This window comes from Paenibacillus sp. GCM10023252 (assembly GCF_042653305.1).
Taxonomy (GTDB): Bacteria; Bacillota; Bacilli; order Paenibacillales; family Paenibacillaceae; genus Pristimantibacillus.
In genome coordinates this window covers 1-115,343 of record NZ_JBHSHW010000043.1, presented here as the reverse complement: position 1 = coordinate 115,343, position 115,343 = coordinate 1, and the positions used below count along the sequence as shown (strand labels likewise).

Annotated in this window: 106 protein-coding genes and 4 tRNA genes (1 of these 110 running past the window's edge); 28 read left to right on the top strand and 82 right to left on the bottom strand. The window is 51.4% G+C overall.

What is annotated here, in order from left to right:
* The 9 genes from thiL to yyaC form a co-directional block, all read right to left on the bottom strand.
* Positions 1-316, bottom strand: partial view of a thiamine-phosphate kinase gene (thiL, locus tag ACFO9Q_RS22680; RefSeq protein ID WP_379185853.1) — the start only. It extends 818 nt beyond the left edge of the window; 316 of the gene's 1,134 nt are visible here — the first part of the coding sequence; the start codon lies at positions 314-316; its stop codon lies off the left edge, out of view.
* A gap of 146 nt (positions 317-462) precedes the next feature.
* Complete coding sequence (locus tag ACFO9Q_RS22675; protein WP_379185852.1) at positions 463-1,332, bottom strand: YitT family protein; 870 nt, start codon at positions 1,330-1,332, stop codon at positions 463-465.
* 222 nt (positions 1,333-1,554) lie between these two features.
* Positions 1,555-1,908, bottom strand: a complete 354-nt coding sequence (locus ACFO9Q_RS22670; RefSeq protein WP_379185851.1) for a hypothetical protein — start codon at positions 1,906-1,908, stop codon at positions 1,555-1,557.
* 96 nt (positions 1,909-2,004) lie between these two features.
* Positions 2,005-3,087 carry an HD-GYP domain-containing protein gene (locus ACFO9Q_RS22665; RefSeq protein WP_379185850.1) on the bottom strand — a complete coding sequence of 361 codons (1,083 nt, stop codon included), beginning with the start codon at positions 3,085-3,087 and terminating at the stop codon, positions 2,005-2,007.
* Positions 3,088-3,217: 130 nt separating this feature from the next.
* On the bottom strand, positions 3,218-4,900 hold the full coding sequence (locus ACFO9Q_RS22660) for a diguanylate cyclase (protein WP_379185877.1): 1,683 nt from the start codon (positions 4,898-4,900) through the stop codon (positions 3,218-3,220).
* A gap of 114 nt (positions 4,901-5,014) precedes the next feature.
* Positions 5,015-6,190: a class I SAM-dependent methyltransferase gene (locus tag ACFO9Q_RS22655; protein ID WP_379185849.1), complete on the bottom strand. Its 1,176-nt coding sequence runs from the start codon at positions 6,188-6,190 to the stop codon at positions 5,015-5,017.
* Between the two features lie 25 nt (positions 6,191-6,215).
* Complete coding sequence (locus ACFO9Q_RS22650) at positions 6,216-6,878, bottom strand: DUF6483 family protein (protein WP_379185848.1); 663 nt, start codon at positions 6,876-6,878, stop codon at positions 6,216-6,218.
* A 5-nt stretch (positions 6,879-6,883) separates the two neighbouring features.
* Positions 6,884-7,735, bottom strand: a complete 852-nt coding sequence (locus ACFO9Q_RS22645; RefSeq protein WP_379185847.1) for an alpha/beta fold hydrolase — start codon at positions 7,733-7,735, stop codon at positions 6,884-6,886.
* On the bottom strand, positions 7,722-8,282 hold the full coding sequence (yyaC, locus tag ACFO9Q_RS22640; RefSeq protein ID WP_379185846.1) for a spore protease YyaC: 561 nt from the start codon (positions 8,280-8,282) through the stop codon (positions 7,722-7,724). The genes ACFO9Q_RS22645 and yyaC overlap by 14 nt, the downstream gene beginning before the upstream one ends.
* A 147-nt stretch (positions 8,283-8,429) precedes the next feature.
* On the opposite strand from yyaC, the gene ACFO9Q_RS22635 reads away from it, so the two are divergent.
* Positions 8,430-8,657, top strand: a complete 228-nt coding sequence (locus ACFO9Q_RS22635; protein ID WP_379185845.1) for a DUF1128 domain-containing protein — start codon at positions 8,430-8,432, stop codon at positions 8,655-8,657.
* 103 nt (positions 8,658-8,760) lie between these two features.
* Here the strand turns inward: ACFO9Q_RS22635 and ACFO9Q_RS22630 are convergent, their stop codons facing one another.
* The 4 genes from ACFO9Q_RS22630 to ACFO9Q_RS22615 all read right to left on the bottom strand — a co-directional run bounded on the left by ACFO9Q_RS22630 (position 8,761) and on the right by ACFO9Q_RS22615 (position 13,272).
* On the bottom strand, positions 8,761-9,228 hold the full coding sequence (locus ACFO9Q_RS22630) for a hypothetical protein (protein ID WP_379185844.1): 468 nt from the start codon (positions 9,226-9,228) through the stop codon (positions 8,761-8,763).
* Positions 9,229-9,452: 224 nt separating this feature from the next.
* Positions 9,453-11,039, bottom strand: coding sequence for a UDP-glucose--hexose-1-phosphate uridylyltransferase (locus tag ACFO9Q_RS22625; protein ID WP_379185843.1), 1,587 nt, complete (start codon positions 11,037-11,039; stop codon positions 9,453-9,455).
* A 47-nt stretch (positions 11,040-11,086) separates the two neighbouring features.
* The gene (gene galE / locus ACFO9Q_RS22620) at positions 11,087-12,079 is read right to left on the bottom strand and encodes a UDP-glucose 4-epimerase GalE (protein ID WP_379185842.1); all 993 of its coding nucleotides are present in this window, start codon (positions 12,077-12,079) and stop codon (positions 11,087-11,089) included.
* Between the two features lie 20 nt (positions 12,080-12,099).
* Positions 12,100-13,272, bottom strand: coding sequence for a galactokinase (locus ACFO9Q_RS22615; RefSeq protein ID WP_379185841.1), 1,173 nt, complete (start codon positions 13,270-13,272; stop codon positions 12,100-12,102).
* Between the two features lie 203 nt (positions 13,273-13,475).
* Between ACFO9Q_RS22615 and ACFO9Q_RS22610 the strand changes: the two genes are divergently transcribed.
* Positions 13,476-14,411, top strand: a complete 936-nt coding sequence (locus tag ACFO9Q_RS22610) for an AraC family transcriptional regulator (protein ID WP_379185840.1) — start codon at positions 13,476-13,478, stop codon at positions 14,409-14,411.
* A gap of 114 nt (positions 14,412-14,525) precedes the next feature.
* Entirely contained in the window at positions 14,526-15,749 is a 1,224-nt protein-coding gene (locus ACFO9Q_RS22605; protein WP_379185839.1) for an NAD(P)/FAD-dependent oxidoreductase, read from the top strand.
* Positions 15,750-15,847: 98 nt separating this feature from the next.
* Here ACFO9Q_RS22605 and ACFO9Q_RS22600 read toward each other — a convergent pair whose 3' ends face one another.
* Positions 15,848-16,408: a hypothetical protein gene (locus ACFO9Q_RS22600; RefSeq protein ID WP_379185837.1), complete on the bottom strand. Its 561-nt coding sequence runs from the start codon at positions 16,406-16,408 to the stop codon at positions 15,848-15,850.
* Between the two features lie 172 nt (positions 16,409-16,580).
* Between ACFO9Q_RS22600 and ACFO9Q_RS22595 the strand changes: the two genes are divergently transcribed.
* Positions 16,581-17,783 (top strand): magnesium transporter CorA family protein, encoded by a 1,203-nt coding sequence (locus ACFO9Q_RS22595; protein ID WP_379185836.1) that lies wholly within the window; start codon positions 16,581-16,583, stop codon positions 17,781-17,783.
* A gap of 39 nt (positions 17,784-17,822) precedes the next feature.
* Here ACFO9Q_RS22595 and ACFO9Q_RS22590 read toward each other — a convergent pair whose 3' ends face one another.
* The gene (locus tag ACFO9Q_RS22590; RefSeq protein WP_379185835.1) at positions 17,823-18,800 is read right to left on the bottom strand and encodes a Gfo/Idh/MocA family protein; all 978 of its coding nucleotides are present in this window, start codon (positions 18,798-18,800) and stop codon (positions 17,823-17,825) included.
* Between the two features lie 194 nt (positions 18,801-18,994).
* On the opposite strand from ACFO9Q_RS22590, the gene ACFO9Q_RS22585 reads away from it, so the two are divergent.
* Positions 18,995-19,777: a lipase family protein gene (locus tag ACFO9Q_RS22585; protein ID WP_379185834.1), complete on the top strand. Its 783-nt coding sequence runs from the start codon at positions 18,995-18,997 to the stop codon at positions 19,775-19,777.
* A gap of 70 nt (positions 19,778-19,847) precedes the next feature.
* Here the strand turns inward: ACFO9Q_RS22585 and trhA are convergent, their stop codons facing one another.
* The 9 genes from trhA to ACFO9Q_RS22540 all read right to left on the bottom strand — a co-directional run bounded on the left by trhA (position 19,848) and on the right by ACFO9Q_RS22540 (position 26,520).
* Positions 19,848-20,486: a PAQR family membrane homeostasis protein TrhA gene (gene trhA / locus ACFO9Q_RS22580; RefSeq protein WP_379185833.1), complete on the bottom strand. Its 639-nt coding sequence runs from the start codon at positions 20,484-20,486 to the stop codon at positions 19,848-19,850.
* Positions 20,487-20,524: 38 nt separating this feature from the next.
* Positions 20,525-20,875 carry a hypothetical protein gene (locus ACFO9Q_RS22575; protein WP_379185832.1) on the bottom strand — a complete coding sequence of 117 codons (351 nt, stop codon included), beginning with the start codon at positions 20,873-20,875 and terminating at the stop codon, positions 20,525-20,527.
* Positions 20,875-21,606, bottom strand: a complete 732-nt coding sequence (locus ACFO9Q_RS22570) for a pirin family protein (RefSeq protein WP_379185831.1) — start codon at positions 21,604-21,606, stop codon at positions 20,875-20,877. Before ACFO9Q_RS22570 ends, ACFO9Q_RS22575 begins: the two co-directional genes overlap by 1 nt.
* 57 nt (positions 21,607-21,663) lie before the next feature.
* Positions 21,664-22,365, bottom strand: coding sequence for a hypothetical protein (locus tag ACFO9Q_RS22565; RefSeq protein ID WP_379185830.1), 702 nt, complete (start codon positions 22,363-22,365; stop codon positions 21,664-21,666).
* 69 nt (positions 22,366-22,434) lie between these two features.
* Positions 22,435-23,841: a glycoside hydrolase family 26 protein gene (locus ACFO9Q_RS22560; RefSeq protein WP_379185829.1), complete on the bottom strand. Its 1,407-nt coding sequence runs from the start codon at positions 23,839-23,841 to the stop codon at positions 22,435-22,437.
* Between the two features lie 211 nt (positions 23,842-24,052).
* Positions 24,053-24,268, bottom strand: a complete 216-nt coding sequence (locus tag ACFO9Q_RS22555) for a hypothetical protein (RefSeq protein WP_379185828.1) — start codon at positions 24,266-24,268, stop codon at positions 24,053-24,055.
* Positions 24,265-25,227 (bottom strand): TRM11 family SAM-dependent methyltransferase, encoded by a 963-nt coding sequence (locus ACFO9Q_RS22550; protein ID WP_379185827.1) that lies wholly within the window; start codon positions 25,225-25,227, stop codon positions 24,265-24,267. The genes ACFO9Q_RS22555 and ACFO9Q_RS22550 overlap by 4 nt, the downstream gene beginning before the upstream one ends.
* Entirely contained in the window at positions 25,224-25,562 is a 339-nt protein-coding gene (locus tag ACFO9Q_RS22545) for a LapA family protein (RefSeq protein WP_379185826.1), read from the bottom strand. The genes ACFO9Q_RS22550 and ACFO9Q_RS22545 overlap by 4 nt, the downstream gene beginning before the upstream one ends.
* A gap of 145 nt (positions 25,563-25,707) precedes the next feature.
* Complete coding sequence (locus ACFO9Q_RS22540) at positions 25,708-26,520, bottom strand: phytanoyl-CoA dioxygenase family protein (protein WP_379185825.1); 813 nt, start codon at positions 26,518-26,520, stop codon at positions 25,708-25,710.
* Between the two features lie 172 nt (positions 26,521-26,692).
* Here ACFO9Q_RS22540 and ACFO9Q_RS22535 point away from each other — a divergent pair, with 172 nt between their 5' ends.
* Entirely contained in the window at positions 26,693-27,514 is an 822-nt protein-coding gene (locus ACFO9Q_RS22535; RefSeq protein WP_379185824.1) for a helix-turn-helix domain-containing protein, read from the top strand.
* 32 nt (positions 27,515-27,546) lie between these two features.
* On the opposite strand, the gene ACFO9Q_RS22530 is transcribed toward ACFO9Q_RS22535, so the two are convergent.
* Genes ACFO9Q_RS22530 through efeO form a run of 3 tightly spaced genes read right to left on the bottom strand, consistent with a single transcriptional unit; the run spans position 27,547 to position 31,565 of the window.
* Positions 27,547-29,388: an FTR1 family iron permease gene (locus ACFO9Q_RS22530; protein WP_379185823.1), complete on the bottom strand. Its 1,842-nt coding sequence runs from the start codon at positions 29,386-29,388 to the stop codon at positions 27,547-27,549.
* A gap of 17 nt (positions 29,389-29,405) precedes the next feature.
* Positions 29,406-30,641, bottom strand: a complete 1,236-nt coding sequence (gene efeB, locus ACFO9Q_RS22525; RefSeq protein ID WP_379185876.1) for an iron uptake transporter deferrochelatase/peroxidase subunit — start codon at positions 30,639-30,641, stop codon at positions 29,406-29,408.
* A 60-nt stretch (positions 30,642-30,701) separates the two neighbouring features.
* The gene (gene efeO, locus ACFO9Q_RS22520) at positions 30,702-31,565 is read right to left on the bottom strand and encodes an iron uptake system protein EfeO (RefSeq protein WP_379185822.1); all 864 of its coding nucleotides are present in this window, start codon (positions 31,563-31,565) and stop codon (positions 30,702-30,704) included.
* 179 nt (positions 31,566-31,744) lie between these two features.
* Here efeO and ACFO9Q_RS22515 point away from each other — a divergent pair, with 179 nt between their 5' ends.
* Entirely contained in the window at positions 31,745-32,617 is an 873-nt protein-coding gene (locus ACFO9Q_RS22515; RefSeq protein WP_379185821.1) for an SDR family oxidoreductase, read from the top strand.
* A 239-nt stretch (positions 32,618-32,856) separates the two neighbouring features.
* Here ACFO9Q_RS22515 and ACFO9Q_RS22510 read toward each other — a convergent pair whose 3' ends face one another.
* Both ACFO9Q_RS22510 and ACFO9Q_RS22505 read right to left on the bottom strand, forming a co-directional pair.
* Entirely contained in the window at positions 32,857-33,267 is a 411-nt protein-coding gene (locus ACFO9Q_RS22510; RefSeq protein ID WP_379185820.1) for a YkvA family protein, read from the bottom strand.
* Positions 33,268-33,314: 47 nt separating this feature from the next.
* Positions 33,315-33,896: a hypothetical protein gene (locus ACFO9Q_RS22505; RefSeq protein ID WP_379185819.1), complete on the bottom strand. Its 582-nt coding sequence runs from the start codon at positions 33,894-33,896 to the stop codon at positions 33,315-33,317.
* Positions 33,897-34,112: 216 nt separating this feature from the next.
* Here ACFO9Q_RS22505 and ACFO9Q_RS22500 point away from each other — a divergent pair, with 216 nt between their 5' ends.
* Together ACFO9Q_RS22500 and ACFO9Q_RS22495 are read left to right on the top strand one after the other, a co-directional pair.
* A complete protein-coding gene (locus tag ACFO9Q_RS22500; protein ID WP_379185818.1) occupies positions 34,113-35,066 on the top strand; it encodes a hypothetical protein in 954 nt (317 codons plus the stop codon).
* Positions 35,067-35,197: 131 nt separating this feature from the next.
* Positions 35,198-35,437: an NHLP leader peptide family RiPP precursor gene (locus tag ACFO9Q_RS22495; protein ID WP_379185817.1), complete on the top strand. Its 240-nt coding sequence runs from the start codon at positions 35,198-35,200 to the stop codon at positions 35,435-35,437.
* Between the two features lie 36 nt (positions 35,438-35,473).
* On the opposite strand, the gene ACFO9Q_RS22490 is transcribed toward ACFO9Q_RS22495, so the two are convergent.
* From ACFO9Q_RS22490 to ACFO9Q_RS22455, 8 genes are all read right to left on the bottom strand, one after another.
* Positions 35,474-37,348, bottom strand: coding sequence for an ATP-binding protein (locus ACFO9Q_RS22490; protein ID WP_379185816.1), 1,875 nt, complete (start codon positions 37,346-37,348; stop codon positions 35,474-35,476).
* A gap of 163 nt (positions 37,349-37,511) precedes the next feature.
* Complete coding sequence (locus tag ACFO9Q_RS22485; protein ID WP_379185815.1) at positions 37,512-37,676, bottom strand: DUF1328 domain-containing protein; 165 nt, start codon at positions 37,674-37,676, stop codon at positions 37,512-37,514.
* Positions 37,677-37,838: 162 nt separating this feature from the next.
* Positions 37,839-38,705: a CheR family methyltransferase gene (locus ACFO9Q_RS22480; protein WP_379185814.1), complete on the bottom strand. Its 867-nt coding sequence runs from the start codon at positions 38,703-38,705 to the stop codon at positions 37,839-37,841.
* A gap of 8 nt (positions 38,706-38,713) precedes the next feature.
* Positions 38,714-41,488, bottom strand: a complete 2,775-nt coding sequence (locus ACFO9Q_RS22475) for a CHASE3 domain-containing protein (protein WP_379185813.1) — start codon at positions 41,486-41,488, stop codon at positions 38,714-38,716.
* A 96-nt stretch (positions 41,489-41,584) separates the two neighbouring features.
* A complete protein-coding gene (locus ACFO9Q_RS22470; RefSeq protein WP_379185812.1) occupies positions 41,585-42,337 on the bottom strand; it encodes a sigma-70 family RNA polymerase sigma factor in 753 nt (250 codons plus the stop codon).
* Complete coding sequence (gene rsbW, locus ACFO9Q_RS22465) at positions 42,334-42,780, bottom strand: anti-sigma B factor RsbW (RefSeq protein ID WP_379185811.1); 447 nt, start codon at positions 42,778-42,780, stop codon at positions 42,334-42,336. The genes ACFO9Q_RS22470 and rsbW (ACFO9Q_RS22465) overlap by 4 nt, the downstream gene beginning before the upstream one ends.
* A complete protein-coding gene (locus tag ACFO9Q_RS22460) occupies positions 42,771-43,133 on the bottom strand; it encodes an STAS domain-containing protein (protein WP_379185810.1) in 363 nt (120 codons plus the stop codon). The genes rsbW (ACFO9Q_RS22465) and ACFO9Q_RS22460 overlap by 10 nt, the downstream gene beginning before the upstream one ends.
* A 15-nt stretch (positions 43,134-43,148) precedes the next feature.
* Positions 43,149-43,667: a DUF948 domain-containing protein gene (locus ACFO9Q_RS22455; RefSeq protein ID WP_379185808.1), complete on the bottom strand. Its 519-nt coding sequence runs from the start codon at positions 43,665-43,667 to the stop codon at positions 43,149-43,151.
* Positions 43,668-43,871: 204 nt separating this feature from the next.
* Between ACFO9Q_RS22455 and ACFO9Q_RS22450 the strand changes: the two genes are divergently transcribed.
* Complete coding sequence (locus ACFO9Q_RS22450) at positions 43,872-44,330, top strand: Dps family protein (protein WP_379185807.1); 459 nt, start codon at positions 43,872-43,874, stop codon at positions 44,328-44,330.
* Between the two features lie 110 nt (positions 44,331-44,440).
* On the opposite strand, the gene rsbW (ACFO9Q_RS22445) is transcribed toward ACFO9Q_RS22450, so the two are convergent.
* From rsbW (ACFO9Q_RS22445) to ACFO9Q_RS22430, 4 genes are all read right to left on the bottom strand, one after another.
* Positions 44,441-44,884 carry an anti-sigma B factor RsbW gene (rsbW, locus tag ACFO9Q_RS22445; RefSeq protein ID WP_379185806.1) on the bottom strand — a complete coding sequence of 148 codons (444 nt, stop codon included), beginning with the start codon at positions 44,882-44,884 and terminating at the stop codon, positions 44,441-44,443.
* Between the two features lie 10 nt (positions 44,885-44,894).
* A complete protein-coding gene (locus tag ACFO9Q_RS22440) occupies positions 44,895-45,212 on the bottom strand; it encodes an STAS domain-containing protein (RefSeq protein WP_379185805.1) in 318 nt (105 codons plus the stop codon).
* Positions 45,213-45,328: 116 nt separating this feature from the next.
* Positions 45,329-45,865, bottom strand: coding sequence for a hypothetical protein (locus tag ACFO9Q_RS22435; protein ID WP_379185804.1), 537 nt, complete (start codon positions 45,863-45,865; stop codon positions 45,329-45,331).
* 129 nt (positions 45,866-45,994) lie between these two features.
* Positions 45,995-47,131: a SpoIIE family protein phosphatase gene (locus ACFO9Q_RS22430; RefSeq protein ID WP_379185803.1), complete on the bottom strand. Its 1,137-nt coding sequence runs from the start codon at positions 47,129-47,131 to the stop codon at positions 45,995-45,997.
* A gap of 169 nt (positions 47,132-47,300) precedes the next feature.
* Here ACFO9Q_RS22430 and ACFO9Q_RS22425 point away from each other — a divergent pair, with 169 nt between their 5' ends.
* Positions 47,301-47,762 (top strand): YtxH domain-containing protein, encoded by a 462-nt coding sequence (locus tag ACFO9Q_RS22425; RefSeq protein ID WP_379185802.1) that lies wholly within the window; start codon positions 47,301-47,303, stop codon positions 47,760-47,762.
* A gap of 30 nt (positions 47,763-47,792) precedes the next feature.
* Positions 47,793-47,963, top strand: a complete 171-nt coding sequence (locus ACFO9Q_RS22420; RefSeq protein ID WP_379185801.1) for a hypothetical protein — start codon at positions 47,793-47,795, stop codon at positions 47,961-47,963.
* Positions 47,964-48,056: 93 nt separating this feature from the next.
* Here the strand turns inward: ACFO9Q_RS22420 and ACFO9Q_RS22415 are convergent, their stop codons facing one another.
* The 11 genes from ACFO9Q_RS22415 to ACFO9Q_RS22365 all read right to left on the bottom strand — a co-directional run bounded on the left by ACFO9Q_RS22415 (position 48,057) and on the right by ACFO9Q_RS22365 (position 59,183).
* Complete coding sequence (locus ACFO9Q_RS22415; RefSeq protein WP_379185800.1) at positions 48,057-48,611, bottom strand: glycerol-3-phosphate responsive antiterminator; 555 nt, start codon at positions 48,609-48,611, stop codon at positions 48,057-48,059.
* 20 nt (positions 48,612-48,631) lie between these two features.
* Positions 48,632-50,287: a glycerol-3-phosphate dehydrogenase/oxidase gene (locus tag ACFO9Q_RS22410; RefSeq protein WP_379185799.1), complete on the bottom strand. Its 1,656-nt coding sequence runs from the start codon at positions 50,285-50,287 to the stop codon at positions 48,632-48,634.
* A gap of 202 nt (positions 50,288-50,489) precedes the next feature.
* Positions 50,490-51,986, bottom strand: a complete 1,497-nt coding sequence (glpK, locus tag ACFO9Q_RS22405) for a glycerol kinase GlpK (protein WP_379185798.1) — start codon at positions 51,984-51,986, stop codon at positions 50,490-50,492.
* Between the two features lie 180 nt (positions 51,987-52,166).
* Positions 52,167-53,315, bottom strand: coding sequence for a Gfo/Idh/MocA family protein (locus tag ACFO9Q_RS22400; protein ID WP_379185797.1), 1,149 nt, complete (start codon positions 53,313-53,315; stop codon positions 52,167-52,169).
* A gap of 185 nt (positions 53,316-53,500) precedes the next feature.
* Positions 53,501-54,235, bottom strand: coding sequence for a pilus assembly protein TadG-related protein (locus ACFO9Q_RS22395; RefSeq protein ID WP_379185796.1), 735 nt, complete (start codon positions 54,233-54,235; stop codon positions 53,501-53,503).
* Between the two features lie 7 nt (positions 54,236-54,242).
* The gene (locus ACFO9Q_RS22390) at positions 54,243-55,025 is read right to left on the bottom strand and encodes an S-layer homology domain-containing protein (protein WP_379185795.1); all 783 of its coding nucleotides are present in this window, start codon (positions 55,023-55,025) and stop codon (positions 54,243-54,245) included.
* 32 nt (positions 55,026-55,057) lie between these two features.
* Positions 55,058-55,351 carry a hypothetical protein gene (locus tag ACFO9Q_RS22385; protein ID WP_379185794.1) on the bottom strand — a complete coding sequence of 98 codons (294 nt, stop codon included), beginning with the start codon at positions 55,349-55,351 and terminating at the stop codon, positions 55,058-55,060.
* Between the two features lies 1 nt (position 55,352).
* The gene (locus ACFO9Q_RS22380; protein ID WP_379185793.1) at positions 55,353-55,649 is read right to left on the bottom strand and encodes a hypothetical protein; all 297 of its coding nucleotides are present in this window, start codon (positions 55,647-55,649) and stop codon (positions 55,353-55,355) included.
* 179 nt (positions 55,650-55,828) lie between these two features.
* The gene (locus ACFO9Q_RS22375; RefSeq protein WP_379185792.1) at positions 55,829-57,121 is read right to left on the bottom strand and encodes a glucuronate isomerase; all 1,293 of its coding nucleotides are present in this window, start codon (positions 57,119-57,121) and stop codon (positions 55,829-55,831) included.
* On the bottom strand, positions 57,118-57,891 hold the full coding sequence (locus ACFO9Q_RS22370) for an SDR family oxidoreductase (protein WP_379185791.1): 774 nt from the start codon (positions 57,889-57,891) through the stop codon (positions 57,118-57,120). Before ACFO9Q_RS22370 ends, ACFO9Q_RS22375 begins: the two co-directional genes overlap by 4 nt.
* A gap of 17 nt (positions 57,892-57,908) precedes the next feature.
* The gene (locus ACFO9Q_RS22365) at positions 57,909-59,183 is read right to left on the bottom strand and encodes a lactate racemase domain-containing protein (protein WP_379185790.1); all 1,275 of its coding nucleotides are present in this window, start codon (positions 59,181-59,183) and stop codon (positions 57,909-57,911) included.
* A gap of 167 nt (positions 59,184-59,350) precedes the next feature.
* Between ACFO9Q_RS22365 and ACFO9Q_RS22360 the strand changes: the two genes are divergently transcribed.
* Together ACFO9Q_RS22360 and larC are read left to right on the top strand one after the other, a co-directional pair.
* A complete protein-coding gene (locus ACFO9Q_RS22360; protein WP_379185789.1) occupies positions 59,351-60,247 on the top strand; it encodes a helix-turn-helix transcriptional regulator in 897 nt (298 codons plus the stop codon).
* Entirely contained in the window at positions 60,244-60,741 is a 498-nt protein-coding gene (gene larC / locus ACFO9Q_RS22355; RefSeq protein ID WP_379185788.1) for a nickel insertion protein, read from the top strand. Before ACFO9Q_RS22360 ends, larC begins: the two co-directional genes overlap by 4 nt.
* A gap of 433 nt (positions 60,742-61,174) precedes the next feature.
* Here the strand turns inward: larC and ACFO9Q_RS22350 are convergent, their stop codons facing one another.
* From ACFO9Q_RS22350 to ACFO9Q_RS22335, 4 genes are all read right to left on the bottom strand, one after another.
* Positions 61,175-62,323 (bottom strand): LarC family nickel insertion protein, encoded by a 1,149-nt coding sequence (locus tag ACFO9Q_RS22350; protein ID WP_379185787.1) that lies wholly within the window; start codon positions 62,321-62,323, stop codon positions 61,175-61,177.
* A 64-nt stretch (positions 62,324-62,387) separates the two neighbouring features.
* Positions 62,388-63,335: a nickel pincer cofactor biosynthesis protein LarB gene (gene larB, locus ACFO9Q_RS22345; RefSeq protein ID WP_379185786.1), complete on the bottom strand. Its 948-nt coding sequence runs from the start codon at positions 63,333-63,335 to the stop codon at positions 62,388-62,390.
* A 71-nt stretch (positions 63,336-63,406) separates the two neighbouring features.
* Positions 63,407-64,249 carry an ATP-dependent sacrificial sulfur transferase LarE gene (gene larE / locus ACFO9Q_RS22340; RefSeq protein ID WP_379185875.1) on the bottom strand — a complete coding sequence of 281 codons (843 nt, stop codon included), beginning with the start codon at positions 64,247-64,249 and terminating at the stop codon, positions 63,407-63,409.
* A gap of 190 nt (positions 64,250-64,439) precedes the next feature.
* Positions 64,440-65,882 (bottom strand): nicotinate phosphoribosyltransferase, encoded by a 1,443-nt coding sequence (locus ACFO9Q_RS22335; protein WP_379185785.1) that lies wholly within the window; start codon positions 65,880-65,882, stop codon positions 64,440-64,442.
* A gap of 163 nt (positions 65,883-66,045) precedes the next feature.
* Between ACFO9Q_RS22335 and ACFO9Q_RS22330 the strand changes: the two genes are divergently transcribed.
* Entirely contained in the window at positions 66,046-66,276 is a 231-nt protein-coding gene (locus tag ACFO9Q_RS22330; protein WP_379185784.1) for a hypothetical protein, read from the top strand.
* Here the strand turns inward: ACFO9Q_RS22330 and ACFO9Q_RS22325 are convergent.
* Positions 66,256-67,761, bottom strand: coding sequence for a PAS domain-containing sensor histidine kinase (locus ACFO9Q_RS22325; RefSeq protein WP_379185783.1), 1,506 nt, complete (start codon positions 67,759-67,761; stop codon positions 66,256-66,258). The genes ACFO9Q_RS22330 and ACFO9Q_RS22325 overlap by 21 nt on opposite strands.
* Before the next feature lie 198 nt (positions 67,762-67,959).
* On the opposite strand from ACFO9Q_RS22325, the gene ACFO9Q_RS22320 reads away from it, so the two are divergent.
* The 8 genes from ACFO9Q_RS22320 (at position 67,960) to ACFO9Q_RS22285 (ending at position 74,973) form a co-directional block, all read left to right on the top strand.
* A complete protein-coding gene (locus ACFO9Q_RS22320; RefSeq protein ID WP_379185782.1) occupies positions 67,960-68,727 on the top strand; it encodes an SDR family NAD(P)-dependent oxidoreductase in 768 nt (255 codons plus the stop codon).
* A 2-nt stretch (positions 68,728-68,729) separates the two neighbouring features.
* A complete protein-coding gene (locus tag ACFO9Q_RS22315) occupies positions 68,730-69,953 on the top strand; it encodes an NAD(P)/FAD-dependent oxidoreductase (protein WP_379185781.1) in 1,224 nt (407 codons plus the stop codon).
* Positions 69,954-70,095: 142 nt separating this feature from the next.
* The gene (locus tag ACFO9Q_RS22310) at positions 70,096-70,902 is read left to right on the top strand and encodes a prolipoprotein diacylglyceryl transferase (RefSeq protein ID WP_379185780.1); all 807 of its coding nucleotides are present in this window, start codon (positions 70,096-70,098) and stop codon (positions 70,900-70,902) included.
* Positions 70,889-72,298, top strand: a complete 1,410-nt coding sequence (locus ACFO9Q_RS22305; protein WP_379185779.1) for a radical SAM protein — start codon at positions 70,889-70,891, stop codon at positions 72,296-72,298. Before ACFO9Q_RS22310 ends, ACFO9Q_RS22305 begins: the two co-directional genes overlap by 14 nt.
* On the top strand, positions 72,295-72,567 hold the full coding sequence (locus ACFO9Q_RS22300; protein WP_379185778.1) for a hypothetical protein: 273 nt from the start codon (positions 72,295-72,297) through the stop codon (positions 72,565-72,567). Before ACFO9Q_RS22305 ends, ACFO9Q_RS22300 begins: the two co-directional genes overlap by 4 nt.
* 110 nt (positions 72,568-72,677) lie before the next feature.
* Positions 72,678-73,427: a threonine/serine exporter family protein gene (locus tag ACFO9Q_RS22295; RefSeq protein ID WP_379185777.1), complete on the top strand. Its 750-nt coding sequence runs from the start codon at positions 72,678-72,680 to the stop codon at positions 73,425-73,427.
* A gap of 12 nt (positions 73,428-73,439) precedes the next feature.
* Complete coding sequence (locus tag ACFO9Q_RS22290) at positions 73,440-73,889, top strand: threonine/serine exporter family protein (RefSeq protein WP_379185776.1); 450 nt, start codon at positions 73,440-73,442, stop codon at positions 73,887-73,889.
* Positions 73,890-74,022: 133 nt separating this feature from the next.
* A complete protein-coding gene (locus tag ACFO9Q_RS22285; RefSeq protein ID WP_379185775.1) occupies positions 74,023-74,973 on the top strand; it encodes an L-lactate dehydrogenase in 951 nt (316 codons plus the stop codon).
* Positions 74,974-74,976: 3 nt separating this feature from the next.
* Here the strand turns inward: ACFO9Q_RS22285 and ACFO9Q_RS22280 are convergent, their stop codons facing one another.
* The 5 genes from ACFO9Q_RS22280 to ACFO9Q_RS22260 form a co-directional block, all read right to left on the bottom strand.
* Positions 74,977-75,969, bottom strand: coding sequence for a Gfo/Idh/MocA family protein (locus ACFO9Q_RS22280; RefSeq protein WP_379185774.1), 993 nt, complete (start codon positions 75,967-75,969; stop codon positions 74,977-74,979).
* A gap of 72 nt (positions 75,970-76,041) precedes the next feature.
* A complete protein-coding gene (locus ACFO9Q_RS22275) occupies positions 76,042-77,142 on the bottom strand; it encodes a GerAB/ArcD/ProY family transporter (RefSeq protein ID WP_379185773.1) in 1,101 nt (366 codons plus the stop codon).
* A 13-nt stretch (positions 77,143-77,155) separates the two neighbouring features.
* Complete coding sequence (locus tag ACFO9Q_RS22270) at positions 77,156-77,386, bottom strand: hypothetical protein (protein WP_379185772.1); 231 nt, start codon at positions 77,384-77,386, stop codon at positions 77,156-77,158.
* An 11-nt stretch (positions 77,387-77,397) separates the two neighbouring features.
* Positions 77,398-78,579, bottom strand: a complete 1,182-nt coding sequence (locus ACFO9Q_RS22265) for a Ger(x)C family spore germination protein (protein WP_379185771.1) — start codon at positions 78,577-78,579, stop codon at positions 77,398-77,400.
* Complete coding sequence (locus ACFO9Q_RS22260) at positions 78,576-80,123, bottom strand: spore germination protein (protein ID WP_379185874.1); 1,548 nt, start codon at positions 80,121-80,123, stop codon at positions 78,576-78,578. Before ACFO9Q_RS22260 ends, ACFO9Q_RS22265 begins: the two co-directional genes overlap by 4 nt.
* A gap of 190 nt (positions 80,124-80,313) precedes the next feature.
* Between ACFO9Q_RS22260 and ACFO9Q_RS22255 the strand changes: the two genes are divergently transcribed.
* Positions 80,314-81,090 (top strand): alpha-E domain-containing protein, encoded by a 777-nt coding sequence (locus tag ACFO9Q_RS22255; RefSeq protein ID WP_379185770.1) that lies wholly within the window; start codon positions 80,314-80,316, stop codon positions 81,088-81,090.
* Between the two features lie 84 nt (positions 81,091-81,174).
* Here the strand turns inward: ACFO9Q_RS22255 and ACFO9Q_RS22250 are convergent, their stop codons facing one another.
* Together ACFO9Q_RS22250 and ACFO9Q_RS22245 are read right to left on the bottom strand one after the other, a co-directional pair.
* A complete protein-coding gene (locus tag ACFO9Q_RS22250; RefSeq protein WP_379185769.1) occupies positions 81,175-82,338 on the bottom strand; it encodes an SEC-C metal-binding domain-containing protein in 1,164 nt (387 codons plus the stop codon).
* Between the two features lie 155 nt (positions 82,339-82,493).
* Positions 82,494-83,276 carry a phytanoyl-CoA dioxygenase family protein gene (locus ACFO9Q_RS22245; protein ID WP_379185768.1) on the bottom strand — a complete coding sequence of 261 codons (783 nt, stop codon included), beginning with the start codon at positions 83,274-83,276 and terminating at the stop codon, positions 82,494-82,496.
* Between the two features lie 136 nt (positions 83,277-83,412).
* On the opposite strand from ACFO9Q_RS22245, the gene ACFO9Q_RS22240 reads away from it, so the two are divergent.
* On the top strand, positions 83,413-84,366 hold the full coding sequence (locus ACFO9Q_RS22240; protein WP_379185767.1) for a helix-turn-helix domain-containing protein: 954 nt from the start codon (positions 83,413-83,415) through the stop codon (positions 84,364-84,366).
* Here the strand turns inward: ACFO9Q_RS22240 and ACFO9Q_RS22235 are convergent.
* The 13 genes from ACFO9Q_RS22235 to ACFO9Q_RS22175 all read right to left on the bottom strand — a co-directional run bounded on the left by ACFO9Q_RS22235 (position 84,323) and on the right by ACFO9Q_RS22175 (position 106,170).
* Complete coding sequence (locus ACFO9Q_RS22235; RefSeq protein ID WP_379185766.1) at positions 84,323-88,345, bottom strand: hypothetical protein; 4,023 nt, start codon at positions 88,343-88,345, stop codon at positions 84,323-84,325. The genes ACFO9Q_RS22240 and ACFO9Q_RS22235 overlap by 44 nt on opposite strands.
* Positions 88,346-88,483: 138 nt before the next feature.
* Positions 88,484-89,371: a carbohydrate ABC transporter permease gene (locus tag ACFO9Q_RS22230; protein ID WP_379185765.1), complete on the bottom strand. Its 888-nt coding sequence runs from the start codon at positions 89,369-89,371 to the stop codon at positions 88,484-88,486.
* 11 nt (positions 89,372-89,382) lie between these two features.
* Complete coding sequence (locus tag ACFO9Q_RS22225) at positions 89,383-90,285, bottom strand: ABC transporter permease (protein WP_379185764.1); 903 nt, start codon at positions 90,283-90,285, stop codon at positions 89,383-89,385.
* A 100-nt stretch (positions 90,286-90,385) separates the two neighbouring features.
* Positions 90,386-92,065 carry a hypothetical protein gene (locus ACFO9Q_RS22220; protein ID WP_379185763.1) on the bottom strand — a complete coding sequence of 560 codons (1,680 nt, stop codon included), beginning with the start codon at positions 92,063-92,065 and terminating at the stop codon, positions 90,386-90,388.
* Positions 92,066-92,256: 191 nt separating this feature from the next.
* A complete protein-coding gene (locus ACFO9Q_RS22215) occupies positions 92,257-93,879 on the bottom strand; it encodes a response regulator (RefSeq protein WP_379185762.1) in 1,623 nt (540 codons plus the stop codon).
* Positions 93,872-95,617, bottom strand: a complete 1,746-nt coding sequence (locus ACFO9Q_RS22210) for a sensor histidine kinase (RefSeq protein WP_379185761.1) — start codon at positions 95,615-95,617, stop codon at positions 93,872-93,874. Before ACFO9Q_RS22210 ends, ACFO9Q_RS22215 begins: the two co-directional genes overlap by 8 nt.
* Positions 95,614-97,299, bottom strand: a complete 1,686-nt coding sequence (locus ACFO9Q_RS22205; RefSeq protein ID WP_379185760.1) for an extracellular solute-binding protein — start codon at positions 97,297-97,299, stop codon at positions 95,614-95,616. The genes ACFO9Q_RS22210 and ACFO9Q_RS22205 overlap by 4 nt, the downstream gene beginning before the upstream one ends.
* Before the next feature lie 98 nt (positions 97,300-97,397).
* Positions 97,398-99,614, bottom strand: a complete 2,217-nt coding sequence (locus ACFO9Q_RS22200; RefSeq protein WP_379185759.1) for a glycoside hydrolase family 36 protein — start codon at positions 99,612-99,614, stop codon at positions 97,398-97,400.
* Positions 99,611-100,825, bottom strand: coding sequence for an amidohydrolase family protein (locus tag ACFO9Q_RS22195; RefSeq protein ID WP_379185758.1), 1,215 nt, complete (start codon positions 100,823-100,825; stop codon positions 99,611-99,613). Before ACFO9Q_RS22195 ends, ACFO9Q_RS22200 begins: the two co-directional genes overlap by 4 nt.
* Before the next feature lie 21 nt (positions 100,826-100,846).
* Positions 100,847-103,192, bottom strand: coding sequence for an MGH1-like glycoside hydrolase domain-containing protein (locus ACFO9Q_RS22190; RefSeq protein ID WP_379185757.1), 2,346 nt, complete (start codon positions 103,190-103,192; stop codon positions 100,847-100,849).
* Positions 103,193-103,195: 3 nt separating this feature from the next.
* Positions 103,196-104,086 (bottom strand): creatininase family protein, encoded by an 891-nt coding sequence (locus tag ACFO9Q_RS22185; RefSeq protein ID WP_379185756.1) that lies wholly within the window; start codon positions 104,084-104,086, stop codon positions 103,196-103,198.
* A 203-nt stretch (positions 104,087-104,289) separates the two neighbouring features.
* Complete coding sequence (locus ACFO9Q_RS22180) at positions 104,290-105,210, bottom strand: hypothetical protein (RefSeq protein WP_379185755.1); 921 nt, start codon at positions 105,208-105,210, stop codon at positions 104,290-104,292.
* A 42-nt stretch (positions 105,211-105,252) separates the two neighbouring features.
* Positions 105,253-106,170 carry a phytanoyl-CoA dioxygenase family protein gene (locus ACFO9Q_RS22175; protein ID WP_379185754.1) on the bottom strand — a complete coding sequence of 306 codons (918 nt, stop codon included), beginning with the start codon at positions 106,168-106,170 and terminating at the stop codon, positions 105,253-105,255.
* Positions 106,171-106,311: 141 nt separating this feature from the next.
* Between ACFO9Q_RS22175 and ACFO9Q_RS22170 the strand changes: the two genes are divergently transcribed.
* Both ACFO9Q_RS22170 and ACFO9Q_RS22165 read left to right on the top strand, forming a co-directional pair.
* On the top strand, positions 106,312-107,217 hold the full coding sequence (locus tag ACFO9Q_RS22170) for a helix-turn-helix transcriptional regulator (protein WP_379185753.1): 906 nt from the start codon (positions 106,312-106,314) through the stop codon (positions 107,215-107,217).
* Positions 107,218-107,435: 218 nt separating this feature from the next.
* On the top strand, positions 107,436-108,989 hold the full coding sequence (locus tag ACFO9Q_RS22165; protein WP_379185752.1) for a Type 1 glutamine amidotransferase-like domain-containing protein: 1,554 nt from the start codon (positions 107,436-107,438) through the stop codon (positions 108,987-108,989).
* 59 nt (positions 108,990-109,048) lie between these two features.
* Here the strand turns inward: ACFO9Q_RS22165 and ACFO9Q_RS22160 are convergent, their stop codons facing one another.
* Positions 109,049-113,335 carry a choice-of-anchor I family protein gene (locus ACFO9Q_RS22160; protein WP_379185751.1) on the bottom strand — a complete coding sequence of 1,429 codons (4,287 nt, stop codon included), beginning with the start codon at positions 113,333-113,335 and terminating at the stop codon, positions 109,049-109,051.
* Between the two features lie 233 nt (positions 113,336-113,568).
* Here ACFO9Q_RS22160 and ACFO9Q_RS22155 point away from each other — a divergent pair, with 233 nt between their 5' ends.
* Positions 113,569-114,798, top strand: coding sequence for an aminopeptidase (locus tag ACFO9Q_RS22155; protein ID WP_379185750.1), 1,230 nt, complete (start codon positions 113,569-113,571; stop codon positions 114,796-114,798).
* A 116-nt stretch (positions 114,799-114,914) separates the two neighbouring features.
* Here the strand turns inward: ACFO9Q_RS22155 and ACFO9Q_RS22150 are convergent.
* From ACFO9Q_RS22150 to ACFO9Q_RS22135, 4 genes are all read right to left on the bottom strand, one after another.
* A tRNA-Gly gene (locus tag ACFO9Q_RS22150) sits at positions 114,915-114,989 on the bottom strand.
* A gap of 8 nt (positions 114,990-114,997) precedes the next feature.
* A tRNA-Leu gene (locus tag ACFO9Q_RS22145) sits at positions 114,998-115,084 on the bottom strand.
* A gap of 9 nt (positions 115,085-115,093) precedes the next feature.
* Positions 115,094-115,169, bottom strand: a tRNA-Thr gene (locus ACFO9Q_RS22140).
* Positions 115,170-115,175: 6 nt separating this feature from the next.
* Positions 115,176-115,250, bottom strand: a tRNA-Glu gene (locus tag ACFO9Q_RS22135).
* Positions 115,251-115,343: the final 93 nt, after the last annotated feature.

Genomic DNA, 115,343 nt, shown 5'->3' with positions numbered 1-115,343 from the left:
ATGCCTTGTAGCCGATGTCGCCATCCTCCATCGTCATGCTATTGAAGTGGACCGTCTCCACCATCGTGTCGACGGCCATCAGCCACTGCAGCGGGCCGCTAAGTCCGGCCAGCTCCAGCCGCGGCTCGATGACAGCAGCATCATCGCCAATCCCGACAATAACGCCTCGCTGATCGAGCCATTCCGAGCTATGCCGCCCTGCCGTCCAGTGGCGAATGCGAGCAAATTCATCCATCTTCGTTGCTCGCCTCCGGACCGTATAAGATATTGACCCTATTATAGTATTCCCAGCATAGGCAAGCAACCTCCGCATCATGTTAACGATGGGTCTCGTCCTATAGCGATATAACAAGCATGCACAGCTGGTGTCCCTATATTCACGCAGAGAAGGCTGCTTCTTGGGCAAGAAGCAGCCTGCTCGTAGCTTAATCATGCTTGCAGTCTTAAGGAGGCGTGGAACAGTTAGTGAATATCACGCTTCTTGAACCGTCCGCCCTTCACATCATGAATGTTGCCGACAGCCAGGAAGGCAGAAGGATCCAGCTCATGTACGATCGACTTCATCTTCGCTTCCTCCAGCCTCGTAATGACGCAGAAGATGACCTTCTTCGTCCCTCCCGTGAACCCGCCCTCACCATGAAGGTAGGTAACGCCCCGGCCAAGACGGCTCATGATCGCATCGCCTACTTCCTTGGCATCCTCGCTAATGATCCAGACCGACTTGGACTCATCGAAGCCTTCAATCGTGACATCGATCATCTTGAACGCGATGTAGTAAGCAATGAGAGAGTACATCGCCTCGTTCCACCCGAAGATGAACCCAGCGCTTGCCAGGATGAAGAAGTTGAAGAACATGACGATCTCTCCGACGGAGAATGGCGACTTCTTGTTAACCAGGATGGCAATAATCTCAGTTCCATCAAGGGAGCCCCCGAATCGGATGACCATCCCGACGCCAATACCCAGGATGACACCGCCGAAGATCGCGGCGAGGAACAATTCCTCGGTCAACGGAGCCACAGGATGCAGCAGGAAGGTGCCAATTGACATGACAGTAACTCCGTACAGTGTAGACATAGCGAAGGTCTTGCCAATCTGCTTGTAGCCTAAGATAAGGAATGGAAGATTCAATAAGAATAAGAAGGCGCCAAGCGGCAGTCCGGTTAGATGCGCCACGATGATTGAGATGCCAACGATTCCGCCGTCAATTAGATTGTTAGGAACAAGGAAGATCTCCAGACCGACGGCCATGAGCGTTGCGCCGATTGTAATGAACAATATGCGCTTAGCCAATTCAAGATTAGATAGTTTAACATGCTGATGCTTTGCCATAATCCTCTCTCCTCTCTCATCCAAAGTTGATTTATATTCATTTTAGCTCATTTTCGATGGAATTCCAAGGTTTTGACCAGATTATCTTATTTTATTGCCTATTATCTATAATTTATCTCTCGTTATCCTGCACTATCGCAAAATTAAAGGAGGACTTCCTCCTCGGTCCATAATGACCTCGGTGGAAAGTCCTCCAACGTAATATTGACTATAGTCAGTTCCTTAGCCGATAACCGCATACGTCTGAACGCCTGCAGGAATCGTTCTCACTCGGAACTGCACCCCATTCTCATTGTATAGTCGAATGGTATAAGATACTGTAGTTAACGTGCTGACACGGCTGAATCGAACGACGCCGAATCCATCGAAGCTCGCTGTCTGAACAATGGAATTGCCGCGGAACAATCGAGCGAAGAAGCCGCTCGTATCGAAGGGAACGCCATTGCTGCCCACCCAGAGGACCGTTAGTCGGCTGAAGGTAGGGCCTACTTGAAGAGCCGATGCCTTCCTAGTTGCCGAGATTACTTTACCTTTGCCTTTTATACCGTAATAAGGTGGCTTTAATCGTTTAGCCATCTATATCACACTCCTTCTTCTCCTATCGTATGCATGATAGAAGGAGAAGGACTGGTCTAGCTCCTAGTTGTTGAACTATTTTAGGGAACGGGACCGCTATAGCTCCTTGACGATCGAGATCGACAGCTCGTTCTTCAGATCAATCTCAATGAGTCCGCGAGGCTTGCTGCCGTCTGGCTCCTGGATGATTCGAATCGTAGGACGATGCAGAGCAAGCTCATTGTTAGCGGATACGACCCCAGTCTGGCCTGAGCTTAACAGCACGGTCGTTGCAACCGGATAGATGGAGATGTGCCGGCAGAACAGCTTAATCAATTCGAAGTCGAAGTAGGTTCCGCCAGCAGCGAATAAGAATTCAATCGCCTCTGTAGGCGTGTACCGCTTACGGTAGGGACGAGGTGAGGTTAAGGCATCATAGACATCAGCAAGCCCGACAATCTGAGCATACAGGTGAATCTCATCCTTCTTCAATCCTCGCGGATAGCCTGAGCCGTCATATCTCTCATGATGCTGCAGTGCACAATGAGCAGAGACGAGTGAGATATCATGGTATTTGCGCAGAATATCGAACCCTTCAGACGTATGGGACTGAATGAGCTTGCGGTCTGTATCAGTAAGCGCACCTCCATGATTCAGCAGTGACTTCGGAACCTTCGTCATGCCAATATCGAACAAGAGTGCACCAATACCTAGTTCCTCCAGCTGATTGCGATTGAATCCCTTGGCGATCCCGATAATGCCGGCTAGAGCCGCTACATTGACGGAGTGCTGGAACAAGTAGGCGTCTGTTACTTGAATGCTGGTCAGGTTCACTAGCATCGTCTCTCGGGTAGCTAAGTCCTGCATGATTTCTCCGAAAATCTTGCGGAAGTTGCGTCCCATATCAGGAGCGATTGCCCTGCCCTTGACTCCGACTTGGTCCCTGAACGTATTCATAGTCTTGTATATAGTCTCAGCCGCATGCTTACGAGTCTCATCACGCAACGTGTCCTGCGGCTCGATACCTTCTGTCAACTCGTCTTCGATGAACAACGTGTCAATTCCGAGATTGCGAAGCCTGGCGATGAATCGTTCGTTTAGTTCCACGCCTGCTCCGAGCAGCACGTTACCATTCTCTTGCAATACCGGCTTAGCCAGCTTATCGCCAGGCTTAATTAATGCGATTTGTACTTTTCTCATACCCAATACCCGCCTTCGTAACGAACCTAATTACCGGAACGTCACTATTCTATCAGATTCAAGCTAGCCTGACTATGAGCCTAATTAATCTGCTATATGCCACTTGCCGAAGTATACCAAAAAACGCAAGCTACGCGAGCTTGCGCTTGACGATACGATTCCTGCCTTGAAACTTGGCCTCATACAGGGCGGCGTCTGCCTCGGCCAGCAACTCTCTTAGATACGCCTTCGGATTATCAATTCTCCGGCGGTCCTGCTCCTCGATACAGAGAACCCCCATAGAGATGGTGACCGACACCTTCTGGTTGCCTATACCCGTAGAGACAACATTCTGCTCCACCGCTTCCTTCACATGCTCGGCTACTAGCTCGGCCTGGTCCTTGCTCGTATGGGGAAGATAGACCGTGAACTCCTCTCCGCCGTAGCGAGCTAGCAGATCGGTTAACCTGAGAGTGCCTCTGACTGCTTCAACCGTGCTGCACAGCACTTCGTCGCCAACGAGATGTCCATATGTATCATTGATGCCCTTGAACAGATCAATATCGAATAGGAAGATGGAGAATGGAACTCCATATTGCAAGTTAATGATAACTTCATGCTCCAGCTGCTGAAGTAGGAAGCGCCGATTATAGCATCCCGTCAACGAGTCCGTAATCGCCATATGCTCCAGCTTGCGGTTCGCTTCATGGAGCTCATCCTGCATCACGATCAGCTCTTGGTTCCGTTCCTGAAGCATCTCATTCTGAATGTTCGTCTCTTCCACCAGCATTCTGAATTCTGTCACATCCTGGAAGGTCAATACTCTGCCGAGCAGCGCCTTCTTGTTGCTCATAATAGGAGCATATTGCATGATGACGTGCCGGTACTTGTCCAGGTGGAAGGTCATCTCAAGCTCCATTCTCTCCAGCGGATGCCGTCTCATCGCTATTAAGAATTGCTCGAACTCAGACGCCGAAGCCGCATTCAGTTGACTAGTAATCATATTGGGATGGAGAGGATCGCCGACTCTTAACCGCAGCATGGGCCTTAGTACGCGATTAACCTCCAATATCGTATCATCCTCATCCAATACGATAATGCCGGTAGACATCGTATTCATAACATCCCGCTGAACGAGCTGAATGATGTCGAATACCTTGTGGCGGGCTATAGCATGAACCAGATACATCCCGGATAAGGAGAACCCTATCGACATAAGCGGGAAGTAGTAGGTGGAATATGGCTTGAACAAGATATTGAGAAGCATATCGGCTATTCCGAACAGAATCAGCATGATAATTCCGTTCATGCCCGTCTTCACAAGCCGCTTGTGGCGGGCTGAAGCATCCTTGCGCAGTGTATGCAGCATAATGGCAAAAGATATAGAAAAATATAAAATCAACTCAGCGAACATAATCCAGAACAATGGTCCGTTATTCAGTTGACTGAGCGGGTCTAAGCCTTCCGTTAAACGGATATCAATGAACATCCCTGCAGGATTGAATAAAATAATGCCCGCTGAGATCATGGCCGGAGTCATTAGCATAAATAATCGAAGCTTGCGCAGCACATAAGACTGGCCGGTCAGGAAGATCGTGAAGACCAGCCAGCAAGCGCCAAGCAATGACAACGCGACATAAGCCGTTGATAAAAAGAGCAACGCAAATCGAGCGTCATCTGCCGTCTGGGCTAGAAATTGAAAAAACGGCCAAAGTAAAAATATAAAATGAACGACACCATAGATTTTATGTAAAACGGTAATTGAGCTGAAGGCCAGCACGTAAAAAAATAAGCCGAGCAGAACAATCGAACAGCCGAAGTCCAGCCACATCATCCAATCCAATACGCTTCACCCATCCATTTATTAAGCCATCTTCTTCCATTGTATCAAATGTTAATCGGGGCGACAATTAGAGATTTAGTGCTTAAAGCTTAATTCACACGCGGCTCATATAGGCCATCGGTCGGATAACAATCGCTCCAATGCTGGATTAATCTGCAAATGATCCCTGAAGGCTGTATATTGCTTCCACTTCTCAAGGGAAAGCTTCTGTTCTCCCCGAAATGCGCGAATAAGCAAATTCTTCGGCGTATGTTCAGGGTCAATGAATTCCAGCATCTGAACCTTGTAGCCTAATGTCTCCAGCAGTGCTCCTCTTGCCGCATCAGTAGCCAGAGCAGAGAATCTCTCCTTAAGCAGCCCTTGTGACAGAATTGGTGAGAGCACGTCGTTCTTCACCTGCCCCATTACTTCATGCTGACAGCATGGAACAGATAAGATAACGGAAGCCCCCCAACCTACAGCCTTGGCGAGCGCGGCATCGGTTGCCGTATCGCATGCATGCAGCGTAACGACCATATCAGCATGAACAAGCTCGTCGAATTCAGCGATATCCCCCACTTGGAATTGCAGCCGGTCATAGCCTAATTGCGCAGCCAGCTTGCTGCAGAAGGAGATGACGTCTGCCTTCAGATCAAGTCCAATAATCCGCACCTCCCGCTGCTCCACGACATGCAGCAGATGGTAGAGCGCGAAGGTCAGATACGACTTGCCGCAGCCGAAGTCAACGATCGTCAGCTCGCGATCCTTCGGCAGGTGAGGAACAACATCGTTGACCATCTCAAGGAATCGATTAATCTGACGGTACTTATCCTGCTTCTGAGCGTGTACCTTGCCGTCTCGTGTCATAATCCCGAGCTCGACGAGGAAGGGGGCTGGCGAGCCTTCCGGAATGATTCGCTGCTTCTGCCGGTTATGCTGCGCTGGCTCACCAGCTCCCTTGGCATTATCGGCTGCTCGCCGAAGGATCGTTGCCTTGCCTCTCTTACTGAATAGAATCTGTACATCCTCTTGGGCAAGCTTCATGTGCACTTGCTTATACGCCTGCTGAACGAGCTCGATGCAGCGGCTTGCCGCGTCTTCGGCGGGCACATTCGTATGCAGTGCCTTGTTCGCGTGATGAGACTCGAACTGATAATACAGTCCGTCCTTCAGCTGGATCGGCCGAATGACCGTGCGCGGCGCATAGCCGGCATCCTTGCGGCGAAGCCCGCTCAAGGTTGCTTGCTGCAGCTTCCCATCATGAATCCATTGCTGTATATCTTGCTGCCATTGCTCCGTCATTGTCCATTGTTCCTCTCATTCGCTGTCATTCACTGTCAGTCGTCTGTGTAACCTTAAGATCAGCAAGTCCCTGAATCACTTCTGCCCGCGGCAAGCCGCCACCCACAAGTCGCTCATCGGGTTGGAGCAGCAGGCGGTGGTAGAATGCTTCCGCCTCAGATAGCATCAATCCGCCCTGCCTAATCCGTTCGTAGAGCGTATTCTCAGCCAGATCGAATCTCCCTTGGGACTCGTACCATTCCATGAGCAGCTCCTTGGTTGCTGCAGGCAGCTCATAAGGTGAGAGAACGTCTAGCAGTGCATACGCCTCCTTCACCGGATTCATGAGCGACGGGTGTGCGTCCCTAAGAGACAATCTCATCACCAGCTGCAGACACTTCACATGGAGGGCGAAGCTGGCTTCCTCCTTGCCGAGCTCCTCGTAGATCTCTGCCTCCTGCTTCATCAGCAGGGCGATGGCCCCCAGATTATCTTCCTCCATGACGCCGCTGGTCGTCATCATCGAGATCAGGTCCTCTTCGGACAAGGAGCGGATGAGCCTCCCGTTCAGCCGGAACTTCTTGTCCAGCAGCTCATCAATGACGAGCAGCGCTTCGACATGCTTAAGCTCTCGCCTGAGGCCCATCACCTGACCAAGAGCCTCAGTCATCTGACTAATCATTCTCATCAAGTAATCCCGTTGGAACATATGGCTCAGGCCCTGCCGGCTGCAAAATCAACAATGGCAGCTGCAAGCCGCTCTGACTCCTCCAGCATGCTCATATGTCCGGAGAGCTCGAGCGTAACCTTCTTAACAGCAGGCTTATCGACAATGAAGGTCCTCTCAGGCGGAATGACGCCATCCCTGGCTCCCGCCACTAATAGAATAGGGAGGGGAGATTGCTGAAGGACGCTCGTGCGATCAGGCCGACCCTTCATCCCGAGCGCTGTCGCCGAGGCGCCGCGGGCGCTCGTACCATATCCAATCTCCTTCGTCAGCTGGACTGCTTCTGCCATGGCAGTCACATGCTCGGGGGAGAACAGCTTCGGAACAAGTCCGTTCACGAACTCTTGAACCCCATTCGTCTGAATAGCTAGAGCGGCCTTATCCCGATTCGCCTTCGCCTCCTCCCCGTCAGGCAGGGAAGTAGAATGAATAAGTCCGATTGAGCCGAGCAGCTCCGGATAAGCTTCTGCTGCTGCAAGCGTCACGTACCCTCCCAAGGAATGTCCGAGCAGACATACCTTCGGCAGGTTAAGCCGCTCAATCAGCTGCTTAATATCCTGTGCGAAGAGATCCATCGTATACACTTCCTCCGAAGCTTCGAAGGAAGCACCATGTCCGCGAAGATCGACGGCAATGACTCTTGCATGCGCTTCAAGCAGTGGAACAATCTGCTCCCAGTAGGCCGAGCTTCCGCAATAGCCATGAAGAAGTACGATAACCTGTGAGGATATAGCTCCGATTCCATCAAGGGCTGGAGCTGAATCATAATAGGCAAGCTGTACACCCTGTTCAAGCTGAATGCTCTCATTAGCTATCGTAACTGCCTTAGCATTCGTCATCTATTATCACTCCTTCAAGTTGGTTAAGCTGACTGCTGTCTAATGGCTGCCATGCCTCGCTTACAGCATGAACAACCTTATTCGCCATCTGCAGGACGAGGTACAGCGAAGTCGTCTGCAGCTTCCAGTATGGCTTAGGGCCTGCTTCGTTCACGACCCCCGCTACCGAGTAATGGCCTACCGGCGGCAGCCTCCGGCCTATCGCTTGCCCTGGCTGGAGCGGCTTGTCCTTCATGATATACTGCCCTACCGACTTGCCCAGGCAAGCATCAACGGCAATAATGATGCGATCCTGATCAAGAGCTGCTATGGCCGGCTCCACCCCATGTGCATCGCAGGGCTGCTTCAATGTTCCCGTCACTCGCCAGCCGCGCTGCTGAAGCATCGTCCCTACGAGAGGGCCGAAGGAATCTCCGCTGGAGCGGTCGCTTCCAATGCAGATGAATTGAATCTGGTCCCGCTTGGGATGAAGCTTCGCGACGCTGCGGAAGAATGCATGCAGCGCCTGTTGATCTGTCGGCACATATTCCAAGTTAAGTAAGGTCATAAGGGGCACCAGCCTTGTTAATCATAATGAACAACATCTGTGTCATTCATTGTACCCGAATTCACCAGGCACCTTCAATTTGTAGCGGCATCCGCCCTATACATGGTACAATGACCCATAGACAAGATCGCCCTAGGAGGTTAAGGAATGAATCTGGATACAGCAACAGAAGAGAATATATCATTCATGATTGAAGCGATTAAGACCAAGCTAAGGATGGCAAGCGGTGCCGCTATGCAATCTTCCAACTTCAAGCTGGAGCAATACGAAGATATTCGTGATCTATACGAAGTGGTCGCTTCCAAGAACAACTTCAGCATCAGTGAAGTCGAAGCCCTCGTATCGGAATTAGGCAAGCTGAGACAACGTAACTAGCAATTAGATGTTCGCCATATTATCCCAATATGTAACAATAACTTGCATTAATCGACATAGTTATAAAAAAATCAGACCGAGGGGAATCCCTCGGTCTTCTTAATTAATTGTCTGGATGCTGCTCAGACGCGCTCTCTTGCTCATCTGCCGCTTCAATCGTAAGCTTAATCGCAATCTGCTTGTTCTCTCCTCTGAGGAACTGGGCAACTCGGTCTAGCTTCTCAGCGAGCTCTGGCCCGGAGAGTGTTGTGTTAAGCTGATAATTGAATTGATCTGAAGGAAGCTTCACTTCCGGTACGAGATAAGGAGCTTGAGGTCTCCAATTGTGATCATTGCCCCCGCTTGATTGATTCAATAGCTGGTCCGGGAAGAACTTGTCTGACTTATTGACAACGCGTTCATAGATGCGCAGCTTCTTAAGCAGCATATAGTATTGCGCAGAATGCTTGAAGCCCCAAGCATCTCTAATATCCTTAAGGTTATAATCCATCTTCCATCGCTTCAGATTCTCCACTTGCTCTTCTGAGTTAAGCTTGAGGAAGTCATCAAGCGGCATAATTTGCACTGACATCGTCACAATCCCTCCGTTCTAATATGAAGCCGTTCCGCCTAGCAAAAGTAACATAACTTAAAATACTTTTATATAAAAAATACCATAATATTTTTGTCTTTACAATTTAAAATTTACTCATAAATCTTTTTAAAAGCAATTTATTATGGCATAAAGCGTGGTACTTGAGGGTAAAAAAAAACGCGGGCTCACCTCGTTCAGATGTGAGCCCGCGTATGGTCCAGTTACAGGCTGTGTAATCCTATGCTGGTTAAGAATCGGCTGAACGACTGGAGACCTGCCTCGGTCCGCTTGTACACGCCCGCGTCCTCCAGCACTTGAGCAAACTTACGGCCTGTCTCTTGTTCTACAATAAGGGCTGCTTGTTCAGCAGTATGCCTGCTGCCGTAACGCTCCAGCAGGGAAGCAATCCATTCGGCATGCTTGTGCAGAGAATGAGCCGAATCGGCTCCAATACCCGCGATATCCTCATGCTCTTCCGTCAACAATCGAGCGATCTGCTCCAGCTCTGTCTTGAGCCGGCCAGGAAGAACAGCAAGACCCATCACTTCAATCAGTCCGATGTTCTCCTTCTTAATATGATGAAGCTGCTGATGAGGATGGAAGATTCCATCTGGATGCTCCTCGCTCGTACGATTGTTGCGTAGAACGAGATCCACTTCATACTCTCCATTGTCGCGAAGTCGAGCGATCGGCGTAATCGTATTGTGAGGAATGCGGCTGCCGTCCGTATGCTCGCTGAAGCTATGGATATCTGCCTCATGATCATCGTATTGACGCCATTCATCCAATATCTTGCAAGCCATCGCATGTACCGCTTCCTTGGACGATCCATTCACTCGCACGACGGACATTGGCCAGCGCACAATGCCTGCCTTCACCCCAGGCTGCAGCGGATCGGTGAACAAGGCTTCGATAGGCGCTGTCTCCATAGGGAAGATGTGACGTCCCGCTTGGAAGTGATCATGGCTTAGAATTGAACCGCCGACGATCGGGAGATCGGCATTGGAGCCGATGAAGTAATGCGGGAATTGCTCTACGAAGTCCAGCAGTCTCGCGAAGGACTGATGAGAGATGACCATCGGTTCATGCGCGCCCTTGAAGACGATGCTGTGCTCGTTATAGTACACATACGGCGAGTATTGGAAGTACCACTGCTCACCCTGTAGGGTGAGGGGCAGAATCCGAAGATTCTGGCGTGCTGGGTGGTCGGCTCGTCCGGCATAGCCTACGTTCTCTGCGCAGAGCAAGCACTTCGGATAGCGCGCAGGAGGCAGTGTCTTCAGCAGCGCAATCTCCTTAGGGTCCTTCTCCGGCTTCGACAGGTTAATCGTAATCTCCAGATTGCCATAGTCTGTAGCCTGCAGCCATCGCTTATTCTTCGCGATACGATCCATCCGAATGTAGTTGGAATCGATGTTCAGCTTATAGAATTGGTCGGTCGCCTTCGGCAGGCCTTCCAGCTCTGCCTTGCGGCGGAACATCGCCTCGGTCTCTGAAGGCCGCGGCATGAGCAGACCCATAATTCGGGCATCCAGCAAGTCTCGATAGGTCAATATATTGTCCGGAATCAGACCGATTGAGTACCCGTAGTCCAGCAAGATCTCGAGCAGAGGAACCGCACTGTCTAGCTCTTCGTCCGGCACCTTGCCTTCGAGAGGCTCGCTGAAGCCGAATAGCGCCAGCAGTTCATTGCGTGCATAATGCAGATCTAGATCCTTCAATAAGCCATTCTGTCTAGCGAACTGAACTAGACGCTCGATGGTTAACAGCGTCAGTTCAGCGCTTGGCGCTTCGTATTGCTCTGTCATGATGTATGGCAGCTCCTTCCGCGCTGTGCTGTGCACAGCCCTCTTACCTAACGTTGATCGTTGTAGCCTGCGGGATGGGATTCATGCCATCTCCACGCGCTTAGAATAATATCTTCCAGCTTGTTCCTCGTCGGGTTCCAGCCGAGCTCTGTACGGGCGCGCTGGGAGGAAGCTACGAGCGTTGCCGGATCGCCGACACGGCGCGGTTCCATGACTGCCTTGATCTCACGTCCGGTCACCTGACGGGCAATCTCGATTACTTCCTTAACGGAGAAGCCTTGTCCGTTACCTAAGTTGTAGACGGCACTCTCCTTGCCTTCGCGAAGTCGATCCACAGCGAGTACATGTGCATCAGCTAGATCGCTCACATGGATGTAATCGCGGATGCACGTGCCATCCGGCGTGCTGTAATCTTCACCGAACACAGAGATATGAGGCCGCTGACCAAGTGCCGCTTGCAAGACAATCGGGATGAGATGCGTCTCAGGGTGATGGTCCTCACCGATCTTACCGCTCTCATGAGCGCCTGCTGCGTTGAAGTAGCGCAGAGAGATGTACTTGATGCCATGAGCGGAATCGAACCAGCTCATCATCTTCTCCATCGCGAGCTTCGTCTCGCCGTAAGCGTTCGTAGGCTTCGTGCGATCATATTCATCAATCGGCACGTTCTCTGGCTCTCCATAAGTAGCAGCTGTGGATGAGAATACGATTCTGCGCACGCCGTATTCGTTCATTTTGTCAAGGAGGCATAGAGTTCCATACACATTGTTGTGATAATACTTACCTGGATTCTGCATACTCTCGCCGACCAGTGAATTCGCCGCGAAGTGAATGACCGCGTCAATCTGGTTCTCCTTGAACACCGTATCCATGAAGTCTGCATCTCTCAGATCTCCGACATACAGCTTGCCGCCCAGCAGCGCCTCGCGATGCCCTTGCTGCAGGTTATCAACAATCACAATCTCTTCCCCGCGCTCTTGCAGCGCAGCTACCGCATGTGAACCGATATATCCAGCTCCTCCTGTTACCAGTACCGCCATCCTTATCTCTCCTCTCCGAATTAGACCAGCTTCTCTACTCCGTTACCGATGCTGCAGACGTAGAAGTCCGGTGTGAGCCCTGTTGCTGCTGTATACTCCTGACCGACCTCACTAATGAACTGGTCGATGCTGTCTTCATGAACGAGCGATACCGTGCAGCCGCCGAACCCTGCCCCTGTCATCCGGGATCCCAATACGCCCTTAACCTTGCGGGCAGCTGTAACCATAGCATCAAGCTCTGCACCAGTTACTTCATATAGATCACGAAGGGAATCATGAGAAGCGTTCATGAGCTGACCGAATCTCTCCAGATTATCCCCCTTCAGAGCCTCCATCGATTGCAGGACACGGTCAATCTCCTCCACGACATGCTGGGCGCGGCGGCGAACGACTTCATCTTGAATCAGATGCTTAGCGCTGTTGAATTGCTCCAGATTAATCTGGCCAAGCAGGGTGATATCCGGGAACTGGACTTGAAGATCCTTGACCGCTTGCTCGCACTGGCTGCGACGTTCGTTGTAGGCGGAATCGACGAGACCGCGGCGCTTGTTCGTATTGCCGATAACCAGCTTGTAGCTGCCGGATTGGAAGGGCACGAGGTCATACTCGAGCGTGTCGCACATGAGCAGAATGGCGTGATCCTTCTTCCCGTTCGCTACGGCGAATTGATCCATGATGCCGCATTGTACCCCGTTGAATTCATTCTCGGACTTCTGTGCCAGCAAGGCGATCTTCACCTTGTCAATCGGCTGATTCTCCATCGTCAGTAGAGCATACGCGGTCACGACCTCGATCGAAGCGGAGGAGCTAAGGCCCGCACCGTTAGGGATCTCGCCATGATAGAGCAGATCATAGCCGCTCGTGTAGCTGAGTCCCGCCTGCTGCAGCTCATATACGATACCCTTCGGGTAATTCATCCAGTCATCCACTGCGTCGTATACGACTGTGTTAATATCGAACTGCTTCGTCAGCTCGAAGTTCGTCGTTGCCAGACCTAGCTTCTGATCCGCGCGCCTGCGGATGAGCAGCGTTGTGCCGAAGGTTAAGGCGGCCGGGAATACATATCCTCCATTGTAATCGGTATGCTCACCAATGAGGTTCACCCTGCCTGGGGCGTGGAATACGGATACGGCTTCTGAATCTTCGCCGTACAGCTCTAAGAAGTGCTTCGTCAGCTCTTGGAGATTGGCCATGTCTGATATCACTTTCCTTCGTATAAGATAGTGTCCTTAGTTATTCATAGCTTAAGTATAGTCTACCCCGGTTCAAAACAAAATGGCTGAAAATGATGTGCACATGGACATATGTGACTTATCACTCAAGAGGATACATGTTATCATGCTAACTATGCGCAAAATAATAATCCGACTCCATCCTCCAAAGCAGGTGTGAAGATATGGTTAAAAAAGATGGCGATACCATTCAACCCGAAACCTATACGATCGCTTCTAATCCGACTATTGTGCTCAATGAGTATATGAATGTGCTGTTCGCAGGAGAAAGCCAGACTCGGCCTGGTCACAGGCTAGGTCCTAAGGTATTCGACCTGTATCTCATGCACTTCGTATTATCGGGAAGAGGCATCTTCGAATGCGCGGACGAGCAGTACGAGCTTCGAGAGGGACATACGTTCATTATTGCGCCTGAGCAGCTCGTCAGCTATTCCTCTGATCGTGAGGATCCTTGGCGATACCGCTGGATTGCCTTCTCCGGCTCGCTTGCCGCAAGTCAGCTTGCTGCTGCAACGGGAGGCACAGCTGTAGGTGGACTAGGACGTGGACCAGGAGATGAACCAGGAGGTGGATCAGGACAAGCTGTACTGGACACCGGGCAGAATCGACGGGTCAGCGCTCTGTACCATCTGATCTATCGTACGTTCAGAGAAGGGGGAGCATCCGCTCACCTTAGAGCCTCCGGTTATCTCCAGCTCCTGTTCGGCGAGTATGCTGCTGCGCAAGGGAAGGGGTCGACCCTTGACCCGAGTGCGGGAGGCCGCAGCAATGAACAGCTCGTGAAGCAGATGGTTCATTACTTGTCGACTCAATATGCGGAACCCGTCTCGATGGAGAGGATGGCTGATTCCCTCGGCTACAACCGTGCTTACCTGTCCAGGGTGTTCAAGCAGAGGACAGAGCTGTCGCCCGTCACCTTCCTTCTTCGCTTCCGTCTAGATAAGGCTCGCCAGCTCCTTCGCCAGCGTCAAGAATTGACCATAGAACAGATTGCCGCTTCCGTGGGACTGCAGGATGCGCTCTACTTCTCCAAGCAGTTCCGCAAGCTCTATGGAGAGTCCCCCACCGCCTATCGAGAGTCTGTCCGCAAGATGGAATAGGCCGTATGAGGCCATACCTTAAGCATTGGAGCTGTCTGACGTTCCGCCTGTTTCCTTCATCCATCTAAGGGGTATTAATTGCTCAGCTGCACATACTAAGCTAGGGGGATTCCAATGATGAGAAGGTTACATACCGGCAGCCTATACTGGCCGACTACACTCGAGCATACTGCTTCCTATCCGCAGGTGAATGATCATCTTCGGACGAAGGTGGCCATCGTAGGAGGAGGGATGTCCGGTGTCGTGTGCGGATACACATTGACAGAGAGCGGCATTGCTGCACTCGTCATTGAACGAGGTGAGATCGCAGGAGGGAGTACATCAGCTAACACAGGGCTGCTGCAGTTCTGCAATGACATCACATTAACGCAGCTTACCAAGCAGATTGGTGAACAATCGGCTGTCAGCTTCTATCGAGGCTGCCTTCAGGCTGTACAGGACTTAGGAGCAGCCGCGGCGAAGCTGACCGGCGCCGCCTTCTACCCTAGGAGCAGTCTGTATTATGCAAGCACAGAGAGTGATGTTGCTATGCTGGTTGAGGAATATGAAGCGTTAAGAGAAGCTGGACTCTCGGTAGAGTTATGGACTGAGGAGCAGATCAAGGCGCACTTCCCATTCAGCAAGCCAGCTGCCATCGTCACACACGGCGATGCGGAGGTTAATCCGGCTAAGTTCGTTACCCAGCTTGCCGAATATGCGACCCGGTCTGGACTCGGCATTCATGAGCATACCGACATTATCGAGCACCTTCATGATCAGCATGAAGGGCTGCACAGGCTTCGTACTTCAAGCGGACATGTTATTGAAGCAGAGCACGTCATCTATGCGGTCGGCTATGAGCCCGAAGAGCTCAGGGGCAACTTAATCAAGGCGGAGATGAATCGTTCGTTCGCCGGGGTCACGGAAGTACAGGATTCCGAGCTCCTGAATTCCAGCTGGCATCAGAAGTGGATGCTGTGGGAGTCGGCGAGGCCTTACTTATACTTGCGGACAACGGAGGACGGCCGTATCGTCATTGGAGGACTGGATGAGGAGTACCCCGAGCCTGTCCAAGGCGACCGATCCCGTCACAAGAGAACGGACAAGCTCGAGCATCGGCTCCATGCGCTCTTCCCGGAGCTGAACAGCTCTCTGGCGTATGAATGGAGCGCTACATTCGGAGAGTCTGTGGATGGACTGCCCTTCATCGGGAAGGATCCCGAGCGGGATGGTGTATATTACTGCCTTGGCTATGGAGGTAACGGAACGGTGTACAGCATGCTGGGCTCGCAGATTATTAGAGATGCTATCCAAGGCAAGACTCATCCTCTTGCATCCATTGTCAGGCTGGACCGCTAACCGATAGAAAAAGCTCCAGCTCCCCCGTGAACGGGAGCTGGAGCTGGAGCTTCCTTATGCTGCGTAATCGTTATACGAATTCCGCTCGATTCCTTGCTCTAAGCGATCGTTGTCGCTCCGGTTCTCCGATAGACGGCTTCGGCCGTACTCAGCCTAGATAGATCAGGCCCTCCGTCCTGATCAACTAAGGAAGCGCTGCTATCCGTCTCTACAACAACAACATACCTTCCGTCGTGAATCGCCTCTCCGCAAGTTGATGCCTCTGAATTACTGAGCCCCAGAGTTCTAAGGGCCTGGGAGTAAGAGTCGACCTCCTCCATAGCACCTGCAAGATTGCCTGCTACGATGCCTGGAGCTACGTTATAGCCTGCTCCGCCGCCGCCGTACACCCCGGCACTGCCTCCGATATAAGGCGCACTAGTCGTTCCCGCAGCAAGCAGAATGTCCGGACCTCCACTGTGATCTCTCTCGTTCCGAGTCTTGATTAGCTCCAGCACTTCATCCGCATGGACATGGGTCTCGGTCTCAATTCTGCGGGAATGCTCATAATCCTTAGCGAACACACGAAGCTCGCTCTTGGCGAATCCTTCACGCTGCAATTCAGTTACTGTGTCAATCACTTGTTGTTCGGTTGAGAATATACCAATCTTCCGTGTCATAGTCATCCTCCTCCTTCTTATTACCATTGTTATACCCCAATGTCATCTAAGCAAATCACATTGCTTAGGGTGAATTGGAAGGAAATCAATCTCCCCTGCTAGTTGTGCGAGCGGGCTCTTCGGGGTATGATAAGTATAAATTTAGCAATTCGGTCAAGCAGGAGGCACAGCGATGGTTCATCGAATGCTCCGTTACCCCGCAGGCTGGGAATGGCACCTGCTGATGGACAGGCAGCAGAGTTCCCAAGCAGAACTACCGAGACGGGTACAAGCCACCGCTCGCGAATTCGAAGATCATGTACGGAAGCAAGTACAGCAAGTGGAAGATCAGCAAGCTGAGCGCAAGGAACAGCGACTCGCCATGAAGCGTCTGCTGCCTGAGTGCGCACTATGGATGGATGCTTGTGAAGGCAGAACCTCCAATCAGATTACCGTAGCCCAGCAGCAGGGAGGTCAATCTGTCCTGTATGGAACTCTGATGTATCAAGGCTCTGAGCAATTGACGGATATACAGCCGTTCCACTTCTGGCTGTCCCCTTCAAGACTCGTGACGATGCATGAAGATCTCCGTCTAACAATTCAATTGCAGAACGACGAGCACACGGACAAGCTTCAGAGATGCGGGTCGGCGCCTGAAGCGTTATTCATCATACTCGGAGCGATGCTGGATGTGTTCCATCAAGGCTTGGACGGCTTCGAGACGAGGCTTGGCGAGCTGGAGACCACGATGCGTGTGCGCAACCGGACAGGACTCATGGATGATATATTCGAGAGGCGGTACGACCTGCTCCATTGGAGTCATCTCTTCCTGCCTGTCAGAGAAGTGCACGGAGCTGCGAAGGAAGCCTTCCTCGAAGGCTTAACCGGCTCGGAGAGCTTCGAGCGAATCTCACATAAGCTAGAGCGGATTGAAGAGCTGCTCAAGCATTATGCACTGGAGATTGATACATTAATCTCGATGGATGATGCGATAGCCAACTTCAGAGGCAATGATATTATGAAGACATTGACGATATTCACTGCCCTATTCACCCCTGCCACGGTAGTCGGAGCCTTGTGGGGCATGAACTACAAGGTGCTGCCTTGGGCTCAGGAGCCATGGGGATTCCCCTTCATGTGTGGAATTGTCATCATCTTCACATCAGGGATCTACGCCTGGTTATGGAAGAAGGGCTGGACGGGAGACTTGCTCATTGGGCATAAGAAGCAGCGGAAGCGTCGACCCACAGTCTCTGGCTCTCCCTCTGCTCGATCGTCAAGTGATGAACAAGCCGGCACCAGCCCAGCTGCTGCTGCACAAGGGCTGTCTCGCAGCAGCCGGGGAAGCAGTAAGCAGACAGCTAGAAGGAATGACGGAATGAGAAAACTCCAGTAAGCTGGCTTAATGCAGCTTACTGGAGTTGGCTATGTAACCCTATGGTTGATTAATCTTGACGGGCAGTCCAGTCTGAGCCGACTGGTTGGCTGCCAGAGTTACGAGATGCGTCCGATAGGCATCCTCATAGCTGGAACGAATAAGAGAAGCATCGCCTGTGCGAACAGCATGAAGGAAGGCTTCATTCTCGGTCTCATATGGATTCGTTCGGTTGGCATACTCGGTCTTAACGCCTGGTTCCAGAGAGACTAGACCGCTGTGACTGAGCTCAAGCACTCCCCGATTCGTATATAGATGAAGTCCTGCACGGTCTCCGGCCGGAATCGCGCAAGTGTTGCTAATCGTTGCTACCGCACCGCTTGCCAGCTTCAGCGTTACCGTACCGACATCAGGAACGGTCACCCCTTCGTTCGAGCCCGCAACCACTCGTTCCCCGAATGCCGCATACACCTCAGTAATCTCACCTGCAACATAACGAAGCAGATCGACGATATGTGTAGTCTGCTCAACGAATTGTCCGCCTGACCCCTCCATCTTCCTCCACCAGCCGATCTTCGGCATTGAACCCATCCAATAGCCGAGAGCCATAGCCAGCGTTCGCTCCTGCAGCAATTCCATGGCCCGCTGCGTGCCGTCCATGTATCGGAAGTGATAGCCGACAGAAGTGATGAGTCCGTGCTCCTGAATCCGGCTTAACAGCTTCGCTGGCAATTCGCTAGTCATGCCGATCGGCTTCTCAACCAGGAACGGGATGGCTCGTTCAATTAACGCCTCTTCAATCTCCCCATGAGCGAACGGAGGGACGCAGATATAGACGGCGTCAAGCTCCTGCTCCTCCAGCATGCGATGAACGGATGAATACCCTCTGGCATCCCTATAAGGCAGCGCCGCAGCTGCCGCCTTGTCCTCACTGGTCCCGCAGAATGCACGGACTTCAACATCTCCTCTGGCAGCAAGCTTCTCCGCATGCATAAGGCCGAACCAGCCGGTGCCAACGATTCCAATTCGCAATTTCATATAATATTACTCCTCCCGAGTCTTGCCTAGGTATGTACCTTACACCATTATACCGCTAGCAAGAGACGGCTGGAAGAATGTCTTATCGCCTATATGAATGACTAGGCCAAGTTCCCAATTGCCCGCCCAGACATATAATGCAACAACAAAGAGGCACGATGCTCTGCCAGAACTGAACTTGGGAGGGGCAAGCGATGGGGAAGCAGCAGTTAGATATTCGTACGGCCTTATTTCTCGCTGCCGTATGCGGTCAGACTTACGTACAATTCCTGAATACAGAGGGACTATTCATTATGCCGCGCGGCTATTCGCTTGTCGGCACGTTCAAGGGGGCGGCCTATGATCAGCTCCAGGAGTGGTTCGGATTCCTCATGGAGTCGGAGCGGGCTGCGGTGCTTGCTTACCGGGGATCCGGCTCCGCCAGCGATTGGGTATCTGACTTCATGGCAGACCAGGTGTCCTATCCTCCGGTGAAGGATGCAGGCCTTACCCACAAGGGCTTCACGGACATCTATATGTCGACTCGGGATGCCGTCCTGTCGCTTGTCTCCAAGCTTCCGGACAATAAGCCGCTGTTCCTGACCGGTCACAGCATGGGAGGAGCACTCGCCACACTAGCTTCGCTGGATCTGGCCGTGAACTCGTCCCTCTCTTCGCCTATTGTATATACGTTCGGAGCCCCGCGGGTCGGCGATCCCAGATATGTACGCACTTACAATCGCAAGATTGATGCCCACTGGCGATTTCAGAATGAATTCGACATTGTCCCCCATCTGCCTACTCTCATCTATCAGCCTCCGAAGTCCACGAAGACCTATTATTATATGCATGTGAAGGGCGAGGTGAAGCGCTCCTTCCGGATGGGCTCTATCTCAGGCAACCACATTTTACCTAATTACTTCGCTGATCTTGCTCGTGAAGAGCCTGCTTTTGCAGCAGCCGCTTGTACAGAGACACCTGGCTGGTGTCCGGTGTGACGTGTGGAGTCTTCGTGATACGACATGAAAAAAGTGATTGAGCAAAAGAAGACTCAATCACTGGAGATTATCATAAAATATATAGCAGTATACAGAAGAAATGGAGAACCGAGCCTCCAAGTACAAAAAGATGCCATACCGCATGATGATAAGGGAAGCTGCGCCACATATAGAAGATCGTGCCCACCGTGTAGAGCACTCCGCCGCCAATGAGAAGCTGGAGTCCGCCGAGAGCGAGATGATCTGTAAGCGGCTTCCAGGCAAATACAATAATCCACCCCATTGCAATATAAGCAATTGTTGAGGTGAACAAATATCGGGAAGCAAAAAACGCCTTGAAGGCGACCCCAACAACCGTAATGCCCCATACGATGCCGAACAGCACCCATCCTAATGCTCCGCCGACGATGTGGAACAAGATGGGGGTATAAGTACCCGCGATAAATACATAAATGCAGGAATGGTCAAGCACCTCGAATACACGCTTCGCCTTCCCCTCGGGGAAGCTGTGGACGAGAGTAGAGGCGCAATATAACAGCAGCATCGTCGTGCCGTAGATGGTGAAGCTGACGACATGAAGAGCCGTACCCTGCAGAGCAGAATAGACAATGAGCAGAACTAATGCAGCGATGCTGAGCCCTGCACCTATGCCATGCGTAATCGCATTCGCTACTTCTTCGCGCTTCGAGTAGGTATGCGTATTAGCCATCTCTCTGCTCCCTTGTTCCCCTGCAGCTTAGCTCGAAGCTACACCCCTTCATTGGAGTATGCTACCTTCGAATCTACCTCTATGATCGTCGTGCCAGAGTGCTCTTCATAGGATAGCTTAGGCTCTTCCTTATCATACAGCCAGTACTTGCGAATCCCCGCACTCTGGGTACTGTCCGTCTCGAACAAGAAGATGTTGAGATAAGACAGCTGCTCTTGCAGGAGACGCACATCGGCATCCGTCAACCCCTCCACACGAATGGACCAGCCTCCTGAAGGGTTGGGATTGACCTGGAATGATAGTCCGCGTGCCTCTGTATCAATAAGTGTCCGGCCAATGACGAGCTTGATTAACAGCTTCGATGCAGGAGCTTCAATCCCGTTGTTCATCAGGCTCCGCCTCCCTCTCTAGGAAGGTCAATCAGAAGCATCAAGGCACCTGAGTTCATTCCACGAACCTCTAATGCCTTCTCCTCGCGCAAGCGTACCGTATCACCCCGAGCGAGCAGATGCTCGGTTCCGTCAATAGTTAGACTGGCTTCTCCATGAATAACGAACAAGTATTGAAGCCTGCCGCCTGCAGATTCGTACATAAGCCCTTGTCCTGCTCCAAGCTCGCTCATATATAACGTCGTATCTTGATGAATATGGGCAATGCCCTCACCTTGAGATTGACCGGATACGACAGGCAGCCAGTTCCCTCTGAGACGCTCTGTGTCGTAATAAGAAGTCTCATAGGAAGGCTCCAGCCGCTTCGTCTGAGGGGTGATCCAGATCTGCAGGATATGGGCAGGATCCTCAGTGGGATTCACCTCGGAGTGGATGATGCCTGTTCCCGCACTCATCCGCTGTACGCCGCCGAAGGTCGTCACAGCTGTCTGTCCGGTACTATCCTCATGCTTCAGCTGTCCGCTGAGCACAATCGTTATAATCTCCATCTCACGATGGGGATGCGCGCCGAAGCCTCTGCCTCCCGCGATGACATCTTCATTGAATACACACAGGGGACCGAAGAATCGGTTGTCCTGGTCATAATAGTCCCCGAAGGACATACTATGGTAGCTCTCCAGCCAATCCAGCTGCTTGTGGTAACGGGTCTCGTTCTTCCTTATCTCCAACATGAAGAGTCCTCCTCTGCCCTATAGGCTTCCGACTTGCTCTTCTGTAGTGTACTGCAATCACACGGAGCCTTTCAACCATCGGCGTACGCGGTCAATCGTCTTGTCCAGGTTGCAGATGGATTGTCCGTCAATATAAGGATTCAGATGTCGAAAATAATCAGCATGCCCCCCGATAACGGGTATGCCGCTTACATAGCCAGGCGCGTACTTATAACGATTCCAGTAGGGCATCTTCCCGTGCTCAGAGGACCAGCCTCCCCAGCTGCCAATTCGGGAGATAGGGTCCTTCACCTTCCCGCGGCTGTCCACGCAATGGAAGTAACAGACCCTATTCTGAAGCTCCGGAGCTATTCGCACTCGAGGGGAACCAACCTGCACAATTCGGAAGTTGTTGGTCATGCCTTCCTCATAGAGCATCCTGCCAGCTTGATAAGCGGCAACCCCGCCTCCGCTGTGACCAATCAGCAGCAGCGGTTGACCTCCATACGTTCGCTTAATCTGGTTAAGCGCATAGCGTCCGCCTATTCGCGAGGCGGTCTTCCAGCTTGTCAGATCCGTCCTGACATCAAGCAGCTGACGAATCAGACTTCGGGTATGATCCCCGTATGGGAATATGACATGGATGATTGGCTCCAGCCCGTCCGCGCGGAACATCCGGTCGAGCTTCCTTCCGCATTCATTGAACGCACTTAATGTCGTAGCCACACCCGCCAGCAAGTAGATGCTGACCTGAATGCCAGTCTGCTGAATAGCCGCCATAACGCCTTCCCTCCGATTCATCAATGAACAGAATAAGTGTACCTTCATTATGCGGGGGATAGCCTTCATTCATTCCTCAATCCAGATGTTATTTCCGTTCAGAACTACCTCATATCCGAGCAGTTGCAAGGTATCTTCCAGTGGCAGCGAAGTAAGGGAACGGTACAGCGGTACATAGTTCATGTAGTGGTACCCTGCCCATGCTCTTCTCTGCTTGCTGGTGGTCTTCACAGCGAGTCCTGCCTTCCCTGCGCCGCGAGTGAGGATCACATGTCTGCCTTGCTTCTCGACCTTCAGTCCCAATAATTGTTCATAGAAGGTGACATCCGCATACAACACCCCACGCTCCTTGAACACTCTTCCCCGATAGGTGAAGTGTTCCTTGTGCGTATGAAGCGGCAGTGTGCCGGCATAAGCCGGCTCGGCAGGAAGGCCGCTTAAGTAATGCTCATCCGCTATAGATTGCCGGTAAGCCTCCAGCACTTCCTGCTCACTCGTTACCGAATAGTCATTGATACGACGCTTCGGATTAGGCTCTCCGACGTTGTTCACATCGAAGTAGAACACCGCCTTCACACGCGGGTAGAGCTTGGGAAGCGACTGGTATAGCCTTGAGATTTTACCCCGAGCGAAGTCATTGTCCTTCTTCCCATCTGTCACGGTATAATGCGTCACGCCGAACTCGGACAATTGGATGGGCTTCGTGCGGCTGAACCGGTTGTACACGGTATTGATTAGGTCTAGCGGATCCTCGAAGTCGGCCCGATGGCTCTTGCTGTTGTTGTGGTACTTGACGTTGTAGACATTCACGCCGACCCAGTCGACATAGCGGTCTCCGGGATAGTAGCGCTCGATCGTACGCTCAGGCATCGCCAGTACGGTCCAGACCATGGCTACCTGTGGGGCCAGCTCCTCGAACACGTCATGCACCAGCTTCCAAGTCTCCTTGTACAGCTGGGGATTGCCGCTGTAGGATGTCCAGCTGCCGTTCATCTCGGAGGCGAAGCGCAGGAAGATCGGCACATCCGCCGCGTCTGCCGCCTTGGCGAAGCCCCGCAGATACTCATCCTCCTTAACCGCCAGCAGTCCGCCATTGGGCTCCCAGGCAATATGCGGGAACGCCCCCTCCGCCTTCACCTGCTCCACCCATTCAGCTGGGAAGGGCTGACCGTAGCCGACATACTTGAAGAAGCTGGCATGGGTTCTCCCCGTCCGCTCGTTGTATTCCGACATGCTGTGTCCAATCGCCGCATTCTGCAGAACGTAGGCACCCAGGTAGGCACCTTGCTCCGGTTCAAGCTTAGCCGGCGTATAGGAACTCAGCTCCGCATGAATGGTCCAATCGGATGTATCTACGACATGATAGGAGTTATATCCGATATAGCCCGCAATTCCAGCCTGGAGAGCGAGGATGAACACAGCTAGTGCAAGGAATACGAAGCGCTGCCTTATTCGTGTAATGATGGATCCCTTCAAGCGATGATTCCTCCTGTTGAGCACGCATAGGAGACACCAGGTCTCACTAGTATCCATCATTAACAGCCTGCTATTCGTTATACCCGCTTCTTCTACTTCTCCCTGCCCTTGGGTACAAAAAAAAAATCCAACCTGCGAGCACTTCGCTCGAGGTTGGATCGTTAGGCGGCTGAATCGTTAGGCAGTGCTGGATGATTGGACGATCGGAAGATTAGACGCCCATGCGCTTGCGCTGGTTGTTAACCTTCTTCGTATTCTGGCTCTTCATAGCCGGACCATTGCCTGCTGTATGCTTCTGTCCTGGCAATGCGTTGCCTCCTTGCGCCTGCTTCTTCTGTGCCAAGCGCTGCTTCGCTGCTTCTGCCAGAGATACCTTCTTGGGCTGCTGCTCAGCTTGATCTTCATGATTCGTAGGTTCGGTTGTCATGTGTTCTCACCTCTTATTAGAATATAGATATAACGAATGAAGGAGCCCTTCCGCAGCGCGCATTGATCCAAGATGAACCATCCTGCTGCTGAGAGTGCTTCGTCAATCCTCTCCGTTGCAACCACTACCGCTCTTGCGGCATAACGTGAAGCGCTGCTTAGAAGCTCTAGCTGCTCCTCTGAGGACAGTACGGAACAGAGATTATATGGGAGATCTACGATGACAGCATCGTAATGGCCCGAATGCAGCCGCATATCGCCAAGCTTGACTAGCTCGGTTGAATACCCGTAATGAGCAAGATTCACTCTCGCCCCGCGAACCGCTAACGGATTCCGATCGATTCCTTCCGCCTCGGCGCCCATCGTTAGAGCTTCTATTAATACTGTACCCATCCCGCAGCATGGATCCATCAGCTTCTTGCCGGTAATCGTACCGCCAAGCGCTAGGTTCACCAACGCCCTTGCTGCTCGCGCAGGCAGAGCAGTTGAGTAGTTCTGCGGCTTCCTGCTGCGGCTCAGCCATCCGGAATCTCCGAGCTCAAGCTCACCGAACAACCACTGCCCGTCCACTCTTGCCAAGCCGAAGAGCCGATCCGGCTCCTTCATCTGCGCCTTGCCGACAATAGCTCCGCCGGCCGCACGCTCCAGACTCCGCTGTTCATCATAGCTGATTGGTTCATCGGTGACTAGGCAACTGACCTTGAAGGTGTGCCCATTCAGTTCAATCTTCCTTAATTGCTGCTGTAGAGAGGATAGATCCTCACCTACATATTGTACCGTCATTTTCACGCGGATGAAAGGGCTTCTGCTCGCAATAATAGGGATGTCCGCCAGCACATAGCCGGCTCTAGGCTCTACGCCCAGCATCGTTCTGAGCTCGAGCCTGCACAGCTCCGCCTCATCCTCATGACAGCCGAAGGTATAGAGATAGGAGTGGTACGAGGGAGCAGCCTTGTTCATTCTGTCGCTTCGCTTGCTGCAGCGTTCGGCTCTGTCTTCACAGGCACATGGACTCCAGCGCCAGCACCGAGCCTGCTATCTGCTTCTGCCTTAAGCTTGGCTACCTGCTTCTCCAGCCCACGAATAGTCCGCTGCAGCCGATACTGCCGGATGACGCCGAAGAGCCCGACTGTCAAGCCGCCCAACAGGACCGAAGCCAGTATAATGAGAATGAGGGGACTCTGCGTCTTCGCGAACAGAAAGTTCACTTGCACGGAATCCACATTAATGACAGCGAATCCCGCTGTGATGAAGGCGAACAGCAGAGCGGCAATCAATACTCCTTGTGCTCTCATACTCATCTCCCCTTAACGTTAGTTGAGCTAGCTGAAGCAAATCATAATCTATGATTGAACTTCTGTCAAAGTAAGGAACGGATGAACGGATGAATAAAGCAAGAGCCAGACGCCTTAGGGCGTCCGGCTCTTGCAGGGTGTAGCATTAATGAGGGTAAGCTCGATCGAATTCCACACCGCATGGCCCGCCGTCTGGATTGTCCTCGATGTGCGTCACTTCGGACCCATCTCCGCGATACAAGGGCTTGTAGTAATGAGAGATCTTCGTTGCGGATGAATTCGCATAGTGGCAGATGAAGGCCCGCCGGAATTGATCCTTCGTCTTGTTGCGGTAGGAGCCGTGGATGAGATTGCCGTTGAAGAACAGGACATCTCCTTGATCCATTACCGCTGGAATGGCCTTCTCCTCCTTCGGAGGCTTCACATAATGTGTCGTGAATGACTCCTCGGAATCCGCGATGTCCGGACAGACGATGTTGTAATCATTGGTCTTCGGGACGACGAGCAGCCCACCGTTCTCCTCGGTTGCAGCATCCACTGCCGTCCATGCCGCTATGCAATTGCCCGGCTCCACCTGAAGATAGAAGTTATCCTGATGGAGCGCTTGCCCCCTAGAGCCTGGCGGCTTGTAGTAGAACATGCTCTGCGCGGCATATGCTTCTTCCCCATATAGATCTTCGAGGACGGCGAGTACAGGCTCGTGCAGCATATAACGCTTGGCCGTCTCGTTGAAGCGATGAGGATGCATGACTCTCGGGTACCGCCTGAGCGGGTCATTCGCATCCGCATCCATATTGGGCTCGAAGTGCCCTGGAACAGTGTGATGGCTAATCTCCTCGAATGTCGCTCCAATCTCCTCCAGCTGCTCCCCGCTGAATAGGCCCTTGACGATCAGATAACCCTCTCTATCGAAGTGCTCCTTCTGCTCTTGTGTTAGTGCCCTTAGTGATGTAGTCACTATGTCTGCCTCCTTGTGCAACCTTAGTTCTTGTACCTTTATCATAAGGAATGCTGCACTGCGTGAGAAGTAACAATGATGCTATCTTGTCACACAATCCTGCTGCTAGGTTGCAGAATGATTCAGCTGCCTATATGCTCTAATTAGCTCATAATGGCTGGAGGCTAGAGAGATGAATCGAATACGTTCCATTAATTCTCCTGATGAATATAGCGGAGATTCCTATGGCATTGTGCTGGCGGGACATTTTCACGAGGGGGAGCATTATGCCACTTCACGTCCGCAGGGAATGGGCGATTGGCTGATTACTTATACGCTAAGCGGGGAAGGGTGCTTCCGCACTCCTGGGAGCGAGCTGCGCTGCAAGGCGGGTGAGATAACGCTGCTGAAGGCGGGGACTCCTCATCAATACGGGACAGCTCCGGGAGGCAGCTGGCACTTCGTATGGGCTCACTTCGCTACGGGGCGGATGGACCTGAGCCTGCTGCCCGAGGAGGAGCTCTATAACCAGCATGTGAGCAATGAGACGGCGAGGAAGAGAATCTACCGGGCATTCAAGAGAATTCTATCGGATTCTACGGAGCGCGGGGATTATTGGCATGAGCTGTGCATCCACTCGCTGCACGAGGTGCTAATCCTGCTAGCGCAGAGCAGACAGCAGCGAATCGATGGCCGCGTGGAAGAGACGCTGCACCGGCTGTCTCAGAGCCTTCGTGAACCTGTTCGGATTGAAGCTCTTGCGGCAGCTGTAGGTCTGTCGCCCTCGAGATTGTCGCATCTGTTCAAGGAGAGTACCGGGCAATCTATGATTGACGCTCTGAATCAGATGCGGATCGGGCAGGCTGCTCTGCTCATGGAGCATACGGATCGAAGCGCTGCAGACATTGCCTATGATACGGGATTCTCGAATTATAATCACTTCATTAATCAATTCCACAAGCGGCTGGGCATGAGTCCGTCCGACTATCGGAAGCAGAAGCGGTCCAAGCCATGAGGGGCTGTTATACAAGAGAGACCGCAGCGATGTTATCGCTGCAGCCTCGCTTCTGTAGAGGTAGATGGAGTGAACAGGCTCTTCATCAACCTGTACAACACATAGGAGAGAACGGCTAGCTGAGGCAGCGTCGTCTCCCATGTCGGGTATGCACCTATCCAGGTCCACTGGGGCAAGCTCTCAGATGGATGTGCTGGTAGGATGCGTGCAACCTGCAGAGAGTGAATGCTCTCTCCAAGGAATCGAATGACCAGGTAATAGATTAGGGCAGAAGCCGTCAGGAAGAATGGCCGTATGGGCAGCTTGGCGCTGAACCGTATGATGAAGTAACCGAGTCCTATTAATAGAATGAAGGTTACTGAGAATCCTAGCACCAGCTGCCACATGTCGATCGAAGGTGCCATGCCCACGTAGAAGATCGTTGTCTCTGCCCCTTCGCGCATGATGGCAAGAGCTGCTACGGCGAATAGCGACCACAAGCTCCCCCTCGCTAAGGCCTTGCCCATCTGCTGGTCAATATAGCGATTCCATACCGCTAGATTCGACTTGCTGTGCAGCCAGTGACCTACGGTTAGCATGAGTCCCACCGAGACTAGTCCTGCTGCCCCTTCAATCATCTCTCTCGCGCTTCCGGCAGCGGCTTGTGCGATGAAGTAAGTTAAGACATAGGCCATCACTCCGCTAAGCAGCAGCCCCGTCCATACCCCGGACCAGATCCACCTGCGCTTCTCTCCATGACCTGTCCTCTTCAGGTAAGAGAGTAATGCCGCGAGCACTAATATAGCTTCGAGACCTTCGCGGAACAAGATGACGCCCGCATCCACAGCGTTGTACCGCTTCTCCTCCATGAGCGGGAGCAGTTGCTCACGCATAGAGGACGCTGTCTCCTCAGCCTTGGCTGCACGCGGCGGACTCTCGAGCAAGTAGCTCACTGCTTGCGTCATCTGGCTCTCAATATTCGTATACGCAGCTGCGGAGCGGATGGATACTTGCCCCTCTACGGCTGGCCACTTCGCAATGAACGCTTGAAGCTGCCCCTCTGCTTCGGAGATATGTCCTGCCTTCAGATCAGCAAGGGCCGTATCCAAGACAGCTACCAGATCCTTCACAGTCAAGCTGTCGCTTACCGGCTGAGACTTGATCTCTCCGGAAGCGTAACGGTCTATAATCTCCAGCAAGCCTTCAGTCTCACTGACAGCTTGCTCAGCTCTAGGGGGCTCAGCCTGCAGAGAGATCCGAATCATGCTCATATGGGTCTCCATGATGCCATACACGGTGAAGTTGTCCTTCCGCACCGATCTCTCTACCTTAGGCCAGCCGCTATTCATACGGTTGTACTCGGCCTTGGCCTTCACCCATTCACCAGCTTCAATATGACGGAGCAGGGCTTGGACAGTAGGAACCATACTCTTCGCAGCTTCCTTGCCTGTCAGCGAGCCGGCCTGTTCGACCTCTTGATCCTTCAAGTAATCATTGACCGCTCTAGCCAGCTGTGACAATGACTGCTTGGCAGCCTGAGTATCATCCTCAGGGGTCTTCAGCGCCTTCAATGCGGCTGCGATCGCGGAATCGACATTAGCTGTTAAGTCCGTATTCTCAGGCGATAGCTGCCCCCATAGAGCAGCCGCCTGTTGGATCTGCTTGAGCGCTTGTTGCCATTCGCTCTGGCCTGCTTCGACCAGTGCAGTGCCGACCAGCGGGAGCAGCTCTTGGAGCTGTTCGTTCTGATCCTTGTCAGCTGATGCTGCAGCAGATACGGCAACTGGATAGGTGAAGCAGCTGGCCCCTATGCCTAAGGCCAATACGATGAAGGCCATCCTGTTGAACACCGTGTGCAGCAGCCGTGATGGTAATCGTAGTTGTCTTAATCTCATCCTTGCACTTCCCCTTCCTAGAAGAGCGTCTGCCCGATATATCCGCCCTTGCTTACACCAGGGAAGCAGGCGAAGATCGCACTGCCGGTATGCACGATATATTCATTCAGCCGGTCGCTCTCACCCATTCTCCGTTGCATCGGAATGAACTGCTTGCTGAGATTGCGATTGTAGCAGACGAACAGCAGCCCTGCATCGAGCTGACCCGTCTTCGTATCCATCCCGCTGGAATAGGAATAGGAGCGGCGAAGAATCTTGATCGAGCCGTCTCCACGAGCAAGAGCAACATGGGAATCGATCGGTATGACCGGATTACCCTTATCATCCTTCTTGTTCAGGTCAACCTCGTCATGCTCGCGCTTACCCCCAAGCGGAGCTCCGCTGTCACGATGTCTGCCGAATGTGGCTTCTTGGTCGCCAAGCGTCGAACGATCCCATACTTCGACGCGCATGCGAATACGCCTAACGACCATATAGCTGCCATCTGTCATCCACTCGGCCCCGTCTGCATGCTGTGCCCACACGACATCCTTCATCAGGTCGGCATCGCTTGTATTCGGATTAGCCGTTCCGTCCTTGAAGCCGAGCAGATTGCGAGGGGTTGCCCCTGTCGGATCCGCACCGCCGGTACGCTGGAAGCCTTCCTGTGTCCAGCGAAGCACAGCCTTCCCGCGAGCGATACGGGCCAGATTGCGAATGGCGTGGAAGGCAATCTGCAGATCATTGGCACAGGCTTGAATGCCGATATCCCCTCCACTCCATTCCGGTCGCAGCTCATCACCGCCGAAGGCGGGAAGGTCCTGGAATGACTGAGGTCGCTTCGAGGCAAGGCCGAAGCGTGAGTCGAAGAAGGAAGCTCCTATGCCGAAGGTAATCGTCGTTCTGGAAGGAGTGAGCCCCGCCGCCTCTCCCGTATCAGAGGGAGGAACATTCAGCGTCGTATTCTTCTCCCCGAGCATCTCTCCTGCCGCCATTGCAGCAGCAGCTTCCGTCCAAGCTTGAAATAGCTCACGTACATCCGCTAGTGAGCTTGTAGTCAAGTCCATTGCCGCGAATACGATGAAGTCTTGCGGAGGTGTAGCAATACCGGCTTGATGCTGCCCGTAGTAAGGTACCAGGTCATCACGGCTAACTGCCCCTGCCTTGGAGGGAGCCTCCGCTTCAGCAGCAAGCAGGCCGCCAACGCCGCCGGCGCCGAGGAGCAGGCCGCCAACGCCGATTCCAGCCAGCCGCAGCATGTCTCTGCGGCTCATCGGCTTGCGAAGCAATCCATCGGATGGTTCAGTTGAGGTTCTTCTATCCGTCACAGCTGATTACACCCCCAGCGTTGTGCCCATCTGGGACAACGGCTCGGCTAGAGCGTCCAGCAGCTGGCTCAGCTTCCTAGTATCTTCTTCCTTCAAGTCGAGGTAAGACTTGTACCCGTCCCCTGTCTTATAAGCAGCCAGGGCGTTCTCCAAGTTCGTGAAGCTGCTTCCGATCTGCTTGTCCAGCTCAGCATCCTTCTTCGCAAGCTCTGGCTGAAGCAGAACATAGATCTTCTTAGCTCCCTCCACGTTAGCTACGAAGTCATAGAGATCGGTATGGGAATACCGTTCTTCCTCCCCCGTAACCTTGGATGAGGATACCTCGTTCAACAGCTCGACTGCACCTGTCACCATGAGGCTAGGCTCTACCTCCACCGTCTCCATCAGTGCGCGAAGCTGCTTCACGTCCTTGAGCAGCTGATCGGCATAGCCTTCTTGCCCGACTGTGGAATTGTTCACCCAGAGCGCTTGTTCGATGCGGTGGAAGCCACGCCAGTCCTTCTCTTCTACATCGTTCTCACGCGCATCAATATTCGGATCCAGATCACCCATCGCTTCGGCAATAGGTTCAATACGCTCGAAGTACATCCGAGTCGGGGCGTAGAGCTTCTTAGCCGTCTCAATATCTCCCGACTTAACGGCATTCGTGAACTTCTCCGTCTCAATAATAGCCGTATCTGCTTGCTCAGTAGCGAACGCACGATAATCAGCCACGATCTGTTCCCAGTTAATCTGGCTGGCGCCTGCATCACTACCATTATTAACAGAGGCGTTATTCACATTCGAATCGTTCTTCTCGTTACTAGTTGAAGCGCAGCCGGCGAACACAACGGAACTTGCAAGGAATAGTGCAGCAATCTGTCTCTTCATTAAATATGACAACCCCTATACGTATTGAGATTATGGCTCTATCTGTCCAAAATGAAGTATATTCGATAATGATAATCATTGTCAATAACTTCTTGTAGGGATATGATTCCTTGCGATTATTCCTTCCTACATAGGGGTAATATACCAGTGCTAACACCTAATAAGGAGGTATCCATTCCATGTCCAATACAGATACAAAGAAGAAGGAAGTGTTCCCCCCGCAGCACCAGAATCATCAGCCCGGAGTGGAGACGGAGATGACTCCCCCTCCAATCTATGAATCAGCAACCTACAAGGCTGCGGGCAAGCTGAGCGGTAAGACAGCCATCATTACTGGAGGTGACAGCGGTATCGGACGAGCTGTTGCCATCGCCTATGCGAAGGAGGGCTGTGACGTCGCGATCATCTACCTGAACGAGCATGGGGATGCGGAACTGACGAAGGAGAAGGTCGAAGCCGCCGGGCGCAGATGTCTGCTCATTGCTGGCGATATTGGCGACGAAGCATTCTGCAAGCAAGCGGTGGAGCAGACCGTTAGAGAGCTTGGGAAGCCCCATATCTTGGTCAATAATGCAGCTGAACAGCATGTGCAGAAGAAGTTCGAGGACATTACCGCGGAGCAGCTTGAAGCTACCTTCCGAACGAATGTATTCGCCATGTTCTACCTCACATTGGCCGTCATGCCTCATCTCGGACAGGGCTCTGCCATCATTAATACGGCGTCCATCACGGCTTACAGAGGCAACCCGACCCTAATTGACTACTCCTCGACGAAGGGGGCGATTGTCTCCTTCACCCGTGCCCTTGCCGGCAACCTTGCGGCCCAAGGCATTCGAGTCAATGGAGTAGCACCCGGGCCAATCTGGACACCGCTCATCCCTTCCACCTTCGATGCGGAGTCCACCTCCACCTTCGGGTCGGATACCCCGATGCAGCGAGCAGGACAGCCGTTCGAGCTTGCCCCGGCCTATGTCTATCTCGCCTGCGAAGACTCCAGCTACGTGACCGGACAATTCATCCACGTCAACGGCGGGGAAGTCGTGAATGGTTAATTCCGTGTACCTGCAAGCAGCCCTGCGGTCGAGTTGACCGCAGGGCTGCTTGCGCCTTACAAGTTCATACGTATACGTTGTTGCTCTAATTAGATTATGGAGTTACGATTGCTTCATATATTCTTATCTTGTTGTCGACAAATCTACTCGGTACATGTATGATCCGGCATCCATCAAAGCAAGCAGCCATCTAAGGGAGAGCGACGCTCTCCCTTAGATGGCTGCTAATCCTTCTTCCCTTATACGAAGGTCTGTTCCTGTTCACCGCTTGGTTGCTGCTCACGGCCGATTGCAGCGGAGAGACTCGGGCCTTCCATGCTGAACCATGAAGCAAGCTTGTCTGCCGCCTTATTCCGAATATCGTCGTTAATGTAGACAGCAATTGTACCGAGCGCTGCTGCAAGCGTACCTAGATCATCCGTGTAACCTGCCGCCGGGACGATATCCGGAATGGCATCAAGCGGAGAGATGAAGTACGCTAGAGCACCAATGATGACGGTCTTCGCCCAAGCTGGAACCTTGGGACTCTGCAAGGCGTAGAACAGCAGCAGTGCGTGATATACCACCTTACTGCCTGCTGTTCGGCCGAATCGCTTCACCTTGTTCCAGAAGGTTGCTTCAGAGTAGAGTTGACCAGATTCATAATTCATGCGACTGGCTCCCTTCTTGTAATTATCTATCTAGTATTACCCATTCCTTACGCTGTTCGAATCGCTGCTTGATGGGATGAATCTACGCATTCAGCACTAACCGACTGCATATAGGTTAGCATATCGCCTTGATAGACGAGCTTAAGTCGCGGATTCTGGATGAGATCGGCAGGCTTCACGAGCAGGGACGACTTATTCACGAGATGTACGCCACTGTTCTCGAATACAGAAGCGACGAACTGGGAACAGAAGTACGCATACTGCCGATCAATCTCGATATTAAGCAGCAGTCCGAACATTCCGATTAGGTTGTATTTATATTGGTGGTGATTCTGCTCCATATGAACAATCTGCCTTCGAATCTCGCTTAACGCGCTGCCGCTGACTGTGCACCGATAGACCGCACACGCCGCTTGCCCGAACAGCTCGCCGCGCATATTCTCCTTGACGAATCCCCCGAAGAAGGGGTTATTCGGTTTTTTCCTGCCGAAGCTGTACACTTCATTCAACTGGCTGTCGAAGGCAATGGAGGCATGATTAAGCGGATCCTTCGTGAACCACTTGATTGTTCTCGTTAGCAGCGTACCTGTGTCTGTTAACAGCACATACACTTCATGCTCGGTACTCATTGCCCATTCCTCCACATTCGTTAAGTATTCATTAAGCTATCATTAACTTTAATGCAGAGGAGTGGCTGAGCAGAACCATCGCAGGTAGTAAATGTCGCCACGACTTAAGTCTAGTGGGCAGGTGGGAGGAACGTTTTTTTACAATATATTCATCTTACGCTCGTGGTCAGCAAGTGACAACAAATATTTACAATTAAGTAGGGTAGGAGGATTATCATGGCTATGATTACAGAAGCGTGGGTGAATCCTTATTACGAGGAGTTGGAGCTCGTCTTCGCAGAAGCCTCTGACGCAGTCAGTCGATTCCCTGGTCAGCTCGCGAGTGCGGGCTTGGCTTACATGAATAAGTTCAATCCGCTGTTAGCGGACAGCACGAACAATTACATATGCTATCTGCTGCCGTATTGGATACGGGACACATCTGGCATACCGCTGGAGCAATGCCGCAAGCTGTCAATTGCGAATGTGTTCGGCATGCTTCATTACTTCCTATTAGATGATGTGATAGATGCTCCGTCTGTATCGCAGGGAGTTCGAACGCAGCTTGCGCTGGGAAGCTTGCTGTATGAGGAGCTGCTGGAGCGATATCGCGAGCTGTTCCCCTCAACCTCCCCCTTCTGGACTTATGCGAAGTCTTATACGACGGAGTGGGCGGAGGGAACCGTTAACGAGTCCTCACATAATTACTTCATAACCTCACCGATTAGCGTAGCTAAGAAGTCCGCTCCTCTTAAGATGTCATCCACAGGAGCCCTGCTGCTCGGAGGTCAAGAGTCTCTAGTTGCTGAGCTGAGCCAAGCTGTTGACTGTGTCCTGCTCGCTCTGCAGATGTGCGATGACTGGGCAGATTGGGAGGAGGATCTTCAGGACGGGAGCTACAATAGTCTCATTGCCATGGTTGGGGCTGAATATCCGGGGGTAGAAGTGGATGCACAATTAGTGAGGAATGCGATATATGTGAAGGGTATATTGGGCAGGTATGTCGCAGTCTTAAGGGAGGAAGCCCTCTTATTCCCCTCTTCTACTAGATTAATTGAGCTGTTCTCCTATTATCAGTATCTAGTACGCTATCTAAGTGACCATGCACGCTCTACTCAGAACAACCTTCAGCGCTTGAAGCACGGAGGCTTACATATGCTCTTATCCAACTTAGGAGAATCATCATGCTAATCAGCTGACGAATTAGTTCTATAGTACTATTATCTGAGGTGAAAATAGAAAAATTATGTAGAATTATACGAGTCACGCATGATAGACTAGTAAAGGAAGATCATTCGCTAGTTCGAAAGGATGATAGTTAAATGTCAGCACAAGCGTCATTGCGTGAACGTATTATTGAAAAGGCTTGGGAGGATGAGAAGTTCAAGACTCAGCTCCTTCAGAATCCTAAACTAGCCATTAATGAAGCATTTGGCATTGACATTCCCGAGGAAGTCTCCATTCAAGTTTTAGAAGAGAAGAAGAACAGCTATTACTTAATTATACCACCTAACCCTGCAGAACTCTCCTCGACACCAGATGTGGAAGGCCCTATGTGGTAAGAGGATTAATTCACACTAACGCCGTGCAGCTGCTAGCTACACGGCGTTAGATTTGACAAGTGGAAAGCGAATAACAGCTTCCGTTCCTTCCCCTTGTATACTGTGAAATTGAATGTTCCCTTGCATGACCTCTATAATCTTAAAAGTGACCATTAATCCGAGTCCAGTGCCTTTCGTCTTGTTGGAAAAGTAAGGCTCTCCTAGTCGCTTCAGCTCACTCTCATTCATTCCAATCCCATTATCTCGAATATGGATGACAGCATCATTGATATCCTCATACGCTCTGATCTCTACACATCCATCTTCCTCGAAGGCTTCAATACTGTTCTTAATCATGTTAATAAAAGCTTGTTTGAACTTAGAGGAGTTCCCGCTTATGAAGAGATTCGCTTGAATATTAAGCTTAATCTCTCCTCCCTCCATCTGACTTAGCGGCTTAATAATCCCTTCAATCTGACGCAGTTCTTCTGAAATGTTAATGACACTTACTTGTCCCTGCTGAGGCTTCGCAAACGTTAGAAAATCTGTGATAATGCCAGCCGCTCGATCCAGCTCATTAACTGCGAGCAGCATATAATTTCTCTCTTTGTCTGAATTGGATTTCTCCCCTAGCAATTGGAGAAATCCCCTAGTCACTTGCAGAGGATTACGAACCTCATGTGCAATTGAAGCAGCTAATTGACTGATAATCTCCATCTTCTCAGAACGCTGAATGTGTGCATTATAGGATTCTAATTGCTTGGAATAGTTAACTACCTTCTCATAATTAGCCTGCATATGCCGCCCGAAGATAACTAGCAGGGATAAGACAAAACATAGCACCCCCCACTTCCATAAATAGAGTTCATATTGATGATCCTGCACATAATACCAAATCAACTCGTAAACCGTTACCCCTGCAAAAATTGTAAACCCAATGGATGCAAATAATGAATCCCGGTTGCCCTTACTTACAGCTAGAATCAGCACAATCGGTAATAAGAGTCCTCCAATCATAAGGGAGACTCCAAATAACAGAGAAACATACTGATAATAAAGATTACTCGTCCAGGAGACATCCCAAAACAGATGTAAAAACATGGATACCATACAAATGCCAAATGCTAAGGTAAGACCTAGCCGCATACGACGAATAATACTCCATCCTATAATTTGTTCAAAGAACAAGTAGAGTGCAGGCAGTACTAAATTAGATACAAGGTCAAATGAAAAGTAAAACCATTGACCATATTGCGGGTATATGGCGTACAAATACGGAGAATAAGTCATAATCATTACACCAATTGAAAACATCACAATTACTAGTGAACTCCAACGGAGAAGATTAATCCGCTTCATCATCAGAAGGCACAAAAAAAGGAAGATTGCTATCATAAGCAAAGAGGCTCCGATAATAAAGCTCTGCAAATCTCTACTGGCAAACTGCTGAAGGAGATTGGAATACTGGTCCATCCTAATTGGCTTCTGCAACCCTAGACGCTCCGTATTCCCATGCAGTTCTATTAATATCTCCTGTTCACTCTCCTCTACAGGAAGCGGAAGCAATATACGATATTGATCGTATCGATAATCTCTATTGGCGTGATAGATTAGACGATCATTCAGGTAGATGCGCACCTCTTGGGCATAGAGCTTCTCAACAAGTAACCCGCGATCTCCATTCTGAGGAGGGATGATGCTTCTTATCCATGCATCAGTAACCCCATCTGGGGGAGTCACTGTGCTTCCGTTAATTGAATCGACGTTGAACCATTCATGATCTGCTGCAGGCCGCTCCCCCCAAGCCATCTGCCACTCCGTAATAAGCTTCGAGGTATCTTGTTGGGCTTGCACGTCAGAACCTGGAGACAGGGATAACACGAGCATAAGAATAAGACAAGCTATGGCTATCACCTTAGGAATGTTCAGCATGTAAGGAGCACCTCAATATTCGTAATAAAAAAAACAAGACTTTAGACCTACCCGATATTCGACAATCTTCGTCATCATTACTCCCAATTCTAACCTATTCTCTTAAATAAAAAAAGAACCAAAGCAATAAGCTTCAGTTCTTCTCTAATTCTATGTGGTGAAGCTAGGTACTTCTTCGTCTGCCGGTAAGGAGAGAGATAACGAATAGAATTAGGAATACGAAGAATAATACCTTGGCTACCCCAACCGCTGCTCCTACGATGCCGCCGAATCCGAATATGGCTGCTACGATGGCAACTACTAGAAATACGACTGCCCAATATAACATGACCATCACCCTTCCCTTTTATCTTATTTTTTTTTGCAACAACTTCTTATGTCTTCTATTAACCCTAACAAGGGGCGGTGAATCAGCTTGGTGATATGTGCCACAACGACCTAAAAAAACAAAAAAGCTGCCCCTGGGCGGGACAGCTCAACTAATAATGATTCATCGCATCTTGCGGTAGATCGGCTCACCATGCACAATCTCTTCATAGCTGATGGAATCGTTCAATAGCACGATTGACTCCTTGCTCCCTAGACCAAGTATACCTCCCAAGGCCAGACTGTTATAGAACAGCTGGTGCACTTGGTGCTGCAGCGTCGTGTCGAAGTAGATCAGAACATTGCGGCATAGAATGACGTGGAACTCGTTGAAGGATCCATCGGTGACAAGATTATGCTGTGCGAACATAATGTTCTCCTTCAGAGAAGGATGGAAGAAGGCATATTGATGATCGGCGCTGTAATACTCTGAGAATTCCTTCGCGCCACCCGCTTCGAGGTAATTCTTCGTGAACAGCTGCATCTGCTTAAGAGGGAAGGCCCCTCTCCTTGCAGACTCGATAGCCGACTCATTCATGTCTGTGGCATAGAGCTTCGTCTTGTGTGAGAGTCCTGCCTCCTGCATAAGAATCGACATGGAGTAGACCTCTTCCCCTGTCGCACAGCCTGCATGCCAGATCCTTATCTCAGGGTAATTCGCTAGACGGGGAATGACCTGATCTCTGAACGCTCGGAAGAAGCTCGGATCACGGAACATCTCCGTCACCTTAATGGAGAAGTCGCTTAACACCTTATCCAGCATCTCATCATTATGGAGTACGCGGTCAAGCAGCGCAGTCATCGTCGGAAGCTTCTCCAGCCGCATTCGATTCGTTATCCTTCTTCTAATCGAGGAGCGGACATAGTGTCGGAAGTCGAATCCATGAAGGAGATATAATCCTTCGAGGAATAGCGTGAGCTCCACTTCATCCCGCTCATTCACTCCTGCCTCTTCATGCTCCCAATCATAGTACTGTTGACCTTCGGACATTCCTTCACCTACTTGATAAGCCAGACACGCATCAATGAGAAGAGCTGTTCCATGTGGAGTGGCTTACTGATATAATCTGAAGCGCCTGCTTCCAGACACTTCTCACGATCGTTCTTCATCGCCTTGGCCGTTAGAGCAATGATGGGCAGCTCTCTCAGATGTTCATTAGCTCTCATCGCTCTCATCGCTTCATAACCATCCATAATAGGCATCATAATATCCATAAGGACAAGATCGAAGGAGCTATCCCTCTCGAGAATATCTAGGCATTCCTTGCCGTGGTTCGCTGTCTCTACCTTCATTCCCTTGCTCTCCAGGACGGAGACCAGGGCGAATACATTCCTCGCATCATCATCAACGAGTAGGATTCGCTTCCCCTTGAACATGAGCTCCTTAGACAAGTTCTCCGCAGCAATTGCATCGTTAGGAGACGTAATTCTACTATTGTTGTCTAGAACCTCGGACTCCGACCTATCAGCGACAGTCATTCCGGCTGCAGCAACAGCTTGAACCGCAATCTCTTCTTCTAAGATCGCCTTGTCTTCCTCCGTCAAGTTAGGCAGATACAAGGTGAACGTGCTGCCGACTCCAACTTCGCTTGCGAGGAGCAGCTTGCCTCCTAACAGTCTAGTGAATTGTCTGCAGATCGACAATCCAAGCCCCGTACCTCCAAATTGACGATTCGTAGTACCGTCAACTTGCTGGAACGCCTCGAAGATAATATCCTGCTTATCTCTAGGAATACCTATCCCGGTATCCTTCACAGAGATCGCTGCTACCGTCCCCCGGTAATCCTGACCGAACAGCTCACTTACCCGCTCTGGAGCAGCAGAGCGAATATCCATCGTTACGCTGCCCTTCTCCGTGAACTTGAAGGCATTCGACAGCAGATTCTTCAGTATGTGCTGCAGCCTGTGACCGTCTGTCGTCATGACATTAGGGACACTATCGTCAATGCTCGTGTGGAAGGCAATATTCCTCCTCTCTGCAATAGGCTTGAATAATGGCTGCATGAGATGTGGCAGCTCCGTCATATTCACTTCGTCAATGACAATCTCCAGCTTGCCTGCCTCAATCTTGGACAGATCAAGTATGTCATCAATTAAGGTTAGCAAGTCTTGACCTGCAGCGTTAATGACTCTCGAATAATGTTCCTCTTCATCCGTTAGGGTACCATTCTCATTCTCATACAAGAGCTGAGATAGAATTAGAATACTGTTGAGAGGAGTACGAAGCTCATGCGACATATTGGCAAGGAAGTCCGTCTTGTACTGCGAGCTCTCCCTGAGCTTCTCTGCGAACAATTCAAGCTCATTCTTCGCTCTCTCCAGCTCGTCTGCTCTGTGCTCTGCAATATCCTTCTGCTCCTCCAAGATGTCATTCGTTAAGCGAAGCTGCTCTTGCTGCATCTGTAGCTCTTCGGATTGGGCTTGAAGCTCTTCGGATTGAGCTTGAAGCTCCTCTGTGAGCATCTGGGATTCACCCAGCAGCTTCTCAATCTCCATCCGCCCAAGCACGCTATTAATAGCAACGCCAAGACTCCCTTGCAGGTTGTCAACGAGAGCCAGATGCTGCGATTCGAACGATCCCAGCGAAGCGAATTCAACGACAGCGACGACGTCCTCTTCGTAGAATATCGGTGCAACGAGCAGATGCCTCGGCGGCGCTTCACCTAAGCCGGAGCTAATCTTCACATAGTTGTCAGGAAGATCGTGCAGCATATACATTCGCTTATCAACCGCACACTGCCCGATGAGCCCTTCACCAAGCTTGAACCCCTCATACCCGATATCTCCCGCCTTCCCGGCAAAAGAAGCCGCCTTCACATATCGAACCTGTCCAGACTCCTCTGTCTTCAAATAGACAGCCGCGTAGGTGGATCCAATCATCGGAGCAAGATGTTCAACGAAAGTACTCGTCAACTCTGAACTGTTATTGCAGCCTTGATACATAGTGGCCACTTCCGCAATCTTCGTCTGCGTCCATGACTGTCTCTCGAAGCTGTCCAGCATGAGATTAGTTGCGTCTGCCAATTCTCTTACTTCGTCATTCGTATTGACATGAATTCTTGAAGCCATACTGCCTTCCTGCGAATCCATACTCTGCACAGCGTTAATTACCTGTCGGATCGTTCTCACAATGTTGCGAGAGATGAAGAGTGCGATGAAGACGGCCATAATAATAACGACTAATAATACGGCATATAGAGTAATCTTCAAGTTATTATTGCTATTCCTAAGCTGCTCTATTCTTGCCTTAGTCAGCTGTCTCTCCGTGTCATGCAAGGAAGAGATCTGCACTCTGATCTGATCCACATCCTGCTTGCCTGAATCCTGCTTGAAGAACTCGGCAAGCTGCTGCGATTGATTATTCTTCCTCAGCTGAATCGTATATTCACCAGCCGTTGATATCCAGTGTTCAATGACAGGCTTAATCGCCTCGAGATTACTAATCTGAGACTCGTTGTCAGCCAGCAAGCTGCGTACTTGATTGTAATTGTCTTCCCACTTCTCCAGAGACTCTTCATAAGGCTTCAGATAACGGTCATCACCGGTGATGACATATCCCCGCTGGCCCGTCTCCATATTAATGATATTCTTCTCAATCTCATTCAGCAGATCATGGACATGGATGTCATGCTCCGCTACATAATCTATCTCTTGTTGAAGGGCGGTAATTCGTTCTACTACAACGAGGACAGATACACCCAGGCATACTAGAATGAAAATATAGCCCAGAATAATCTTCCTGCGGATATCAAGCTTCATCGTTCTGAATAACATATAAGCCTCCTTGTGAGCAGTATACAGATATGTTCCAAATACCATCTGTATACTAGCATTATACCACAGGGAGGCTTACCGTTCTTCTTATTCAACTTATAGCCATTGCTTCAGCTTCTCAATCGCTCTCTTCTGAATACGAGAGACACTCATCTGAGAGACACCTAATTGATCCGCAATATACCGTTGAGACTGACCTTCATGATAGACGAGGCGAATGACAATCTGCTCTTCTTCCTTAAGCTGTCCAATCGCTTCCTCCAGATCAAGCCGTCTATCCGTCGATTGATAATCATCACTCGTACCCGCGATGAAGTCACCAATCGTCGCACTATCCCCATCATTGTTAAGCGGGGTGTCTAGCGACGTGTAATGATAATAATCTCGCCCCGCGAGAATCTCAATCGTCTCTTCTTCCGTCAGTTCAAGGAAGTCAGCAATCTCTTCAATCTTCGGAGATCGCTCTAGCTTCATCGTTAATTCATCGATCGCTTTTTGTACAATCGAGCCTTTCTCCTTTACTCTTCTCGGAACTTGAATATACCAAGACTTATCGCGCAAGTAATTTTTCAGATGGCCAATAATGCTCTTCATGGCGTAAGCCTCGAAGGGAATTCCCGCGCTGTTATCGAACTGCTTGAAGAGACGCAGCATCGACATCTGCCCAACCTGGAACAGATCCTCGTACAGATCAGGACGGCTGCGTGACATCTTGCCGGCTGCCATCCTAACGATCGGTTCATAATGCAGCAATAGCGTCGTTGCCGCTTCTTTACAACTGCTTGCCTGGTAGTCGCTCATCGCTTGCAGAAGATGATCATCAAGCTGAGAGGAGGTTTGTGAACTCATGCCATTTCCTCTTTTCTGCTAAGCATCTTCGTGAGAACAACCTCCGTACCGCGGTCTGTGTGAACTTGGACATCGTCCATTAGAGCCTGCATCATGAACAGCCCTAATCCGCCTACGGTTGCGTCGCTCAGCTTTTTGTCATGAAGGGAGGCTTCTCGGTGAGAAGCTTGATCGTATTGGAAGCTGCTTCCTTCATCCTTAATACGAATGGTTAGCCCCTCTGCTTCTCTCTCGAAGCGAATGTCGACTACACCAATCGCATCATTGCCATAGCCATGCAGAATAGCGTTATTGCAAGCTTCGCCGACTGCAACCTTCATATCCTCAATCTCTTCATAGGAGAAGCCGGCCTTCGTAGCGATACCGTATAGCGTGAGTCTTACGAGATCCAGATAGCTTGCATCAGCTGGTATCGTTAGCCCAATGGTAGATTTCATGTCCATTGTTCTTTCCTTTCTGCTCCTGCTTGAGCCGGTTTCTTCCGAAGGTAACCAGAGATGCCCGTTAGATCGAACAGCCTCTGAACGGAGTAGGGAATATCCTGAACCTCGAATTCTGCCTTCATCGCAGCTCTGCGCTTCAGGATGGATACGATTAACCCAATTCCGGTGCTGTCGATATACTTAAGCTCCCCAAGATTAAGCGTTAATGTCCGATCCCCTTGATTAATTAACGGTTCGAGCTCTGCTTCAAGATCAGAGGCGGCCGCAAGATCAAGATCCCCAATCAAGTATACGATGTTCTCTTCCTCATATCTCTTTTTTACCACTCTGAACGATTTCTCTGTTGTTCTCAATTTCTCATTCACTCCTTATTTCTGTACGGCAGCATGCTGCTTCGCTCTGCGGCTCGACAGCTTCTCCCATATATTCATCGATACAGCGATCCCGTTAATGATGGAATCCAGCTTAATCTGCGGCTTATCTGCATTCACCTGATTCGTATTCATCGGGACAATGCCAGGCTGGATCTCACGCTTATAAGCGCTCTTCAGAGTGTTGCTGCGGTCACGAATGACTCCAATCAAGCTGACTGCCGACTGCTTGACGGTCGAGGTCAGCTCATGCACGACTTGACCAATATCACTAACCGATCCGAATAGCGGGTCAAGCGACTTCAGCTTCGTCTGCACATCGGAAGTCATCTGGTTTGTTTTGAGTACGACACCCTTCACTTCTACGCTTATATCAGCAATCTCGTTCTTGACCTCCACCATGGTAGACCTGACCTCATCCAATGAATGCTTCAGTGACTTCAAGGTCTGAATCAGATAGTAGACAAGTACGACGAACGCCAGTGCGATAATCGCGACACTGATTTCCCATACCATAAGCTACACTTCCTCTCTATTCTCACACATTTGTTGAAGTTATAGTCTAGTTACCCTGTCTATCCGCTATTGAAACATAGACAATGAAGGAAATGTAAGAAGCTTACTTCGTATGGTTTCAAATCACCTCAGCCAGGGTAATGAACGGTCATGAACAGCTCGATTACGTCGAGTACATTAGAGAATAATTGGAGGGAATGCCTTATGGCCAAAACCACGACAAAACCGAAAACATTGAATGAAGTATTGAACAAGCAAGTCGCCAACTGGTCAGTCTTGTATATGAAGCTTCATCATTATCACTGGTACGTCAAGGGAGACAGCTTCTTCACTCTTCATGTCAAGTTCGAGGAATTGTATACCGAAGCTGCTCTGCATCTAGACGTCATCGCTGAGCGACTGCTGGCGCGGAAGGGCAAGCCCACCGCTACGCTGCAAGAGCAGCTGGAGCTCTCCTCCGTATCGGAAGCCAAGGGCAGCGAGAGCGCATCCGATATGGTCAAGCAGCTGGCCGCAGACTTCGAGCTCCTTGCCGAAGAACTGGTAGAAGGCATCGAGCTCGCGGAAGAGAGCAAGGACCAGCCAACGGCTGATATGCTGATCTCTATCCGCAATTCAATTGAGAAGCACGCTTGGATGCTTACCTCCTTCCTAGGCAAGTAACCTTATCGCCCGCAACACAAGTGCCGAAGGCTGCATGCCGATCGGCTTTTTTTTCGCTACCCATCACACTTGCTCTTCGCATAAAAAAAGAAACCACACGGGCAATGGTGCTAGTTGCCCTGTGGTTCTCTTGCTTCTCTATACTTGGTCATCCGAACTTCCGTACCAGCACCCGTCTGAACTTCTACTTCATCCATTAGAGCTTGCATGAGATAGATGCCTAAGCCGCCAACCTTCAATTCGCTAATACTCTGACCGCCAAGCATCGCAGCATCCTTATAGCTGTCTTGAAGTTCAAAGCTTGGACCGTGATCCTTCACCAGGATGGTCATATAATTGGTATCGGTCTGGAACTCCAGATCAATCACTCCAGCAGCCTCTTGCTCGGGATAGGCATGAAGAATCGCATTGTTGCAGGCTTCTCCAACCGCAACCTTCATATCCTCAATCTCCTCATACGAGAATCCCATCTTGGAAGCAATACCATATAAGGTCAGCCTTACTAATTCCATATTCTCCGCTTCCGCGGGTATCTGCAGCTTAATCCGCTTCATCCTGCCTGTCTCACCCTTCGTTGATAAATCCGGAGATGCCGGTCATATCGAATAGACGTCTGATGCCTGTCGGAATGTTGCGTACGGCTAGAGGGGCGTTAATCTCATCACGAATCTTAATGACAGATACAATGATGCCAATACCTGTACTATCTATATACCTAAGCTCCTGGACATCCAAGATGAGAGTCTTGCTCGTATCATGAACAACGGAATCCAAGGCAGCTCGGAATTCCTGGGCAGCAGCAAGGTCCAGCTCACCGGCTATGTGCAGAATGTGAGCAGCTTCTGACTGTTGCACTTCAATTAGGAACTTCTTAATCGTCATTATACTTCCCTCCTATGGGCGGTTTACAACTATAGTATCAATAACCGATTACCTGCACAACCTGCAACGAAGAGAACTCTCCGGGAGCTCTCTCCTTCAATTATTTACTATCTTCATTAGATCTCCATGTTGGTGAAGAAGCTGACTGAAGTTAACTCTCCAGTCTGGGCATCCTTCATAAGCTTAATGACGCCGGACCCTTGGCGGCCAGTATAGACCAGCCCGTCCTCGGCCACATAACTCGGCTCGCCAAGCTGCTGCTCCAGATCCTCGAGATTCATTTTGATGGTCGTCTCATTAATTCGTAGGTCAGGAACTGTAGCAAGCACTTCTACATATTCGACGATTCCCTCGTAGAAGTTCACGATTAGTCCGCCATATTGATAGGTCGTGCAGCCAGGTAATACGGGGTCATCTTCTATCACATCCGGCTTGCCGAGCAGAGCTTGAACAGTCTCTTCATGATCATATAAGCTAACGCCTTCTACTGTCAGGAAGTCCCCTATCTCCTGTACGCTTACTGACTCTGCAGCAGGTATGTAAGAAGAAGAGGGTGGTGGCGGAGGATATCCCCCTTCAGACACAGCAGCAGGCGTGTATATGACGAATAAACATAGGAATAACAGTGAGGCTAACGAGGTTATTCTAGTCATGGCTTGAAGCCCCCTCGATTCAGAGTTGTCCTTCTCCTTATTGTTACACTCATACTCAGAAGTTGAAACACCGATGGTCAAAAAAAAAAAATGAACCAGCCCCGTGTGAGAGGGACTGGTTGGTTCACATTAATAAGCCTGAATCATGACCAAGCAAATATCGTCCGGCTGTCGGTTATTGCTTAGCTCCTCTTGGATCGCTTGCGGCAGCTGAGCAAGCTCAGCCTCTTCCATATGCTTCAGCTCCGAGATCAGCTGCTGCACGCCGTCCTCCACATTACCTTCCATCATCTCCAGCAAGCCGTCGGTATAGAGCATAATCTTAGCGCTCTGCTCATAACTGATGCTTCCCTTCACAATCTCAATATCTTCGAAGAAGCCGATTGCGCAGCAGCCCTCTGTGAGCAGCACCGTCTCCCCATCGGCGTAGACGATACCCGCTGGGTGGCCGGCGTTCACATAATCAATTGTTCGAGCATTGGTATCCAGCACCATATAGATCGCTGTGAAGTAATAGTTCATGAGCTGATCAGACATATGAAGCTGCATCATTCGCAGATTGAGCTCCTTCATCACTTGCACAGGGTCGCTCATTCGGTTAATGGTATCTTGAAGCGCGGAGTAGATGTACATACAGACGAGGGAGGAAGAGATACCATGCCCCATCATATCCAGCAGGATGATGCCATACCGGCCGTGGCCAAGCGGATACCATGCATAGAAGTCACCTGCAAGCTCCGTCGAAGGAAGATAGAGCGCACCGATCTTGACCGACTCATTCGCTATTGGAGCGCAGAGGACGCTGCGCTGCACCTGCTTGGCCAAGTCCAGCTCGTAGCGGATGCGCTTATTCCTCTCGTTATGCCAATCCTTCTCATACTTGAGACGGAGGGCTGATCGTATCCTTGCGAGGAGCTCGACCTTATTAATGGGCTTCATGACGTAGTCGATAGCACCCGCGTCTAGCGCTTCGGCAAGCTTGTTCGAATCCCCGAGTGCCGTAACGAAGATAATCGGAATGTCGCGGAATCGTTCCTTCTCTTGAATTCGGCGGCAAGCCTCTACGCCATCAATCTCAGGCATCATGAGATCCATCAGTATAAGATCGACAGGCACTTCTGCGGAGCTCTCTGCATCCATGTCCAGTTCCTCGAACAGCTCCATGGCGGAGGAGGCTTTGAATAGATCGTCATAGCCCGCTTTATGCAATATTTTCTCAATGATTAACAGATTGGTTGCATTATCATCAACAATAGCTATAGTCATTGCTTGTGGTCTCCTAACCTTAACTCGAGAATCTACTGCAGTTATACCATATAACATAGCAAGGCATCATATCCGTGTCAAAGAAAGATGTTTCAACCGCAGCCTGACAGGTTACATATAGCTTAGGAGCAACATCAATAAACTACAGGTAACGAAGGAGAGGATAGACATGAGTAACGATACGATGACGACAACAAGCAGGACCGGTGGAGGTCTGCTGCTAGGTGTAGTAATCGGTGCTGCGGTAGGTGCTGTATCAGCGCTGTTGTTCACGCCCAAGAACGGTGTGGAGATGCGCCAGGATCTTGCCGAGCGCTATCGCTCCCTAAGTGAGAAGACCGGCGACCTTGCAAGCACAGTGACGGCGAAGAGTTCAGATCTCGCCAGCTGCGTGACTAAGAGCGCTTCTGACCTGCTCGGACAAGCGAAGGAGAGCACGGCTGTTCTTGCAGATAAGCTTCGCACGGCGAAGACCGAAGTAGCTGATGAGGTTCGCCATCAAGCCAGCGAAGTGAAGCATGAGACGACAGAACAGGCGAACCATCTCCAGAGCGAGGCGAACAGGCAAGCCGATCATCTGAAGCATGAGGCTCCGAGTCAGCTGAACAATATTCAGCCTAAGTTCAACTGAACGGAGACGAACAGCGAGGAGGACACTGGGATGAGTACGAAGCCCCCTAAGATTCCAGATGAAGTGTTAGAGAACAACAACAATAGCTCGATGGCTCAGAATGAGAAGGAAATGAAGAAGCTTGGTGATGAGATGAAGCATATGAAGACCAATCGAGAGCTAGAGGCGGAGAACCTCATCCCCGATCCTCAGCAGGATTAGAAGGTCCATAATATAGCAAGGGCAGCACGAACAGGTAGTAACATCACCTGTTCGTGCTGCCCTTGCTGATTGTCTGAATTCCGACTGATGATCCTATCTTGCTGTCCAGAGCTCCTTGCGAGAGGTCGTCACAGCAACCGCTCCCGCTTGAAGCGCCTGCTGGACTTCATCCTGCGAACGAATGAGTCCACCAGCGATAACTGGAACCTTAGCCTTCTCATAGAACTCACGAATAATATGTGGGATAACGCCAGGCAGCACCTCAACATAATCCGGCTTGGTCTTCTCCAGATGTACGTAGCTGTTGTCCAGTGCCATCGTGTCCAGCAGGAAGAGTCGTTGGATTGCTATAAGCCCCTTCTTCTTCGCTGTCAGGAGCATATTGTGCCTGGTCGAGATAATACCAGCGGGCCTCACCTCTTGGGCAATGAACTCCGCTGCGTACTCATCAGACTTCAGCCCCTCAATGAGATCCGCATGCAGAATCATCTTCTTGCCGTCTTGGGCGGCTCGCTGGACGACTGCCCGAACTCCAGCCACATGAACATTAAGCAAGACCAGATATTCATAGTCCGTCCGCAGCAGATGCTCGAATTCCCTCATATTGCGGATGGCCGGAATAATAGATTGTGTAATTAGTGGTGCCAAGGCTTCACTACCCCTTCTGCTTAAGCGTGCTTAGCATCATGCAGCTGCTTATCCAGATCGGCTGTCATGACAGCCATCTGATCTTCACTATAATGGAATAACTCCTTCATGATCCGAAGCACCGCTTCCTTCCAACGATGTACCCAATCAATATCGAAGAATAACGCCCCGGTACGGCGGACGAAGAAGTCTACCGGCTTCACAACCATCTCTTCCTCAATTGCGTACATTAAGGATGCATAGACATAGGAGGGCAGTTCATAGGCAGAGGCAGCCTGTTCCGATTGTAGTATCCTCGAATAGACAGCCTTCACATTCGTACCGTATCTCGTAGTGAGCTGCTGGGCAACTGCAGTGCTTAACCCTAGTCTAACACCTTCTGCCGTCATCTGTGTAACGAACTCAGGGAATGCTGCAGAACCTCCGAAGTCTCCTCCTGACAGAGCCATCGTCTTCGTACGGCTGGACGGATATGAGCGCCCGGTCTCCTGCTGCAGCTTGCCGGCAATCAGATTCGTCACCGTCTCCCCCATCTTCCGATAGCCCGTAAGCTTGCCTCCTGCAATCGTCAGCAGACCGGACGGAGAGTGGAAGATCTCATCCTTGCGGGATATCTCTGACGGCGACTTGCCTTCCTGATAGATGAGCGGGCGAAGACCCGCCCAGCTTGATTCCACATCATCAGCCGACAGCTTAAGGCTCGGGAAGATGTCATTGGCCGCGCGAAGGACGTAATCCCGATCTTCCGCCGTCATCGTAGGGTATGCAATATCTGCCGTGTAGTCGGTATCAGTCGTTCCAATATACGTCTTGCCATCCCGTGGGATAGCGAATACCATACGCCCGTCTGGCGTATCGAAGTAGATGGCCTGGCGCAGCGGGAATCTCTCCCCATCGAATACGAGATGCACGCCCTTCGTTAGTCGCAGCGCCTTGCCATTCTTCGACTTATCAAGCTCGCGAAGCGTATCGACCCAAGGACCAGTTGCATTCACAATATGGCGTGCACGGATCGTATAAGTCTGACCTGTTATCGTATCCACAGCTTCTACCCCGACAGCCTTGCCGTTCTCATAGACGAACTGGTTCGCCTTCGTGTAGTTGACCGCCTTCACACCGGCTTCAACAGCCTTCTTCATTACTTCAATCGTTAGGCGTGCATCATCTGTCCGATACTCGACGTAGTAGCCTCCGCCCTTCAAGTTGTCCTGCTTCAGCAGCGGCTCCCGGCGCAGCGTCTCCTCACGGGTAAGCATCTTGCGGCGCTCTCCCCGCTTCACACCGGCAAGGAAGTCGTAGACGCGCAGACCAATCGAGGTAGAGAACGCCCCGAATGTTCCTCCTTTGTAGAACGGAAGCAGCATCCACTCCGGCGTCGTCACATGCGCTGCATTCTCGTAGACAACGGCGCGTTCCTTGCCCACCTCTGCGACCATCTTCACCTCGAACTGCTTCAAGTAGCGAAGGCCTCCGTGCACCAGCTTCGTGGAACGGCTGGATGTGCCTGCGGCATAATCCTGCATCTCAATGAGAGCTGTAGACATTCCACGAGTCTGCGCATCAAGCGCGATACCGGCCCCGGTAATGCCTCCTCCAATAACTAAGACATCGAATACCTCCTCCTTCATTGCGTGCAGCAGCTCATTCCTTCTTAATCCTGAGAATGATATGGACATGATAACTTCCCCCTTCAATAGTTGTTCGTATTATTACCTGGATACAGGTGAAAAACACCACAAACATCCCTGGCCGCTCATTATGCGGCAGGTCTGCTGCGGTGTCTCCGAATCTCCAACCTGTGCTATTAACTTGTTAGGTTACGCCGAATTGCATCTACTCTATTCTATGCTTCCCGAGCGTGTCTGGAACTTGCCGCTTCTACGGCTTGAATACCATAGCTGCCTGCACAGCTCTCTGCCAGCCTTGATACAGACCAGCACGCTCTTGCTCAGGCATAACCGGCTCATACGCACGTCCGGCTTGCCACTTCGAAGCAATCTCGTTCTTGTCCTTCCAATAGCCGGTTGCAAGACCCGCTAAGTAAGCCGCGCCAAGCGCAGTCGTCTCATTAATGACCGGACGCTCTACCTTCACGCCCAGCAAGTCAGACTGGAACTGCATCAGCAGATTGTTGCGCACAACACCGCCATCGACTCGAAGGGTCTTCAGCGGAAGGCCGGATTCCTGTTCCATCACATCCAGCACATCCTTCGTCTGATAAGCCAGAGCATCCAGAGTAGCCCTAATCAGATGCTCCTTCTTCGTTCCGCGTGTGAGGCCGAATATGGCTCCTCTCACCTCACTGTCCCAATACGGCGTACCCAATCCTACGAAGGCAGGAACGACGTATACCCCTTCAGAGCCGGACACCTTCTCTGCATATCCTTCGCTCTCCTGAGCTGTTCTAATCATACGCAGTCCGTCTCGCAGCCATTGAATGGCCGAACCAGCGACGAATACGCTGCCTTCGAGAGCGTACTCTACCTTGCCGTCTATCCCCCAGGCTATGGTCGTGAGCAGCCCATTCTTCGACCGAATCGCTTGATCTCCTGTATTCATTAACATGAAGCAGCCTGTGCCGTAAGTGTTCTTCACCATGCCCTTCTCGAAGCAGGTCTGGCCGAACAGTGCCGCTTGCTGATCACCGGCTGCGCCGGCAATTGGAACCTCGTGGTCGAAGAAGTGATGCTTCACCGTATGGCCGTATACCTCTGAGGAAGGACGCACCTCGGGCAGCATCGAAGCTGGTACGCCTAGAATGTCGAGCAGCTCCTCATCCCAGCGAAGCTCATGAATGTTGTACATCAAGGTACGCGAAGCATTGGAGTAATCCGTCACATGAACGGCCCCTCCCGTCAGCTTCCAGATGAGCCAGCTGTCGATGGTGCCGAATAGCAGCTCACCGCGTTCAGCTTGTGCGCGAGCACCCTCTACATGATCTAGTATCCACTTCAGCTTCGTACCGGAGAAGTAGGCATCAATCAATAGCCCTGTTCGGTCACGGAACAGATCGGAGTGACCTGCCGCCTTAAGCTCCTCGCAGATGTCGGCTGTCTGTCTAGACTGCCACACTATGGCATTGTAGACCGGTCTGCCCGTCACCTTGTCCCAGACAACTGTCGTCTCCCGCTGGTTCGTAATGCCGATGGCAGCAATCTGTTCTGCTCCGATATTCGCCTCAGACAGGGCGGATGTCATCACATCCAGCACGGATACCCAGATCTCGTTCGCATTATGCTCGACCCAGCCAGGCTTCGGGAAGTGCTGCTGAATCTCATGCTGGGCTGCCGTCACGATCGAGCCTTCGGAATCGAAGATCATCGCGCGTGAGCTGGTCGTGCCTTGGTCAATTGCCAGTATATAGGTCGACTTCATCTATAGGCCTCCTCTTCCTGTACATCAACATCAACAAAAAAGGAGATCACGACCAAATTACCCTCCATATGGAAAGCAACCTGTGTGATTCTCCTCATTCTCCGTCACGTTATTAACTTATCTTCTATAGTAGCAACTTCGCCAGCTGAAGTCAATGAACCGCAGCAACTCCTCGGATGATTATGAGACAACCCCTTTCCGATAGGATGAAGATTCAATTAACTGCTGCAGCTTGCTCTCATACTCGTCCGCATCCAGAGGCAGAGTAATCATCTTGCGGTTGAAGGAAGACAGCATGATGCCGTTAGCAAGCGCTACACTGCCTATTCCTTCTGCACCTTGTGCAATTAATTCTCCTCCCCCTTGGAGGATAGCCTTCACGAACGCTTCCGTCACAACGACATGGCCCGAAGCAGCCTTCTGGTTGAATTCGATTGGGATGCGCCAATTCTCCACTCGTCCGAATGCTTCCTTGGATTCCTGCAAGTAAGTCAGCATGGAGGAGCGATTACGGAAGAATGTAATCTCGTTATTCTCCAGGACAAGCTTGCCATGTTCTCCGACGATCTCCAGACGGTTCGTCCCCGGGCTCTCTCCTGTCGTTACGATGAGATGGCCGATCATGCCGTTATCATGCTCGAAGTAAGCCGTCACTTCGTCCTCCACTTCAATATGATGGTACTTGCCAAGCTGAGCATGCCCTTGTATGTTCGCTGGCATTCCGAGCAGCCATTGATACATATCAAGCGTGTGCGGACACTGATTCGTCAGGATTCCGCCTCCCTCGCCTGCCCAGGTTGCACGCCAATCTCCCCCGTCGTAGTACGTCTGCGTCCGGAACCAATCCGTGTGAATCCAGGTCGCTCTAGTCAATCGGCCGAGCTCGCCTGCGTCCAGCAGCTCCTTCAGCTTGCGATAGTGGGGATACGTTCTCTCTTGGAACATGAGGCCGAACTGCAAGCCTGGGTACTTCTTACGGCTCTCCTCATAAGCGTTAATCGTATGATTAGCTTCATTCACATGCACCGCCAGCGGCTTCTCGCACAGCACATGAATGCCACGCTTGAAGGCATCCTCGCAGATTGCAGGATGAGCATAATGCGGCACCGCTACGATGACGGCTTCCAGTCCCGATTGCTCCAGCAGGTCAATATGATTCGTATAAGCGGTTGTTTTCTGCTCAGACGCAATCTTCTCCGCCTGTTCCTTGAATGCATCGCATACACCAACTAGCGTGACATCGGGCATCGTGCTTAAGTACTGAATATGATGCCTGCCAATATTGCCGAGGCCAATGAGACCAATCTTCAGCTTGCGCTTCTCTGTCATCCTCTTCATTCATCCTCTCGCGGGTCTACTATTCTGTTCCTCATGAGAGTCATTGTATACTATAGTCAAGTTCATAACCTTGAGAATATTGCTCTATATCTAGCTAATATTGACCTATATAGGCCAGAGGTGACTGCGAGATGTATGATCTCATGAATGATTACCCCAACCCAAAAAAAAGCCCCTCACCAATAAATCGTGAAGGGGGCTTTGCCGCTGACGTCGATAGGGAGCGACTTAGAAGATATTCCTGCTGCTGCGCTTGTTACGATATCCTTCTGTAGATTAATGCTGGGCAGTTCCATCGTGCGGGTTGCTCGAAGCAAGAACTTAGGCTCCCCTTCCACTGGGAAGGTCAGACTTCCTCCAGCCTTGCCGTTGTTCGCTGCTACCGCTTCTCTAGCAGCTGCTTCAATCTTGCGAGATTCCTGTCGGATGACATCATATAACAGGTCCCCATTCTTCCTCGGCGTGAATTGGTCCGCGAAGAATGGCTCCTTCGTGAGGAGCTGCCAATGCTCTCTCTTATCGAACTCATCATCCTTAATCAATTGAAGCAGCTCCGAATCTTCAATTAGATCCTCAAGCTTAATCGAAGGATTAACAGGAAGCAGTGGAATCCCGGGGATCGCAGGCTCTAGCAGACCGATATACTTCAATCGGAATTGAAGCACCTCGTCCTCTGCCTTATCCTGCATCGCTTCCTCATACTCGTCCTTGATCTTCTGCACAGCTGTCAACGAGGCGGCATCCGCAATATTCTGAGCCTGTCTCTTCTCAATGAACACGGTAAAAAAATAAAACAAATACACGCTCAAAACGATGACAAGCGCAAGGGTGCCGATCGCCAGCAGCGACATGCTGCCCCGTTCATTCCTTATGACCGTGACTAAATCTCGCCGATTGGATGCTGTCTTCACCTGCTTGCTATTCCTCCTGCTTGCTGTAGGACACAATCCACTGAGCTGCTTCTGCCCGCGTAACCGCACCCTGCGGACTCAGCTTCGGCGTCTTGCCGAATACAGAGACATAGGACTTATCCTCATCGGTTAGATATTTATCCACCGCACGGATGAACAGATCGCCTACCTTGCCGCCATCACTATAAGGCTTCAAGCTCAGCTCTGCCGAAGCGATCGGAATGATTGGATCAATGACGCTGTCGGCACTCTGATACCAGCCCCACAACAGGCACAGCTCTTCCCGAGTCAGCTCTTTATCCAGTTTCATGGATCCGTCTGGGAAGCCCGTAATGACGCCCGCTTGATGCAAGCCTTCAATCAGCTCGTAATCGGCATGATCCGGAGGAACATCAATGAAGCTGGGGTTAGCTGGTTTGTACGGCTTGATGCCTTTGTTGTCATAACCGTGCATCCAACGGATGAATTCCGATCTTGTGACCGCTTCATTCGGTCGGAAGCTAAGATCCGCACCAAGCTCCACACTTCCACTCTGGATTAGCTGCTTCATATACGTCTCCGAGGGATGGCCTGCAATATCCGCAGCTTCTACCGGATCAGGCGACGGAGCAGCTGTCTGCTCTGGCTCTTGCACCTCTGGTGAAGGAGATTGAGACGGCTCTGGAGATTCGGAAGGGGACATAGCAGGCACTTCTTCATTAGACACCTTGTCCTTCTCACCCGTACATCCGGCAAGCAGGATAACCGACATGAGGAGAGCTAGTACAACGTTAATGGTTCTTCTGTGCAATTACTCATTCACTCCCTTCTTGTAAGCAGAAGCTAATTCAGATACCTCCATGCTGCGATGAGGATGCCGGCAGCAGCAACTAAGCCAATCCTCAGGTTATAGGCTCTCCGTGTATCAGCATCAGCCTTCAGATACATAGCCAGCAGCAGAATAAGACCCGGTATATAGACCGCAATCAGTATGATAACGGCCGTTGAGTAGCTTACGTAATCATGATCACCAGCCAAGTAACTAAGGAGAAGGAAGACAACTGCGAATAGTCCGGTATTCCACCATACTCCACGAAGCAGCTGTTTATCATCGAGTGCACGAATTTTTCTCAGCATTCTATCCCTTCCCTAATCCGAATTTGTCTTTGACTGGCTCTTCAACCACTTTCTCTGTTACCTTTTCAATGATTTTCTGCTGGTTTTCCATTTTAGTGAGCTTTTCCTGATTCTCAAGAAGTTGATTGTATTGATTCTGGGTAACCTGATGTCCGTCTTGACCCCAGTGATGAACGGAATTAGGGTTCGCTCCATCATAGATTAATCGGCTTCTAATATCCGTAAACACGCAAATAATTAATAGAATAGAGAGTAATTGAATCATTCCGAATTGTGCATGAATAAGCATCACCTGCATAACATAAATTACCATTTAATGTATGTATTCCAACTATTGAGCATTCCCTTTGAGAAGGATACTCTATTTTCTTCAAATGGTAAATGTAGATTAGCTCATTGTGAGAAGACTCTAATCTTCTTCTAATAAATCAAAGATCCGCAAGGTCAGAACGACCTTGCGGATCTGTATAATGATGCCTATCTCGCTCTGCCAAGGAAGCGCCAGAAGTTCTGATTCAGCAGATCATCCAGATCACGCTGAATCTCCTCTTCTGTCACCTTCCAGCCGCTGTCCCACAGGCGTTCGTACTTGTCAGCAAGCACACGGCCGATAATGCGGCGGGAATGCTCCCACTTGTAGATGAGCTGCTCGAAGACGCGGCAGTCTGAATGCTGCGGGATGACCGAGGTTCCCAGCAGCTCGATCCGGAAGCGGGTCATCTCCTCCACCATCGACTCGATGTGAAGGAACCACCAGCAGCCGAATACCATCAAGTTGCGGAACTTGCGGGCTAGGACGGCCAGCTCATGCTGATTCTCCCGGGCCAGCATCGTAAGGAGGAACTTCTGCTCGGGGTAACGGCGGCACAACGCTTCGACGGACGCGACATCCGAGCGCATGCTCATATCCCCCGCCAGGCGAAGCTCAGGATTAACCCGCCTGCGCACGCCAATCATCAGGGCGAATGGAATGCCGCTCGCCTGACAGACCGGAATCATCGCATCATCAATCATGCGAGTCCGGTGATCCTGAGCGGGGTACACGAAGTCCCCTGGCATCGATACCGCAAGATACAAGGCATCCATGCGGCCAATCCATTCCCCCAGGAACCGCTTAACCTCCGTCACGGTCCCCTCCGTCCAAGCCTCTTCCACCTCATAGCCAAGCGACTTCATCTCACGCACAGCGAATGGCCAGTCGTTAAGGAGCGAATCTACCCGGAGTGCTGCGGAGAATCGAGCATCTCCCTTCCCTCCTCCTGACAACCATACTTCACGTTCCACCTTGTCAAAAGGATCATTCGTCATCAGGATGTGTTCCACCCCCGAGACCTGCATAACGGCATCGATCTGCTGCTCCGTCGTCCGCGACGCAAGCGCCTGACGGTAATCGTCCAGATTGCGCGAAGAGACGTCCAGACCCAGTCTCTCAAGGATGGTGATGAACCCGCTGGCGGCTTCACTTACCGGAGAATGTTCGATGAACAGCTTATTCCAGATCCAATCGGCCTGCTCCCGCTTCGACATCGCCCAGAACTCCTCATAAGTTCCCTCTGACCAGCGGAACGATTCTGAGATGAGGTAGTGATAGGTAAGTAATTCATCAATGCCCCACAGCATGAGCTCCCCGAACTCCGCCGCATACAGATGCGTATGCATATCGGTTACCTTGGTCGACATCGCCAGCTCTTCGGTTATGCGGCGAAGCTCAGCCTTCGTCTGAATCGCGCCGCCCGCACCTGTCCGAGTATTCACCTGTGCACTTGTCATATCGTCATCGCTCCGAACCCGCCGTCTACGCGGATTATTGATCCCGTAACGAAGCCTGAGGCTGCGTCCGAGGCTAGATAGATCGCTGCACCCTGCAGCTCCCGTGCCTCACCGAACCGGCGCATCGGGGTGTGGTTCAAGATGGACTCTGTCCGCTCCGGCGACAGAATCTTCCGATTCTGCTCTGCAGGGAAGAAGCCCGGAATAATCGCGTTCACTCTTACGCCGCTTGGTGCGAATTCCCTCGCGAGGAACTGCGTCACATTGTTCACAGCAGCCTTGGAAGCTGAGTAAGTGAACACACGGGAGAGCGGAGGATCCGAGGATACCGAGGAGATATTAATGATGCTTCCGCCTCTGCCGCTCTCGGTCATCTGCTTGCCGAAGATCTGGCAGGCAAGGACGACGCTTTTCAAGTTGACATCCATAATCCCGTCCCACTCCTCCTCCGTAATCTCGAAGAATGGAGTCGCACTGTTCTTGCCAGGACAATTCATCAGAATATCAACACTTCCGCTCCAATCCAGCACTTCTGCGAGGACCCTCTTCAGATCATCCGCCGACGTCGCATCGGCAGCGAAGCACCGGCTCTCTGCACCAGGCGCTGCCTCGGCAATCCTAGAGCACACCGCTGCCGCAGTCTCCTGATTCCTTCCCACAATGGCCACCTTAGCTCCATGCCCCGCAAGTCCAACGGCCATCTCGCCGCCGAGCGTGCTGTTGCCGCCAATGATGACAGCTGTCTTCCCGCTTAAGTCGAATAAGTTCATCTTCCTAGCTTCCTCCTCTACTTGGTCAAGTTCCCCTGCGCATCGAACGTCCACTCATAGGGCTCACTGCTTAGCACTTCAATCCCGGTATGCAGCTTCGCCGCTTCCAGCAGATTCACGGATATCTCAATCTCGCCTAGATGCAGCGTGTCCTTGATCCGCACCAGCTTGCAGGTCGTATAGTCAAGAATATTGCAAGTCTTCACCGCAGCCTGGATGGCCAGCCGGTCATTCGCCAGCGTGGTCGCGATCTTCGTCGGCGCACACACCGTAGAGGTGAGCCCGTTCGCATACATCGTCGCTAGATCCGTCCCATCAACCAGGCGCTGCGTTGTAAAATCAGCCGTCCCAATCCCGTTGGCATTGCCCTTCGTCTCCGGCGTCAGGTCGAGGATGACCATCTTGCTCACATCCGGTCCTCCCGTTGCATAGGGAGTCGGGTAACGTCCGGTAACGTTCGGATCCATGCCGTCTCCGCTTATGTTCTTGCCGATGTAGTCAATGACCAGCACATCAATCTGATCGAACAGCAGCTTCGGCATATTCGCCTTCGCCATCTCCAGCAGCACCATCTCGCGCTCCTCGAGAATGTCAGGGGTAAGAATCTCCACGTGCCGAGTCTGGTCATAGGCATTCTCTACGACCGCTACCCCGTAAGCGACAGGCAGCTTCTCTAACATCATCCTGGCCATGAGCGGGACATTGACCGCCATGTACTTGAAGCCAAGCTGGTGACAAGCCTCCGCGCCCTTCTGCTTGCCTAGGCCTATCGCCAGCATCTTCATAATGCCGCTCTCGATCGCACCGCGGAATGCGGTATGCGGCTTGATGCGATTGATGACGACGATCGCGTCTGCTTCATAGGCGAAGCGGTCAACGTACACAGGTAGTCCATTGTCCAGCTTCCCGATCTCGACTACCTCCATCGTAGAGCGGATCGGTGCTCCGACTGTCTCTTCGGTTATGCCTAGGTGAGCGAGCACCTCGGCTTGCCCTTCAGCGGATGCGCCGCCATGGCTGCCCATGCTCGGGACGATGAAGGGCTGGCCGCCTGCTGCCTTAATTGCTACGATTGTCTCACGGGTCAACTCGGCAATGTTCGCCACGCCTCGACTGCCAACCGCTACCGCAACCTGTTGCCCTGGACGGATAGCCTGGGCCGCCTTCGGTTGAGCGAGGGTCTCGCGCAGTGCGCCGGCGGGGTCCGCCAGCTGAGTGTCATCGAATTGCTGCCTTATCTTAACCATAGGGGGAATCGGAATGTCCTTCAGAAGCTGTGTCAATATATCCATCGCTCTGGCTCCTTCGCAAGTACTACTCTTATCGTAGCATCCGGCGGCTCCGCTTGCTGTCTTCCCGTGAGACTGTTCCAGGTTGTGATTTATATGTGGTTGGTGTATGTAAGCGTACTACATGATACAATAGAGGCAGCTTAAGTCTACTAGCGGAGGAATGTCAGATGAGCCAGAGCCACAGTCATAGCCATAGTCAGCTGGAACCAACCCGTAAGCCTATCGAGGCTATGTATAATACCTCGCAGATTCCGACGGACTTTCATTCTCATCTGCAGTATGAGATATATTATTTTCACAGTGGGAAGTGTAATTATCTGATTGGGGACCGCATCTTCGAGCTGAAGCCCGGCGACTTGATTCTGATGAACGGCATGACGCTGCACTGCCCTCGGGTGGATACACGCGAAGAGTACTGCCGGACGATCGTCCACTTCGAGCCTTCGTTCGTGGAAGGGCTGCTCGGACCGCCGTTCAAGCTGCCTCTGCTAGCGCCATTCGAGACCCATATGAATCAACGGCTGTCATTAAGCGAGGAGGATCGGGCACAGATTGAACCGCTGCTGGAGCGGATGTGCTTGCTGCATTCGCGCCATGACGCACTCTCCCATGACCGTCTCGTAGCGGGGCTGCTCGAGCTGCTAATGCTGATCTATGAGATTGCGGATAAGCCGCAGAGCTCGTCGGGTGCACAGCCTGGGGTTAAGCAGCAGAATGTGCAGGCACTCATCTCGTACATTGAGGAGCATTATCGCGAGGAGCTGACGCTGGAGGATCTTGCTCAGCATATGCATCTGAACAAGCATTATATTGTGAAGATTTTCAAGGAGACGACTGGCATTACCCTGTTCCATTATTTATACCAGCGGCGGGTGAATCAGGCGAAGGTGCTGTTCACCATGAATCCTGATCTGACGATTACGGAGGCGGCCTACGAGGTCGGCTTCAAGTATATCTCGCACTTCAGCCAGACGTTCAAGAAGCATACGGGCCGGTCGCCCGATGAATATCGCCGGGAGCTGCGACAATCTTATGACAAGAGTACGGGGAGGATTCGCCCATGAGCTTCAATCACCGGGAAGAGCATCTGGATGAGGGGATGCTGCTGATGCAGGCCAATCTGGATGACATGAATCCGGAGTGGACGTCGTATGTGACCGACTTGCTGCTGGAGGAAGGCGCGAATGATGTGTACTGGATCCCAATTGTTATGAAAAAAGGCCGCCCAGGCCTCATGCTGAACATCCTGACGGATGAAGCAAGGCTCAATACCATGGAGACGATCGTCTTCCGTGAGACGACGACGCTCGGGGTGCGTTACATGCCGGCGGTCTGCCACCGCCTTGGGCGAGAGATGGTGCCGGTTGAGACGAGCTGGGGGACGCTGACCGTGAAGGCCGGCTACCATAAGGGGAAGCTGGTGCAGTACGCACCGGAATTCCGGGAGTGCGAGGAAGTCGCGAAGCGCCATGGGGTGCCGCTTAAGGCCGTGTACGACGAGGTTCGCTCGAAGTTCCTTCAGATGCAGGAGCAGGAGGGGATGGGGAGAGAGGGCTGAGGCTGGGCTGAGGCTGGGCCTGGGCTGGGGCTGGGCTGGGCTGGGAAGCTGCGTTCATATTTCTGCTCCAGCCCGCCATCTGCCGTATTTAGAGGTCATTTTGACCTCTATTTCGGCTCCTCTAGCCTTCCTGGCTTCATTAGAGGTAGTTTTTACCTCTATTTCTGTTTTACGAGCCTATTTTGCTCAATTAGAGGTAGTTTTTACCTCTATTTCTGCTTTACGAGGCTGTTTTTCTCAATTAGAGGTAGTTTTTACCTCTATTTCTGCTTTACGAGGCTGTTTTGCTCAATCAGAGGTAGTTTTTACCTCTATTTATGCTCCCAACTCACCATTACCGCCGCTTGTAGAGGTTTCAGGCCCCTCCGCCCCCTGTAGCATTAACATCAGATTCTATGATGCTATTGCTGGAGGCGGATCGTGCCTCTTCAGCTCAGGAATGTACATGATTCTTGTGCTCGTGCTCGTGCTCGTGCCCGTGCCCGTGCCCGTGCCCGTGCCCGTGCCCGTGCCCGTGCCCGTGCCCATGCTCATGCTGACCCTGCTCGTGCCCATGCTCACCATGCCCATGCTCGTGCTCGTGCTCGTGCTCGTGCTCGTGCCCGTGCCCATGCCCATGCTCATGCTCGTGCCCATGCTCACCATGCCCATTCCCATGCTCACCATGCCCATTCCCATGCTCATGCCCACCATGACTATGGTCACCTTGCTCGCGCACACGCTCATGCCCATGCTCACCCTGCTCATGCTCATGCCCATGCCCATGCCCGTGCTCGTGCCGATGCTCGGCATGACCATGGCCTTCATGGCGGGGTTCGCCCAGCCGCTTCGCCCCAGCATGCGCCTGCTCCTCAGCGGCGGTGCCGACAATAACCCTCAGGACATTCGGCTGCTGCGGCAGCTCGCGGGTGCCGGCCCCATAGCCAATGGACTCGATTGTCATGGGCGGCAGACTTGCCGAGAACTCATCGACTAGTCCGGCAATGAAGCCGGCTCCAGTCGGGGTCGTCATCTCCATAGGGTAATGATTGGAGGCAGTGGGCAGCCCCTTCATCATCTCAAGCGTCGCTGGAGCAGGAATAGGATACATCCCATGCGCCATTCTGACCATCCCAGAACCGAGCGGAACCGGGGATGCGACAATTCGATCAACTCCCAGTGAATCAAGTGCAAGTGCCGCTCCCACGACATCCACAATGGAATCAATTGCCCCCACCTCGTGGAAATGCACCCGTTCCAGCGGGATTCCATGAATATGAGCTTCAGCCTTCCCAATCTGTTCGAACACAGCCAAGCTCATCCGCGCGACCCGCTCATTGAATCCGGCTTCATGAATGATTCTCACTATGGTTGAATAGTGACGATGATAGACTGGCGGCTGCGACTCGTCCAGCATCACATCGAACTTCAAGGATGAGATTCCCTTCTTCACAACACGCGACCATTCCAGCTGGTAGGGCTCCAGCTTAATTCGTGCCAGCTCCGACTCGATATATCCGCGATCCGCGCCCGCATCTACTAGAGCGGCTACCGTCATATCCCCGCTTATCCCAGAGAAACAATCTAGATATACAATTCTCATAGTCAACAATTCCTTTGCTGTGACAATATACATACTGGCTTCTGCTGTACGATATACACTACTTCTATCTGCCCCGGCTAATCAGGCTTGCATAATAACCAGCTCCGAACCCATTATCGATATTGACAACGGCTATGCCTGGAGAGCAGGCGTTCAACATCGAGAGCAGAGGGGCTACCCCGGCAAAGTTGGCTCCATAGCCGATACTGGTCGGCACAGCAACGATAGGACGTGAGACGAGCCCCCCCATCACGCTCGCAAGCGCTCCTTCCATACCAGCTGCAACTACGATAGCATCTGCTCCGCGAATGAGCTCAAGCTTAGCGAATAAACGATGAATGCCGGCAACTCCAACATCATATATTCGCTCGACACGGCATCCCATATATTCAGCTGTAACCGCTGCTTCCTCCGCAACCGGCAGATCGGATGTGCCCGCACATACGATGGCAATATAGCCGCCCTGTATAGCTGCTGCACCTGCTCCCCTTACATCCAGCTCCGGCACCTCTCCTGCTGTCCTCACTCGATCCAGCTCCGGCACCTCTCCTGCTGCCCTTACTCGATCCAGCTCCGGCACCTCTCCTGCCGTCGGCGCACTATAATTCGCATCAACCTGGCGGAGCTGCTCATGATCAGCAGCTGCGCCGGAATTCCCGAAGCGCCTCCACAGCACCGTACGAGCTGCCTCGTTATAGTCTGCCTCAGGCACCGCTTCAAGCAGGAGCTGCGCCTTGTCCCCATCGATTCTTGTCGCCAGCACCCGGTCCGAGTGCTCCATCAATCGCTTGAAGATCGCAACCACTTGCCCAGCCGTCTTGCCCTCGCCAAAAATAACCTCAGGAGAACCCGTCCGCTTCTCCCGCTCCAAATCCAGCTGTGCAAAGCCAAGATCTGCCGCAGATCTGCCTCTGCTCTCTCTGCCTGCATCGTTCTCGCGCTGTTGCAGCAGCAGCCCGGCTTCCTCGACCCCAATCAATCCATCACGAACCTGAAGCAGAATCTGCTCCATGCTTTGCTCCTTACTTAGCTCCATCGGTTTCTCTGCAGCAGCTCTTGTTGTAGGGTTAGATCTATCTATCGTCATGTGGAGGATTCAATCACTTTCCGCTTGGTCTCATCGGAGAGCACTTCATTCATACTTCCTGTCCGATACCCTTGCAAGTCTAATGTCACGTAGGTGAAGCCGAGCTGCTGGAACTTCGCATAGATCGCGTCCCTGTGCTCCACTACCTTCGCAATCTCCTCTGGCATGACTTCAATACGGGCAAGCTTCTCGTGATGCCGAACACGAACTTGATACAAGCCAAGCTTGCTAAGGAAGTACTCCCCTTCGTCCAGCTGATCAATCTTCCACTTCTCAATCTGTGTTCCGTAGGGAATGCGAGAGGACAAGCAGGCGAAGGACGGCTTATTCCATGTGGCCAGACCAAGCTCGCGAGACAGCTGACGAATCTCTTCCTTCGTCAGTCCCGCTTCCTGCAGCGTACTGCGCACCCCTTGCTCATTCTTCGCCTGCAAGCCCGGTCTATAGTCCCCTAGGTCGTCAACATTCGATCCATCAAGTATGTACGGATAACCTTGCTGCGCAGCGAGCGTCTTCAGGTGAGAATAGAGTCCTGTCTTGCAATGGTAGCAGCGGTCAGGATTGTTGGCGACGAAGCTCGCATTATCAAGCTCCTTCACCTCTGTCTTAAGCAGCTCTACCCCCATCTCTTCCGCAAGGGCTACCGCTGCGTCGAATTCGCGGGAAGGGAATGTCTCGGATGCCGCAGTGACAGCCAGCACCTGATCTCCCAGCTCCTGCTGCGCACGCTTCAGGACGAACGTGCTGTCCACGCCTCCTGAGAAGGCAACCATCACTCGGCCCATCCCACGCAGGATGTCACCGAGCGCGCGGTCTCGATCTCTTGTTACTGCACTTATATCCTGTGCACCGTCTCTATCTCTTGTTACTGAACGGATTATCTCCACCCTCGCACCTCCAGCCATGCCATTTTGAATGCGGTTCCCATATAAGCAACGGCACATGAACGAGCAGAATCTCCCGCTCTATCATCCATTGATTACAGATGATAGGCTTCTTCGTTCCCCTCGTCAAGTGACTTATGTGACTTTATGTGATTAGGCTGTGCTCCGCAATGAGATCCATCTTCAGCTTCCACAGCGACTCGCTAAGATGTACGCCATAGCTCTCAGGGTTCAGCTTGCGCAGATGCTCGGGATAGAACAGGCTCAGCTGCGAACGATGGTAAGCCCGAGCTTCATCCAGTGAAGGCAGCTCATACAGCTGATGCCCATTCACGAACACAGGCCCCAGCAGCGGCACCGCCTCATAGTCAGTCACCGTTCTGCGCAGGTAGGGATGAACCGGGTCGAACAGCTCTAGCGGGGCTCCACTCAAGACGTTATCCTCCTGCCCAAGCGTCATATAGTCCCCCACCGCCATTCCGCTTCTCTTGTCTATGATCCGGTACAGCTCCTTGAAGCCCGGCGTCGTCACCTTCTCGGGGTTGCCAGATATCTTAATGACCGGCACCAGCTCCCCGTCCTTCTCCCTAGCCACGAGCTTATACACCCCGCCCAGCGAAGGCTGGTCCGCCGCCGTAATGAGCTTCGTCCCCACTCCCCATGAATCGATGCGAGCCCCTTGAGCCTTAAGGTTGAAAATAATCGCTTCATCCAGATCATTGGATGCCACGATCAACACATCCGGAAAGCCCGCTTCATCAAGCTGCTTGCGCGCTTGCTTGGATAAGTAAGCCAAGTCGCCGCTGTCGAGCCGTATCGCCTTCAGCTCCTTGCCCCGCTCACGAAGCTGCTTCGCGACTCGAATTGCATTCGGCACCCCGCTTCGCAGCGTATCATACGTGTCCACCAGCAGGGTAACCTGGTCGGACAACGCCTCACTATACAGACGGAATGCCTCCTCCTCCGTATCATGTCCCTGAACCCAGGAATGAGCATGAGTGCCCTGTGTCGGAATGCCGAACCGCATGCCTGCCCTCATATTCGAGGTGGCGTCGAATCCAGCCAGGTAAGCAGCCCGCGCCCCCCATATAGCTGCATCCGCTTCCTGTGCTCGCCTTGTGCCGAATTCCAGCAGCCGATCCTCTCCTGCTGCTTGCTTCACACGAGACGCCTTAGTCGCAATTAATGTCTGATAGTTCACCATATTGAGCAAGGCTGTCTCGATGAATTGTGCTTCGAACACCCGGGCTTCAACTCGGATGAACGGCTCGTTCGGGAACACGAGCGTCCCCTCCGGCACAGCATCCAGATTGCCGGTGAAGGATAAGCTCTTCAGCTCCTCCAGGAAGCCCTCGGCATACTGCTCCTCTTGGCTGCGGAGGTAATCCAGCTCCGGTTCACCGAACTTCAGCCCCCTTATATAAGCGATGATGCGCTCTAGCCCAGCGGCGACCGCATACCCATTCCCGAAGGGAAGCTTGCGGAAGTATACTTCGAATACGGCTCTATCATGAAGAGAACCATGAACCCAATGGGCATACATCATATTGATCTGATACTTATCTGTATGTAGAGTCAGATTGTCCAACGATTCGCACTCCCTTGTATAGACTAGCACTCCCTTAGACTTCCCCTGATTCCATCCAATTAAAAATTAAAAAGAGCCTGCCCTTGAGCAAGCTCCGCGATATCGAGTACACTAGATTAAGACTCACTAGCTTCACAAGCAACGATTAAGGGAGGACATGACTATGTCACAGAGCAAGACCCGCAAGGCTAGGCAGAAGCTCGCCCGGCAAGGCAAGCTTACCCCGGACACCCATCGCGGACAGTGGAACGGCGTACATCCCGTCACTCGCACAACCCCTACGCTGCAGCAGCGCAAGCAGCAGCTTCATACCAAGTACCGAAGGAATCTGGTGAACGACAGCCATGATTCCTTCTCTCTTATCAACCCCCCGTTACTTCTCTCCTGTTCGTAGCTCCATCGTTACCGTCGTTCCCGCTCCCGGCTTGCTGTCGTAATGAATTGCCCCTTCATGGGCCTGAACAATTCGGTGGCAGATCATCAGTCCCAGCCCCGTTCCGCCTTCCTTCGTGGTGAAGAACGGATCTCCCAGTCTCTCCAGCTGTTCCTCTTCAATGCCAATCCCTTCATCACTTATCGTAACGATTACATAGTCTGGTTCAGAATAACCTAGCTTAATCGTGACACTCCCACCATCGGGCATAGCTTCTACCGCATTGCGCAGCAGATTAATGAACACCTGCTTCAACTGATTACGGTCACACCATACCGGAATAGCTCTGCTAGCAGTCTCGGTTGTAATCTGTACATTCTGAATGATGGCCTGCGGCTCGACCAGCGTAACGACACTATCTACAATACCGATTAGATCTACGTGCTCGAATTGGTTCACTTGGGGCTTAGCGAGCGCCATGAACTCCTGAACAATATTGTTAATCCGGTCCAATTCAGTCAGCATGATATCGAAGTACTGGTCATAGCCCTGCACCTTGGACTTCAGGAATTGCGAGAATCCCTTAAGGGAAGTCAGAGGATTTCGAATCTCATGGGCGATGCCGGCTGCCATCTGACCCGCAATCGACAGCTTCTCGGATCGGATGAGCGCCTCCTCTGACCGCTTGCGCTGCGTAATGTCCCGGAACACCGTTTGAACGACCATTTTCCTTCCTAGGAATTGATGGATACGAATGCTTGAAGCTTCCACTTCGATGACCTGTCCATCCAGCCTAATCATCTTCATCTCTTGGAAGTCAACCGGATCATCAGACATCAGAACCTGCCGGACCCGTTGTCTGGCCAGGAGCTGATAATCTTGATGAATGAGAGTGGATGAGCACATCTGATTAAGCTGATCGGGATGCTTCGCTCCAAGCAGCTTCAGCGCAGCATTATTGACATATATAATCTCTTCTCCATCATGCACGAATATAGGCTCCGGGAGATACTTGATTAGCCGCTGATAACGCAGATCATTCTCTCTCAGCAGCTCATCAGCACGAACCTTACTGGACACATCCAGCAAGGTGCCGATCAGCGCAGGACTGCCTCGGTAATGGATAAGTGAGCCTTGTGTCTCATAATAGAATACACTTCTATCCTTGCGAAGCCCTCGGACCCAATAGGGGGCTCGCTCCTTTTGGCCTCTCAATCGATTATCTGTCTCATTCCCCAGCAAGCCTCTATCTTCAGGATGAACCAGCTCAAGCGGATCCATATGAAGCAATTCTTCCCGTTTATAGCCGAACATCTCTTCCACTCTGGCATTTACATATATAATTTTATTTTTTCGAACGAGATACACGCCAGTCAGCGATTCTTCGAGGAGCGGCAGCAGATGCTTCCGAGCAAGTGACCCCCATTCTTCATCTTGCAGGTCATTGCGTCTCAATCGATACTGGCTCGCTAATCGACCGTTAATATAGCTGATTCGTTGTCTCATAGAATCCCCCGGGCCTGATGACATACTGACTACTACAGAATATACGATGAGCCCTAGTCTTTCTTTGGTCTAAAGTCCCATTTCTACCGTTCGTACTCAGAATTAACATGGGTCAAGATGGCAGCTGTCCTTATAAATTCCGCCATGCGGGACAAGCTAACTTCGTCTATAGCTCATGAAGAGAGGGTGAAAATAACAATGACGTTACAATACGAACCAGTCGTCGTCCTGCTGAACGGAGCAGGCTGCGAGGTCGGCAAGGTTAGTGCTCTGCAGTTCGCAGCGGACGGTGCCCATGTCATTCTATGCGACCAAGAGTCAGACATGCTCGCAAGCATTGTTCAGAGCATTCATGATCAAGGCGGTCAAGCGACCGTATACTTCACCGATGTTACATCTCCGCTTGAGGTCGCACAGATGGTCAATCAGATTCGGGAGGAGCATGGCAGCATCGACATCCTCGTCAATAACCTGACCAACCATGTGAAGCGGGCAAGCAAGGAGCAGTCCTTCGAATATTACACTCAGTTCTTCGAGGACTTGCTGGATAGTGTGGCGAATGTGACAAGCGAAGTGCTTCCGCTCATGCGCGCACGCAATTATGGCCGCATCATCCAGGTGCTGCCGGGCGTCATCCACGTCGGTGAGAATGGATTCCCGGCATACGCCGCTGCCCAGTCAGCCATTCATAAGATTACCTATGAGACCGCTATGCAAGAATCGTCCAGCGGCCATAATATTGTAGCGAGCATTCTGAATCCAGGTGTAATCCTAACTGAACTGAATCCCTTCTTCGGAGAGGAACCCTCGTCGATCCTGCCGTTGCTTAGAACCTTGGCGACGCTCCCTAGCGGAGCACCAACCGGACGGATGCATACCGCCAATATTATGGACCATCAGGGACAGATCTACGAGGATCAATTGTTCGATGATGAGGAAGTAGACTATATGAACGAGGAGACTTGAGGATGGATCTCCAGAGCGGAAGCTTCTATTGGCCTACGACGTTGCATGAGGCAGAGACTCCATCCTATCCTCCGCTCGCTGAAGATGCGGACTGTGATGTCCTCATTGTCGGCTGCGGAAGCAGCGGCGCTCAGTGCGCTTATTACTTAGCCGAGACTGGTCTGAAGATCATCATGGTGGACAAGCGCAAGGCAGGCATGGGCAGCACGGCAACGAATACCGCGCTCATTCAATATGCAGGAGACAAGACGTTCACCGGCCTCGTGAACAGCTTCGGAGAGAGCTGCGCTCTCAGACATCTGAAGCGCTGCGAAGAGGCTATCCAGGAGATTGAAGCGAGCTGTGCCAGCCTTCCATTCGATGCGGAATTCGTCCGCCGCGATACGCTGTACAGCGCATTCTGCGAAGAGGATGTGCCCCAGCTTCAGACGGAGTACGCCTTATTAACGAAGCACGGATTCGATGTGGAATGGTGGGAGGAGGAGCGAATAGCTTCACACTATCCTTGGCGCAGGAAGGCGGCTATCTATTACAAGAATGATGCGGAGATGAATCCCTATACGTACAATCTTGGACTGCTGGAGCATGCTCGGTCGCGAGGTGTTCGTATCTATGAGCATACCGAGATTAACGGGCATCAGTTCGAGCAGGATTATAACCTGTTCTACACGGGGGATGGCTATACGATTAAGGCTTCACATGTCATTATTGCGTCGGGCTATGAGGGGCTTGAGTTCCGAGGTGAGAAGAATGCAGTGATTACGAGCTCCTATTCGATCGTTACGGAGCCGGTAGAGGCGTTCACGGGCTGGCACGTACGAACTCTGCTGTGGGACAGCGCCCGTCCGTACATCTATGCCAGGACGACGGCTGATCGGCGCATTATAATCGGCGGTCTGGATGAGAGCACCTCATACGCTGAGCAGCGGGATGCCAAGCTGAAGCACAAGAGCGAGCTCCTACTTCAAGAGCTGGCGAAGCTGTTCCCAGCGATACCCGCCAAGATTGCATACCAGATCGCAGCCTTCTACGGAGGCACCCATGACGGACTCCCCATCATCGGACAATATGATGACTTTCCTCGGTGTTATTACCTATTCGGTTATGGCGACAACGGCACCGTATACAACATGGTCCTTGCCCGGGAGATTCGCGATCTGATTATGACGGGCAGCAGCCCATACTCCGATATCTATCTGCAGACCAGGCCCGTGCTGAATCCATAAGGAAGAGACGATTGAAGGAGGGTGCAGACCCTCCTTATTTGTCATGCGTAAGGAACAGGATATGCAAGCTTCATTGTCGAATACTGAATAGGCTTAACCTGCCCTATTAATGAAGCTTGTTAAGGAGGGATCTCCACTGCTAATGTCATTCACATTCCCTGTCTATCTCCACCTCGGCAAGCTGGCTCTGCATCCCCACTTCGTCTTCGAGTCCTTAGCCTATATGATTGGCTTCCGGCTCTACTTGTACAAGCGTATGAAGGGCAGCATGACCGCTGCTCAGGGAGGATGGGTCATTGTCGGCGCCATCCTGGGCGCCGCTGCGGGCTCCAAGCTGCTGTACTGGCTGGAAGATCCTCTCCTCACTCTGAACAGCATCGCTGAGGCCGATCTCGTCTACCTCATGAGCGGTAAGACGATCGTTGGAGGACTGCTCGGAGGACTTATCGGCGTGGAGCTAGCGAAGAAGCGAGTCGGAGTCAGCCGTTCAACCGGAGACGACATGGCAATTCCCCTTGCCATCGGTATGGCAATCGGGCGCATAGGCTGCTTCCTGACGGGACTATCCGATCACACCTATGGCACAGCTACGAGCAGCCCGCTCGGCGTAGACTTCGGCGACGGCATCATGAGGCATCCCACTCAACTCTACGAGATAGCCTTCCTTGCCTTCCTTGGCCTAGGGCTGTGGAGGCTCAAGGGAGCGGGAGCAAGGGGGAAGCTGCTCCTGCCAGACGGGGCCATCTTCCAGCTGTTCATGACCGGCTATCTCACGTTCCGGTTCGCCGTCGACTTCATTAAGCCTACTCCCCATCCTTACCTGGGACTGAACAATGTGCAGCTCGCTTGTCTGGCGGGACTTGCCTATTATGTCCTATTAATCATCAAGCAGCGGAAGCAAGTGTCAGTCGCTGCGCACAGAGAGGAAGCTGTCCATGGCTCAGAATAGGCCTTATCTCTTCTACGAATTAACGAATAGTATCTGCTCGAAGTGTATGCGCAAGGTCGAAGCGAAGGTCATCATAGAGAATGACAAGGTGTATCTGCAGAAGTATTGCGGCAGGCATGGTCGGGAGAAGGTGCTCATCGCCAGCGATGCCGCCTATTACAAGCGGTGCCGGGAGTTCCTGAAGCCGGCGGAGATGCCGCTGCATTGGAATACCCCGATTCAGTACGGCTGTCCCTATGACTGCGGTCTCTGCCCGGATCATGAGCAGCATAGCTGCCTCACCCTCATCGAGGTTACCGATCGCTGCAATCTGGAATGTCCGATCTGCTATGCGGAATCCTCCCCTCACCGGAACACGTGGCGTTCGCTTGAGCAGATCGAATTCATGCTCGATGCCATTGTGAGGAATGAAGGCGAGCCTGACATCGTTCAGATCAGCGGCGGCGAGCCGACGATTCATCCGCAGTTCTTCGAGATTCTGGACCTAGCGAAGTCGAAGCCGATTAAGCACATTATGGTCAACACCAACGGGCTGCGCATTGCGCAGGACAAGGCATTCGCCGAGCGGCTAGCCTCCTACATGCCAGGCTTCGAGATCTACCTGCAGTTCGATAGCTTCCAGGAGGAAGCACTTCGCGAGCTGCGCGGAGCTGACCTCAGAGAAGTTCGCCGCAAGGCCATCGACAATCTCAATGCTTACAATATCTCCACCACACTAGTCGTCACGTTGAAAAAAGGGCTGAACGACAGCGAGGTCGGCGACATCATCCAATACGGGCTGAAGCAGCGGGCCGTTCGAGGCGTTACCTTCCAACCGATACAAGCAGCAGGCCGTCTGGAGGACTTCGATCCAGCCGAGGATCGGCTGACGCTCAGTGAAGTTCGTCAGATGATTATTGATCAGTCCGGTGTATTCCAGCCGGAGGACATCATTCCAGTGCCCTGCCACCCAGACTGCCTCGCAATGGGCTATGCGCTCAAGCTGGGCGGAGAGACGATTCCGCTCACCGGGATGATGGATCCTCAGATTCTGCTAGAGGGCGGACGGAACACGATCGTCTTCGAGCAGGATCAGACGCTGAAGTCCCGCATCTTCGACTTATTCTCAACGGCTCACTCGCCGGCCTCCTCTGCGCTCTCGCTGAAGAACCTGCTGTGCTGCCTGCCGATGGCCGCTGTGCCCGATTCCTTAAGCTATGATAATGTGTTCCGCGTAATCATCATGCAGTTCCTCGACCCGCACAACTTCGATGTGCGGTCGGTGAAGAAGTCCTGCGTCCATATCGTTCATCCGAATGGCAAGATTATCCCGTTTGACACGTATAATTTATTTTACCGGGAAGGTAAGGAAGAGCTGCTGAACAGCCTTCGCGAGGAGATGGGAGGATTAGCATGACAGACTTGAAGAAGCCGTGGAGAGCGGTGCAGCTGTGGAAGGGAATCGGTCTCGTTGCCCTTGGGCATATGGCCATTCTACTCATCTCCATCCTGTTCGAATTCATTCCTATCCTATTCCTAGGGCTCGTCCAGATTGTGTACGTGCTGCCGCTGGCTGCCGTCTTCCACAAGGATCCAGCTATGCAGCAGGGCATCTTCCTGGCGGCTGGACTGACCTTCTTGCTGAACGCGGCCTGCTTCGGGATTGTACTAGCTAACTTCAGCTAATTCGGCTGGATCGAAGGATAATAACCCCAAGCTGGGGTTATTTGCCGCGTGCGAAGTCGATTATAATAGAGACAGAGCAGCAATGACAGAGATGAGAGGACAGCATGACGATGAACGATCCTAGAGCGTATGAATCCATTGAATTATGCCTGCTGGCAGGTAAGGTCATGCTGCAGAGCGGGGCGGAGACTTACCGCGTGGAGGATACGATGAGCCGGATGGCAGCCGCGCTTGGGCTGCCGAACTCCCATAGCTATGTGACACCTACAGGCATTATCTTCTCGGTAGACGGTGCAGAGCCGGCTAAGCTGATTCGCATCAAGGAGCGAACGACCGACCTGCAGAAGGTGACATCCGTCAATAGCATATCCCGCAGCTTGGTGAGCGGGCAGATTAGTCCGAGTGAGGCACGCCAGCAGCTGCAAGAGATTGAGCTTGCGAAGCATGCCTTCCCGGTCTGGCTTCATATTGTGGCTGCCGCGGTTGCCAGCGGCAGCTTCCTTATTATGTTCGGCGGAGGCTGGAACGACGCTCTGCCTGCTTTTGTATGCGGCGGGCTGGGCTTCTCCAGCTTCCTCTTTTCCCACAGGCTTGTAGAGGTCAAGTTTTTCTCTGAGCTCTCTGCCGCTTTTCTCATCGGGATGCTCGCCTTCCTATTCCATTCCCTGCAGCTTGGTGCGGAAGTGGACAAGATTATTATTGCCTCCGTCATGCCGCTCGTCCCCGGCTTGCTCATTACGAACGCTGTCCGCGACCTCATGGCGGGACACTTGGTATCGGGACTGTCCCGCGGGGCGGATGCGTTCCTGACGGCGTTCGCGATCGGTACGGGTATTGCGCTTGTTTTCACCCTATTCTGAGGAGGGCTCCCTATGTTAATTGAACAGCTCGTTACTAGCTTCATCGCCACCGCTGCGTTCGGCCTTATCTTCAATGCGCCTAAGAAGTCCCTCCTGCAATGCGGGTTCGCCGGCATGATGGGGTGGCTCATGTATATTCTGTTCGATCAGCGCTTCAACATGGTCTTGTCCACACTCGCTGCCACCTTCCTCGTCGGCGTCATCTCCCTGGTGCTGGCGAGAATTAACAAGAACCCGGTCATCATCTACAGCGTATCCGGCATCCTCCCCCTTGTTCCAGGAGGGCTGGCCTATGATGCCATGAGGAAGTTCGTAGAGAACGACTACAACACTGCCATTCAGCTCGCCGCAGCTGCCTTCCTCATCTCCGGCTCGATCGCGACGGGACTCGTCCTATCGGAGGTGCTGAACCAGCTGCTGCGCAAGGCAGCAGCTCGGCCGAAGAGCTCAGCCCATCGCTAACAGCCTCTCTCGCGAGAGGCTGTCTCTCTCTATTCATCGCACATAGACTGACACGAAGTTCCCCTCATCGTCACATGATTGATGTGGAGCACCATATACTAGAAGTATATCAAGTGCATGAGGGGATGGTTATATGGGGAGCAGAGCGCGTAAGGTTGCCATCGTCGGAGTTGGTCATGTAGGGGCTAGCTGTGCGTATTCCCTGCTCAATCAATCGATATGCGATGAGATTATGCTCATCAGCCGAACACCAGACCGAGCCTATGCCGAAGCGCTGGACTTGTCCCATTGCATGGACTTCGTTCATTCCAGGACGAAGATCTATCCAGGCAGCTACACCGATTGCCGCGATGCGGATATCGTAATTCTATGCGCAGGAGCTCATCCGAAGCCTGGACAGCATCGCCTCGATATGGCGGACAGTGCGGCTGAGATTCATAAGCCGATGATCAGCCAGATTATGGCCAGCGGCTTCAGCGGCCTGTTCCTCGCTGCAGCCAATCCCGTAGATCTGGTCACGTATATGGTGTGGAAGCTGTCCGGCCTGCCCCGAGGTCAAGTGCTCGGAACAGGCACGTCTATCGACTCCTCCAGACTGAAGACGCTGCTGTCGGAATACTTACCTGTTGATCCGCGCAGCGTGCAAGGCTACGTTCTGGGAGAGCATGGCGAATCTCAGTTCCCCGCTTGGTCTCATGTGACGATTGGCGGCAAGCCGATCCTGGACATTATCGCTCAGCATCCCGGCCGATTCGGCCATATGAAGCTGGATGAGATTGCGCTGCAGACGAAGAATGCCGGCTGGGAGATCTACAACCGGATCGGGCACACCCACTATGGTATCGGCAATGCACTGGCCCATATTACCAGGTCGATCCTTAATGATGATCATCGAATCATTGCTGTATCTGCCATACTGGATGGGGAATATGGGCAGCAGGATCTGTGTCTCGGTGTTCCAGGCATTATTACCCGCTCCGGCATTCGAGAGATTGTGGAGCTGAATCTCAGCGAGCGTGAGCAGGAGCAATTCCTCTACTCCAGCGGAATGATACGGAGTGCAATTAAGCGATTGAACCTATAATTCTCAAGGCTGGCTACCTTGATCCGCAGGATACACCAGCCCCAGTTGTCTGCGCGCTTCATCCATAATGGACATAGCAGCAAGCGAATCGGCATGGGAGTTCACATCGGACTCCAGTCTTCCGCTCTTCGCGACCCGTATGAACTCCTCAACCTCGTACACCATCGTATTCTCTTGCTGCGGCTGTGATAGATCTTCGACTCTTCCATCCCGGTACTGAATCTCTACCTTGGCGGCAACACTTAGCTGATGAATAATCATGTTCCCATGCTCGCCTTGAATCTCTGACGGCAGATTCGAATTCGTAATCTTGGAATGCATGAGGACCGCATCCATCGACTCGTATTGCAGCAGCAGGCTGCCCTCCCCGTCTACTCCTGACTCCAGCATGACCCCCGCTGCCTTCACTGATTGCGGCTTACCGAACAGGACGACAGCTGGATAGACACAGTACACCCCGATATCCATCAGAGATCCATTGGAGTACTCCGGATTGAATGCGTTCAGCACGGTACCTTCCTTATAGGCATCATATCTTGATGAATATTGACAATAGCTTGCGAACAATCGGCGAATCGGACCAAGCTTATGCAAGTTCTGCTGCACTGCTGCGAAGTTAGGCAGCAGAGTCGTCTTGAGCGCTTCCATGAGGACGACCTTATTCGCGCGCGAAGCTTCAACCATTCTTCTAACCTCGGCTGCATTCGAGGCGAGCGGCTTCTCGCACAGCACATGCTTGCCATGCTCCATACAACGAATGGCTTGCTCCGCATGCAGGAAGTTCGGGCTGGCGATGTAGACAGCATCTACATCCGCACTCTCCAGCATCGCGCCTAAGTCTGTATAGCGATGTGGAATGCCATGCTTCTCCGCATAATCCTTAGCTCGTTCCTCTGTCCTCGAGTAGACGCTCGTCAGCTCGAACTCCTCATGCTGTCTGCCTGCTTCTATGAACAGATCTGTTATTTTATTCGTACCGATAATTCCGAACTTCATCTTATGGCCCCCAGTAGATTAAGATTGAACCCTCATCCACCCATCATAGCATAGGACCAGTGGGCGTTGCTCCTATCCGCCAGCTTGGCCCGACATCCGGCTGCGAACATAATGGGCGGCAAGCATCCCTAGAGGCACGACAATACCGAATAGCATCGCATAGGAAGGCCATACCCCGATGAATTCATATAGGTAGGTTGCATTAGGCAGTAGAATATTAGCTGTCGGCAGAGATAAGGCTCCGATTGGAATGAGCAGCAGCCGGAAATCCTTCAGCCCCAGCACATCCGCCATCCCTTGACAGCAGACATGGAAGAGCAGAGCCAGCCGGAAGTAGATGGTGATGAACCATACAAGAGCGATGACCACTTCAATTCTCTCGAAGAACTCCACAATACCAATCGTCTTGGATATGAAATAAGTAGAGTATGTTAGGTTAGTCGTCAGGGATGCCCCCATCAGGCCAATGGTTATTAAGGTCACGACAAAGATTGTGATTCCTGTAATGAGGGAGCTCTTCACAAATACATTCTTCAAGCTTGCGGATGGGGCTAGACTCGGAATGAGAAATAAGAACAGAATAGGCTCCATAAATGGGAAGGCCCAGAAAGGGACGGCTGCCCTAATAATCGGCTTAACTCCAAATTCTAAAAAAGGCTCTAGATTGTATAGGTGAAATTCAGGCATCAGCGATAAGATGAGAAACAGGAACATGACGACGGCGAATGGCATCAAAATCTCAGCAGCTCGGCCAAGTCCTTCAACTCCCTGTCTGACCCCATAGATAACCGCAGCCAAAAAAACGATATGAACAGCGGCAATAGGGGTATCCGGAATAATGTAGCTGGTAAGGAAATCCCCTAAATTTTTGAGTGTCAGTGCGAAGATGAGAAAGGGAAAGCCTGCAAGGAACAGCAGGAGCAGCACCTTGGAGGGCCACTTGCCGATCAGCTTACCCATATAGAAGGCTACACTCTTGCCTTGCATTCGCTTCCCAATTAGTACCAGCATCGGCAGTATGGCCAGATTCAGACCAAGGGCAAGCAAGGCAGATAGACTGGCATCCTGCTTAGCCACTGAAGCCAGCGTAGAGGGAATGATTAAGATAGAACTGCCGACATAATACATCGTGAACCAGATGACGGCTTGTCTCTCGCTTATATAGTGATTCACGAAGGAGCCTCCTCTACTTCAGCATGTTATCCAGCATCTTCGATACCGGTCCGAATACATAAGTAATCCCATCCAAGGGGTTAGGAACGGCGATAGATTGATTAACAAGCTCACCGATCACAATAGCTGTTAGCAAGATTATCGATCCAATGACGAGATCTTTTTTTCGAGAAGCATCGTAACTCTCACGAATCTCCCACACGTAGAACGCAACGGTAATACCCACAATGATATAAGCCAGCATAGCCGCTCCCTCTAGTTAATTGGATTGTTAATCTTGCCTAACGTTCTCAGTTTCACTTTAAACTCCAGATTCACATCCATTTTGCTGAACAATTCATCCCATTCATCCTTATGCGAATTCCAGTACAGGGGGTACTTTCGGTGAAAAGCTTCTCCAAATCCTAGATTGTCTACTTTATATTTATTTTGCATCGTTGTAATGCCCTGATTCACGATGTTATGAAGCTGCTTCTCCGCCGATCTCTGCATTACCAAAATGGTTTTTTCCTTCGTCAGGTCAACCTGACATTGCACTTCTCCAATATCACCTTTAATCACCATACTGACGTCCATGACCGGCTTACCGTTTCTTAGGCTAGGCTTCAAGCTCGCTGCTGCTTGGTTAATCTTAACTGCGAACAGACCTCCATTCGGACAGCTTACTTTTCCCACCGTATTCTTTACCCTATTTGTCAGGTAACTGTAGGCCTTGCTCTCCGTCTCATTCAGCCATCCTATGAGCCGGTCTTTGCGAAATACAGCTAGTCCCTGGTACTGGTATTCTGCCTCCGACAACGGGTTTTCCACGTTTTTCATGGACATACCCCCTTGGATATTGCCTATCAAGGCAATCCCTGTAATGACTGGCTGTCTGGTATGGCTCTGGAGCATCTGCATGAGCTCAAGCACTGTTGTCGCTACCGATGGTGCCCATGCCTTCTCCGACACCTCCAGCGACTTAGCCATATCAATGGCTGGAATAATCTCGAAGGGGGTCACCAACGCAACGATATCCTCAGCCCTCTTACGCTTCGCTACGGCTATATAAACATTCGGCCTCACCTCGAAGTCTCTGAACAAGATATCCATTGGCTGCGATATTCCATCTCTCGCCAACGACTCCCCTAGAACCACAATTTGAATATGAGCCCCATAGAGTCGTCTGGAGGACTTGGTCGTTACCTTACGCACAGCTTCGAAGATCGTCTGGGCCTCCTGCTTGTATAGAAATACCGGGGACCGATTCTGCGTCTTCTGCACACTCATCTGAGACGGGTCAACCACCTGAAAGGTAACGAGATACCTGCCATTCGAAGCCTTGTCGATTCCCATGGCAACGACGATGCCAAGTGTATTAAGCTCCTTGGCACTCCAGCATCCGCTAACCATTGTCAGAAGGACTAGACTGATGAGTCCCCTGCGCCATATCCTCATCTCAAGCCCCTCCTGCTTCCTACGCGATCACCCTTATTCATTAACCTCTCAGGCAGCCGGAACACCGAATCTGATAGCTTATTAGCCTGATAGGGACCTAGCGGACTCATATAAGGGATGCCCAAGGAGCGCAGTCCGCTAAGATGAATAACCAATACAAGACAGCCCGTCATAATGCCGTACAGTCCGAATGTTGCAGCTAGAATCATTAGAACGAACCGGATAATTCGGATGGCAATCGCCATATTGTAAGATGGAATGACGAAGCTGGATATAGCTGTAATGGCTACAATAATAACCATTCCCGCGGATACAATGCCAGCTTCAACAGCTGCTTGTCCGATCACAATCGTACCTACGATAGAGACGGCCTGACCGATAGAGCGAGGCATTCGGATGCCAGCTTCTCGCAGAATCTCGAACGTTACTTCCATGAGTAGAGCTTCTATGAAGGCAGGGAAGGGAATGCCTTCTCGCTGCGCGGCAAGGCTGAACAACAGCTGAGTGGGAATCATCTCCTGATGGAAGGTTGTTAGCGCCACATAGATGGATGGTGCCAGCAAGGCAATTACTAGTGCCAACAGTCGGACTGATCTAATTAGGGTTCCGAAAATATATGACTGATAATAGTCCTCCGCTGACTGAATGAAGTCTATGAACAGAGCCGGTACGAGCAGGACGAAAGGGGTTCCTTCAACCAATATGGCAATCCGCCCTTCTACCAGGCCGGAAGCGACTGTATCCGGACGCTCTGTATTGTATACGGTTGGGAATAGCGTCTTCTGCTTCGTCTGAAGAAATTCCTCAATGTACTCCCCGTCGAACACACTGTCAATATCGATTTGATCAATACGTTGAAGCACCTGATTGACGTCCTCATCTGTGGCAATTCCGTTCATATACATAATCGCTACATTGGTTTTGGTCACATTTCCGACTGTTCTGGTTACCATCCACAGCCTTGGATCATGAATCTTACGCCTAATTAGAGTAGTGTTGGTACGGAGATTCTCATTGAACGCCTCCTGCGGTCCGCGCACGACTGTCTGAGTCTGCGTCTCGCTTACCCCGCGATCCTGCCAGCCCGGAAGTGCAATGCTTAACGCATCTGTAGAGGCTTCCGTCAAGATTAGCAGCCCACCCTGAAGAACAGCTGAGACAGCCTCCTTGGACAGCTCCACTCTACACATGTCACTGACTGTTAGAATACTCTGTATCGCGCCAAGCACATCTCCTCGGGGCCAATCTGAGGATGGCTGCCGGTCCATGAGGGAGGGCAGAATATCGTTCTGAATGGCCCGGCTGTCCGCCATCCCGTCCAGGTACAGTAATAGGATTGGATGGTTGCGCTCCTCCCCCCAAGAGATCATAAGCTCTCGAGTGATGAAGTCGGTACTGTCACCAAGAAGCTTGCGAATGGCCTTCTCATTGTCCTTTAGCTTATCTGAGAAGCTTGGGTAGTTCGGATCGGCAGAAGGTTCATAGGTTTTTTTCTTTTGTTTAGGTGATTTTCTCTTCAATCTGAACCATCCATCGCCACGCATCTTCTCCACCTCGTCTTCCTCGTTAGCTGGCAGGGCTTGCCGGTTATAGGTTGTGCAGGAGAATGGTAAATCATACCGACAAAAATGTAAGGCCTGCCGCGCTTATTCGACATACATTCACACGGGAGCCGGTATATACTAATTCCACCTGCCCCTGTTGCCATGCCATTATCTAGAGAGGTGGATGCCGATGATACGAAGAAATGCAGAGAAGCTGTATTGGATTGGCCGTTATATGGAGAGAGCCGAGAGTCACTCCAGATGGCTCGACTTAAGTGAGGAGATTACGGAGGGAGTAAGCAGCCGTGAACATATCTACTCCTGTATCGGCAACGCACGGCATAACATCCGCGTACTGCGGCAGCTGCTGCCGAATGAACTGTGGGAGCTGGCCAATGAGCTGTATCTCTATGTGAAGGAGCAGGAGAGCAACCCTATGTTGTCTCGTTCTCCCCATCTATTCTATCGCCGGGTAAGGGAAGGGCTGCTTCTGTGGGGAGGAGCTGTTGATTCGGGGATGCCTCGCGATCAAGAGTACCACTTCATCCAGGCCGGTCGGTCTATGGAGAGAGCTGCGAACACGTTACAGCTCATTCGCAGCACACGATCCAGGTTCCCAGCTGAGAGTAATAATGGCATGGTGATGCTGCTCCGTTCGATTGGAGCTTATGAAGCTTATCGGAGACACAGCTCCGACAACTTAGCCTTCGGCGAGATTACTGCATTCCTGCTTACCCATGTCAGCTTCCCTCGAACCGTCCATTATGCACTTACGGAACTGGACAAGCATCTGACCGAGTTGGGCGGAGTCATGGACTTCCGACTCTCGCCGGAGCCTGCCGTTATTCTCAGCAGGTTGCAGTCAATGGGTGAAGATGAGCTGCTTGAAGGTGCCTACTCCGCTTGCTTCGAGCTTGGCAACCAGCTAGGGAGAGCATTCATTCAAGAGGAGCGGGCTCAAGCTTAACCAGATCTCTATGAACCTCGGCCGCATGCTGGCAGCATGCTAAGCCGAGGTTATTGGAGGTAGAGGAGGTAACCTTACCCCTCGTTACCCACAGCACTTCTTGTACTTCTTCCCGCTCCCGCACGGGCATGGGTCATTCCGGCCCACCTTCGGTCTGGCTTCACTGATATCTGCAACCGTGCTGCTCTGCATGAGCGGAGCCGGCTTCGCCAGCTTGGCGGACAGTTCACTAGAGGAATAGCCCTTCAAGCACCATTGCTTCGTCTGGTTCATGAGAGGTACGAGCACGGTCATTAACCGGTTCAGTGCCTCATAGGAATTCCACTGTACTTCCTGCTGCAGGTAATCAATGATCTCCTGCATAGAATGCCCGCGCCGTATAGCTGCGGCGCTCTCGGAGCTGAGCAGTTCAGCATCCTCCCTGGACAGCTTGAACTCCCCTACCAATAACGAGACGAAGGCATGGTAGACGGGGTTGCGGTCTACGAACTCGGAATCGCCGGCCTTAAGCAGCTGTTCCTTCGTGTAAGGATAATAATTGACGTTAGACCTAAGCTTCAGCTCCTGCTCCAGCCCTTCCACATCGACAAGTGAACGATGGTATACCGCGCCTTCACCATAATATAGGTCGTACCCGTTCCTCACATACTCCTCCAGCACTTCCATATAGGCTTGTGGATGGAATAGGCCGCTGCTCTCCAGCTGCCCTACTCTACGAATCATGTCCTCAATAGACAACATGCCATAATAGAACAGCAATCCGCTCGTCAGCTTCATCCATTCCGTATTCCGTGCTAGGACGGAACGGAGGGAAGAGGGTAGAGCAGGGTTCCTGCAGACTGCAAGAAGTTCAACAGGCATGATGAGCATCCTCTTGCCGTTCACCGTTCCTGAATAGATGAGACCAAGGCTGCGCATGCTCTCTGCTCTCCACTCGTCAAGCTTATCCGGAGAGGCCTGACCGTCCATTCTCACGACTTGCAGCATCGGACCGAATACATCCTGCGTCACCTTGCTGAGGTGCTTCTCCAGCGCGCCAGGCATTCTCTCTGATAGGGCCGCAATCAGCTCCTGCTTCTTCAAGCTGCTAACCTTATCTATGTTCAGCCTTCTGCTGAGATCAAGGAGCTCGTCCCTCGTCAGCCTGCTCAGGGCATGGGGCAGCTTAAGCGGAACGTCAATCGATCCCCATAGCTTCTGCTGCCTGCGCAGCTCTTGCTTATTGATAACTTCCATTGCTTCATTCATGAATTCTAATCCTCCTGCATCGATACCGTGACAACAATAATAAACCCACCAGAGTACGCCAAGCATGGCGCGGTGGGTAATGGACGGGTACTTAATTCTATTGTTCTACCTTACCGTACAAGCACAGTATCGTCAACTTGCGGAGATGTATAGACTCATGTCAGCTTAGGGAACAAGCCTCCCTTGAGCGGATCTCCAGATTGGTGCCCCGTATTGTCCGTACACACATGACCAGCTCCACTGTAGGTAGTTCCATCAGCCATATAGATAATAGCGAGCGCACGGCGGGGACGATCGGAATTGTTCGCATGGGCATAGTGGAAGGTTAGCCCGTCATGGAAGGTGCAGCTGCCTGCCTTCATCCTAACGATAACCGCCTTATTGCGGTCCGCTTCGGCAGCCCCCTCCTCGGAGAAGATATCATGAGGCTGTATGAGGTCTACATGCTTCAAGTTGCGAATGCGCTGGGACTTAGGGATGAACATCATACATCCGTTATGCTCATCCACATCATCAAGAGCAATCCAGATCGACATAGCTCCCCTCTCGTTCATGGGCCAATAAGGCAGGTCCTGATGCCAGGGAGTAGGCTTGGAATCATGCGGCATCTTGAACAGCGCATGATCATGGAACAGCCTCGTATTGGGAAAGCCTGCAAGTTGTTTGGCAGCATCTGCCAATCTCCGAGACATGACGAATCTGGCCATTCCTCCATGATCCCTCCACGTATTCACCCGCTGATTCAGTACGTTGTAGTACGCACCGCCCTGCTTATCCGTAGATACAGAATGGCCTTGGTCAGCCCCCATCACTTCAGCCAGGTGCTCTCTTAGCTCATTCACCTCATCTGGTGACAATATCCCATCAATCTGGACGAATCCATTTTCACGGTAGTAATCAATTTTCTCCTGCTCTAGTACAATCTTCTCATCCAGCATATTCGTTATCTCTCCTTGAATGGAATAGAATGTTCTTCTCCCTAACTGTAAGCTATAATCATAATGAAGTTCTTGGATAATCTGCGATTATTCTAAGGTGATCTGCTATCGGGGATTGCAGAATAGGAGAATGCATATGACGAACAATCTCTTTTTGAAAAGCCATTTTTTCGACGATGAGCAGTTTCCATTCAACATTCAACGCTATACCATTCAACAGGGAGAGGTTATTCCGTCACATTCCCATGAATTCATTGAGCTGGTCTATGTCATTAGCGGGAAGGCTGCCCATGAGATGGAAGGCCATCACTACCATATCACCTCTGGTGATGTATTCGTGCTGGAGCCGCATGCTTCCCATAGCTACAGAGGATCTGACTCGGATAAGACCACCGTCTATAACGTGCTCATCGATCTAAGCTTGCTCAAGGAAGAGCTTCGTGTGCTGCAGAGAATGCCTTCCTTCGTTGAATTCTTCTACCTCTTGCCTTTCCTGCGCAACAAGGCTTCCTTCATCCCCTACTGTCAGCTTCATGAGAGCCAGCAGCCTATTATTCTGGATCACCTTCAGACGATTGAAGAGGAGTTCAAGAGCAGAAGGGAAGGCTATCAGCTTATTATAAAAACCCGCCTCATCGAGTGCTTCGTACTCCTGAGTCGATATCATCAGGAGAACGAGAGCGCTCGGCAGAGGCGGGTTCCTGCCCAAGAATGGCTGCCCTTCATTACTCATTATGTGCAGAGAAGCTTCAAGGAGCCTATGACCCTCCAGCAGCTATGCAAGATCAGCGGGATGAGCCTATCTTCCTTCACTGCTAAGTTCAAGGAATCTACTGGCCTCAGCTTTGTGGATTATAAGCACACCCTGCAGATCCAATATGCCTGCAAGCTGCTGGAGCAATCTAATATGAAGATCATGGCAGTTGGTTATGAGTCTGGGTTTCGGGATATCAGTTTTTTCAACAAGGTGTTCCTTAAGCATAAGGGGCTTACACCCAAGGAGTATCGGCGCCTCCAGCAGGGGCTGGCGCAGCCTTCTTCATCTGTTAGTAGACAATCTGCGGATTCCACCAGACGGAATCCTGAGTAGCATTCGCCTTCGCATTGACATGGAAGTAGATCGCATCCCCTTGTGTGACTGAGATGGTTAACGAGTGATTAGCCGCTTCGGTTGCATAACTAGCCGGGGTTACGGTAGCTGACCAGAGCTGCGTACTGTTCTTCATAATGCGCAGATCTGCTCCATCACCCAGTGTGCGATTGCTTCCTACATACTCTGGCCGTCCATAGATCGAGATGGTACCCGTGACAGGAGCTACCCACTTGAGTACGGCATCGGCTCCAACGGCCGGATTCTGAGACACACGGCTAATCTTAGCTCCGCCGCCAGACCAGGAGTCGTTGTAGGACTGGTCATGAACGTAAGTCATTGGCGTATAAGCAGAGCCATTATAGGATTGATAGTACCAGCCGCCAACTCCATCCTTGTACTGTATGAAGCTGCTCTCTCGCTGCGTAATCGTTCCGGCAGCCGGCACGATGGCTCCTGTTGGCCGTGAGACAAGCCCATTGCCAAGCCAGTTCGTGTATTGCAGCTTATAGTAATAAGTCTGGCCGTTGACCGCTGTCGTATCGGTGTAATGCATGCTCACCGGCTTGTCGGTAATCTTCGTGTATAGACCGTTATAGCTCGTGCTTCGCAGCACATTCGCCCCGGTATCCTGACGATTCTGTGCCCAGTAGAGCTCTACCTTGTTGTTCCCCGGCTTCGCGAATGGGATGACATTATTCAACGGCAAGCTGCCTCCCATTGATATTCTGTCGATCTCGATGGTTCCTGAGAAGGCAGTGGCTCCATCCGTAGAGTACGGTGACAGCCTGAGCTGCTTCACTGTGCCGCTCCAAGCTGCGCTTGCTCCTACAGGGAAGGTATATTCCGTGAACGCAGCATCGCTAGGATTGATGGCGATCTGTACGCTCTTCGCATCGTTCCACGATGTATCCGAATCCGTAATCCATTGCAGCTTCGCCTGGAAGGCACTGGTCTGATTCTTCATGACCATCTTAACCGCTTGCCTAGGCTTCGCTTGAACCGCTAACAGATCAGGCGATTGGAGGTAAGGAGCTGTTCGATTCGTGAACCCTAGCACTAAGCTGCCTCCTGTCACGCTCGAGCTATCGATCTGACTGGCTGCGGTCCATCCTTCATAGCTGCCATTCTGATTGAATTCCCAAGGCAGATACTCCGATCCATCCAGAATCTCGATAGAATCAATATTAACGGAGCCAGAGGAACCGTTAATATCTAAGCGGAGCTGATTAATGACTCCTGTGAATTGAATCATATTGCCCACATCGAACCAATACGTACGGGACGAAGTATCACTCGCGATAATCGGAATGTTAGCCATTTGAGATACGCTGTATGAAGGATTCTGCGCCGTTGTCCAGAATAACTGAGCTGAAGTTGCTGGCGAGTTGTTCCTCATCACTACCTTAACGACATGGCTCCTCTTCCCTCTAATCCCTAAGTTAGCGGGTGAGGTAATGTAAGGGTCCACACCGCTTATGGTGAAGGAGAGGTTGCCGCCGCTCACACTCGTACTCGTGACGTCATTGGCCATAGCCCAGCCCTCATAGTTGCCGCTTGTATTGAACGACCATGGGATGGTATTCCCAGGCGCAGCAACCGATACGGTTGCCGAAGGCACGGAACATACGTCATTCGTGTTGCAGGCGGTGATCTGGTAGTAATAAGTCTTATTGTCGAATATCATCTCATCCTTGAACGTCGTTGACCCGCCTCCAGGGATAGAAGCAATCGCATAAGACTCTTCTATAGGGAAGCTTGACTTCGTGCTCCTATAGATGCGGTAGTTCATAAGGTTGGTTGCGGATGATGCATTCCATGAGAGAGTAATGTAATCCTTGGAGCTGTCGAGCACAGCAGACGCACCTGTCAGCTGTGCGGGCGCTGTTGCACTGCTGGCAGCAGTCGCGGCCGTTACCTGGCTCGATGGTGTCCCTTCGTTACCCGAATCATCGACTGCTGTTATCTTGTAATAGTAGCTGGTCGAAGGGTTCATACCACTGTCTTGATAAGAAGGCTTACTAGAGAAGGCCACGAGAGTCGCCGCTGAAGGCGTGAAGCCTGATGTCGTGCTGCGGTAGATCTTGTATTCGGCTGTATCTGGAGCGCTGGATGCATTCCAGCTGAGCTGAATGCGCTTGCTTCCTACCGTGCTTGCTGCTGCACCTGTTACTTGAGCTGGAGCAGTGTAGTCAGGGGTTCCTAAGTAGATCGCCGGAGTACCCAGCACTACCCAGTCATAATTGGAAGTTGCCTTGCCCTTGTTAGACGCCAGAGTGATGGATACCGTCTGTCCGGCATAGGCGGTTAGATCAATCATCGCCGGCTCCCACCGGTGCCATCTGCTGTAATGCGGCTGTGAATAATCACCGTTGAATACCACGGTACTGTTCACCTTGACCTTCACTGCATAGCCATCTGATCCATCGGCACCATCTGCTAAGCCGGAGTATAGGGCGAGGTTCAGCCTCTGGCCCCCTGTCACTGCAGGGAGAACGACATTCGAATAGACGGCCTGCGCATCTCCTGTATTCGGGGCATGCAGGAATAGGCCATTCTTCGATACGCCTCCCACCGTCTGTGTCCCGGCTGAAGCAGAAGGTGTGTTGGAGGTTACAGCGCTGCTGAAGTTCGTGAAGAGATCATAGACTAATGCTCCCGGGCTCTCTATATCGAACCTTGCCGGTCTTCGCTGATTGCCATAATTAGCAGCGAAGTCGTACAGCGCCTCCTCGAAGGCTGTATTCTTAATCTCATAAGGCGAGGTAGCAGGATCGTTCCAGCTCAGAGGAGAGATGTACCTTGCCCCTCCCTCATAAGTAGCAACCAGACTATTGTAGTTGTCTGCCTTATTCGTCTTGTTCAGCGGATTGTATTCAGGGGCGCCCCAATTCTTGTTGTATCCCAGTATCTGCTTCATATAATCAGAATCCTTGGTAGCACCCTCATAGAGCGTGATGCCCAGCGCTCCAGGATTCGTATCTGCTGTCGTGAGGATGGATGAGGTCAGGTAGTAGCCTTCCGATCCTGAAGTGACATGATTCTGGTGGGTATAGATACGATTAGCTGGAAGTCCTGCCTCAATGAGCCAGTTCGTCAGATCCTGAAGATGATGCTTCAGCAGCATAGTACGCCACCTGGACCATTCCTCCCAGAACGGATTCCCATCGCTGCGCACACGCGGGGGGTCTACAGCAGCCCAGGAAGCGAAGCTGGTTCCCATCGCGCTGTTGAACTGTGCAAGGGAAGTGAATACAGGGCTGCGTGCTTCACCCTTATAGGCTCCGTTAACAGGATCATACATCCCCGTGCCGGTCAGCCACTCCTTCCATTCTTGGATGGAGAAGGGGCTGTAGTCTGAATAACGTGTGCCGTCCCATACATATTGCCAATCCTCGGAGTCTAAGCTGACCCCTACCAGCTGATCCGGATGCTTCACTCTCCATTCCGCAATTCTGCGGCCGATCTGCTGGAGATTCCGCTTTTTGAAGGCATAGTGCTTCATATTCTTCCGAGAATAGGACATATAGTTGTGTTGATCGATACTGCGATACATATCCCAGTTGTTCGTATCCCACATCGTTGTCCTTGTATCATCTGCGAGAGCATGCATCAGTCCGACATCGCCAGCCCATCCTCCTGCATTGAGCTGGACGAGTACGGGAACATTGCGTGCATCGGCGAAGGCTAACTGCTCGTCCAGGTTATTGGAATCCCAGTTGTAGTTCTGTTGGTGAGAGTAGGTGTCAAGGCTAAGATAAGTACTCTGAACACTGACGCCTGACTTCACATAATTGGTTTGCGGCAAGGAATCTACGATCGTTCCATACTCTTCTACAATTCTGCTGTATGGCGGTGTTGGAGAGGCGTTATACAGAATGTAATAATTCTCGTCAAATGTACCCGCCCATGCTGAACCATTTGTAAGCGCACTCATAATTAAGCTGATAATGATCAAGCTCGTCACTTTCTTTTTCACCTAATTCTCACTCTCCTCAAGTATGGTTGACTTCCAGTCTACTGCCATTCGCCCCTCTCCGGCTGCATCCCCCCTCTCGATACAAAAAACTGACCATCTTCATAAGATGATCAGTGTTAGTCGGCAGCTTCCCTGCTGCTACCCCTTCACCGAACCTAATACGATACCTTGGGCAAAGTACTTCTGAAGGAACGGATAGAGTACAAGTATGGGAAGAGTCGTTACGAATATTTGAGCACTCTTAAGCGTGCGGTCAGATACATCTGCGAATAGCTTCGCGTCATCCAGCGTCTTGATATCATTGCCCTTAAGCACGGCCTGCAGCATCGTCTGGAGTGGATAGTCATCCATATTGTTCATGTAGAGGAGTGCCGCGAACCAGTCATTCCAGTGGCCGACGAAGTGGAAGAGCGTAACCGTTGCAATGACCGGCATGGAGAGCGGAACGATGACTCGCAGCAAGCTGGTGAAGTAGGAGGCTCCATCCATGAAGGCAGCCTCCTCAATCTCACCGGGCAGCTGCCGAAGGAAGTTCATCATGAGTATGATGCTGAAGATCGGTACAGCACCAGGCAGAACAAGCGCCCAGATCGTGTCAACCAGATGAAGCTCCTTCACAACAATGTAAGTAGGCACCAATCCGCCATTGAAGAGCATGACGAAGATCAGCGAATACATATACGCGTTACGCCCCTTGAACACCTTGGTGCTCTTGGCAAGCGGATAGGCCATCATGACGGTCAGAATATTGTTAATCAGCACCCCTAGCACCGTTCTCTGAATACTGATCCAGAAGGCCGTGTGCACTTCCGGTCGACCGAAGATCATGCGATAGGAGTTAATAGTGAAGTCTACCGGCCAGAGCTTTACCAAGTTCGCATTAGCGGCGTTGCTGCTGCTGAGAGATACGGCAAGCACATTGACCAGAGGAAGCAAGCAGATGAATGCAGCCAGCAGCAGCATCGTGTAGTTGATGATGGCGAACACGCGCATGCCGGTCGTCTGTGTTAATCGATTGTGATTCATTTGGCATCCCCCTAGAACACGCGGTAATTGGTCCATTTGTACGCAAGCCAATACCCCGCGATGATAAGTACACTATTGACAAGGGACTTGACGAGCCCCACCATCGTGCTCAGACTCCAATTCGCATCATTGAACGCGACCCGGTAGATATACGTATCTATAATATCGCCAGACTTCATAACCAGCGGATTATACAAGTTGAAGATTTGCTCGAATCCAGCGTTCAGGATTCCCCCTAAGCTCAGTACAGCGGTAAGCATAACGATAGGCATGATGCTTGGAAGGGTTACATACCAAGTCTGCTTCCAGCGATTAGCGCCGTCGATCACAGCTGATTCGTATAACGAAGGGTCCACACTCGTTAGAGCAGCCATATAGATTACAGTGCCCCAGCCGAAGTTTTTCCATATATCCGTTGCAACCATGAGCCACGGGAAGGATCGATTATCCCCCAAGAAGTAGAATGGCTCTATTCCGAATAGACTAAGGAATTGATTAACGATGCCGCCTTGCAGGGCGAATACATCCAGCATTAAGCCGGCAAGGATGACCCAGGATAGAAAGTTAGGCAGATAGATGATCGTTTGCACACTTTTTTTGAACCATGTACGGCCGACTTCGTTAAGCAAGAGAGCGAATATAATGGGGATGGGGAAGCCAATTAGAATCTTCAAGCCAGCTATTACAAGGGTATTCTTCGTCACCTGCCACACATCGGGCAGCTCCATCATGAAGTTAAAGTATTTCAGTCCGACCCAAGCGGAGTCCCATATTCCCTTCACTGGAGAGAAGTCCTTGAAGGCAATTAAGATGCCATAGAGCGGGAGATAGGAGAAGAGGAATAGGAGCAGCATGCCTGGAAAAATAAGCGTATGAAGCTGCCATTGCTGCGTGGACAGCCGTTTACCTGTCATAGGTGCCTTCACCCGAATCACCGCCTTCGCTTAAGAAATGAGAGAAGGCGCCGCGCAGCGGTGGATCACGCGTCGCCTTTTCTCTGATTACACTACTGCGTTATTTTGCGGCAAGAGCAGCATTCATCTCATCTAGAATTTGCTGACCGCCCTGCTCGAGGAATTGCTTGACGAACTTATCGAAGTAATCAACCGGCTCAGCGCCAGTAATGATTTTCATAACCATCTCATCTTCAAGCTTCTTCAAGCTTGCACCCTTCAGCTTGCCAGTCTCTGTTGGACTGCCAACCCATTCGTCGCGAATGACCGTCTTGTAGCTGCTCGCACTAGGAACACCTTCAAGGAAGGTTCTTGCCCAAGGCCAATTCGCTGCATCACCCTCGAGACCCTTCTTCACATTATCGAAGGTTACCTTCTGATCCGCAGGCATCTGCGTATCATCCTTCGTATCTAGAGCCGTCTTGAACAACGTATAGCGATTCATGTTCGCATCTGGGCGATCCAGGAACGCTGGCAGCCAGTTGTTAATACTTGCATTCGCATACTTCGGATCCTTGCTCAGTGCCATCCATGCCTTAGCCCACTCATTATCCAGATTGTTGTAGGCTGTCTCTGCAAGATTGTTCAAGAGCAGAATGAGTGCCTCTGGATGCTTGAAGTCCTTGCGAACTACGAAGAATCCGCTCGCATTAATCGGTACGAATGGCTTGTATTCCGCACCGCCGAGGCCTGGTACAGGGATACCGACATAGTCAGTACCAGCTACGTTCTTCACAGCATCCTGCAGCGGCCAGAGCGGGGAGAAGAACTCGCCCATGAATATACCTACTGCACCTTTGGATACGAGCTCTGCTGACTTGCCCATGTCCTTGGTGACGAATTCCTTGTCGAATACATTAGCTTGATATAATTCTGCAAGCTTAGCAAGACCTTGCTTCATATTCGGATTCAAGCTTCCGTAGGTCAGCTTGCCATCCGCATCCTTCGTGTAGATCTTCGGATACACACCGTAAGCGTTCATGATTGCGGTATATCGAAGATCAAGCTGGTTATTCATCGACAGTCCGTACGTATCTGCCTTGCCGTTACCGTCTGGGTCTTCCTTCGTCATACGAACAGCGAGCTCAAGCACCTGCTCCATAGTCGTTGGAGTCGAAGCACCAAGCTTCTCCATCCACTTCTTGTTCAGGTATAGCGCCGGTGAGCCGTTCAGAGCATCAGATACACTAGGCATACCATAGATGGCGTCACCCTTTTGCGCTCCCTTGAACAGAATATTGTCGCCATAGCCCATAATCTTCTTCAGATTCTCTGTCGCATACTTCTCATAGATTGGCTTCAAGTCGAGCAGCATATCGTTCTTCATCAGCTCTTCAAGATCCGCTTGATCGGCGAAGAAGACATCCGGCAGATCATTCGAAGCAATCCCCAGTTTAATGCGCTGCTTGTAGTTTTCATAAGGAACCGCGAACTTATTGGTTGCGTTAATGTTAATGATATCCTTCATCATTTTGTACACCGCATTATTTTGCGGATCTTCACCTTCTGGATAGACCTTGATGTCGAATATGTTTTTGGCGAATACAACATCAACCGGCTCCGTGAACTTGAACGGATTCACCGCTTCCTCTGCAGGTGTATTTTCTCCTGCCTCTTCAGTCGGACTAGGACTCTCTGTAACCCCGTTATTCTTGTTTCCTGCATTGTTGCCACACGCTGCTGTGAAGGCCACAATGATGATGACCATCAACAGAAGCATGGAACGATAAGACTTCTTCATACACGTTCATCCTCTCTATATAACGCTGAATGATTGCTGTATCCTTATCGTAATGGAGTGAGCATCGGCGTTGTAGAAGAAAGTCTTTACGTTCATGCACGATTTTGTCCTCTTAGTAGAGTTTGCAAGGAAAAAGGCTGCAAAACCGTCGGCAGGACGATTTGTGCAGCCTCTTATGGGAGAGAAAAATATTACATGCTAGACAGGGAGGACGTACGATAATCCTGCGGAGAGATGCCTACTGCCTTGCGGAATACCTTCGAGAAGTAGTTCGCGCTCTGATAGCCGAGCTTATCCGCGATGTCCTGAATGCGGTATCTAGGGTCGACGAGAAGCTGCTTAGCCTCTGTTATTCTGACCCTTGTAATATAGGCTGTCAACTGCTCACCCGTTAATTGATGGAACAGACGAGACAGATAAGATGGGCTTACGAACTTGAGCTTAGCTAATACGTTCAGAGACAAGTCCTCTCCCATATGCTCTTCAATATAGCGCTTCACTTGTTCAATAAGTATCTCGGACGGATTCTCCCTGATCCGGTTCATCTGTCTTGTGATCAGATGGAATAGCTGCAGCAGGAACTGCTTGCGCTCATACATGTCTCTGTGGCTGGAGAAGTGGCTTAACTTCTCCAGCGTAATCGAGTCTAGGCTTGCAATAAGGTTATACAGCACCAGCAGATTCGTTATCGCATGAGTGATGCCAAGGTAGCCAAGCACACTCTCCTCTGGACTTACAAGCTTGGCTGATTCCTTGCCGCCGAATGCTCGGTCTAGACAAGCAAGGAAGCGAGGCTCACTTCGGGTTTGAAGTGCAGCGGTCACTTCACTTAACAGCTCATTAAGGGGCCCATACTGAACAGATCGGCTCTCCATGCCTTCGTACGGAACAACGAGTACATTGGCATTCTGATTCAGCCTCAAGCTGCTCTGCAGGAATCGGAACGTCGCCGCCCACTGCTCCCAAGGCACAGGGTCTGGTCCAATGGCAATGGACAGCGAGACGCCAAGCACACGCTCCAGCGTCTGCTGCGCACTTGACAGCCTCTCCTTCATGAACAGCTTAGCCGACTGGCCATCATCCGGTTCTGCTGGCTCCGATTGAATGAGATAGACGAAGGATTGTTCTTCATAGCTGAACGGGAAGAACGAGTACTTATAATCAAGCAGCTCCTGGACCATATTCTGCACAGCGAACTGGATGAGCAGGAGATCGCCCCGATCGAACTTCCGCCCGTAATCATCTACCCTTACGATCAAGGTCTGAACGCCCTTCTCTGGATCGAGTGCGATATCATGCTGGGCGAACTTCTCGCGGCGCCAGTTCGACGTCAGCTCCCCCTCCTGCAGCATCTGGCGGAACAACTCCGCTTGCATGACTGGGAGTGCTTCCTTCGCCTGCTTCCTAGCACCTTCCAGCGCAAGCATTGACTCATAATGCTGATCCAGCTGCTGAATGGCCTCTCTCACATTATCCAGCAGTTCTTCATCATCCGCAGGCTTAAGCAGGTAGTTAGCGGCACCTAACTGGAGAGCTCTCCGCGCATACTGGAAGTCGGAGAATCCTGTTAAGAAGATTACCTTAACTAGTGGATACTGCTGCTTAGCCTGCTCAATGAATTCAAGTCCTGTCATCTCCGGCATGCGAATATCTGCAATAATTAGGTCGAACGGCTCCTTCTGGAACTCCTCCAGCGCCTTCCTCGCTGAGAAGAAGAACTTGATCTCCTTGAGCGGCAGGCCTGCAAGCTCAATGACCTCAGCCAGCCCCTCGGCAATAGGCGGCTCATCATCTACAAGTAACAGTCTATACAATCTGATCGACCTCCTGCTGTGAAGGATGTACAAGCGGCAGCGTAATACAAGCGCTGAAGCCTTCAGGCACTCTATTCTGCAAGACAAGTCCCCATTGCTGACCATATCGATGCTTCAATCTCCAATGAACATTCCATAGTCCGCAGTTGTCCGATACGTTCGTAGGCTTGTCCAATTGCCCGCTTAATGCCATGAGATCGGTACTGTCCATGCCAGAGCCATTGTCCTCAACCTCAATGATCAGTATCCCATTCTCTTGTCTAACTTCTATAACGATATGTCCCGGACGGTCTACACGCTCAATGCCATGTAGCAGCGCATTCTCCACTAATGGCTGAAGTATGAGACCAGGAACGGCAACAAGCTCCAGCTCGGGATCCACATTCAGCGTATAGCTGAGTCGATCAGTGAAGCGCATCTTCTGAATCTCCAGATAGGTAACCGTATACTTCAGCTCATCTCTAAGCATAACTTCATGCGGAGCCTGCTGCGTCACGAAGCGGAAGTAGTCACCCAGATACTTGCATAGTCTGGCTACATTCTCGCTCTCCCCGGCCTTGGCCATTCGATAGCCAATATAGAAGCAGTTGAACAGGAAGTGAGGATTAATCTGAGACTGCAGCTGCTTAAGCTGGGCTTGCTGAGTCTGAATCTTGCTCTCCAGCACTTCTTGGATGAGACTTCGGAGCTGATCAATCATCTTGTTGAATTGCTTGTAGACATAACCGAATTCATCTTCCTTATGAATCTGGAGCGAGACGTTCATATTGCCGATCTCCACCTCCCTCATCGTCTGCACCAGACGATGCAGCGGCTTATGAATCTGATTGTAGACAATACGAGAATAGATAATAGAGAACAGCACAAGTGAAGTGACGAGAAGCAGGAATACATTCCTCATATTGAATACCGGTGCAATGACATCACGTTCCGATACGTAGGAGATTAGGGTGAAGTTCTCATCCGTCGACCTCTGAACCAAATAATTCGTATGATCGAAGGAGATGACTCCCGTGCTGTCACTCTGTACCATTCGTTCGTACATGTACTTGTCTCTTGTTACCGAAGTCCCATTGCTTATAATCTTGCCGGTATGGTCATCGACTAGGAACACATGGTATTGATTGTTCTCATTGAATCGATTCATCGCTTCAATGATTCGCTGCTGTGAGATCTCTGTGCCAAGCACATAGAGGATATTATCCCCGCTTCCGTCGGTTACGGACGTAGAGTAGGTGATCGTCTGGTCATCAATATACCGGGCAATCTGGTTACCTTGCTCGGTATGCCGACTCAGCACCTTGCTTAGTGAGTCTGACAGCTCACGAAGCCCCTCTCCTGCAGACAGCTGCTCTCTAATCTCTGGCAGAATTAAGAACACATCTGACACATAATCACTGGAGTAGAGCACAATCTTCATCTTGGACTGTATCTGCGCAGAGAGATGGACGAGCTCGTAATCGAACACTCCCTCCTGATACAGATACGCCGATGGAAGATCAGGATCATTGCTTAGAGCAACGAGCATCTGATTGACATTGCGCAGCTCCTCCTGCAAGTAATCCATGAAGAACTGCAGCTTGGAATGGGTCGAGGCTTGAGCCTGTGAGGCCATAGCATGGCTGGAGATCCATAGCACGGCTGAATTAATGGCCGTTAAGGGCAGCAAGACGACTAGGAAGCCAATGAATACCTTGCGGAATACCCGCATCCTCAGCGGTGACAGCAGCCAGCTCAACGGTTCTCCTCCTTGCTTGCAGCCCACTTATTGACCTCTTGAGCAATCGCAAGTCCTCCTAGCCGCTCCCACTTGTCTGCGAATTCCTTGAAGCTGCTTAATGGAGCCCCCATGATTAGTTGTGTGAAGGACTCGTATTCCATCTTGAATAATGCGGTTCCCTTCGCTTGCATCAGCGGGGTAGGAGCATCGAAGAAGGCGGAATATTGATAATTGTTGTACTCCGCCAGCACCCGTTCGGCATCATAGAATACCTTCTTGAAGGCCCAGCTTGTTAAGCGGTCCTCTGATTGAATATTGTTATCATACACCTGCTTAGCGGCTTGCATCGTTAACACACGCTCATCGGACTTATCGATTGCCTCTTGAATCTGCTTGCCAATTGCCAAGTTGCGGATCGGTGAGTCGAATGTATAAGGCTTCATGTACAGATGAGCGGAAGCATCCCGGTAGATGCTCTTGCCAGCGTTCTCCCAGAACTGTCCGGGTTCACCTATTCCTGCTTGCATCATGTAGGTCACATTCATTGCCTTGACCAGAGCTTCAGGATGCTCATACCCCTTGCGTACAACGACCCAATTGCCTACGAATGGAAGCGCTTTAGGCTTGGGTTCTCTTCCATCGACAGTTGGAATTGGCGCCACAATCCAGTCCGCATTCGGATTCTGCTCAAGAGCTCCCTTAAGCGGCCATAGCGGGTAGTGGAAGGGGCCGAAGACTAAGCCAAGCTTGCCCTGCTGGACGTCCTTCCCTATGCGGGACAAGTCCTTAACCGCGAACTCAGGATCAATCGCTCCCATCTGATACCATTGCTGAAGCATAGTAAGTACGTCTATCATCTTAGGATTAACAGAATCATAGGAGAGTCTTCCGTCTGCATGGTTAACCCATAAGCCAGGATATACGCCATAGCCTGCTGCAATTGCATCGAAGGCCATCCCTCCTGGCAGGCCCCCTGCCCCGCCGCTCGAATCCCCTTGCTCGAACGCAACCCCGTACGTATCATGCTTACCGTTACGATCTGGGTCATCCTTGGTGAAGGCCCTAACAACCGCATCAAGCTCAGACATCGTCTTAGGGACAGCAAGGCCAAGCTCAGCCAGCCAATCCGCTCTTACATACATCATCGCAATGGAATTGCCCATATCATAAGGAAGTGGAATGCCATAGATTCTGCCGTTCTTCGTCACAGGCTTGAACGCTTCATTGTCTTGGAAGCTCATATTCAGCTTAAGCCCGTCTGTCGCATACTTGCTCCATACATCCGTCAGATCTTCCAGCTGGTCGTTCTTCATCATACGAGACAGCTGCTCTAGGTTGACTTGGGTTGCATCTGGCAGACTGTTGCTGGCAATATCCAGATTAACCTTCTCTCCGATCTTGCTTCCATCTGCTACCCACTTGTTGATGAATTCGATATTAAGCTTCTTCTTCATATAGCGAGTATGAAGATTATCATCAATACTCTCCCCAGGCAAGAACTTCATAATGTCATTCACACCGCTCCATACGGACAGCTGCACCGTCTCTTCGTATGGACTGATTGGACCGTCAACAGTCACTCTGAGTGGGTCTTCACCGCTTGGAGCTGGTCTGCTTACAGACTGATCGCACGCTATGAATACGACCATCATGGCTGCTATTAATCCTGCTCTGCTCATTCTCCTCCAGCTTACAACCATAGCGGACCTCCCTGCCCTAGTATAGAGACAGCCTGCCTGTGCATGTGCACTTCGGCAGGCTATTAATCTAGCTATATTATAGCATAGCAGCAGGCTGGCTAGGCATTTTGTACATGCGTAATCACTTCAAAATACCTCGCGACATGAATTCCTTCCAGTCTCACGCTCAGCGTCTGATTATACGCATTCCAATGCAGCTTCGTCTCATGGCTGGCGGCTGGGTACAGCTGTCTAATCTCTGCGCGAGGAGATACCCACGCTGAGAGATCTATGCTGCAATAATCATCCATACTGGCCAGCTTCCATACCGCAAGCAGCATACGAGAGCCATCCTCTGACAACAGTCCAAGGGAGCCCCAGCTCGACTTATCCTTAATCCGCAGCATGCCTGTTGGATAGACCGGAATCGAGCTTCGGATATGAGCTCTCTCTTGCTTATACAGGGCAGCACCTTCCTGAATAAGCTTCATATTGTAATCATCTGCTGCGTTCAAGTGCCCGGCAAGCACCATATTCCCGCATAGTCCGTTAACCAAGTTGAAGATGGTCTGCTCTCCATTCCTCATCTGCTGCTGATAAGCTTCCGAGTATACGATCTCCGGTGTCTTCTGATCCAGGAACAGCAGAGGATAAGGGTAAGACCAGATTCCTGCCTGCTCAGGCAGGACAGCAGCAAGCGAGCCTTGGATAATGGAGGGATACTGATGGTACACCTCCTGATCGCTCGTGCTCTGTACATGGAAGTGAGAGAGTACGGCATAATCTTCACGCATGGCTCCTGAGCCGCAGTTCTCAAGAATCAGATTCGGATGCTTCGCTCTCACCTCATCGATGAACGAATAGAAGGCCTCCATGGCTGACTGTAATCCGTCATCTGTCCCTGCTTGATCGGAGTCGGCCCCTGGTATGAAGTCATTGTAATCATTCTTGACGTAGCCGATGCCCCAAGATGCTAGCCGCTGGAACAGCTGGTGGAAGTACTCCCTCACCTCCGAATGACCGAAGTTAAGGAACACGCGGTCCGGCCCCCCGATTCGGCGGCCATTGCGCAGCAGGAACCATTCATCCGGCTTAGCATACAGGGAGGATTCGACGTGGCACATCTCGATCTCCAGCCATATGCCTGGAATCATTCCGTGCCCCTTAATATAGTCGAGCACCCCTTGCAGACCATCCTCTCCGAATCGTTCTTCTACAGGGTCCCAATCACCAAGTCTCTGCACCGGAGCGTCGGTGTGCTCCATGAACCAACCGGCGTCGATGCAGAATACCTCTGCTCCAGCCTTAGCAGCTCCTTCGATAAGAGGCACCAGCTTCTCCCTTGTCGGAAGGCCCCATATCCCGTTCATGAAGTCGTTGTATACGAGCGGGAATTCTTCCTTCCATGCATTAGCTGGCTTAAGGGCTAGACGTCTATAGAGGGTTAGCTCGCGAACCGCTTCATCGAAGCCTCCTTCTGTAACTCCGTAGGCGACAGGAACCGTTGTATAGCTCTCGCCCGGCAGCAGCTGCTTCTTCCATCCACCGAATCGCTCGCTCCCACCATCCGCATGCATATACAGACTGCCGCTGTCATCCTCCCACGAGCCTCGGAAGCCAATCTCCATGTTCCATGCCGTAGAGGTCTCCACCTGCATATACCATACCTTGGACGTCTCCATATCCTCAATGACTAACATAGGCAGGTACTGCCCCGTACTGAAGGAACCGACGGAGGAGAATCGAATCGTATTCGAAGGAGGATGTACGGAGCCCTTATACAGGCCCAGCTCTTCCAGATTCGCGCTGCGCCACTGTCCTTCTCCGTGCCAAGCCTGCCTCGCGTAATGAACCTTAATCTTGTTAGGGTCTTCCCAGCTTCTAATGCCATCGGATGCTATTCCATTCACATTAGCAGAAGACAAGTGAGTAAGCAGGTGTGGAGAGCTGCCGAAGTTGGTCACCGTTGTACGCTGCCGAATGACCGCTGCCCCAGGAATGAAGTGGGAATCTGTCACTACCTTGAGACTATATTCGTCATGAATATACTCCACGAGGAGATGCTCCCCTTCCCGCCTCATGCCCGTGCAGCGCATCTGTACAGGCAGAATCGACCAGCCGCTGAGAGGAACCGGATAGATCAGACGCGGCAGACCTGCAGCTCCGAGATGGAAGTTGGCATAAGGAATAGGTTCTTCCTTGTGCAGCAGCGGCTTGTCGGTATTAAGAGAGACCTGCACAGCATGCTCTCCCTGCTTGCGGAATTGCAAGCTCATTCCTTGATGGTCGTAGGCCAGACATTCTAGCTCCACAGCTATCACTTCTGTGTTCATCATTGATCCTCCTTCAGGTACAGCTGCTTCGCGTTGCGATACATGATTTTCTGCGCGAATCGCTCTGCATCCGAGACCCGCCAGCCGTCACGGCTTGTCTTATCCGTCAGTACTTGGGCCAATATATGCCGGAAGGCCATAGCTGCGCCTACAGCCTCCTCAGACGTCCACGTATCCCCGCCCCATGCAATCTGTGAGCTGTCTCTAAGGACATCGATATACACACGTAGAGCATCAGCGGCCGCTGAGGTAGAGATGAGCGGAAGCCAGTTAATATCGATCGATACATTCGGATAGTTATGCGCTAAGGCAGCTGTGTTGTAGATCCATGGGAACCCTCCGTGGAATAGGACGAACTGATTATGAGGATTCCGAGCAATCAGATTCTCGAGCAGCAGAGGGTCTGACCCGCTTAGCTTGGCAAGACCGGTATGCACCTGCACTGGCAGTGACAGCTCAGCTGCAACGGTCAGTGCCTGCTGGAGGATATAGTCTCCGAAGGCATTGCGCTCAGCCTCCCCCAGCTCATCCGGGTGCATGCCGAATACCGCTTCGGCAGCCGCCTTGTCTGCAGCTTGGAAGCCAATCGTGCGCTGATAGGCAGAAGCACACTTCAAGGCAGCAATATGAGGCCTCCGGCTGCGAATCTCATGCTCCATCCTCTCCACGTAGGCAGTGAAGCTGTCCAGCTCTCCGAATAGGCTGTAAGGGCTTGTTCCCTCATTCGTAACCGATGCGGGATGGAAGCCCTGCATCCACATATCTAATCGATACACTGGTGTAATGAACTCGGGATAGCCCACATCACTGCCTGAATCCCAGTAACAGTCCTCGAGCAGGCCGACATAGCCAGCCTTCTCCTTCAGCAGCTTAATATGATAATCCTTGTCTGCGCGATGAGCGGTGGATATCGCCTCGGATAGGGCGTCCCAGTTATCCGGAGTAATCCGATCCTCTCCGTAGATCGAACAGATCGCCTTCTCCAGCCAGATGAAGTACGTATTATAGCGAATCCGATCCAGCCATTGCGCTCTAGCCTCCTTGTCCGCTTCAGGCGGAGCACCGCACCAGCCCACATAGGACCAGGTGAATAATAGATCCAGCGTCAGCTGCTGATGAGCGTCACTCTCTCTATGATGCTCATGCGTGCTGAAGATTGGCTGGCTGTCCAGATAAGTCAACCATTCCGCATAGGTTCTTAATTGTTGTGTCATGATCAGCAGACCTCCTGCAAGCTAATAGCTTATAATCTCAATCCCGCTAGGGTAGTCACGATCCACTTCGACAGTCAGCACGCTCGGAATAGCGCAGCTTCCGCTGAACAGGCCTGTTGCTTCATCCCGCTCCCAGCTTACTGTGATGGGGCCGTATCTGGTTGGCAGCTCAGCCTCAAGCTTAGTAGGTCCTCCATCAAGAGGCCTTGACAGATGAATGATTCTATCCCCTAGCTTAAGCACATTCACTCCCGTAACGATATGGTGCAAAATATAAGCAGGCGAAGCCCCCCAAGCATGGCACTGGCTGAGCAGCGGACCTTCCCATAAGTAAGTCGGCACATTGCCTTGATAGGTGGAGGCAACGCTGCAGGCTGGAGAGGAGGGATTAAAGGTCTCCCACCATGTGGTTGCCCCGCGCTCGGCCATTGCCCCCCAGAAGGATCGAATCAGGGAATAGGCGCGCTCCTTCATATTCAGCTTAATCAGCACCTCAAGCACGATATGCTGGAAGAATGCTCCCTTAATCTCCACCAGCTTACCCGTATCGTAGTAAGTCTCAATGAAGCTCCTGCTCTCACTCTCGCTCATAAGACCGCACCAGGCTCCTAGGAAGTTCGTCTGGAGGGACAGATGCGTAGATACCTCCATACCAACCATGCAATCGCTGAAGGCGCCTTGTTCCTCAAGCCAGACGTGCTCCCTGATGCTATGAGCAAGCTCACCCGCTTGTGCACGATACCGAGCAGAAGCAGCTGGTTCTCCAGCAGCTTCAGCCAGCTCAATCATCGCTTCCAAGGCAGCATAATAGAGCATGCTGATGGCACTGACCTTGTCCCTCTTATCCATATGCGCCGTCCAGTCGATGAAGCATGACCACCCCGGCCGTGCGGCATTCGCAATCATCCCCGTCTCATCTCGCTGTGCAGCGAACCAATTCATCAGCTTCTCCAACACAGGCCATAGCTCCCGGATTATTCCGTAATCCCCGCTATACCGCACATAATCACGCACACCGAGCAGCCAGTGCGCATTGAAGTCCGGCAGCAGCATCTGGTTACGCTCTGGCCCGGTTCCAGGAATCCAGCCTTCTTCATGCTGAATTCGCGCCCCTTGAAGCAGACATTTGCGGAGCAGCAGCGTATCTCCGAACAGATGATAGATGACCTTCCCCATCACTACCGCATCAGCGACCCACAATGCCTTCTCCCGCCAAGGACAATCCTCCAGATGATCGTGGCTGTTCATCAGCGTAGTATATCGGCTAATCGACCAGATTCGGTTCAAGCTCTCCACATTACTCACCCAGCTGCCCATCTCAGAGAAGGCATAATGCTGATTAAGGAAGGTGAAGGACAGCAGCTTAACCGGCTCAGGCGTAGCCATGAAGGTAAGCTGCATATATCGGCATGCGCGCCTTCCATACGGAGACAGCCTCTGCACTCCCTTCTTAAGCACGAAGGTATCTACGTATTGAAGCTCTAATGACTCGCCGTAAGCAAGCCGAAGCACGCCACCCTCCGGCGCATCAACGACCAGCTCAGGCCGTCCCACCACCTCATGGCCGAAGTCATAGACAATGCCTGGCAGCGAGTAAGGGACCGTCGCATCAATAGTGACGAATAGCTCGTCTTGTAGCTCCACCCTATTCGATGGGCTGCTATTGTTGGCACTCGACTCTGCCGCTTGATTCAGCTGCATCTCTGCCCCAGCCACTGAGCCGTAATTGCTCTCCACACGCACAATATCGACGGGGCTGACGGAATGATAATACAGCTGAGGAATCTCCCTTGGAATAAGATTCGTCCATGGGCAGTCCTTCTCATTAGGCTTAGCAACGACGAGAGCCGCCTTCCACTCCTCAGCCTCCGTATAGCCGGGTGACAACCATTCATCCTCGCGATCAGCAACATAGATCTCATTGAACCCGCTCCAACGGCTAATCCGATGGTTACGTGTCTCATACCTAGGTGATCGCCTTACAGACCATTGACTATCCGTCCGTCCTGCCGCAGCTCCATCCACTTCCAGCTCCAGTATGAAGCCTGCGGGACCTTGCATCTGTTCAATGACGATATCCTTCTCGCCGAAGTGATAGCATAATGCCGCAATCACATTATCCCCTTCGCGCAGCAAGCTCGTAACTACATATTCATCGAAGTACTGCCACTCTGGTGAGCATGGTGACGGACCTCTTCCGACCTGCGTCCCATTGACATACAATACATATTCCTGACAGGCAGACACTTGAATGACCGCCGAGGACACACCAGCAGGCAGCACCAGCAGCCTTCTGAACTCAACATAGACATTAGGCTCTGTCAGCAGCTCCTCATGCCAGATCCAGCTTGCGTTATGAATGGCCAAGCGCTATCCCTCCTCCCTGCCAAGCGTCCTTGCCAGCTGCTCAATTGCTTCGAATTCACCATCCACGAGAAGCTGGCCGTATTGCACGAAGGCCGAACCTCCGATATGACGCCAGAATTCCCAAGGTCCGATATGGCGCCAGCCCCGCGTCTGTGCAGCAACAATCGCACGCTCGCTGCGAATATAGCGATAGAGCCGCTCTTCCTGCCAGCTAGGCATCTGCTCTGCCAGGGAAGCCAGTCGCTCTATAATGCAGTCCGCATAACGCATGCCCAGTGCCTGTGAGGATCCGTCCTTAATCACATCATCTGCCCCGTAGTCTGGGTCATCCTTAATGCGATCCATTCGTACTAGCTCGGGATGAAGGTGCCACAGCAGCGAGGTCTCTCCAATTCCAGCATGGTCACCCAAGTACCCTTCATCCAGAGCCAGCCAATACTCTGGGGATCCGAACACAGGAATACCAAGCCTCTCGCTCATTCGAACGGCCGTCTCTCGGACGACGATCTGCTGGTTATGTCCATAATGACCAGTCACCATGATAATAGCCTTGAAGCCAATACGATGGAACTCATAGCACAGCGTCTCCAGCCACGGTCGAAGCAGGTGATTCTCCCAGGCATGCTCCCCTTCCATAATGACCGTTGCCGGCTTATCCAGCCCCCCCATTCCACCGTATACTGGCGGATGTACGACCCCTCCGCCCAGACGGTGTACTGCCTGCACACATAACTCATGCGCCTTAAGGGAATCCAATCCAAGTGCATTATGCTCACCATGCCACTCCACGGTCCCAAGCGGCAGGAAGATAACAGGCTTCTTATCCATGGCTGCTCTGAACTCTGCCGGCAGCATTCTCTCCCATTGAATCTCATCCCGATGTACGGTTGTCATGTCTATTACATCCCCTTGCTGTTACGCAGCTTAGAATAAGAACTCTAAGTCTATCTTAGGAAATATCCTTCCTCGCGGTAAGAACAATATCTTTACCTTCGGGTATTATCTTGATTAATAGCACTTGAGGGACTATGCCTAACAATAGTTGTAAAATGCAAAAAAGAGCCGCTCAATGAACGGCTCTTCCCCTGCTAAGTATATTAAGATAATCGCTTAAGCTTCGTCACTCTGCCGTACTCAACCCACTCTGCCACATAGATACTCCCGAAGCGGTCTACACAGATGCCATGGGGGGAGCTGAACTGGTCTGGACGAACATCTTCGCGTGCGAGGTTAGGCCAGCCCTTAGCCGCAGCATACTCCTTATTCTCCCCGAGGTGTGCAATCAGCCGATCTTCGGCATCGAGAATGGTCACGCGGCTCCGCAGATCAGGCAGATACAGCTCTTGACCGAACTGGAAGAAGGAGCATGGAGCATCCATCTCATCGGTGACGAACCTTACATGCTCGCCGTCCATCGTGAACACTTGAATCCGATTATTTCCTCGATCAGCCACATACAGAATCTCTTGACCATCTCTCACGATGACAGATACGCCATGAGGACAGGTCAGTTGACCAGGATCACTGCCATGGCCGCCCCATGAACGAATACGCTCACCAGCTGCATTATAGCGGTGAATCATATTCTGTCCATAACCGTCCGCGACATAGATATCCCCGTTAGCTGCCACGGCTACATCCGTAGGAACGAATCTTCTAGACTCATCATAGAACTCAGGCAGATCAGGCGTGCCAATCGTGAGCAGCAGCTCCCCATCCAGAGTCGTCTTCGTCACAAGCCCTCTAGCGACATCCGTCAAGTAGAGAACCTCTCGGCCATTCTCGACATGAAGCAGCATCCCATGCGCTCCCGCAGCATACTCTTCTCCCCAGGATCGAATGTACTCCCCTTCAGGACTAAGAACGACGACCGCATCCTTGCTCATGTTGAAAATATACACGCGGTCCTCCGAGTCCGTCACCACGCCATGGGTATAGCCCAACTTAACCGTATCCGGCAGCTTCACAAATCCTTCAACCACTTCGTACTGCCGATTCCCATTCTCCATGATAAGCATGCATTCATTCCTCCTATCGGTATCTTCAAGCATAGTGAAGCGCTAACAAATCTTGTCCTTCTGCCACCTTATCGACTCATCGAACTCGGTCATCTTGAATGCCACATCACGCCAATAATACTGAAGATCCTGGCGGCTCCATCCTTCGTACAGCTCCTCCCACTCATACGGACCGTGCGGCATCAGAGAAGCTCCTTCAATCGGCTCGCTGCGCGGCTGGAACCTGAGATCACAAGACAGTCTAACCCTTCCTGGCGTCTGGTTCGGCAGAGCCTTATGCACCGTCAAGCTGTGGAAGGTAATGATATCACCCGCTTCATAATCACCTTCCGCCCACTCATAGCCGAGTTCGCACAGGATAGACTCGAGTCCTCCTGCCCCTGGATTTGCAGTGACACCAAGCAGTCCCGCTTCATAGCTGCCTTCAAGGATGGACAATCCGCCGAGTGTTCTTGGGACATCGCCGAGCGGCACCCAGCAAGTCCAAGTCTCATAGCTTCCTTGAATATGAAGGAAGTCTTGGTGAGGAGGCGTCGTATGCGTATGCTTGTGGGGCAGCATGAGACGGCCGATATTCCGCGGATGCGGGATGGCCTGCTCACCATATATCATCTCATAGAGCTGCAGCAGCTTTGGTTCATGTGCAAGCGCATGGAATACTTCCAGCTGCTGAACCTGACGATAGACATCCAGAGGAACGCCAACTCCGTTCCAGTTCGCATCCTCCTCGCTAAGCTGATCAACAGCCGCTTGATTGGCCACACCCTCTAGCAGCGGTACGTTCCGATCTAGCAGCCCTCTCTCATCCAGAATGGTCAAGATGGCTTGCCTTACCTCCATTATTTTATCACGGGGGAAGAATTGTTTGAAGTAGAGATATCCATCCTTGGAAGCCCTCTCCTGCAGAGCTGCCGGATTACCCAGCAGAGGTGTTGAATCCTTGTAAGCGCGTATGGTCATAGACGTCATCCTCCTTGATATTTATCAATTACCGACTTATGATACTGATTATATCCACCTTATAATCAATAGTATTTGCATGGAATCGATACCTTTTTAACAATGAACGACATTGATGACGAAGGGTTGTGTACCAGTAACATGCATTCATCCCTATACGCATGGGAACAGCTGCAGATACAGGTTTCCTACGCTAACTGCTTAAGCTGTGGAGCAGGCCAGACCTTTGGCCCCCGTATTATTAAGGATTATCAATTCATCTTCGTTGCCCGCGGTACTGGCAGCGCCGTTATTCAGCAGCAAGTCTACCAAGCTTCTGCTGGAGACTTGTTCTACTATGGCCCAGAGGTTGTCCATACGTTCTCCGCTGATGAGCAGGATCCTTTTGTATTGTACGGTGTTCACTTCAGCTGGCAGTCTGCCGAGCTCACCCCTGCCAGCTTATCCGACTTAAGTATCCTGCCTGTTCAGGCTGATGCGTCCATTCCCTCTATAGATAACCGCTGCCGCTTAGGAGGAGATGCCTCCCATCCCGACACCCTTCAGCTTACAGATCGCCAGATGGTCTCCCCGGCCTTGTTCGAGCCTAGATTTGCTCGTCTTGTTGAAGCCTACCAAGCTAACCATGCTTACACGCCGACCCTTCTTCGTTCTCTGTTCACTGAGCTGCTCATTGCCATGAAGCGTGCAGAGCAGCTTCCCCATCTGAGTCCCGACATTGCGCATCCTATCGTAAGTCTTATAGCCTCCAAGCTGGAGCAGCAGGCAGCGGAACGTTATAGACGAAGCTGGCTAAGTGAATGGACCTCCTACCATCCAGATTACGCTGCTAAGTTATTCCGCGCATCGACTGGCCGTACGCCTTACGATTATTTCATGAACCGGAAGCTTGAGCTTGTGAAGCATCTGCTTATCCAGACGGATGAGACGCTGCTTGCCATCGCTGAACAAGTCCATGGCGGGTCCATCCATGCCTTTACCAGATGGTTTAAGGAGATGACAGGCATTCCGCCTGCAAGATATAGGCATCGAAGCAGGATGCTATAGGCAGCAGCGCCAGCCCTCCATCATCTATGTTAAATTATGTTACATATAACTCTGATGGTTCTTTACAAGACGTCCATATACGAACCATCTGTTGATATGTAAGCGATTCACTTTTATTGTAAACGTGTCATACTTATAGTTATGTTAGTATACCTTACATTTGGCATGTCTTTTGCTAGATATATGATTGAATTCATCCTATAAGTGAGGTGTCAATAATGAAATCATCAGTCAGTCAGAAGTGGAAAGCAGCTCTATTAACCTTATGCATCGCCCTTCCAGTCTTCCCGTTAACCGCACAGGCCGCACCAGCCGAGGTCACGACAACTGCTACGAACTACACGTATTACAAGTACAGCAATAACAATGCACCTGATGTAACGAAGACAACCTCCTTCGGAGAAGTATTCATGGGTGGCTCAACCGATGTGGATGCGGCCATGCAGTGGATGATTAACAAGGCCGGAGGCGGTGACTTCCTCATTATTCGGGCAACAGGAACGAGTGCCTATAACTCCTATATCTATGACTTAGCCGTATCTGCAGGCAAGACCTTGAATTCCGTCAGCACCTTGCTTATCCCTGGAGGCAATACGACGAAGCTTACAGCGGCAGCAACTGATCCATTCGTCGTCGATAAGATTGCTAAGGCTGAGGGCATCTTCTTCGCAGGCGGCAATCAAGCAGACTACACTCACTTCCTTAAGGTCAAGGGTACGGGCAGTGCAAGCAATGCCCTTAACAGCCGCATCTCAGCAGGCATCCCGTTCGGCGGTACTAGCGCAGGGGCGATGATTCAAGGGCAATCGACGTACGATTCCATCTCGGCAGGAGCTACTACTCTTGATTCAGCAACTGCATTAGGCAATCCTTACAGCAGCCTCATCTCGTTCACCAAGGACTTGGTCACTACCCCAGTCAACGCAAGCATGGTGACCGACACTCACTTCGAACAGCGTGACCGGATGGGCCGGTTCCTTACGTTCCTTGCCCGCAATATTAAGGACGGCTGGGCGACAGCTGCTAATGCTAGGGGCATTGCTGTGAACGAGCAGTCTGCACTCGTTGTTGAACAGGACGGTTCGGCTACTCTGCTCACACAACCAGGTGCAACGAACGCCGGTGCATACCTTGCGAAGAGCACCATTGCTCCAACAACCGTTGTGAGCGGCAGTCCAGTAACGTTCACAGGCATCTCGGTTACGAAGCTGTTCAGCGGCAGTACGTTCAACTTGAATACATGGACAGGAACGAATACTCTTCCTTATACGATTAATATTAATAACGGCGCTATGACCTCATCTACCGGCAATATTTACGGCGGCACCTCACCTGGAGGCGGCTCGGGCGGCGGTGGCGGCGGTACTTATCCAACAGCTACCATTACCGGTACTAGCGGAGCAGATACCATTAATGGTACTAACGGCAACGATGTGATCGATGGCTTGGCAGGAAGTGACGATATCTTCGGCAAGACGGGCAACGACACCTATCTGTACAGCGGCAGCTTCGGCTACGACTATGTTGAGGATTATGATACGTCCTCGAGTGACGTTGATGTTATGATTTTCAAGGACTTCAACGCTTCCCAAGCCGTATTCACTCGTTCATCTGACGATCTCATCATTAGCTTCACAGGCGCCGGCTCCTCCACCTCGAACAAGGTAAGAATTCTAGACTACTTCTACAGCACGAATTATGAAGTAGAGCAGATTAAGTTCAAGGATGGTATCATTCGGGATTACAACTGGATCTCGTTGAATTATCAATAGGAGGCTTAGCCTCGCAAAAAAAAACAAAATCGGGCCGTCCCTAGGACGGCCCGTCTCTATTACCAGTTCATAGCTTGTACTAGCTTGGCTAGGATCTTAGCTGCCTGCTCACGTGTTGCTGTCTCTCCGGGAGCAAATTCATAGCCTCCCGCACCATCCGGACGTCCCGAAATTAATCCAGCCTCTTGAGCAGAAGCTACTGCTTCCTTCGCATAGCCCGGTACGAACTCTTGATCTGTGAAGATCACCTCATCCGCATTCTTCACAAGAGGCTGCTTCATCAGCCTGCTGAACCGTTCGATAAGAGTCACCAGCTCAGCACGAGTAAGGCTCGCTTCCGGTTCGAACTTCCCATCCCCTGTGCCATTAACGATGCCATTCGCTGCGGCCCAAGCTATGGCACCCGCATAATAGTCGTTATCCTGTACATCGGTGAAGGATTCGCTGCTTGCATGGCCGTTCAGATCAGCACCTGCAATACGAGCAAGCAAGATCGTGAAGTCTCCTCTAGTGATAAGTGCCTTAGGTGAGTACTGCCCCGGCTTTGTTCCTTGGATAACTTCTCTAGCAGCTAGATAATGAATATGTTCTTCTGCATAGCTGCCTTCGATATCCTGGAAGTTCACTGGTTGATTGCCAATCGTGAACATGGTCAACTCCGTTGCAGTGAACTCCACCATTCCCGTACTCTCGTTATAATACCCGTTCCCTATGATCTTCCTCAGATTATTGCTATCCATATAGGCGACAACAATCGTATTCAGGTTCTCTGCTGGACCTGGAGTATACGGCAATGCAACAGATACGACTCCCCCGTTCAGAGAAGATACCTCCTTACCACCAGCACTTATAATCAATTCATAAGCCTGATCACTCGATCCTTCTTCTGCTGTTCTCTCCATCTGAATACGAACAACGTTATCGCTAGTACCCGAAGCGGATACTGTTGCTGATAGAGCCTGTTGATCCAGCGTCACTCGGCTAGAAGAAGTCTCCACCGTCAGCTCCTCTAATCCGCTCTCCGTCAGTTTCTTAAGGGAAGCTGCAGGCAAGGTTATGCTAAGTTCATTATCATTACCTGCTGCTTCAATGACCAGCTTCGTGCTCAGGTCTTGAGCACCCACTGCAGAATTTAATTGCTTCAGAGCTTCCGCTAGCTGCTCTTCTGTTACTATTGCTTCGCTAGTTCCAGTCTTCGTTAAGCTTAACTTAGCTGTGGCTGACTTATCATCCTTCGTGATGGTCACTTGCTCCTTCTCTTCCACTGGAGGAGCTGGAATGATGATTCCGCCTCCTTGCGAACCAGTCACACTTACGTTCACTTGCGCAAGGCCATAACCATCTGCACTTATTGCCGATATAACAGCTTGGCCAGCACCAACTCCTGTAATATTGCCATTGGCATCCACGGAGGCGACATAGGGATGAGAGGAGGACCATGTCACTGTATCTACGCTGCCGCCAGCTGGCTCAACTTGAGCGGTAATCTTCTGAGCTCCGCCTACTTGCAGCGCTGCATCAAGCTTATCCAGCGTCACCTTCGACACGCTTAGCTCATACATCGCAACCGTTCCGCCTACTTCATTCGCAACGAGCAAGAGCGGTCTCCCCGTCGGGCTAATCGTTGCTGGAATGAATTCAATGCCTTCAGGACCCGTATCCGTTAGCAGATTATCCTTCGGAGTGAATACGCGTGAATTCGTGTAGTTCACGAACACAGGACTTGCCGGATTCGATACATCATAGGTCATGATACCGCCTATACGCTCCAGTCCGATGAAGGCCAATGTCTTGTTGCCCACCTTAGCCACCTTAATATCCTCTGGCTCAGGCCCCTTCTTCGCACTGCGGTCATCCATAGCAGTCTTGCTGTTGCTCGTATTGAAGTTATTCGGCAGCCGCTGGGAAGTAATTTTCTCGAAGTCGCTGCCGCTGTCATACACCTGATTCATCGTATCCGCCTGCCAGATGGAGAACGAGCGCGCTCCGTACATGTAGATGGAATCATGACCGAATTCTGTTGCAACTTCTACATCATCGTAGATTGTCTTGCCACCAAGGTAAGCAGCTGCTTCTGAGCCAGCAGCAAGTAGTCCCTTCATCTCTCCAATCTTGCTGCCATTCTCCCTGCCTGTCCACTCGGTTACATCACCTTCATTAGCTGTGAACAGATAGGTTGCTCCGCCAATCGTCTGGCTCGCAATACCATCAGGCATATAGATTCCTTTGAATGGTACATTTTCAAGCTTTATCGCATTATCCTTCAATAGATCAAGCGTATTGCCGGATGTATTCCAGCTTTTATATCCTAATCCTTTGACTGAAGTTACTTTGTGCTGGGCAATATCTATAACTGCGATAGAGTTATTCTCTTGCAAGCTGACGTATGCCTTGGAATTGTCAGCACTAAGCGTAATGTACTCAGGCTCCAGATCCCGCACCGCATCCCCCTTCGTTCCCTTGCCCGTAATCATACCAGTCACAGGGTCCGAAGCTCCACGAATATGGACGGAATCATCGATAACAGACGGGTCATCGAACTTCACCTGATGAACAGTTCCCATCTTGGTATCGACAATTGTAACACTACCCTCTGGGTCTACAGCACCATCACGAGGCTCCCCTTCATTCGCTGTCAGGATGTAACGTCCATCCGTTGTGAACTTAATCATATCCGGCTGAACGCCAGCCTCATATTCCGTTAGCAGCCTTCCATCATAGTCCAGGACGAGAATCTTGCCTTTCTTCGCTGCGTCCTTCTCTTGCACGGACACGACAATTCGATCCGATGCTGTATTCACATCTACACTCGTTAGATCCCCGTAGATGAAGCCGTTCTTCTCAGCAAGCGCCTGAACTAAGATCGTGGCATCCTTAACTGGATCCTTAGTCCCGTCTCCGAGCGATACTATATCCAGGCTTGGCGGATTACTTGATCCATTCACCAGATAGAACTTCTTGTTGTCTGAATTGTATTTCACAATCTCAGCAACACCGCCATCCTTGTTGGTTGCTCCAACCTTATACGTCGCAAGCTTATTAATTGCGAATTGATCCTGTATAGCACTAGATGCCGGGGAGATCGTTATATCCTTAGAAGGATCCGCGACGGCTAAGCGCACCTCACTGCCTGTTTTCGCTACTGTTCCCAGAGCGGTCACATGATCACCAGCTTGAGCCGCAGGCAGCGTTCCGTTGATGTAGAGTGTAATGCCATTATCCATCACCATCGTATGGTTACCCGCATTCACGCTGGCCACTTTCGCCGATGAGGACACTCTAGTTCCCCAATAGGCTGGGGTTATAGCTGCAGCATTTGCAACAACAAGCATATTTTTGTCAAAAGTGTCCGCTACATCCAGCTTAAATTCCTTGCTGCTTAGAACATCAACTACAGGAGTGCCGATGACACGAATCTCTCCCTCAACAGTTCCTACCGTTCCGGTCACACGGACCTCCGTACCAACGACAAGATTAGCATCCATTCCCTCGACCGCAATACCACCCGTATAGGATTGAACATATCGAACAGGAGATGCTTGTCCATCTGCAGACTGAACAGGAGGTGTCGTAATTAAGCCTTCAATGGTAACTGTCTTTCCTGCCCATGAAGCATCAGACTGAAGGTGGTTGATTCGCTTAACGAAGTCCTGTACGAGCTCAACTTGACCTTCAGTATTTCCAGCCTTCGTAGGAGAAGGCGATACTATAGAGAAGTCATTACTGTTATTGTTCGTATCCGTGAATGAATTTCTGCGTACCGCACTAACTGCCTTAGGCAGAGAGACACCGTTATTCACTGTATTTCCTTCGTGGAAGCTGGTCGTGACCGCACCGAATCCAACTGTATCGATTACAGCATCCTGAGCATTCAACAGTTGAACGCTTCCGTCCGTATCGGACATGCCAATCCCTTGCTCTTTGGCATCTCCATAAGCATCGCTATAGAATGGCTCACCATAGTTTTTGTCAGCTTCATTTCCCCAAGTTGCTTCGTTGCGCACTAAGAAGTAATCATTTGCCTTAATAACTGCACCTGGCTCGAAGCTGTAACTCTGGTTCGTAGTAGCTCCTTTGTTGCTATAATTTAAGGTATAGCCAGTCAGAGGGATATCAGTCCCGGTCGGGTTGTATAGCTCGATGAAGTCATATAAGTACGGTGCTGCCTGAGGATTATTGACATCGTCATTATTAATCTTACCTCCCCCGCCAGATACCTCGTTAATCAGTATGTAGTCTGGTGCTGCCGCATGTGTTGCTTGAGGTCCCATAAGCAGGGATGACCCGATTAACAATTCTGCTGCTAATAACGCTGATACCCATCTCTTGCTTCTCATTCTGAACATATCCACACTCCTATTGTCGTTATAACTTTGTCCATTATAAGCAATTTCAATAGGCCGTACGGTTTAGATAATATGAAGATTTAGCTGAAAGTAGTTAATTCCTACCTATTATTGTCGAATTGTCCACAATCCATTAACATAACCGTTACCGTCACCTTCAGAGAGGTGTAAGTGATCATGCCATCCTGTATAATGACTACAAATACTTAAATTCTGAGGTGAGGAGTGATCCTGTGGATTACAATCTTCAATTAAATAATTACGCTAAGTTAATCGTTAAGGTTGGAGTCAATATTCGAAGTGGTCAGACGCTAGTTGTGAATTCCTCTCTAGAAGCAGCTGAACTAACCAGATTAATTGTCAAGCATGCTTACGAAGCAGGAGCGTTGCTAGTGAAGGTGAACTGGAGCGATGATACCATCACTAGAATGCGGTATGACCTGGCCCCAGATGAATCATTCCTAGTAGAGCCTAAGTGGCTCGCTGCCGAGATGGAGGAGCTTGTAGCTGGCGACGCTGCTGTAGTCAGCATTGTCACCTCCCCTCCAGATCTGTTGGATGGCGTACCGCAAGAGCGTATCGTCAATTATCAGAAGACCTATTCCAATACAATGGCCAAATACCGCCATGCCGTTCAGACTCATAAGTTCAGCTGGTGCTTAGCGGCCGCCCCTTCCCCTGCTTGGGCAGCCAAGGTGTTCCCCGGCGAACATGCAGACACTCAGCTGCGCAAGCTGTGGGATGCCATCTTCTCTGCCGTACGCGCGGATCAGGTAGACCCGATTGCTGCTTGGGAAGAACATAGCAGCTTCCTCAGGAAGCGTGCCGATTACTTGAATGCCAAGGCGTACAAGAAGCTGCACTACCTTGCACCCGGCACAGATCTGACCATTGAGCTGCCTAAGGGTCAGATCTGGCTAGGAGGCGCTAAGGCTAATGGACAAGGGTGTAGCTTCGTTGCGAATATCCCGACAGAGGAAGTGTTCACCGCTCCCCTCGCAACAGGGGTGAATGGCATCGTGAGCAGTACGAAGCCGTTAAGCTACGGCGGGACCATCATTGACCGATTCAGTCTAACCTTCGAGAATGGCCGTATTGTACATGCACAAGCAGAACAAGGAGAAGATACCTTGAACAACCTGATTGCTATGGATGAAGGCTCTCATTACTTAGGAGAAGTCGCCCTAGTCCCTCATCAATCTCCAATATCAGACTCGAATATCCTGTATTATAAGACCTTGTTCGATGAGAATTCCTCCAATCATCTGGCTATTGGAAGTGCATATGCCTCCAACTTAGAGGGCGGCAAGCAGATGAGTCAGGAGGAACTTAAGGCTGCTGGTCTGAATACGAGTATGGTTCATGTGGACTTCATGGTAGGATCAGCAGAGATGGATATTTTCGGCGTTACAGAGGATGGCAGTAGAGAACCTATATTCATCAAGGGGAACTGGGCATTCTGATTATCATAGAAAAAAACAAGCCAGATGAGTCATTCATCTGGCTTGTTCGCTATACTACAAAATAAAAAAAAGCCTACCCATGTCTTATGACAATGTAGACTGTTCATTGTTATAGATGGAGCGGAAGACGGGAATCGAACCCGCGACCCTCGCCTTGGCAAGGCGATGCTCTACCGCTGAGCCACTTCCGCGTATCATATGGTGCGGTCGAGAGGACTCGAACCTCCACGGCTGTTACACCACTAGAACCTGAATCTAGCGCGTCTGCCAATTCCGCCACGACCGCATATATGAATGGTGCCGTCGAGAGGACTTGAACCCCCAACCTACTGATTACAAGTCAGTTGCTCTACCAATTGAGCTACAACGGCATATGATGGTGACCCGTAGGGGACTCGAACCCCTGTTACCTCCGTGAAAGGGAGGTGTCTTAACCACTTGACCAACGGGCCGAACAAGCGGCAAGGCAATTGCGCCTTGAAAACTGGATGCGAAAGCGATGAGTGCTGAAGTCATCTTAAAGTCTTACATAGTAGGATAAGCCC

Coding starts and splice junctions, on each gene's coding strand:
- ACFO9Q_RS22675 (WP_379185852.1), bottom strand. CDS start 1,332: ATGGCAAAGCATCAGCATGTTAAACTATCTAATCTTGAATTGGCTAAG.
- ACFO9Q_RS22670 (WP_379185851.1), bottom strand. CDS start 1,908: ATGGCTAAACGATTAAAGCCACCTTATTACGGTATAAAAGGCAAAGGT.
- ACFO9Q_RS22665 (WP_379185850.1), bottom strand. CDS start 3,087: ATGAGAAAAGTACAAATCGCATTAATTAAGCCTGGCGATAAGCTGGCT.
- ACFO9Q_RS22660 (WP_379185877.1), bottom strand. CDS start 4,900: ATGATGTGGCTGGACTTCGGCTGTTCGATTGTTCTGCTCGGCTTATTT.
- ACFO9Q_RS22655 (WP_379185849.1), bottom strand. CDS start 6,190: ATGACGGAGCAATGGCAGCAAGATATACAGCAATGGATTCATGATGGG.
- ACFO9Q_RS22650 (WP_379185848.1), bottom strand. CDS start 6,878: ATGTTCCAACGGGATTACTTGATGAGAATGATTAGTCAGATGACTGAG.
- ACFO9Q_RS22645 (WP_379185847.1), bottom strand. CDS start 7,735: ATGACGAATGCTAAGGCAGTTACGATAGCTAATGAGAGCATTCAGCTT.
- yyaC (WP_379185846.1), bottom strand. CDS start 8,282: ATGACCTTACTTAACTTGGAATATGTGCCGACAGATCAACAGGCGCTG.
- ACFO9Q_RS22635 (WP_379185845.1), top strand. CDS start 8,430: ATGAATCTGGATACAGCAACAGAAGAGAATATATCATTCATGATTGAA.
- ACFO9Q_RS22630 (WP_379185844.1), bottom strand. CDS start 9,228: ATGTCAGTGCAAATTATGCCGCTTGATGACTTCCTCAAGCTTAACTCA.
- ACFO9Q_RS22625 (WP_379185843.1), bottom strand. CDS start 11,039: ATGACAGAGCAATACGAAGCGCCAAGCGCTGAACTGACGCTGTTAACC.
- galE (WP_379185842.1), bottom strand. CDS start 12,079: ATGGCGGTACTGGTAACAGGAGGAGCTGGATATATCGGTTCACATGCG.
- ACFO9Q_RS22615 (WP_379185841.1), bottom strand. CDS start 13,272: ATGGCCAATCTCCAAGAGCTGACGAAGCACTTCTTAGAGCTGTACGGC.
- ACFO9Q_RS22610 (WP_379185840.1), top strand. CDS start 13,476: ATGGTTAAAAAAGATGGCGATACCATTCAACCCGAAACCTATACGATC.
- ACFO9Q_RS22605 (WP_379185839.1), top strand. CDS start 14,526: ATGATGAGAAGGTTACATACCGGCAGCCTATACTGGCCGACTACACTC.
- ACFO9Q_RS22600 (WP_379185837.1), bottom strand. CDS start 16,408: ATGACACGGAAGATTGGTATATTCTCAACCGAACAACAAGTGATTGAC.
- ACFO9Q_RS22595 (WP_379185836.1), top strand. CDS start 16,581: ATGGTTCATCGAATGCTCCGTTACCCCGCAGGCTGGGAATGGCACCTG.
- ACFO9Q_RS22590 (WP_379185835.1), bottom strand. CDS start 18,800: ATGAAATTGCGAATTGGAATCGTTGGCACCGGCTGGTTCGGCCTTATG.
- ACFO9Q_RS22585 (WP_379185834.1), top strand. CDS start 18,995: ATGGGGAAGCAGCAGTTAGATATTCGTACGGCCTTATTTCTCGCTGCC.
- trhA (WP_379185833.1), bottom strand. CDS start 20,486: ATGGCTAATACGCATACCTACTCGAAGCGCGAAGAAGTAGCGAATGCG.
- ACFO9Q_RS22575 (WP_379185832.1), bottom strand. CDS start 20,875: ATGAACAACGGGATTGAAGCTCCTGCATCGAAGCTGTTAATCAAGCTC.
- ACFO9Q_RS22570 (WP_379185831.1), bottom strand. CDS start 21,606: ATGTTGGAGATAAGGAAGAACGAGACCCGTTACCACAAGCAGCTGGAT.
- ACFO9Q_RS22565 (WP_379185830.1), bottom strand. CDS start 22,365: ATGGCGGCTATTCAGCAGACTGGCATTCAGGTCAGCATCTACTTGCTG.
- ACFO9Q_RS22555 (WP_379185828.1), bottom strand. CDS start 24,268: ATGACAACCGAACCTACGAATCATGAAGATCAAGCTGAGCAGCAGCCC.
- ACFO9Q_RS22550 (WP_379185827.1), bottom strand. CDS start 25,227: ATGAACAAGGCTGCTCCCTCGTACCACTCCTATCTCTATACCTTCGGC.
- ACFO9Q_RS22545 (WP_379185826.1), bottom strand. CDS start 25,562: ATGAGAGCACAAGGAGTATTGATTGCCGCTCTGCTGTTCGCCTTCATC.
- ACFO9Q_RS22535 (WP_379185824.1), top strand. CDS start 26,693: ATGAATCGAATACGTTCCATTAATTCTCCTGATGAATATAGCGGAGAT.
- ACFO9Q_RS22530 (WP_379185823.1), bottom strand. CDS start 29,388: ATGAGATTAAGACAACTACGATTACCATCACGGCTGCTGCACACGGTG.
- efeB (WP_379185876.1), bottom strand. CDS start 30,641: ATGAGCCGCAGAGACATGCTGCGGCTGGCTGGAATCGGCGTTGGCGGC.
- efeO (WP_379185822.1), bottom strand. CDS start 31,565: ATGAAGAGACAGATTGCTGCACTATTCCTTGCAAGTTCCGTTGTGTTC.
- ACFO9Q_RS22515 (WP_379185821.1), top strand. CDS start 31,745: ATGTCCAATACAGATACAAAGAAGAAGGAAGTGTTCCCCCCGCAGCAC.
- ACFO9Q_RS22510 (WP_379185820.1), bottom strand. CDS start 33,267: ATGAATTATGAATCTGGTCAACTCTACTCTGAAGCAACCTTCTGGAAC.
- ACFO9Q_RS22505 (WP_379185819.1), bottom strand. CDS start 33,896: ATGAGTACCGAGCATGAAGTGTATGTGCTGTTAACAGACACAGGTACG.
- ACFO9Q_RS22500 (WP_379185818.1), top strand. CDS start 34,113: ATGGCTATGATTACAGAAGCGTGGGTGAATCCTTATTACGAGGAGTTG.
- ACFO9Q_RS22495 (WP_379185817.1), top strand. CDS start 35,198: ATGTCAGCACAAGCGTCATTGCGTGAACGTATTATTGAAAAGGCTTGG.
- ACFO9Q_RS22490 (WP_379185816.1), bottom strand. CDS start 37,348: ATGCTGAACATTCCTAAGGTGATAGCCATAGCTTGTCTTATTCTTATG.
- ACFO9Q_RS22485 (WP_379185815.1), bottom strand. CDS start 37,676: ATGTTATATTGGGCAGTCGTATTTCTAGTAGTTGCCATCGTAGCAGCC.
- ACFO9Q_RS22480 (WP_379185814.1), bottom strand. CDS start 38,705: ATGTCCGAAGGTCAACAGTACTATGATTGGGAGCATGAAGAGGCAGGA.
- ACFO9Q_RS22475 (WP_379185813.1), bottom strand. CDS start 41,488: ATGTTATTCAGAACGATGAAGCTTGATATCCGCAGGAAGATTATTCTG.
- ACFO9Q_RS22470 (WP_379185812.1), bottom strand. CDS start 42,337: ATGAGTTCACAAACCTCCTCTCAGCTTGATGATCATCTTCTGCAAGCG.
- rsbW (WP_379185811.1), bottom strand. CDS start 42,780: ATGGACATGAAATCTACCATTGGGCTAACGATACCAGCTGATGCAAGC.
- ACFO9Q_RS22455 (WP_379185808.1), bottom strand. CDS start 43,667: ATGGTATGGGAAATCAGTGTCGCGATTATCGCACTGGCGTTCGTCGTA.
- ACFO9Q_RS22450 (WP_379185807.1), top strand. CDS start 43,872: ATGGCCAAAACCACGACAAAACCGAAAACATTGAATGAAGTATTGAAC.
- rsbW (WP_379185806.1), bottom strand. CDS start 44,884: ATGAAGCGGATTAAGCTGCAGATACCCGCGGAAGCGGAGAATATGGAA.
- ACFO9Q_RS22440 (WP_379185805.1), bottom strand. CDS start 45,212: ATGACGATTAAGAAGTTCCTAATTGAAGTGCAACAGTCAGAAGCTGCT.
- ACFO9Q_RS22435 (WP_379185804.1), bottom strand. CDS start 45,865: ATGACTAGAATAACCTCGTTAGCCTCACTGTTATTCCTATGTTTATTC.
- ACFO9Q_RS22430 (WP_379185803.1), bottom strand. CDS start 47,131: ATGACTATAGCTATTGTTGATGATAATGCAACCAATCTGTTAATCATT.
- ACFO9Q_RS22425 (WP_379185802.1), top strand. CDS start 47,301: ATGAGTAACGATACGATGACGACAACAAGCAGGACCGGTGGAGGTCTG.
- ACFO9Q_RS22420 (WP_379185801.1), top strand. CDS start 47,793: ATGAGTACGAAGCCCCCTAAGATTCCAGATGAAGTGTTAGAGAACAAC.
- ACFO9Q_RS22410 (WP_379185799.1), bottom strand. CDS start 50,287: ATGTCCATATCATTCTCAGGATTAAGAAGGAATGAGCTGCTGCACGCA.
- glpK (WP_379185798.1), bottom strand. CDS start 51,986: ATGAAGTCGACCTATATACTGGCAATTGACCAAGGCACGACCAGCTCA.
- ACFO9Q_RS22400 (WP_379185797.1), bottom strand. CDS start 53,315: ATGACAGAGAAGCGCAAGCTGAAGATTGGTCTCATTGGCCTCGGCAAT.
- ACFO9Q_RS22385 (WP_379185794.1), bottom strand. CDS start 55,351: ATGCTGAGAAAAATTCGTGCACTCGATGATAAACAGCTGCTTCGTGGA.
- ACFO9Q_RS22380 (WP_379185793.1), bottom strand. CDS start 55,649: ATGCAGGTGATGCTTATTCATGCACAATTCGGAATGATTCAATTACTC.
- ACFO9Q_RS22375 (WP_379185792.1), bottom strand. CDS start 57,121: ATGACAAGTGCACAGGTGAATACTCGGACAGGTGCGGGCGGCGCGATT.
- ACFO9Q_RS22370 (WP_379185791.1), bottom strand. CDS start 57,891: ATGAACTTATTCGACTTAAGCGGGAAGACAGCTGTCATCATTGGCGGC.
- ACFO9Q_RS22365 (WP_379185790.1), bottom strand. CDS start 59,183: ATGGATATATTGACACAGCTTCTGAAGGACATTCCGATTCCCCCTATG.
- ACFO9Q_RS22360 (WP_379185789.1), top strand. CDS start 59,351: ATGAGCCAGAGCCACAGTCATAGCCATAGTCAGCTGGAACCAACCCGT.
- larC (WP_379185788.1), top strand. CDS start 60,244: ATGAGCTTCAATCACCGGGAAGAGCATCTGGATGAGGGGATGCTGCTG.
- ACFO9Q_RS22350 (WP_379185787.1), bottom strand. CDS start 62,323: ATGAGAATTGTATATCTAGATTGTTTCTCTGGGATAAGCGGGGATATG.
- larB (WP_379185786.1), bottom strand. CDS start 63,335: ATGGAGCAGATTCTGCTTCAGGTTCGTGATGGATTGATTGGGGTCGAG.
- ACFO9Q_RS22330 (WP_379185784.1), top strand. CDS start 66,046: ATGTCACAGAGCAAGACCCGCAAGGCTAGGCAGAAGCTCGCCCGGCAA.
- ACFO9Q_RS22325 (WP_379185783.1), bottom strand. CDS start 67,761: ATGAGACAACGAATCAGCTATATTAACGGTCGATTAGCGAGCCAGTAT.
- ACFO9Q_RS22320 (WP_379185782.1), top strand. CDS start 67,960: ATGACGTTACAATACGAACCAGTCGTCGTCCTGCTGAACGGAGCAGGC.
- ACFO9Q_RS22315 (WP_379185781.1), top strand. CDS start 68,730: ATGGATCTCCAGAGCGGAAGCTTCTATTGGCCTACGACGTTGCATGAG.
- ACFO9Q_RS22310 (WP_379185780.1), top strand. CDS start 70,096: ATGTCATTCACATTCCCTGTCTATCTCCACCTCGGCAAGCTGGCTCTG.
- ACFO9Q_RS22305 (WP_379185779.1), top strand. CDS start 70,889: ATGGCTCAGAATAGGCCTTATCTCTTCTACGAATTAACGAATAGTATC.
- ACFO9Q_RS22300 (WP_379185778.1), top strand. CDS start 72,295: ATGACAGACTTGAAGAAGCCGTGGAGAGCGGTGCAGCTGTGGAAGGGA.
- ACFO9Q_RS22295 (WP_379185777.1), top strand. CDS start 72,678: ATGAACGATCCTAGAGCGTATGAATCCATTGAATTATGCCTGCTGGCA.
- ACFO9Q_RS22290 (WP_379185776.1), top strand. CDS start 73,440: ATGTTAATTGAACAGCTCGTTACTAGCTTCATCGCCACCGCTGCGTTC.
- ACFO9Q_RS22285 (WP_379185775.1), top strand. CDS start 74,023: ATGGGGAGCAGAGCGCGTAAGGTTGCCATCGTCGGAGTTGGTCATGTA.
- ACFO9Q_RS22280 (WP_379185774.1), bottom strand. CDS start 75,969: ATGAAGTTCGGAATTATCGGTACGAATAAAATAACAGATCTGTTCATA.
- ACFO9Q_RS22270 (WP_379185772.1), bottom strand. CDS start 77,386: ATGCTGGCTTATATCATTGTGGGTATTACCGTTGCGTTCTACGTGTGG.
- ACFO9Q_RS22265 (WP_379185771.1), bottom strand. CDS start 78,579: ATGAGGATATGGCGCAGGGGACTCATCAGTCTAGTCCTTCTGACAATG.
- ACFO9Q_RS22260 (WP_379185874.1), bottom strand. CDS start 80,123: ATGCGTGGCGATGGATGGTTCAGATTGAAGAGAAAATCACCTAAACAA.
- ACFO9Q_RS22255 (WP_379185770.1), top strand. CDS start 80,314: ATGATACGAAGAAATGCAGAGAAGCTGTATTGGATTGGCCGTTATATG.
- ACFO9Q_RS22250 (WP_379185769.1), bottom strand. CDS start 82,338: ATGAATGAAGCAATGGAAGTTATCAATAAGCAAGAGCTGCGCAGGCAG.
- ACFO9Q_RS22245 (WP_379185768.1), bottom strand. CDS start 83,276: ATGCTGGATGAGAAGATTGTACTAGAGCAGGAGAAAATTGATTACTAC.
- ACFO9Q_RS22240 (WP_379185767.1), top strand. CDS start 83,413: ATGACGAACAATCTCTTTTTGAAAAGCCATTTTTTCGACGATGAGCAG.
- ACFO9Q_RS22230 (WP_379185765.1), bottom strand. CDS start 89,371: ATGAATCACAATCGATTAACACAGACGACCGGCATGCGCGTGTTCGCC.
- ACFO9Q_RS22225 (WP_379185764.1), bottom strand. CDS start 90,285: ATGACAGGTAAACGGCTGTCCACGCAGCAATGGCAGCTTCATACGCTT.
- ACFO9Q_RS22220 (WP_379185763.1), bottom strand. CDS start 92,065: ATGAAGAAGTCTTATCGTTCCATGCTTCTGTTGATGGTCATCATCATT.
- ACFO9Q_RS22205 (WP_379185760.1), bottom strand. CDS start 97,299: ATGGTTGTAAGCTGGAGGAGAATGAGCAGAGCAGGATTAATAGCAGCC.
- ACFO9Q_RS22200 (WP_379185759.1), bottom strand. CDS start 99,614: ATGATGAACACAGAAGTGATAGCTGTGGAGCTAGAATGTCTGGCCTAC.
- ACFO9Q_RS22195 (WP_379185758.1), bottom strand. CDS start 100,825: ATGACACAACAATTAAGAACCTATGCGGAATGGTTGACTTATCTGGAC.
- ACFO9Q_RS22185 (WP_379185756.1), bottom strand. CDS start 104,086: ATGACAACCGTACATCGGGATGAGATTCAATGGGAGAGAATGCTGCCG.
- ACFO9Q_RS22180 (WP_379185755.1), bottom strand. CDS start 105,210: ATGCTTATCATGGAGAATGGGAATCGGCAGTACGAAGTGGTTGAAGGA.
- ACFO9Q_RS22175 (WP_379185754.1), bottom strand. CDS start 106,170: ATGACCATACGCGCTTACAAGGATTCAACACCTCTGCTGGGTAATCCG.
- ACFO9Q_RS22170 (WP_379185753.1), top strand. CDS start 106,312: ATGCATTCATCCCTATACGCATGGGAACAGCTGCAGATACAGGTTTCC.
- ACFO9Q_RS22165 (WP_379185752.1), top strand. CDS start 107,436: ATGAAATCATCAGTCAGTCAGAAGTGGAAAGCAGCTCTATTAACCTTA.
- ACFO9Q_RS22160 (WP_379185751.1), bottom strand. CDS start 113,335: ATGTTCAGAATGAGAAGCAAGAGATGGGTATCAGCGTTATTAGCAGCA.